This window comes from Endozoicomonas sp. 4G (assembly GCF_023822025.1).
In the GTDB taxonomy this organism is placed as follows: domain Bacteria; phylum Pseudomonadota; class Gammaproteobacteria; order Pseudomonadales; family Endozoicomonadaceae; genus Endozoicomonas_A.
This window is the reverse complement of record NZ_CP082909.1, coordinates 3360992-3476334: the sequence shown is the minus strand read 5'-3', so window position 1 is coordinate 3476334 and position 115343 is coordinate 3360992. Positions and strand designations below refer to the sequence as shown.

The window sequence follows — 115343 nt, the reverse complement described above, 5'->3', positions numbered from 1 at the left end:
ACATCTCTGAACAGGTACGACAATGTACTTGCTTCAAGGCCAGGCATTGATCGGAAATCACGGGCTTCAGTGGCCATGGGGTCTTGTTGTGCTTGCTGATGGCATCGGTTGGACAGCTTTTTAAACAGGCTTCACAAAAAGAGCATCCCGCTTTCCTGAAGTCGGCTTCAGGAAACCCCCCGGAACCCCGGATCAGTAACCCTGTTTCGCAAACAGCAATGCACTGCCCACAACGTGAGCAGAGATCGGTAAAGAGATCGGTAAATAGCGGTTCCTGCACACTCCAGGGGGGACGGGCAGGCGGCTCAATGGGTGCTGAAGCCGTTTTTCCAGTCAAGAATCCACGGCGATCAAGATCTACTTTTTGGCTCACGACGATGTGACTCTAGTGTTGTACGACTTTCCTGGCATGGAATCAGGATTGAAGTTTCAGGCTTTACGGAGGCATATTTTAATAAGGATGGACTTACAAAAAAGGCCTTTTAGAGGCTGTGTAAGGAATGGGTAAGCTTGGTGTACCCCTTAAGGAGTAGTGGTTTTGCGAAGGTTTGGTGAAGCACTGGTATTAACAATGCAGTGTGTATTTTTGTAGCCTCTGTTGTCGGCGCGAAAGAGGTTTTTAGGGGTATTCTCAGCCTGATAAGACAGTACATGGCTTTCCGGTTAAAACCAGAATTTCGGACATAATTGTGTTATTCAACCAATATACGACATTATTTATTTTATATGCACAGTCGAGCATTATCACTGTGCTGGAAACGAAAAAAAGTGTTGTGTTTTAACTTTAACATTGTCGTATATGAGTCATTATTTGAGTATAAAAAATCACTAAATCGACATACTGAGTAACCCCCTTACTTCTTGGGAATAAAGGGGTTGGAAGGTTTTATGGCCTTCCAGAATTTGTGACTAATAGACAGCTGAACAGGTAGGTCTATACTTGGTACTCGGCAGAAAAGGAAATGGTGGAAACGATGAAGAAGTACGAACTGCTTTTTTTGTTTTTCATTGGCTTTATCAATGTAAGCTATGCTGGTTCACAACTCACCAATGGTGACTGTCAGTCTCTATACACTCCATCAGATACATATTGGAGTTTTACTCCTGAAAATCCAGATACTGACTCAGGGGCTCAATGTACTCTTTTACGAGCGTACGATGTGACTTGTCCTATTGGGAAGCATAATTCTTGTTGCCTGATTATTGCCGGAGACAATAATACACCAGATACAGCTTACTACGGCGGTGTTAGTATTCTTCTTAGCGGAAGATGGCTAGTGTATAAAGATTACCTGACCAAAGCTGAACTCTTCCAGGGTGTCAGCAAAGGCGAGCTTAGAAAATCCTATGAAAAATGTATGAGTCAATAATAGACCTGAGAGGCTGTCCGGTATGCACGTACAAAGAAGACCTTTCAATCAAAACTGAACTCTTCCATGACGTTAATAATGGTGAACTCAAGAGAGCCTACGAAAAATGTATTCTTGGTCGGTGGCAGTCTCATTAAACCGGAGGGATGTTCAGCTATAGGCTCAACAGTAAGTTCAGAGCGGTTATGATACCCAACACAGTCGTCGTGGCTTTTGTACCCGCTGATAAAATGAAGGTCTTGTTAGCAGAAGTAGCAGAAGGAGAAGGAGAAGGAGAAGAAACAGAGGGCGAATCCACTGTCAGGCAGACTGATGAGTTAAAGTAGAATTGACCCTCGAGGTTGGTCAGTCCACTTAAAGCAGTCGCTGTGGAATTATTGATGGGTGTCCAGGTATTCACAATCTGGCAGAGTGTAGGCGAGCCGACAGTTGTCGTGTTTGCCTGCACGGATCTTTCGCACTCATCCGCTAATGATAATGGATCTGCGGCTCTAATGCTGTATTCATGCTGTTCTTGTCGCCAGAGTTTGACTGCCTGAAAGTGGTTGCAGGCCAGGGCCAGTTTAACGATGCCTTTGATATCTATAGCTGCTGAACTTGTTACTCGTATCTGATTGCCTGCGAGATTACAAAGAGAAGGTTCTTCACTGGTACTCGTATGACCGACAATAGTGAGAGCATATTTTTCTTTTTCAGGTTGCCCCAAAACTTCGAACAAAGTTGCGTTTATATTGTCAATGTCGATCGTGTTTCTAAAAATATCGATACTGCTTCCCGGTCCAGGATCTAACTCAGCCACCCATGCCATCTTGCCCCGGAATGTGTTCCCGTTAATGGCGATCCTGTGTGACTGGCTTTTTATGTAGGGAAGTGTGACAGCTACCCCTCCGTCGGGAATATAGTCGACGTTCCGCGACTTGATGACATGACCAGTGACTGTGATGATATCACCAGTGACTGTATTATTGACGAACATAAGGGCCGGACCCTGACGCAAATCATTGGCAGATGCATCCAGAGATAGTCTGCAATCAATGTTAACTCCGTTCAGGCAAACGAGATTGAATACGTTGTTTTCTACAATCAGTCTCCGGTTAGAACAATGTGTTGAAATAATGTTCCTGATTGGCATGCGGCCGTTAGGTGTAGTTGGCTGGAAAGTAATGTGTCGTATATGGCTGTCTTGTGTTTGCTCAAAATTAAAGTAGTTATGGGATCCAAACGTGATCATATATGTATCTGTATAACGTATATTAGGCGTGAGGATGATTTCGAAACCTTCATCCGGAGCCCCGATAATGTGTTGACCGTCCTTCAAAGTTATTTCATTGTCAATTAGATAGACAATCGGGATTTTACCTGACGCGGGGGTGACGGATGGAGAAAGCGTTGCCGCAGAAGTTGTTTCGGAAGAGAACAATATAACGGTGTCTTCTGGAATCTGTTTTATCAACTTGCTTAAATTCTCTGACGGGTTGGTACTGAGAACAATGCACTTTCGTCTGCCAACAAGGTGTCTATACTCGTTTAGCCACTGATGAACCCCTGTCGTCTGATTTTTAAGAGCCTCGCAGGGTACCGTTAGAGGGGGCGTTGTAGGAACAGGGGTTGTAGATTGAGTGGTGTTCTGAGCTTGCAGATTATGAGTCTGTGAGAGGATCAGAAGAGGGGTCAAAAGAGCAAAATAACGTTGGAGTTGGAACTTAATCATTTCCACAGTTTCCTGAGAAGCGTCTTTAGTGATCCCAGTGTAGTGCATCACCCCACTCTGTTTTGAGATTAATCAAGGGTTCACAACAACCATCTTCTCCAGAGTCTATACTCTGCCTGAGCTGACGTACATGAAATGGTGGTAAAACGATGAGGAAATATCAACTACTACTACTGCTGCTTGTTGTCGTTTATCTTGGCTTTATGAGTACCAGTTATGCCGGTCGACAACTGAACGCAGTTGATTGTCACTATCTATACACTCCTCATGGCACAGATTGGTATTTTGCACCCGACAGTGATCCAACTGCTGCTACCGGCAATCAATGTAATCTTTATGGTTTTTACAGTGGCTATTGTCCTCATGGCAAGCGTTATTACTGTTGCATGGGTGTTGGTGGACTGACTAAAGCTTCGGATACAGATTATTTCGGTGGTGTCAGTATACTTAGCAAAGCAGGCTGGGTGCTGTATAAAGTTTACCAAACAAAAGCCGATGTCTTTCGGGGCGTCGCTGGTGAGATTAGAGAAGCTTTTGAAAAATGCATGAGTCTTGAATAATTAATGGCTGTGAGAGGGTATTTTCTCCCACTTCTGCAGCAGTGGCGTCCACGGCACCGCTTTTGATAAAGTCGTGACAACTTTGTGTCATGGCTCTCTTCCCGGGTCTAAATCTTTTCTCAGAGCTGTCTGACAGCTCCGGGTGTCCAGTCTTTTTTAAGGTGCATGTTGTTGAAGCCTATTCGGTTTAAGGCGCTGGCCGCTATTATCACCATCTGTTTTTTGGGTTTGCTCAGTGTCAGTGGTTCGTTGTGGTTTGCCGCGACGACAGAGAGTGATGCCGCTGCTATCAACCTTGCCGGATCATTGAGAATGCAGGCGTGGCGTCTGGTGGATCGGGTCAATTCTGACAAGACCAGCGACAACGGATTGAGGCAGTTAATCACGACCTATGACAGCAGCTTTGCCAGTCCCACTTTGCAGCGTTTGGCTGACAGAACCGATATTATTGGTCGCCGTTATCAGGCTCTGGTCAATGAATGGCACAGTGAGATGCGACCTTTATTGAGAGATAAAGCCGGATGTCGGGCGTTTGCGGATAAAGCCCCCGGTTTTGTTGATCGTCTCAACGATCTGGTGACCTCATTGCAGTTGCATACCGAGCGAAAATTGCACTGGCTGGTGATACTGGCGATCTTTTCACTGTGTTCCATTCTGGCCATTGGGGTCATGACCATTCGCTACATTCAGTTGAACCTGATCAGACCGGTTGAGCAGCTCAGTAAGGCGGCAAAGAAGGTTCGCTGTGGTGAGTTCGATCATCTGCGTCTCGATTATCGGGATGCCAATGAAATGGGGCAGCTGACAGAGACTTTCTCGGCCATGGCTGACAGCCTTTCTCTGCTTTATAGCGATCTTGAGGCAAAGGTATCAGCTAAGACTCGATCTCTGGAGCAGGCCAATACGGCTTTGCAATTGTTGTATGAATCTTCTCGAACTCTGGGTATGAATCCCTATGATGAAGATCAGCTGATGTTGTTGCTGGAGCGGTGGAAGCAGTTGCTTGGGCTTAAAAGTGCTTATGTCTGTCTGACTGGCAATACAGCAAGTATGAGATTGCAGAGGATTTTCCCTGAAAGCGAGACCTTTAATGAGATTTGTAATGTCGGTCAGTGCGAGGGCTGTATTCAAGCACCCTCATCGGACATCCAGTTCTCACTGAGTCAGAATGACCAGGGTTACGGTTATCTGCAAATCTCTCTGCATGATGGGCAGTGTTTAACGGAAGAGAGCAGGCAGTGGTTGAGAACCTTTGGTGATATTGTCTCCACTTCACTGTATCGCAGCAGTTACCAGACTCAGGAGAGGCGACTGCTGTTAATGGAAGAGAGGGCGGTTATCGCCAGGGAGTTGCACGATTCGCTGGCCCAGGCGTTGTCTTACCAGAAAATTCAGGTCACTCGATTAAAGAAAGTGCTTGAACGAATGGGGTTAGAAGAATCCGTCCACCTGGTTGTCGAAGATATACGTGAAGGGGTGAATAACGCCTACCGACAGCTCAGGGAGTTATTGAATACGTTTCGGCTCAGTATGTCTTTCGGCAGTCTTGAGGAGGCCCTGCAACAAACGATGAAAGAGTACAGTAAGCGGGATGAGAGTGTGAAGTTTAACCTCGACTATCGTTTGCGGTTCTGTCATCTTGATGCTCACCATCAGATTCATGTTTTGCATATTGTCCGGGAAGGGCTGGTCAATGTGATCCAGCATTCCGGGGCAAAACAAGCGACGGTCGTCTGTGAACAGGTTGCGCCGGAAAAGGTTCAGGTTTTAATAGACGACGATGGATCAGGTTTTGGTAAAGAGATAAGCACACCGGGCCATTACGGCACAACCATCATGCAGGAAAGGGCAGAAAGCCTCGGAGGCCAGCTTTATTTTGAAAGCTCCGGTTTGGGCGGGGCTCGCGTGCGCCTTGAGTTTTCATTGCTGTGAGGGGGGGGATGATGAACGACACAAGTATTTTATTAATTGATGATCACCCATTACTTCGAAAAGGATTGGCTCAGTTAATTGATGAAGAAGAAGGTCTGAAAGTCATTGCCGAAGTGGGTGACGGAGCGACTGGCTTGAAAAAGGCCATTGAGCTCGAACCGGATCTGATTCTGCTGGATCTGAATATGAAAGGTATGGACGGGCTGGAAACACTCAAGGCGATGAGGGCAAACGGGGTGGTTTCCAGGGTTGTGGTGCTCACTGTTTCAGAGCATAAGGATGATGTTGCAGCCATGTTTCGGGCTGGAGCGGATGGTTATTTGCTGAAAGACATGGAGCCTGAAGAACTTTTGGGGCAGATTTCACAAGCTGCCATGGGGAAGCTGGCTATCGATGTCCGACTGGCTGAAGTGCTGGCTTCTGTGCTCAGGCCTGACAGCACCCAGACCAGCAAGATTGATTTGCTGACACCCAAGGAGCGGGAGGTGCTTCAGTTTATTGCAGAAGGGGATGCCAACAAGATAATTGCCCGAAAAATGAACATCAGTGAAGGCACGGTCAAGGTTCATGTTAAACGGATGCTTCGCAAACTGGACTTCCGTTCTCGAGTTGAGGCAGCGGTCTGGTGGGTGAATAACCGGGGGCGTTGAATGCTGGTCAATGCCTGAGAATTTACATAATCCAGATCGTTAATTACTTCGGAACAAACGTTTTTTTCGATATAATCCTGTCCGGCTTTATGGCTGTCATAGTGTTCTTCTTAAGAGTGTTCTTCTTAAGAGTGTTCTTCTTAAGAGTGTTTTTTGAACAGCTCCATCGACCGACTGATTTAAGGGAAAACGACTTGCTCGAAGTGGCAAAGCTGGAGTGTGAACGAGACGACCGTGTTCTTTTTTCAAACCTCTCCATTCAACTGTCCCCGGGGGAACTGCTACAGATAGAAGGCTGTAATGGTGCCGGTAAGACCACGCTTTTGAGAGTGGTGGCTGGCCTTTGTAGTGATTATCGGGGAGAGCTGAGCTGGCGGGGGCAGAAGCTTTCCAGCGTCTATGCCGATTTTCGATTGTCAACCTTTTACTTTGGTCATAAACCCGCGGTTAAAACCGAACTCACTCCGATTGAAAATATTCTGTGGCGCTCAAGCCTTCGCAATGAACGTTACCCGGAACCGTCGATTGTCTCTGCGCTGGAGCAAGTTAGCCTTGCTGGCTATGAGGAGGTTCCCTGCGGGCAACTTTCGGCAGGTCAGCACCGACGGGTGGCCCTGGCAGACCTATCGTTGTCAACCACGCCGCTCTGGATTCTTGATGAGCCCTTTACCGCCATTGACGTGGACGGGGTAGCCTGGCTTGAACAATTGCTGGCGCAGCACATTGAGAATAACGGCGCTGTGGTCATGACCAGCCATCAGAGTCTGTCAAAGCTGTCTGATCGGGTCAGGAAACTGCGTCTGGAGGCTTATGCCCCTTCAGAGGAAGAAAACGATCATGAAGACTCAGGAGCCTGGTTATGAGTGACTCTTCATTGCGAGGCCGGTCATTGCGAGGCCGGTCACTGCAGGGCAGCCGGGCATTTCTGGGATTGGTCAAAAGAGATCTGGTTCTGGCTTTTCGGACACCGGGGCAGACCTTGAATCCCGTGGCTTTTTATCTCATGGTTGCCAGTTTGTTTCCCCTGGGGATTGCTCCTGAGAAAGAACTCTTGTCTCAGTTAGCCGGTGGCATTGTCTGGATCGGTGCCTTGCTGGCGGTTCTGCTTTCCCTGGACTCGCTGTTCAGAAGCGATCAGGAAGACGGCTCATTGGATCAGCTACTGTTATCGCCGCACCCGTTGCCTTTATTGGTGCTGGCTAAAATGTCTGCGCACTGGCTGACGACCGGGGTGGCGTTGATTGTTATGGCCCCGCTGCTGGCCCTGATGCTGCATTTACCAACACAGGCTTTTCCGGCATTAATGCTCAGTCTGCTGCTGGGTACTCCGCTGATGAGTCTCGCTGGAGGCATTGGTGCAGCATTGACAGTACGTGTGCAGAGAGGGGGAATACTACTGACATTGCTGTCTTTACCTTTGTATATTCCGGTTTTGATTTTCGGGACCGGTGCTGTTCAGTCTGCGGTAGAGGGGATGCCCTATTCGGGGCACTTGCTGTGGATAGCGGCATTGCTGATGTTGGGATTGTGTCTGGCGCCCCTGGCGATAGCCGCATCACTGAGAATAGTTGCAGACTGAGCAACGGAACCAGTCACGGTAGAGTAAAAAATGAACTGGACTTTTTTTCATAAACTGGGGTCGCCCAAGTGGTTTTACGAGATCAGTGGTAAATGGTTGCCCTGGCTGGCCATTCTGGCAGCCCTGTTGATGGCAACCGGGCTGATCTGGGGTCTGATGTTTACGCCACCGGACTACCTGCAGGGCAACAGTTACCGGATTATATTTCTGCACGTTCCCACCGCCTTTCTGGCCTCGGCTATCTACGTGATGATGGCTTCTGCCGGTGTCGTTACCCTGGTGTGGAAAATGAAACTGGCTGACATGGCACTGAAGTGTTGTGCACCCATCGGGGCTTCATTCTGCCTGCTGGCGCTGATATCAGGCGCTATCTGGGGTAAGCCGACCTGGGGCACCTGGTGGGTGTGGGATGCCAGGCTGACCTCCATGCTGATTCTGCTGTTCCTTTATATGGGAGTCATCGCCCTTCGCGGTGCCATAAGAAATGTTAATACCGCGGCAAAAGCCTGTGCCATCCTGACGCTGGTGGGGGTGGTTAATATCCCCATCATCAAATTTTCTGTCCAGTGGTGGAATACCCTGCACCAGGGCGCCACGCTCAAGCTCACCGAAAAGCCATCCATGGCGCCCGAGATGCTCTGGCCCTTGTTGATCAGTATTGCGGCTTTTTATCTGTTTTTTACCGTTGTCCTTATTCTCCGTTTGCGAACCGAAATATTGGATCGTGAGCGACGAACCAAATGGGTCCACAAGATCGTATTAACCAGACTGGGGAACTGAGCACTATGTATTTTGAAAGTCTGGGAAGTTTGCTACAAATGGGTGGGCACGGTGCCTATGTGTGGTCAACTTACGGCATTGGTCTACTGATCATCGTCTACAACATTATTTCCCCGCTATGGGCGAGAAAGCGGATCCTGTCCCAGGTGCTGCGTCAGGTGCGCAGCAGTCAATCCAGAGTCAACATTAAAGATCAGGATGCTCAAGAGGTATCAGTGGAATGAATCCAGTTCGCAAACAACGCTTATTATTAGTCCTTTTATTGCTGGCCGGTGTCGGTGTCGCTGTGACCCTGGCCCTGTTTGCCCTGAAGGAAAACATCAATCACTACTTTTCTCCAGCCCAGATGGCTAGCGGCGAAGCGCCCGTTGGCCAGAAAATTCGTGGTGGTGGTGTTGTGGTTCCGGGCACTGTTAAACGTGACCCGAACGGTCTGAAAGTCACTTTCCGCATCAGTGATGGCGATGGTGAAGTAGCAGTGGAATATACCGGAATCCTGCCAGACCTCTTTAAAGAAGGCCAGGGCATTGTCGGAACCGGCGTATTGGATGACAAGCGTCGTTTTGTGGCCGAGGAACTGTTGGCCAAGCATGATGAAAACTATATGCCGCCGGAAGTACAGCAAGCCATCGACAAGGCTCATGGCGCGAAGTCAGTGGCTCAATCTAAGAATGAGCAGCCTCAATCATCGGAGAGCCTGTAATGAATCCTGAACTGGGGTTGTTCGCCCTGATACTCGCTACCTGTCTGGCGGTGCTGCAAAGTATTATTCCGCTGATCGGCAGCTACAATGGCCGACTGAACTGGATGGCCACCGCTAAAACGCTGGCAACAGGACAGTTTGTTTTTGTTCTGCTGTCGTTTATGTGCCTGGTTGTGGCTTTTGTCTCCGATGACTTTTCGGTTCAGTACGTAGCCAGCAACTCAAACTCCCTGCTGCCCGTTTACTATAAGATAACTGCCGTTTGGGGGGGGCATGAAGGCTCTCTGCTGCTCTGGATTCTGACCCTGACGGGCTGGGGGCAGGTAGTGGCGCTGCGCAGTAATAAACTGCCGCCGGAACTGTCGGCAAGAGTTCTCTCGGTCATGGGGATGATCAGCGTAGGTTTCCTGCTGTTTATCCTGCTAACGTCTAACCCTTTCACGCGTATTTTGCCATTCCCTCCTGCCGACGGTTCTGACCTGAACCCGCTGTTACAAGATCTCGGTATGATTATTCACCCACCCATGCTTTACATGGGCTATGTGGGTTTTGCTGTGGCCTTTGCTTTTGCCATTGCCGCACTGCTTGGAGGACAGCTGGACAGTGCCTGGGCTCGCTGGGCTCGTCCCTGGACGACGGTGGCATGGTGCTTTCTGACCGCCGGTATTTCCCTGGGTAGCTGGTGGGCTTATTACGAGCTGGGCTGGGGTGGCTGGTGGTTCTGGGATCCTGTGGAAAACGCGTCCCTGATGCCCTGGCTGACCGGTACGGCGCTTATTCACTCGTTGGCGGTGACTGAAAAACGTGGACTGTTCAAAAGCTGGACGCTGCTGCTGGCGATCACCACTTTCTCCCTGAGTCTGTTTGGTACTTTCCTGGTGCGTTCCGGTGTGCTGACTTCTGTTCACGCATTTGCCAGCGATCCCAAGCGGGGGCTCTTTATCCTGGGCTATCTGCTGGTGGTCGTGGGAGCGTCCCTGACCCTGTTTGCCTTCAGGGCTCCGCAGGTGAAAAGTAAAATCAGTTTCTCCCTGCTATCGCGGGAAACCCTGTTACTGTTGAACAATATTATCCTGGTGACCAGTTGTGCCACGGTACTGTTGGGTACCATGTTCCCATTGCTGCTGGACTCCTTGGATCTGGGGATGATTTCTGTTGGTCCTCCCTACTTTAATCTGTTGTTTGTTCCCCTTGCCATGCTGCTGGCTGCCTGTCTGGGTATCGGCATCCTGCTGAACTGGAAAAAAGGTTCTCTCAGTTGGCTGAAGCAACAGGTTCGCTGGATATTGGTCGTCTCTGTTGTGGGTGGCATCGTTTTCAGCTTTATTTACGGCGACCGCTTCCTGGTCAGTGAAGCCCTGGCTATTGGCCTTGTGCTCTGGATGGTTTTCACCATCGCTAAAGATGTTCGCAATAAAACCCGAAACACCGGCCTTCTGAAAGGGCTGAGAAAACTCAAGCCTGCTTACTACGGTATGCAACTGGCCCATCTGGGTCTGGCTGTGACCTTTATTGGTGTGGCTCTGACCTCGGGTTACAGCGCTCAGAAAGACCTGCGTATGGATCCGGGCGACTCCGCCGAGGTGGGGGAATATGTTTTCCGTTTTGATGGCGTGAGTCAGCGTCAGGGACCCAACTATGTTGCTGACTATGGCACTTTCAGCGTCTTTGAGGATCAGCAGCAGATCGCTGTCCTGAAACCTGAAAAACGTATCTATACCGTTCAGGGGATGCCGATGACTGAGGCGGCTATTGATTCGGGCTTAACCCGTGATCTTTATGTGGCCCTGGGCGAGCCGCTGGGGGGCGATAGCTGGGCGGTACGTCTCTACGTTAAGCCTTATATCCGTTTAATCTGGCTGGGTTCTATCTTTATGGCCCTGGGTGGTTTGCTGGCTGTTTCAGACCGGCGTTATCGTGTCCGTCTCAAGAAAAAAGCCGGGTTAATGGGCAACAGCAAGCCTTCCCGGCACTCAGATAATGATGAAGCCATCACGACAGGAGGTCAGGCGTGAAGCGTTGGAAACTGTTTTTACCCTTAGGATTCTTTCTGACGTTCTGCGTGTTGCTCTACATCGGTTTGTTTATGGAGGATAAAAATGAACTGCCTTCCATGTTGCTGGACAAGCCGGTGCCTGAGTTCAGCCTGAAAAAGTTGCAACAGCCCGAACAGACGGTGACCGAAGAAGCCTTGAAAGGCAAGGTTGTGCTGCTCAATGTCTGGGGTTCATGGTGTCCAGCCTGCAAGGTTGAGCACCCTTACCTGATGCAACTGGCCCGTGAAGGCGTCAATATTGTCGGCGTCAACTACAAGGATGAGCGTCAGGCTGCCCTGGAATGGCTGGATCGTCTGCAGAACCCTTACCTTTTTAATATCGTGGATAAGGACGGCAAGCTGGGTCTGGACCTGGGAGTCTACGGCGCACCGGAAACCTTCCTGATCGATAAAAAGGGTGTGATTCGCTACAAGCACATTGGGATTATTGATGCCCGGGCTTGGAATGAAGAGCTCAAGCCCCGTTACGATGCTCTGCAAAAGGAGTTGGTGCCATGACTCTCGACAATTTATTCAGTCGTTCATCGCTGCTGAAATCGGCAGGTGTTTCCATGCTGATGGGGTTAGCAGTGCTGCTGGTCAGTTTCAGCGTTCGGGCCGGGGTGATTGAAAACTATCAGTTTGACTCTCCCGGGCAGCAGGAACAGTTTTTCCGTTTAAACGAACAGCTGCGCTGCCCTCAGTGCCAGAATCAGTCCATTGCTGATTCCAATGCGCCGGTTGCACAGGATCTGCGTCGTGAAGTACACCGTATGATCGTTGAGGAAAAGGCAGATGATGAGGCGATCATCCAGTTCATGCTGGATCGATACGGCGATTTTGTACTCTATAAACCCAGAATGGACGCCCGTACCGTTGCACTCTGGTTTGGCCCTCTGATTCTGCTGTTACTGGGCATTTTTATACTGTTCAGAATCCTTAAGCAGCATCGTCCCGAGGTCCGTGAAGAGGTGCTCGATGCGCAGGACCAAGCTGAGCTGGACAAGATACTGGGTGGTAACGACAAATGACGCAGTTCTGGATAATCGCTTCACTGTTAACGCTTAGTGGTATGGCCCTGGTGGTGCTGCCACTGTGGTTCCGCAGTCGACGCACCACGGATCAGGACGTTTCTGACAAGGCTTCCAACGTCGCTTATTTCAAAGAGCAGGAAGCAGAGCTGAATAAACAGCTGGATCAGGGTTTGGTCACGCCAGACGATGCCGCGCTGATTCGCACTGAGCTGGAAAAGAAACTGCTGGAAGATGTCGCTGAAAGGGAAGAAAAACTCAGTTACAGCCACAGCAGTAACAAAGGACTTGCGTTGTTTCTGGCGCTGCTGATTCCAGCCATGGCGGTACCGGTTTACCTGCATTTGGGAGCCCGGACCGAGTTGTCTGTTACGGAAATGGTGATGGATCCGAATGTTTCACATGAGGAAATGATCACCACCCTGCAAGCCTGGACTGACAAGCGACCTGACAACGCCCAGGCCTGGTATCTGCTGGCAGGCCGCTATATGGCAAAGGGTGAAGTAAATAAGGCCATTGACGCCTATAAAACCCTTTACACGGTGACCGAAGGCAGCCCTCAGGCAGCGGCGCAACTGGCTCAGGCTTTATTTCTGGCGAATCGCAGTCAGATCAATAGCGAAATTCGCGGCCTCTATCAGGATGCTTTAAGCAAGGACGAAAACAATACCACGGCATTGGGGCTCAAGGGCATTGATGCTTTTGAGCAGAAAGATTACCAGCAGGCGGTTCAGGCCTGGAGCAAAGCGCTCTCTCTTGAAAGTAACCTGTCTGCACGACAATCGTTGTCGGTCGGTATTACCAAAGCACGCAAGCTGATGGGTGAGACGGTGGCAGAACTAAGGATCAATGTCGAACTGGCTCCGGAACTCAGTGATCTGCCAGCCAAAGCCAGAGTTATTGTCTTTGCCCGTGAGAGTGGCGCCAGAAAGCCTCCTATTGCCGCGATTCCTTTACAGGTGAGTGACCTTCCCAAAGAGGTGATCCTGGACGACAATGCCGCCATGATGATGGGGTCAGGCAGTCTGTCCGATGCAGAAAGTCTCGATGTTGTCGCCCGTATTACTCTTTCAGGCGATGTCGCCCAGGTGGATTATCAGGCTGAAGTTCGTGACGTAAACATCAAGGATAACAGTGTTATCCAGTTGCGGATTACTCCTGCCAGCTGATCGGGTATCGGCTCTTTTCTTAAATTCGCTGTTCGGTTGGCTGATCGGGCAGCGTTCTTCATCTCCCGCCTGGTACGTCACTTCAATGAGTTTGATGTGAACGATCTACGTTCATCCTGAGCGCCCTTCGACTCCGCTCAGGATGCACGATCGAAGGATGTGGACTCCGAACCAACAATATAGACCGTGCCCGGCACCCTTCGACTCCGCTCAGGGTGAACGGAAATTGGGTGTCATTGATATCATTTATTCTGATTCTGTTTCTATGATCATCGGTTCGTTGTAAGGAAAGGTTATTTTCCAAGAGGGTTTGGTTGGCGGCCCCGGAGCGGGCTGATAATCGGTCCGTCGCCCATGCTTCATGCGGTATTGATTGGCATTGATACGGTTCTGGCGGTCGATGGCTGACTCTTCTTCAATCAGTTTCGCTGCAGGGCGCTCGTCATAATAAAAGCTATCTTCCTGAACCATCGGCTCGGTGACACAGCCCGCTAACAGGCTGCACAGTATTATTGTTGTGGGTATGAGCGGTAATTTCTTCATAATCTTTGTTCTCCTTATTTTGAATTTAAACCAGACCCGGAATTATAGACGCTGTTGTGAAATAGGGATGATGCGCTTTCAGTGGCAGGCCGAATTAGAACCTTTCTAAAGATCTGTGGTCAAAGCTCTCGTTTAGAGCAATCTTTCAGGAAGAAATTGATCATGGATGGCATAAATTCAGGTACTGATAATTCAATATTCGCCGGGAGCGAAGGGTGTTTTCTGAAAAAATTAAATATCTTTTGGTCTGCATCGCTTACACATCTTTAGGTGTATATTCAGCGGGAGTAGCAGATGGCAAATGCGCTATCTGTCAGGACGTGTTTGGCGGAAGAACCGTGACTATCATTCCCTGTTGTCGGAATAATATTCACAAACATTGTATGCAGCGGTTGTTTCAAAATACGCCACTAGAGGAAAGGGAAACCTGCCCGTTATGCAGAAGCAACTTGCCTGAGTTAGCAGAATTATTGGGTCCTGAACCCATCGAAGAGGCACAGCAACATTTACCCGATGCCTATTACGAGCCCCCGGATACCTGTTCCCCACAAGTGGCCTCTGGTCATGCCTTCGTCTCCCTGCCTCCCCAGGTACTTCAACAACGCAGTATCGCAGCGGCAATGAGGATGCGAGAAGCCAACAGGGAGCTGAGTGACGAGCTGGTTTTGGCCCTAGCTAATAATGCCTGGGATTATGTTGAGTATTTACACCAGCGTATTCAGAATACCCAGCCAATAATGCTGACGGACGAAGCTCAGCAGGCACTGAATAACAAGATGATAGAGGTTCTGAATAAAGATTTGTTGGATGACGCAAATCGTTTACGAGGCATTTTTCAAAGCACCAGGGCAAGGACGACGTTTGGAGTCCGGCAGGCAATGAGTAGCAAGCTGGCAAAGGCCCTGCATAAAGGGCTTTGGAAGAAGGCAGACCGTTTACGACGCATTTTTCAGGACACCAGGGTCATACCAGACGCCGTAGCTCAGGAGTCAATGAGTCTCAAGCTTGCAGAGGCCCTGCGCAATGAGTTGTGGCGTGAGGCAGACTTTTTACGAAGAATGATTCAGGACACCAGGGCAATACCGACTACCGGAGTTCAGATGTCACTGGGCAAAAAACTGCTAGAAGAGCTGCGTCGTGGGCTTTGGGATAGCGCAGAACGTGTACAACGTATTATTCAGGACATCGGGGCAAGTCACTCGCCAGAGGTCCGACAGGCACTGAATGACATGCTGGAAACGGAGAGAGGAAATAACTCTCACAGAAGCGTAGAGCGATTACAGCGCATCATTGAAAACAGAGTGCCATAAGCAATGTGGTCATCGTATCAACCTGCACAGGGTTGATTGCCCTGTCACAGACCAGACCAGATAGATTGAAAAATGCTTTTTTTCTTGATCTATCAACCTGTTGTTCTAAATTTCTCCTTCAGGAAAAACACAAAACAGATCTAAGGATTAAGTTTTGAAAAAAACGTCATTGCTGTTATTGCTGGCGTGGCTGACTGTTACCTGTCACGCTGAATCATCAATAAGACATTTTATTGTCGAGTTCGGTGACACCCCTCTGAGCGCCAAACCTTATTCATGGATACCCGTAGTAGAGGCAATGGCTGCTTTCGGCTTGCTTATGTATGGCCGAGGACACTACGGGCAACAAAACCAACCACAAAGTCAGCCACAAAGACGGTCATCCCAATCGCAAGCCTCAGGAATAATTCGCCATCATACAGCTGCTTTCTCCAGCCTCATGTCTTCCGGCTCTGGGGGCGGTCATCAGGACCCCAAACAATCCCGACATACTTTGGGTTTAAATTGTTTCGTCGATTCCTGTCATGGTGTTTGTCGATTCCTGTCACAGGGTTTTGAAAGAAGTTCGACGGGCCACACTCATCATGACACGACAGAAACGCAAAGAGATAAGCTGGGAGCCGGTCGTTCTTTGCTTATTGAAATTCCAACAAGTGCATTTCGCAAACGAGAAAACGCAGCATCAATCGGCCATCTTGTGGCTGGTTTCGACCCCATGACGAGCACTGAACCTACAATTAAAATCGCCTGGACACGTTCAGACGCCACAGCGTTCCCCCTTGAGCGATTTCGGCCATATGGCGTTATGGTAAGCGACACTGATGGTCATCTTAGGGAGCTTGGCAACCATACTATGAGTTTTAATTGTTCCTTCGATTCCTGCAATGGCTTTTGCAGACTCGGACAATACGACGGTGGTGGATCAACTGAAGAGTCGCGGAGATCCGAAGTAAGTTCGGCGAGCCAAACTCATCACGGGATGACAGAATCACAAACCTTTCAGCCACAAGCTGGTGGACATTCGTTTTTTGACGCCCTATTAGCCGGGTTATTCCCAATTTCGCAATCTTCGCCAATAAATAATCATTCAACGGAGCCTGCGGGCACCCTGGAAGATTCCAGCGACACCCATGGCGCAGGGTGGGATGTTGATTCCGCTATGGATGTCGATCCCTACGAAGAGTAGTACGACATTGGTCGTCACAAAACTCTAAGACCAGAGCAGACAGACTGAACTTGCCAGAAGGCTGAGGGTCAAAGCTTTCGGTTACAACGACTTTTCCTCATGGGTACAATCTGTGTACACTCGTAGAAAGTCGTTACCCACTGATAACCAGGCAGCTGTGGTCCTGATAGCTATAAGTTAAGGAAAAGATGCGTCTTAAATCGATCAAACTGGCCGGTTTCAAATCCTTTGTGGATCCCACTACGGTTCATTTTCCCTCCAATATGTGCGGTGTTGTTGGCCCTAATGGTTGCGGCAAATCCAATATTATTGATGCCGTACGCTGGGTGATGGGGGAATCTTCCGCCAAGCACCTTCGTGGTGAGTCCATGACGGACGTTATCTTCAAGGGCTCCAATAGCCGCAAGCCAGCGGCAAAGGCGACGGTAGAGCTGATCTTTGATAATAACGAAGGTCGGGTCACCGGTGAGTTTGCGGCTTACAGCGAGATTTCAGTGCGCAGGATGCTCACCTCAGAAGCCAAGAACTTCTACTTCCTCAACGGCAACAAGTGTCGTCGTAAAGATGTGATGGACATCTTTCTTGGAACCGGTCTGGGTCCACGCAGTTATTCCATTATCAGTCAGGGTATTGTTTCCACGCTGATTGAGTCCAAGCCGGAAGAACTCAGAGTCTTTATCGAAGAAGCCGCCGGTATCTCCAAATACAAGGAACGCCGCCGCGAGACAGAAAACCGCATCCGCCGAACCCATGAAAACCTGGAACGACTGACCGACTTGCGGGAAGAGCTGGGGCGTCGTCTCGGGCATTTGCAGAGACAGGCCGAGGCAGCAGAAAAATACAAAGAATACAAAGCCGATGAGCGACTGAAAAAAGCCCAGCTTCAGGCTCTGCGCTGGCAGGGCATCGACGAAAAAGTCAGGAATCAGGAGCATGTGATTGCTGAGCTGGAAGTACAGTTGGAAGCCGCCGTCAGCGAGCAGCGATCCTCCGATGCCGGGATGGAAAAAGACCGGGCCCAGCAGATGGAGTTGAGCGACCACTTCCATGAAACCCAGGCCAGATACTATGGCACCGGCAACGAAATCACCCGGATTGAGCAGACGCTTCGCCATAAGGAAGAGCGGGCCAAAGAACTGAGTCACGACCTGCAACAGCTTGAGCAAAGCTGGCAGGAAGCCCGTGAGCAGATGGCTGAAGATCAGTCTCAGCTGGAAATGCTGGAAGAAGAAAAGTTGCAGATTGAACCTGAGCTGGAAATGCTTCAGGAACAGGAATACCAGTCTGGCGACTCTCTCGCCCGGGCAGAAGAAGAAGTGCATCGCCTGCAGCAGGAGTGGGATCAGTTTAATCAGCGCTCTCACGAACCGCAGAAAGCGGCTGAAGTCGAGCAGTCCCGGATCCAACATGCTGAAAACGTATTGGAACGTCTGCATGAACGTGAACGGCGTCTGCGAGAAGAAAGCAGCAGCCTCGGTGGTGGCGAAGACATCGAAGAGATGGAGCTGCTTTCCGAAAAGCTCACCGAGCTGGAGCTGACCCGGGAAACCCACGAACTGAAACTGGAAGAAGTCACTTCGGATATTGAAGAAAACCGCCTTCAGTTTGATCAGTTGCAGGAAGACCGTGACAGCCATCGCAATGAGCTGAGTATGATCAGAGGGCGTCATGCTTCTCTGGAAGCTCTGCAACAGGCGGCTATGGGTCAGGACACCGGGGTTATGGTCTGGTTGGAGCAGCATGGTCTGGCGTCGGCACCAAGATTGGCCGAAAAATTGCAGGTGGAGTCAGGCTGGGAACTGGCGGTTGAAACGGTGCTTGGAGACAGTTTGCAGGCACTCTGTGTGGATGACCTGGATCCTGTTGCAGGGTTGCTGGGTTCCCTGGAGCAGGGCGCAGCGGTTTTGCTGGAGGCTTCTGCCCATCAGGTTTCTGAAAGTGACAGAGGGGGGCTGCCCAGTCTGGCGAGCAAAGTGCAGTCAGGTAGTGAAGCCAAAGGATTATTGGCAGGCATTTATGTTGCCCCGTCGCTGGAAGCCGCCTTGTCTGCCCGAACTGCTCTGGAGGCTCACCAATCCATCGTGACAAAAGAGGGGATCTGGCTTTCCAGAAACTGGCTTCGGGTTAGTCGTGAAACAGACAGTAACTCCGGTGTGCTGGCCCGTCAGCAAGAGCTTGAGCAGCTTGGCAGCCGAATGGAAACGTTGGAGGCGCTCAGTCAGCAGGTAGAAGAACATCTGGCCGAGGCCAGGGTTCAGGCTGAGCAGCTGGAAGCCCGTCGACAGCAGACTCAACAACAGATTACTGAACTCAACCGAACTCAGGGGGAAGTGAGGGCGGATCTCGGTGCCAGAAAAGTCAGGCTCGAACAGTTTTCAGAAAGGCGTACTCGTCTTCAGCACGAGATTGCTGAGTGCCAGGAGTTGAGTCAGGCTGAGCAGGAAAGTATCGGTGAGTCCCGGCTGCGACTTCAGGATGCCCTGGATCGCATGGAAATGGACAGCGGTCTCAAAGAAGATTTGCTGGAGAAAAGAGAAAAGGGCCGGGAAAAGCTCGAACAGTTGCGGCAAAGCTCCCGTCAGGATAAGGATCGTCTGCATCAGCTGGCCTTGAGACAGCAAACCATCAACAGCCAGGTTGAATCTCTGCAGGCGGCTATAGAGCGACTCAGCCAGCAATCAACCAGACTGCGTGAGCGCCGGGAGTTGCTTCAGGCGTCATTATCGGAGTCCCATTCTCCCGAAGGCGAGTTGCAGGAACAGTTAGAGATTCTTCTGGCCAGAAGGCTGGAAGAAGAAGAAGCCATGCAAAAGGCTCGCAGCCAGCTGGAAGATGTTGAACAACGACTGCAACACATGGAAAAGAGTCGGCAGTCAGCCGAGCAAAAAGCCCAGACTGCCCGTTCAAGACTTGAGAAATTAAGGATGGACTGGCAGGGAATGCAGGTTCGACGTACGACGTTGTCTGACCAATTGCGGGAAGACCAGTTTGACTTGGATACCGTTCTGGCCAATATGCCGGAAGAGGCCACCGAGAAAGCCTGGGAGCAGGAGCTGGAAAGGCTACAGGCACGGATTGAAAGACTGGGGGCGATTAACCTGGCCGCAATTGAAGAATACGAAACCCAGTCGGAGCGAAAAACCTATCTGGATGCACAGAACGCTGATCTGGAATCGGCCCTGGAGACACTGGAAAATGCTATCCGTAAAATCGACCGGGAGACCCGCCAGCGATTCAAGGTGACGTTTGATAAAGTGAATTCCGGTTTGCAGGAACTGTTCCCCAGAGTCTTTGGCGGTGGCCGGGCTTATTTGCAGTTAACCGGTGAAGATCTGCTGGATACCGGGGTGGCCATTATGGCGCAACCACCGGGCAAGAAGAACAGCACCATTCATCTGTTGTCCGGTGGTGAAAAAGCACTGACGGCGATTGCCCTGGTATTTGCCATCTTCCAGTTGAACCCTTCACCTTTTTGTATGCTCGATGAGGTGGATGCGCCATTGGATGATGCCAACGTAGGCCGCTATGCCAAAATGGTTTCAGAAATGAGTGGCAAGGTTCAGTTTATCTATATCACCCATAACAAGATCGCCATGCAGGCAGCGAATCAGCTGGTGGGTGTCACGATGCAGGAGCCCGGTGTCTCCAGACCCGTATCGGTGGATGTGGAAGAAGCCGCAGCCATGGCAGAACTCTGAACTTTACTTGCACAAGAGGCCGGAAAACGTTATCACTATTTATAGAATTTTGGTAATGATATCCATGGGTTGCGCTTGAAGGGGTAATCAATACCCGCCAGAATAGAGCCGTAGGCCAGAGCGTTTAATATTATCTGGATTCTGGCGTTTATTGGACACTGTGGTGAGAGTGAGCATTAAAACATGCTTCATCAATATTCATAAACAATGGTCTGATTGCCCATTGTTTTGTTGTAGCATGGTAGTACATTTCACTGCTTTATAATTTTTAAATTTTTGCGTTTTCGGGTTGTTGGTTTTCAGGCGACAACAGCCCACTGGGTAAACAGGCGGCATGGACATGAGTTTACGAGATTGGTTGATAGTAATCGGAATCGTCACTATTACTGGCGTTCTGGCTGATGGATACCGTCGTGCGCGTCTGGCTAGAAAAAGGTCATCAGAGCTGTCTTTCGGTCTTGAAGATGTCAAAGGAAACGAAGATGAATTTGGCAGCGAGCTACCCAATGGTGGCGCCAGAAAGTCAGAAGGAAGCCCCGAGAAGCTGGAAACAGTGAAGAACTGGGTGCGTTCAGAAGAATCGGCCCATGTCCCGGTAAGGGAACGGATTGAGCCGGAAATATCGGATCTTGAATCAGAAATAGTAGCGCCTGCCAGACCGCTGCAGGAAACACGGGTGCCGTCTGCCGAACCTCCGGAAGTTCAGGAAACAACAGAACCCTTGCCAGTTCTAACTCAGGCGGGTGAGGCATCGGGCGTCCTTTCTGCTGAGCCCGGAGCCGGGGTAGCCGGGGTAAAAGAACCGGTATCCAGCGTTGCCGAGTTGGGGGCTGCCAAGCCTGCAAGAGTGGAGACAAGAGTGGAGACAAGAGTGGAGAAAAGTCACCGTCCTGTCCATCAGGAAAAACTGGCAGACCGTCCTGCGGCCAGTGAAATCCTGGTGATTAATCTGCTGGCTAAAGGCGGTGAAAGCTTTGACGGAGCCAGGTTGCTTCAGAGTCTGCTGGCTTCAGGTATGCGTTATGGCGATATGTCGATCTTTCACCGTTATGCCAACAAAGATGGCACCGGACAGATCCTGTTCAGCATGGCTAATGGGGTAGAGCCGGGCACTTTTGATATTGGCAAGCTGGAATCGACGGAAACACCGGCGGTCAGTATCTTCATGGGATTGCCGGGGCCCCGTGAGCCACTGAAAGCGTTTACGCTGATGGAAGAAACGGTTCGTCAGCTGGCGCTGAATCTGGGGGGAGAGTTAAAAGACGAAGGCTTCAGTGTACTGACACAGCAGACACTGGAACACTATCGTCAGCGTATTCGTGATTTCGAAAGAAAACAGTTAACCCAGAAACTGGCTGACTGATCCCTTTTCATCCCACATTCATTTTTATCCTCTCCCGGGCTTCCGGGGGAGTTTACCAGCTCAAGGCGGTTCAGAATTACTCAAGGCCGTTTAAGTAACAGAATCATGACCCAGAAAACCCTCTCTCTTAAGGACGCTGAACAGCAGGTTCAGGCGTTGCGAAAACAAATTAATGATCATAACTATCGTTATTTTGTACTCGACAACCCGATCATTACCGATGCCAGTTATGACCGGCTGATGCAACAGCTGAAGTCTGTCGAAACGGATTTTCCCGAGCTGATCACGCCAGAGTCTCCCAGCCAGCGAGTGGGTGCTGAGCCCTTGACAGCGTTTGGCCAGATTCGTCATGAGCTGCCTATGTTGTCACTGGATAACGCCTTTAATGAAGACGATCTCAATGATTTTGATCGCAGGGTTCGGGAGCGTCTGGACACGGATTCAGCCGTGGAATATGCCTGTGAACCGAAACTGGATGGCATTGCGGTCAGTCTTTTATACGAGAAGGGTTTACTGGTTCGAGGCGCCACCCGTGGTGATGGGACGACCGGTGAAGATATTACGCTCAATGTCCGCACCATTGCTTCAATTCCTCTGCAATTACTGGGCGAAGGCTGGCCCGATCGTCTGGAAGTCCGTGGTGAAATCTTCATGCCCAGGGACGGTTTTGAACAGCTGAATAAAAGAGCTAAAGCCCGGGATGAAAAAGTGTTTGTCAATCCCCGCAATGCCGCAGCGGGCAGTCTGAGACAGCTGGATCCAAAAGTGACGGCAAAAAGACCTCTGGATATGTACTGTTACGGTGCCGGTATAGTTGCAGGCGGTGAACTGCCTGACCGACATGCTGATATTCTTGAGCGTTTTAAAACCTGGGGTCTGCGGGTAAACCCGGAACTGCGGGTAGTCAAAGGGGCTGCTGCCTGTGGGGAATATTTCGCCAGAATGAGCGAGAAACGGGAAACTTTACCCTACGAAATTGATGGCATTGTTTATAAAGTCAACCGTCTGGTTCAGCAGCAACAACTGGGTTTTGTCGCCCGTGCTCCGCGCTGGGCCATTGCCCACAAATTTCCTGCCCAGGAAGAAATGACCCTTCTGAAAGATGTCGAGTTTCAGGTGGGAAGAACCGGAGCCATCACGCCGGTCGCCCGGCTGGAGCCCGTGTTTGTGGGCGGGGTTACTGTCAGCAATGCCACCCTTCATAATATGGACGAGGTGGCACGGCTGGATCTGAAAATTGGCGATACCGTTGTGATTCACCGGGCTGGCGATGTGATTCCGAAGGTGGTTCGGGCCATTCCCGAACGAAGACCGGAGGACGCCAGAGCGATTGAGCTGCCTGAACGCTGCCCGGTTTGTGATTCAGATGTTGAAAGAGATGAAGACGAAGCCGCAGCCCGCTGTACCGGCGGTCTTTATTGTTCGGCCCAGCGTAAGCAGGCCATCAAACATTTTGCTTCCAGAAAAGCCATGGATATTGATGGCCTGGGTGATAAGCTGGTGGATCAGTTTGTCGAGAAAGGTCTTGTGGAAACGGTAGCCGATCTCTACAAGCTGGAAGTAGACTCTGTTGCATCCCTTGAGCGTATGGGTAAAAAATCGGCCACCAACCTGGTCAATGCCCTGAAGGTCAGTCAGAAAACGACGCTGGCCCGGTTTATCTACGGGCTGGGCATCCGTGAAGTGGGTGAAGCAACCGCCCAGAGTCTGGTGGCTCATTATCGTGAGCTTGAAGCGATCAGGTCTGCGACTGTCGATCAGCTACAGGAAGTAGACGACGTTGGCCCTGTCGTAGCGGCCCATATCGAAACGTTTTTCAGGCAGGAACATAATCGTGAAGTGATTGATGAGCTGTTGAAAGTCGGGCTGCACTGGGAAGCAGAAGCGGAGCCGGAAGCAGATGCGGCTCAACCATTAGCCGATGAAGTATGGGTGCTGACAGGGACTCTGCATAATATGACCCGGGATGAAGGCAAGGCCATATTACAGAAACTGGGAGCCAAAGTGACCGGCTCCGTTTCAGCAAAAACCACGGCGTTGCTGGCGGGAGAAAAAGCAGGCTCAAAGCTGACCAAGGCTCAAAATCTCGGTGTTCGTGTCGTTACAGAAGATGAGTTTGTTGATTTGATGCAGGAATGGGGAGTTTCATAGGTGAAACGGAGATTGGCGCTGATCATAACCATAACAGGATTTCTTTTTCTGACTGGCTGTGCCAGTACCACACCGCCTGCCAATCCCCATAACCTGTGCAGTATTTTCAAAGAAAAGCGTAGCTGGTATCGCTACGCGAAAAAAGCCAATGAAAAATGGGGGACTCCCATTCAGATCATGATGGCCATCATGTATCAGGAGTCCTCTTACCGTCATGATGTAAGACCCCCAAGACCCTGGTTTCTATTCATTCCTCTGCCCAGAAATTCATCGGCCTATGGTTATGCCCAGGCTCAGGATGGCACCTGGGATATGTATCTGAACGAGACTGGCGGCTGGTTTAAAGGGCGGGATGACTTTGAGGATGCCATCGACTTTATTGGTTGGTACACCAACAAGACCCGTCGTGTAAATGGCGTCTCTCTGTGGCGTGCTGACCTGCTCTACCTGAATTATCATGAGGGTTGGGGTGGCTATAAGCGAGGGACTCACAAGAAAAAGCCCTGGCTGTTGAATACCGCTAAAAAAGTAAACAGTCGAGCTTCAAACTACGGTGCCCAGCTTCGACGTTGTGGGCTTTGAGACTTTTCCTTTACTTATGGAGTATCTGATCTAGGATTGACTGAGACTTTAAGGAGGGTTGCCACTCTATACAGGCATCTGCTTTGACTCAAAAATATTAGACAGAGTGCAGTCATGAACAGTTTCAGGCCGACGGTTGCTCTACTTTCAGCAATACTCGCCCTCCCCGGTGGTGTTTTTGCCAGCGGTGGCTCAACGACCAGCTCTGCCTTTACCGAGGTTTCAAGTTGTTCTGAATTAACTAATGATTCCGATAGGAGCGTGTGCGAACATCATTCAATTGTTTTGAAAGCACTCATCAGAGAAAAGAACTGTCAGCTATCTTCAACAACATCTCCCCTGGCTGTTTCCTCAAATATTTCTCCAGGTGCTTCACCAACTTCTTCAATAATCCCTGACACAATCAAAATAAGAAAAATATCGGCTACAACAACAAAACTGACTCATGAGGTTTTTGAAACCATCTATCCAACGTTGTTTATCTTTAATGCAGAGCAGTACCCCGGAGAGGGTCAACCCGCTGTCTATGAATTGCCATTGACAGAGACCAGCAGTAATCCTTACCGATTAGTCAACAGTTTTCAGTTACCGGCTAATTCGGCTTTTGTGGGAAACAGAGTAGATATGCTTCCTGAGTTTGTTATTGAGGGAAGCATACGGAAGCATTACGTGATGTCTGCACCTTATAATGATGCTGTCTATTATCTGGCGAATATCGAGATCGATTCCAGAAAACCTTCCGATATGGGTCGTTTATCAGCAGAAACTGCCACAGAGTCAGAGTCAGAGTCAGAGTCAGAGTCAGAGTCAGCCGGTTCAACTCCGACGACACAGAGTTACCTACCTGCCGGCGTCCTGGATTTGAAGGGAGCAGGTACCTTTGTTGCAGACAACATCAGGGTGGTACTCGATCCGGGAGACAATCAAGAGGATAGTAAACTGATACGTATGGGCTGTACACGTTATGCTGATGGGAGAGGGACAGAGACCCACTTCGCCTATCAATTTACGCACTCTGAATTTAATCTCCTGAAAGGCCTTAAAAAAACCACAGACCTCAAAAAAGCTGCATTGAATGTTGAATGTTATCAGGAAACAGGGCAAGTGCAGTTGACCCTGAAAAACACTAAAACAGTCATAACCGTACCTGCCGAGAGAGAAGTATCCCGTTCGCCAGAAAGCAGTGGTGTGTTGTTCTCTTTTTATTTGTGGCCCAGAAAAAACGTTCTGAGTCTGATCAATTCTACCTGTAACAGCGTTGTTGATCAGCTTGGCAATGATTTATCAGTCGACTCAGCCAATCCATCGGATCCTGATCACTACCTGGGAGGCTTCCAGGGCCGTACTAACTGTTCTGATATAAAAATAGTTAAGGGGGCGGGGGCCTTTGAATTAAAAGACGGAGACGAGGTATTTAATTCATGTACAGCCTCTTCAATGTTCACTGAGGGACCTTACGCTATTTTTGATGCAGGTGCCCTGACTATAAAAAACATTGACGCAGGAAAACTCATCACTGCGCAGAAAGTGGCAGCATTTTCAATGTTTGCATTTATGGTTATGGACGTGGTTATGATATCCGGGTTATTCCGTTTTTTAAATCCTGTCAGGGAATACTGGCCAGGGCATCGCCAAGAAAAGCTTGTCATTTTATTTTGGCTTGTGGTTTTTCGTAGCCAGAAATGTGTCAGTGGACTGAGAGAAAAGGGACTTTACCACTCTGACTCACTCGATGTTCAGAGAAAAGAATATAAGGACAAACAATGTCAGAACGAATAGTATTAGACCTCCGAATACTGTCGTAAGATCCTAGACAAGCCGGTAATTTTGATGAGAAAGCAGCATTACCGGCTTTCTTATGACAACACTCTTTAACCATAGCTCGCTTCACTGGTTACCCTGTTAAAGCAGGCTTGCCTTTATTTATGAGATATCCGGTCTAAAATTTATGACGGCATCAGGCAGGATTGTCATGGTAATGGTGCGTCTGTTTTGACTCTCAAATATTAGACAGAGTGCGGTTATGAAGAGTGCGGTTATGAATAGCTTCAGGTCCGGGTGGGCAGTTGCTCTATTGTCGTTGTTTTTTGCCATAAATGGGGCAATGGGCAATTCTGAATTTAAAGAGGTTTCAAGTTGTTCCGAATTAACCCGTCGTGTAGACAGGGACGTGTGTGCTCGCCATCTGCCTGCTTTTATGTCACTCATCAGGGAAAAAAACAATCAGCTATCACTCTCAACACCGTCCTCAACACCGTCCTCAACACCGTCCTCAACACCGTTCTCTACACCGTCCTCAACGACTGCACCCAGTGCCACTCCCATTCCTGAAACAGTCAGGATAAGAAAAATATCAAGTATGACAGTAAAACTGGGTGATAAGATGTTTGAAACCGACCATCCTACTTTGTTTATTTTTGATGCCGAGCGATCATCTGGGCTGGGACAACCCGCGGTCTATGAATTGCCATTGGAAGAAGCCATCACTGGTATGCTCAGAAGAGTCAACAGTTTTCAATTGCCGAAGAACTCTGCTTTTGTGGGAAACAGAGAGGATATTCTGCCTGAATTTATTGTTAAGGGAGGCTTGGAAATTCATTACGTGATGTCGGCAACCGATAATGACTCTGTCTATTATTTGGCGAATATCGAAATCGATTCCAGAAGTCCTTCAGGCGCGGACAGTCCAGCCACAAAGGCTCATACACCCGGAGGTGTTCTGGATCTGAGGGGGGCGGGTATTTTTCTTGCGGACAACATCAGGGTTGTACTTAAACAGATGGCTGATGGTATGCAGGTTAAACCGGTAAGACTGGGTTGCACACGTTATGCTGATGGCAGAGGGACAGAAAAGAGTTTCGTTTATCGGTTTAAATATTCTGAATTCAATCTTCTTCAGGGTGCCCAAGTATCAACAGATATTCAAAGTGGGGCACTGAATATTGACTGTAATGAAAATACAGGGCAAGTGTTGTTGACTATGAAAAACACTAAAACAGTTATATCTTTGCCCACTAAATCGGACGCTCCAACACTCGCATCGCCACAAAGCAGTGGTGTTTTGTTTTCTATGAACTTATGGTGCAGAGAAAATGTTTTGAGTTTTATCGATTCTACCTGTAACAGTATCGTTGATCAGCTTGGCAATGATCTATCTATTGACTCAGCGAATCCATTGGATGCCGATCACTATATGGGGGGCATCCCTGACGATAACTACTGTACTAGTGTCAAAAAGATTAATGGTGCATTTGGGTTAAAAGACAAAAAGCAAGCATGGGGTCTCATAGCCGTTGATTCCGATAAAGACGGCTTGAAGGAGAGTTATAAAACAGGCTTTGCTTCAGTGAGCGCATGGTCCACAGCAGGTTTTGAGGTAGCGTGTAATTGCACTATAACCTCTACTTGTTCTCCCTACATTTCGTACAAACCTGTTCCGGTCGCAGATGTTCTGGTTCTGGAGAATGCTACTGAAGCTTCAGGATTAAGCAAAAAGCAAAAAGTGGGTATTGGCGTTGGCGTTGGTGCGTTAGCTCTGGACCAGATTATTACTCAGGGCTGGTTCCACCTTTCAAAACGTATCCAGCAGGCCCGGATAAGGTATGCGAGTCAGGCACTGGCCGCCACATTGGGTTTGGGTCTCCCGTTAGTCCAGCTGGTACCGGGATGCATCGGTGGCTTGCGAGGAAAGAGGGCATCCCATACTTTATTCCCCGCAAAAGCAGTGCCAGACCTGACAGCACAATAAAACCACCGGTGGTTTATCGACATTGTGAGGTTTTTAAATGAATAGTTCCAAGTCCGTTCTGGTGGTTGCCCTATTGTCAGCAATGTACGGCTCCCATGGTCATGTTTTTGCCTCTGATCACTCAACGGGCAGCTCTATAGTGACGGAAGTTTCAAGTTGCTCTGAACTGACCAATTGTTACGATAGGGAAGTGTGCGATCATCATTTGCCTGTTTTTAAGGCTATCATCAGGGAAAAGAACAGCAAGATACCTTCAACAACCTCTTTCCCCACTACTTCCTCAAATATTTCTCTAAGTAATTCTTCGACCCCTTCATCAGCCCCTTCATCAGCTCCTTCATCAGCTCCTTCATCAGCTCCTTCATCAGCTCCTTCATCAGCTCCTTCATCAGCTCCTTCATCAATCCCTTCATCAACCCCTTCTCCAACACCATCACCCATCCCTGATACAGTCAAAATAAGAAAAATATCGAGTACAACGGCAAAGCTGACTCATGAGGTTTTTGAAACTACCCATCCAACGTTGTTTATCTTTGATGCTGAAAAATCGCCGGGACAGGGGCAACCGGCTGTCTATCAATTGCCATTGACAGAAAGCTTTGGTGCTTACAGGGTCGTCAACAGTTTTCAGTTGCCAGCTAACTCCGCTTTTGTGGGGAACAGGGCAGATATTTTGCCTGAATTTGTTATTGAGGGAGGTATGAATAAGCATCACGTGATGTCGGCAACTTACAATGATTCTGTCTACTATCTGGCCAATATTGAAATCGATTCCAGAAGACCTTTCGATGCGGGCAGTTCATCTGCAAAAACGGCCACAGAATCCCCCGGACCAAGCCCAACGATACCGACTTATATGCCAGCAGGCATTCTGGATCTGAGGGGAGCGGGCATCTTTGTTGCGGATAACATCAAGGTGGTACTGAATCCGGAGGATAATCAGGAGGACGTTAAACCGGTACAACTGGGATGTACAGATTATGCTGACGGGAGGGGAGCAGAGATAAACTTCGTTTATCGTTTTACGCACTCTGAGTTTGATCTCAAGCTGGGTCTACAAAAACCCACAGACCGTAAAAAAGCGGCATTGAATGTTGACTGTTATCAGCAAACAGGGCAAGTGCAGTTGACTCTGAAAAATACTAAAACAGTCCTGAAAGTGCCCGAAGTGAGGGAAATACCCCGTTCGACAGAAAGCAGCGGTGTGTTGTTCTCTCTTAATTTATTTCCCAGAGAAAACGTTCTGCATCTGGTCGACTCTACCTGTAACAGTATCGTTGATCAGCTTGGCAATGATTTAGCAGTCGACTTCAAAAATCCATTGGATCTTGATCACTATATGGGAGGTGCTGTGGGTAGTACTTTCTGTTCTGATATAAAAACGGTTCAGGGGGCATTTGGATTAAAAGACTGGGACGAAGCCTGGGGCCTGGTAATCGTTAAACACACCTATCTGCATAGCTGTTCGTCTATGGTGGCTAAGCGTTATCAACTGTGGTTTGCACCAGTGAGTGAATGGTCTGCGACTGGGGTTGATGATGTCGCATGTCGTTGCCTGCCAACCTGCACGCCATCCATGTCACCTACTTCATGCAAAGTTCCTTCATATACTACAGCTCAGGCACCTTCTGCAGATGCTCTGGTTATTAACAGTACTCAAGGGTTAACGAAAGAGCATAAAATAGGCATGGGTATTGGTATTGGCGTGCTTATGGATCAGCTCATTACTCAGAGCTGGTTCCATCTTTCAAAACGGATCAGGCAGGCCCGGATCAGGTATGTGAATCAGGCGTTGGCTGCTACATTGGGTTTCGGTCTTCCGGCAGTCCAGCTGATACCAGGGTGCATCAGTGGCTTGAGAGGAAGGGGGGCTGGCCACTCTTTATTGACAAACCAAATACCAGACAGCGCAGTAGACCCGGCTCAGCCGTAGTTTTTCTGTTAATAGCCCGTCGCCTGAAGGCGGCGGATAAATCTTACACAAAGAGTTCGGCTTTATTTATCAAATATCTGGTCTAGGATAAACACTCAGCTTTAAAAGAATTGTTACGGTAAGGATGCCTCTGTTTTTTAACGTTTAAAAATTAGACAGAGTTCGATTATGAATGTTTCCAGATCCGGGTTTGCGGTTGCCCTGATGTCAGCAGTTTATGCCTTTGCCAGTGGTGTTTTTGCCACAGTTGAGTCAACGGGTAGCTCCGCATATACAGAGGTTGCAAATTGTTATGAATTAGCCAGCCCTGTTGACAGGAGTGTGTGCAATTATCATTTATCGGTTTTTAAGGATCTGATCAGAGAAAAAAACAGTCAGTCATTTTCAGAAAGACTTTCTCTAACAGCCTCCCCCGGTATTCCCAAAAATACGTTCTCTATTAGTTTTTCAGGTACTCCGCCAATTCATGAAACCGTCAGAATAAGAAAAATATCCGCTACAACAAGTCGGCTGGATCAAGAGGTTTTCAGGACCACTCATCCGACTTTATTTATCTTTGATGCAGAACAATCGTCTGGCAATGGACGGGCCGCTGTTTATGAATTGCCAGAGCCTGGAAGAAGAGTCAATGGTTTTCAGTTACCGAATAACTCGGCTTTTGTAGGGAACCGAGTTGATATTCTGCCTGAGTTTGTTATTAACTCGGAGAGAAAGCTTCATTACGTGATGTTGGCACGCGATAATGATTCTGTCTATTATCTGGCAAATATCGAAATCGATTCCAGGAATCCTTTATCTACGGGCAATTCATTAGCGACATTGCCTTCAGGCGAGTCTGATCCAACACCAACCACAGGGTCCTATGAACCAGGAGGCATTCTGGATCTCACGGGCGCGGGTATCTTTGTTGCAGATAACATCAAGGTGGTGCTTGATCCGGTAGATAATGGTGGAATGATCAAACCGGTAGTGCTGGGATGTAAAGGATTGGCTGATGGGAAAGCAACAGAGAAGCATTTCATCTATCGATTTACCCGATCTGAATTCGATCTCCTGCAAGGTATCCAGAGACCAACACAAGACCAGAATGCGGCGGTGAATGTTGACTGTGCTGAAAAAACAGGGCAAGTGCAGTTGACGATGAAAAACACGAAAACCGTCATATCCTTACCTCCCAAAACGGACACAGCAACACCGGCATCAGCGCAAAGCAGTGGTATGTTGTTCAGCATGACCTTAAGGCACAGGGAAAACATTGTGCGCCTGGTGGATTCTACCAGCAACAGCATTGTTGATCAGTTTGGCAATGATCTATCGATCGACTCAGTCAATCCATTGGGTCCTGTTCCCTACATGGGAACTCTCTGGCATGGCAAATACTGTTCTGATGTTAAACTCATCCAGGGAGCCTTTGGATTAAAAGGCAGGGACGAGGCATGGGGCTTGATCGACGTTGGTCATGCCACTGCTTATTGTCGTCCGGCTGGCATTTTTAAGAAGTATCAACTGGGATTTGCCCCAGTGAGCACATGGTCTACGATCAACACTGACCTTTAAAAGGATTGTTACGGTAAGGATGCCTCTGTTTTTTAACGTTTAAAAATTAGACAGAGTTCGATATGAACATTTCCAGATCCGGGTTTGTGGTTGCCCTGTTGTCAGCAGTTTATGCCTTTCCCAGTCCTGTTTTTGCCACGGGTGAGCCGACGGGTAGCCCTGCCTATACAGAAGTTTCAAATTGTTCTGAATTGACCCGTAGTATCGACAAAAAGGTGTGCCGCCAGCACTTACCTGTTTTCGAGAAGCTCATCAGGGAAAAAAACACCCAGACATCTCCAACAACAGCTTCTACAGGTTCTACTCCAACTCCTGAAACGGTCAGGATCATAAAAATAGCCGCTAGAACAACAAGGCCGGGTCTTGGGCTTTTTGAAACCTCCCAGCCAACCTTGTTTATTTTTGATGCCGAGCAAGTGCCTGGAAAGGGGCAGCAGGCTATTTATGAACTGCCATTGCCAGAAGCTGCCAGTGGCAGCGATGGACTCAACAGTTTTCGGTTACCGGAGAACTCGGCTTTTGTCGGGAATAGAACGGATGTTCTGCCTGAATTTGTGATTGTGGGGGGGATAGAGAAGCATTACGTGATGTCGGCGCCCGATAATGACTCTGTTTATTATCTGGCGAATATCGAAGTCAACTCCAGAAATCCTTTATCTACCGGCGGCTCATCAGCAACAACCTCCAGAGGAGAGTCCGGTCCAACCCCCACCACAAAGCCCCATATTCCAGCAGGTATTCTGGATCTGAAGGGCGCGGGTATCTTTATTGCCGATAACGTCAAGATTGTGCTTGATCCGGCGGATAATCGCGGGGTGATCAAGCCGGTCAAGCTGGGGTGTACCCGTTCTTCTGATATGGGGTCAGGGGAGCATTTTATTTATCGATTTACACACTCTGAATTTGACCTCCTGCAAGGCATTCAGGGGGAAACACATCGTCAAAATGCGGCAGTGAATGTTGAATGCTCTGAAAAAACAGGCCAAGTGCACTTGACCATGAAAAACACTAAAACCGTTATAACCGTGCCCACGGATGCCCCAACACCTGCTTTTCCAGAAAGCAGCGGTGTGTTGTTCTCTTTTAGTTTGTCGCCCAGAGAAAACGTTCTGCGCTTTGTCGATTCTACCTGTAACAGCGTCGTTGATCAGCATGGCAATGATCTATCGGTTGACTCAGCTAATCCATGGGATCCCGATCACTATATAGGTGGCATCTGGCACATTAATCACTGCTCTGATATTCATACCATTGACGGAGCCTTTGGATTAAAAAACAATGATCTGGCGTGGGGTTTGATCACCTTTGATCACGCCGATCAAGACAGCTGTTCGTCCACCTCCAGAAAGAGTTACCGGGCAGGGTATGCTGCAGCGAATGTATGGTCTGCCGCAGGTGTTGATGTTGCCTGTAATTGCACTATGCCAACGTCTGCTTCATCGACTTCATCTGCTTCATCCTCTTCGCCCTATACGACTCAGGCACCGATACTGGTTGATGATGCAGGTAATTCGACCAGCCTGATTATGAATAATACCGGCGCAGCATTAAAAAGATCGGAAGTACCAGAAAACTCATCCTCATTGACGCCACTATATCTCGGTCTCGGTCTGTCTCTTGGAGATTTAACGATTACTCAAGCCTGGTTCCATCTTTCAAAACGTATCCAGCAGGCCCGGGTAAGGCATACCAGTCAGGTGTTAGCGCTGGTATTTGGCCTGGGTCTTCCGGCATTGCAGTTGATACCACAGTGTGTCAGTGGATTGAGATCAAAAAAGTCAAATCACATTCAATTTACAAATTTATTGGACAGAGCACCCTATCCATAGTGAAAGGATTAGGGTTAAAAGCGGCTCACTGACTATTGGAAAGACCTCACCTTTATTTATGAAATATACGGTCTAGGATAAATGACGACCTTACAACGGATTACTACGGTATGGATGCATCTGATTGAACGTTTAAAATTAGACGGTGTGCGTTTATGAGTACTTCCAGATCCGGGTTATCGGTTGCTCTTTTTTCAGTAATCTTTGCTTTCCCTTGTCATGCTTTGACCACGGCAGGGGCTGCGGGCAGTTCTACTGTGACGGAGGTTTTGAGTTGTTCCGATTTAGTCAGTCGAGTCGACAGGGATGTGTGCAGTCAGCATTTACCCGCTTTTAAGGCTCTTATCAGAGAAAAGAATAAAGAAACATTTTCCCCAACGACTTCCTCAGGTTTCACCCAAAGCCCTCCTTCAGTGACTGCTCCCATTTCTGAAACCGTCAGGATAAGAAAAATATCTGCTACAACAAAAAAGCTGGATCATGGGGTTTTTGGAACAATCTATCCAACCCTGTTTATCTTCGATGCAGAGCAATTGTCTGGAAAGGGGCAGCCAGCGGTTTATGAGCTGCCAATGTCAAAACCCCTTTCGGATAACGCCAGAAAAACCAACAGTTTTCAATTACCGGATAACTCAGCTTTCGTGGGGAATAGCATCGATATTCTGCCTGAGTTTGTGATTGAGGGGGACATAAAGAATCATTACGTGATGTCGGCAACCAATAATAACTCTGTCTATTATCTTGCAAATATCGAAATCGATTCCAGAGACCCCCTGAATCGCAGTCGTTCAGCAACGACAGTGGCGACAGAATATCCCGGTACCACCCCGACCAAACCGCGTTACAGACCCGGGGGTACTCTGTATCTGAGGGGGGCGGGTATTTTTTTTGCAGACAACATCAAAGTGGTCCTTGATCCAGTGGATAGTGGCACGAGGGTTGAATCGGTAGAGCTGGGTTGTACTGATTCTGATGATGAGTTTGGAGCAGAGGAACAGTTTGTCTATCGGTTTATAAACTCTGAGTTTCGCCTTTTACATGGTGTCAAAGGACCGCTAAGCCATAACAATGCTGCACTGGACGTTAGGTGTTCTCAAAAAACAGGGCAAGTGCGGTTGACCATGAAAAATACTAAAACCGTCATATCTGTACTCAATAGAACGCCAACACTTGCTTCGTCACAAGGTAGCGGTGTGTTGTTCTCTATCAGCTTATCGCCCAGGGAAAATGTCCTGAGTTTTGTCGATTCTACCTGTAACAGCGTCGTTGACCAGGCTGGTAATGATCTATCCGTTAACTCAGCGAATCCATGGCATTCTGATAAATTTATGGGCAGTGTCTACTATGACAGCAGTTACTGTCCTGATATCAAAATAATCAATGGCGCCTTTGGACTCAAAGACGGTGAGCTGGCATGGGGTTGGATACCCTTTAAATTTCCCGACCAGCACCCGTGCTCATCCGATAACGAGAAGAGGTATCGAGCAGGATTTGCTTCAGTGAGCGCATGGCTTTCAGCAGGGGTTGATGTTGCATGTCATTGTGCTTCATCAACATCCACTTCATCCACTGTCTCTCCTCAGCCAGCTTACACTTCAGCCATGCTTTTTCATGATGAAGGTAATACCAGCAGACTGATTATGAATCATACCGGCACATTAGTATCAAAAAGATTAGGACCATTAGAAAATTTAACCACATGGGAGAAAATAGGCGTGGGTTTTGGCATTGCGGGAGAACTGGCGGTTACCCAAGTCTGGTTCCATCTTTCACAACATATTAAGCGAGCCTGGATAAGATATACCAGTCAGGCGTTAGCTGCGACATTGGGTTTGGGTCTTCCGATGCTGCAACTTGTACCCAAATGTATCAATGGATTGAGGGCAGGGGGGCACGCTCCATTGATAAATACCGATCTATCGGGGGATCCGAATCTATTCGATCCAAGAAAAATGTAGTTTGACTGTTGTCTGGCCCTATCACCCACACATTAGACAGAGTTGCATGTATGAACAGTTTCAAACCTGGGTTAGCAGTTGCCTTATTGTCAGCTATTTATGCCTTCCCCTGTTATGCTTTCACCACGGCTCGCTCAGCGGGCAGCTCTACAGTGGCAGAAGTTTCAAGTTGTTCTGAATTAACCAGTGGTGTCGATAGAGACGTATGCAGTCACCATGTACCAGTTCTTAAGAAACTCATCAGGGAAAAAAACAGTCAGGTATTATCAACAACAGGTTCTCCGGAAACGACTCCAGGCGCTACTCCTATTCCCGAAACGGTCAAAATAAGAAAAATATTGGCAACAACCGAAAGGCTCGATCGTAAGGTGTTTGAAACGGTCAATCCGACCCTGTTTATCTTTGATGCAGAGCAATCGCCGGGAAAGGGGCAACCTGCCGTCTATGAGTTGCCATTGCCAGAGTCTGCCAGTGGCAGTCGCAGAAGTACAGGGAGCTTTCATTTGCCCGTTAATTCGGCTTTCGTGGGGAACGGAGCCAACATTTTGCCTGAATTTGTTATTGAGGGCGGTATTCAGAATCATTACGTGATGTCGGCAACCGATAATGACTCTGTCTATTATCTGGCGAATATCGAAATCGATTCCAGAAGCCTTCTGGATAAAAGCGGTTCCTCAACAACCGCTCCAACAGCACACTCCGGCTCAACCCCGACCACGCTGTATCATAGACCCGCAGGTGTTCTGGATCTTAGAGGTGCAGGTATTTTTGTTGCGGACAACATCAGGGTGGTACTGGATCCGGCGGATAATAAAAGGAGGGTTGATCCGGTGGCCGTGGGCTGCAGAAAGTATGCTGATGGGAGAGGAACAGAGGAGCTCTTTATCTATCGTTTTACGCACTCTGAGTTTGATCTTCTGAAAAACACACATAGAGCAACGGATCTTCAAAGTGCAGCAATGAATGTTGAATGCCCTATGGAATCAGGGCGTGTACGGTTGACTATGAAAAACACTAAAACGGTCATATCGGTACCCACTGAAACGGATGGCCCAACTCCCGGATTGCCAAAAAGCAGTGGTGTGTTGTTCTTTATTAGTTTATGGCCCGAAGAAAATATTCTGAGCTTTGTCGATTCTACCTGTAACAGCATCGTTGATCAGTTTGGCAATGATCTATCTATTGACTCAGCTAATCCATCGGATCCTGATCATTATATGGGGAGCGTCCTTGACCCTGATTACTGTTCTAATGTCAAAATGATTCAGGGTGCCTTTGGGTTAAAAGACAGAGACCAGGCATGGGGTTGGATACCGGTTACACACCCCGAAAGAAAAGGTTGTTGGGCTCTGTATGAGAAGAGTTATCAAGCGGGATTTGCTTCAGTGGACGTGTGGTCTAAGGCAGGTGTTGAAGTTTCTTGTAATTGCACTACGACAACATGTGCTCCATCCACAACGTTACTCTCCACCACCCAGATACCTTATGCAATGCCGGCTGCTGATGCTCTGGTTAAGAATAATAATACTGACACAAAAGCAGGATTAACCGTAGGGGAGAAAGCAGGTATAGGTGTGGGTGCCCTGGTTTTGGATCAGGGTATTGCCCATACCTGGTTTTATCTTTCAAATCGTATCAGGCAGGCCTGGATAAGGCGTACCAGTCAGGTGTTGGCAGCGACCTTCGGTTTCGGTTTTCCAGCACTCCAGTTGGCATCGAAATGCGCCAGTGGGTTAAAAAGCCAATATAGAGTAGAGGCAATGAGTTCTCTGGTTGACCAGGATCAACTGTAGTTTGTTGTTTTATATCCTGGCTTCCTGTTTGTCGCAAAACTCGTGTCGCAAAGCTCGTGTCGCAAAACTCTGGTTCCCGTGCTCCAACGTGGGAACCAGAGGTTAATTTTAAAAGTCGTTGACCATAGCCTCATAATGTTGAGCTTCTTTGGCAGGGATAATATTCACACTCTCGGTTTGGGCATCAAACACAATCAAGACTTCGCCGGATTTCAATAACCCAAGCATCTGCTGGATACGGCTTTCCTGATCCTGGTCAAAGCCGTTGTCAGTGCCTTCCCGGCTGACGAAATCGGCGATCAGGTTGTGCAGTGTCTCTTTGTTTAGTTCCTGGTGGGGGATAATCATTCTTCAATTCCTTGTGACGACCCTAAGGTCAGGGTTGTGAATAAGGTTCCAGGTCGGTGACCAGGAAGTGATCGCCCCTGGATTCCCAGACCACATTGACATCCCAGAGTGCTGAGCCATGTCTGCGGCCAACGGTATCTTTGAGATAGGCAGGGCGTGGGTCCTGACCCAGTACCTGTTTAATCAGTGTCACCAGTGAGCGCCCGGTCTGTCGTTCATAGGTCAGGCACTTGATCATAGCCTCTTCGCTAAATTCCACTTCCGCCATGATGGCCGGTAAGGGGGCAAAGCCGCCTTTTGCTTCTGGCAGGGCGTCGGCGTAGGGCAAGTAGGGTTTGATATCAATAACGGGTGTGCCATCCAGCAGATCGGCTTCGGCCAGTCTCAGTTTCAGCTTTCCGTTCCCGGACTGGATGCCCTTTAGCTTCACCACCGACAGGCCAATGGGATTGGGACGGTGGGTCGAACGGGTGGCAAAAACCCCCATGCGCTGCTTGCCGCCGAGGCGGGGAGGGCGAATGGTCGGGCGCCAGCCTTCATCCATCGTTTCGTGAAAAATAAAGTGAACCCAGAGGTGAGAGAAACCTTCCAGACCTCGCACCAGGTTTTCCTGATGGTAAGGAGGTAGCAGTTCCAGCTCTGATTCTGCTGCCGTAACGATGCCTGGCTGGCGGGGAATTCCAAATTTCTGTCGGTAGCAGGAGTGAATCACTCCAATTTGTTCAAACTGGAAACTGCTTTTGTTCACATTGAACCCGTAATGGCTGTTTTGATCGGGCAATATAATTGAAAACAGAAGGTCTTAACAGGGTTTCGCAGGGGCAGGAGCCTGATGCAAGGGCAACTACCAAGCTCCTGCTTTTTTTAAGAAGGCTTTTTTCAAGAAGGCTTTTTTCTCCAGAAAGTTGCCTGAGAAACCGTATGCTGATGCTTTCTGGCACTTTCCCGGATGACAAAAGCAATATCCATGGGTGGTTGAATCTCTTCAAAATGTTGGCTTAGCACTCTTTTCAGTCCGTTATACGTTGTCAGGGCTTCACCATTCTCACGTATTCCACCCAGCCATTTGTCTTTTGATGTGTACTCTTCCAGCCAGGTATAGGGGGAGGTCAGCACCAGTAGCCCTTCCGGACGAATCCGCTCATGGACAGAAGAAAGAAATTGCTGAGGGTTATGCAGTCGATCAATCAGGTTGCCAGCAAAGATCAGGTCATAGTTGTTGTACCTGGCTTTAAGATTACAGGCATCTCCCTGGGTAAACTGCACACGACTGACATCAATGTTATCGGCAAAATCGGTCAGCCTGGCTTCACGATATTCACCTAATTCACCTTCTGAAGGCACAAAGTACCGAATTTTTCCATTCTGCTGAAGCTTGGAGGCCGCAGAGATAAAGCGGGCGGAGAAGTCGATAGCGTCAACGTGATTGAACCAGCGGGCCAGCTCGAAGCTGCTTCGTCCTACCGAGCAGCCCAGGTCCAGCGCCCGTGTGGTGCCGCTATGGTCGTTCAGCAGCTTGTGGCAAACCTCGACACAGGTCTGGGGGAAGTTGGCAACGCCAAAGTAGTTTTCGCCGTAATGGAATTCCAGATACTGAGCCACCAGTGCATCTGTTTCATAGGGGTTCTGGCTGGTATTTCGTTCAGCAGTGGATTCGACGTAGCGAAAACCGGCATGTTGGAAGAATTGCCGTCTGAAGGCATACCGGGAATCCCGGATGGCATAGTTTCCTGTTGAGATCCAGCAGCCACCCTTGATCAGGTTGTGCTGACCGTCAAATGTGGGGGTTGAAAAGTCATCGTAGTAGGGATGCACCCTGAAACCTTCAAAGGCGTCAATGGGCGTCGTTGTCCATTGCCAGACATTGCCAATGACATCATAGAAGTCGCCAGTCCTGAATTGGTTAACCGGGCAGGAAGATGCCCAGTATTCAAGGTTGATGTTGCCCGGAGCCTGGTCCCAGTAGGGTTGGTCGGTATCAATGCTGTCTCTTAAACAATACCATTCAGCTTCAGACGGCAATTGTATTTGCCGACCTGTTATGTCGGACTTCCATCGGCAAAAAGCCTGGGCTTCGTGGCAGTTGACGTCCACAGGCCAGTCCCAGGGCATGTCCGTCTCTTCCAGCATGGCCCGGTATCGGTAATTTTCCCCACTGGGTATCCAGAATTCAGGGTGCACGGCTTTGGCAAAGTTAACCCAGGCCCAGCCCTCGTCAGTCCAGTATTGTTCGGCACGGTAGCCGCCAGCCTGGACAAATTCCAGAAACTCCTGGTTGCTGACCAGGTACTGGCTGGCCTTGAAGGCAGGGATACTCTCTTCATAGTGACCGTATTCGTTGTCCCAGCCATAAAGGGCATGATTAAAGGGTTTACCGAGAATCTGGTGGCCACCGGGGTGTTCAATTAACTGATTTTGGGGAGCAGCTCCTGAGTGTTTACAGGGTTGCCAGTTCGGGTGAGGAGTGACGCAGGTCAGAGGTAACTGCCGAATCAGAACCGATGAGGTCTCCAGATGGATACGCTCATGCTCAATGCCCATCATGATCAGCCAGGCCGGGCTTTCCCAGGTAATAGGCATGTCCAGAGGCATGGTTTCAATAAAATCAATCACCCGTGCCCTGACTTTCCGGCGGTATTCCTTCATGGCGGGAACCGTGGGCCAGTCGTAGTTATTCTCATCGAGATCATCCCAGGACATTTCATCAACACCAATGGCCACCATCGCCTCAATATCGGCATCGATCCGTTCATTAATCAGGTTGGCCGCAGTCAGTTTGTTAATAAAAAATGCAGCCGTATGACCAAGGTAAAAAATCAGGGGGTGTCTCAGGGAAATGGCCTTTTGGTAGTAAGCCTCATCATTGGCCAGTGTTTCAAAAAGAGAGTCGTAAGTATCGAAGGTTTCGCAGAAATATTGAATAAGTTCCTGTCGCTTTGCTTCTGGAGAACCTGAGTCGAGAATCAGTGTTCTTGTGGGAGTCTCCATGGGTGATGTGTTTTCAATAGGGATGTTGTTGAGCACGAGCTAACCCTCAAAGCATTTTTTCAGTAGTGTCAGGCTTGATCAGAGTCTGTTAAAAAGATCATGTATGGTTTAGAACTTAAAGACGAAAGTATCAAGTTTGACCGGTTAAGTGCCTGACCCATGGGCCAGGTACTTAATGTTCGAAGGTTTACGTATCAATCGTTGAATCGGGTCAGGGTTTCAGGCTGGTTACGGCTGCCTTGATCCTGCGAATCCCTTCTTTCAGGGTGGAGCGGCTACAGCCAAAGTTCAGTCTCAGGTAGTCACGATCTCCGAACTGGGCGCCGGGAGAGAGGCCGACACCGGCATCTTCAAAGAAGCGATGGGGGTCATCCAAACCTAATTCGCTGACATTAATCCAGGCCAGGTAGGTCGATTGCAGGGGCAGCATACTTAACCCCTCAATGTTGTTGATTTCAGACACCAGCAGGTCGTGGTTACCCCGCAGGTAGTCCACCAGGCTCTGGCGCCAGGGTTCGCCGTGTTGGTAAGCGGCACTGGCCGCCGTGTAACCCATCAGCATGTTATCCGGATCAGGCACGATACCCTTGCGAACTTTCTGGAACTCTGTGCGCAGTGTGTCGTCTGGTATTATGGCAAAGGCACAGCCGAAGCCAGCCACATTAAATGTCTTGGAAGGCGACATCAGGGTGATGGAGGTATCTCTGGTGAATTCACTCAGGCTGGCATAGGGGATGTGTTCGGCATTGCGATCCAGAATCAGGTCACAATGCACTTCGTCGGAGCATACGACAATGTTGTATTTTTTGCAGAGTGCTTCGATGGTCTTTAATTCTTTTCGGCTAAGTACACGACCATTGGGGTTTTGTGGATTACACAGCATCAGCAGTCGGGTGTCTTTGGTGATTCTGTGTTCAAACGCTTCCAGATCAAGCTGCCACTGATTGTCCCTGATGACCCAGTCCAGTTCGATCATCTGGCGTCCGCCCAATTCCGGAGCCATTAGAAAGGGGTAATAAACCGGCACAGGTACGGCAACGGTTTCTCCGGGGCCAGCAACGCTTCTCACGGCAATATTGAGTGCCGACACCAGTCCCGGCAACCAGACGATCCAGTCTTTCTCTATCTGCCAGTCGTAAAGGTTGGACATTCGCTTGACAAGGCGATCTTCCAGTCCTTCATTGACCAGGGTGTAGCCAAATACGCCGTGTTCAACCCGTTGTCGCAGGGCTTCAAGGATTTCGGGGGCGGATTTGAAATCCATATCGGCCACCCAGAAAGGCAATATGTCCCTATCTTTGTAGCGATCCCACTTCAGGCTTGAGGTATGACTTCGGTCGATAAAGGTATCGAAATCTATGGACACGGACACTTCCCCTGTTGGATTTAACGAGCCGTACTGATACTACCTGCACTCACTCTTTTTTGAAATCCGATTTGTCGGGTAATACCGGGAAGTGCAGCCGGTTTTGTCTGATGTGCTGTCTCGCTGGTCAGTTCAGGAGGGCAAATCCTGTCAGCAGGCTGGCAAATCCCTGTTTTGTAGACAATGCTCAGAGAATCTGAAGTTTCCCTGAGGAGTAGTACCGAGTTGATTTCCAGAGGCGTTGTCTATTCACTGGTGTCCGGAGCCTTGCTGGCAAGCCTGATCATTCTTCCTCAATGGATGTCGGAGCATTCTGCCATGGAGCTGGTTGCAGGGCGCTTTGCAGTATTTGGGGGCTGGGTGTTAATGATCGCCCTTTTCCGTCGCGAGATGATTCAAAGAGCTCTACAGGGTGGCATCCAGCCATGGCTCTGGACGGCCCTGCTGACCAATGTCCTTTATTACCTTTTCCTTGTTATCAGTATCCGCAGTCTCGGCGGGGTGTTTGCCTGCATTCTGATGGCGGCTTTACCCATGATTTTTCAGAGATGGTTGTTGGCAGGGAAAGGCAGTAGCAAACTCACCTTACCTTTGCTGTTGTTGGTTGGAGCATTGCTGCTGTTGATTTCCCAGAAGTTTGACCAGGGGTATCCGGACTCCCATGAGCACAGTGTGCTCAGTGGTCTGTTATGGTTGTTGTTGGCGAGTATCTGCTGGCTTATGGGAACCCGCAAGCAGCTGTTAATGGTCGCTGAAAGACCCGATATTGTGCCTTCGGATCGTTATCTTTTAACCGGGCTGGGCTCTGTGCTGGCATTACCCATCGTGTATCCACTGACCTGGCTGGATCATCCTGAGTTTGTGCTTTTCCCGCAAGGTGTCACCCATATTGACTGGGCTTATTTTGGCGGAGGGATGCTGGTAGCGGGAATATTAGCTACCGGTGTGGCCCGGATATGCAGACGCAAAGCGGTGCTGCATAACAGTGATTCGGGGTTTTATCCCTGCACAACGCTTGAGGTTTTATTTGGAGTGCTGTTTGTTTTTATGCTGGAAGGGCGCATACCCGATAACCAGGAGTGGGCAGTCATTGCCATTCTGGTTTGGGGTATGGCCCTGTTTTACCGGAGTCGTCCTGTTTCCCGGACTTTCAGTATTCGCTCAGGGTAGGTTCAGGCAAATGTGCTTATTACAATTCCATTAAACCTTCACTGGGCATTATCTGACCGAAGCCTGTGAATTTTACTCGGTAGATAAAGCGATAGAGGCTTGCCAGAGAGACGAATGTAAAAAATCCCAGACCGGAGGTTAAAGTAATTACCGTGGGGTTGGGTCGGTATCCAAAGGGGGTAATAAACGACATTGGAAGTTTTTCGTGGCTGAGTATTTCATAATCATTGCCAACGGTTGTATGTTTGCCTACATCCCAGACCGTGCTCGACTCACCGGCAACTTCTTCAAATTCATGCCAGGCACCTGAGAACAGTCCGGTTCCCAGGGTGGCAGTCACAAACCATGCGAATGCTTTGACGTAGGGGTTCTTGACCCTGGGTTTGAAGGGGATGAGTTGTGAAGCGATGATGGCCGCAGGGATGAGGGACAAAGCAATGGCTGCGTATTTTTTATCAAGGATCAACGGTAACGTAATGAGAGCGCCTTCTCCGGTTTCGCGAAAGGTGTTTGAGATAACATTCATCAGTAATCCCGACAAGACGAGTTCATTTTTACCTGTAACGCCTCCCGCGATCCCAAGAGCCCAGCCACCGACGCACAGACTGGCTTTTAATTTTGTTAAACCTTTAATCAAATCAGTCCATTTCCTCGGGATTTCCTTACCTGATTCTGCAAGTGCGACCCCGGTACCGTAAATGCCAGCCATAGTGATGGCACTGGTGGTAAAAGCAGCTCCTAAAATCTCCCTTTTAGCTTTTGGGTTGACTCTTATAGAGCCTTCAAGCAGTACAAACATTTCCACCGCTTCCCAAACCCAGATAGAAACGCTGGTTACCCACTGGTCGTAACCGGGTTTGTTTGCTTTGACGTCTATTACCGGGGCGTTTTCACATCCAAGCTTATCTTTAATGGCGTTAAAGTCAGAGGTGTTGCTATAGATCACCGTTGAGTTATTTGGGTGGCTGATTTCTGAGCAGATAAAAGCTTTCAGTACCCCTTTGTCCTCCCCGCAGCTGATATCATCGGATGATGTCAGGGGCAATCTGACGCCCATGGAAACCGTATCTTGTGGAGTGGAACCGGGTTGAGGGGCGAGTGTGCTGACATTAACCACTGAAGAACCGTTGGAGCTGACAAGGTTGACTGACTCTGTGGTATTGATGACTGGATTCGCCAGAGCGTAATGACTGAGAGTGCAGGCAACTATCGTCGATATTAAATGAACCAGATAGGATGTTAGCCGTTGCATTGGATCTTCTCCATGGGCTGAAAAGCTGATCGATGTACATGGTCAGGCCGGTTTGAACAGATTAGTCCTGGCTCAACGTGTTTGCATTTACAGAGTGATCTGGAAGCCCGGTAGGGGTCATGGGAATCACAATTCCGTCATCGATAGATCGGTTGCTTGCTGAGTCATTGTGCATTGAGCTCTGTGGAGAAAGCGATAGAGGCTTGCCAGAGTGATGAATGTAAAATAGCTTAAGCCGGAAGTCAGGGTGATAACCGTAGGATTGGGTCGATACCCAAAGGGAGCAATGATCGACATTGGCAGTTTTTGATGGCTGAGTATTTCATAATCATCACCCACGGTGATATTGCTGCCTATATCCCAGACAATGCTGGATTCACCAGCAACTTCTTCAAAGTTATGCCAGGCTCCCGAGAACAGCCCGGCTCCAAGACTGGCTATTGCCAACCATGTGACCCTTTGCACAAAAGCATTGTCGGTTCTCGGGTTGCGGACAATTAGCTGTGCAGTAATAACGCCCAGGGGGATGAGTGACAATAAAGCGGCGTGGTATTTTTTTCTAACGAACAGCGGTAAGGTAACGAGAACGCCTGCTCCGGTTTCGCGAAAGGTGTTTGAGATAACATTTATCAGTAATCCCGATAAGACGACCTCTTTTTTACCTGCAATGCCTCCAGCCATTACAAGAGCCCAGTCGCCTACCCACAGACTGGCCTTTAGTTTTGTTAACCCTTCCATCAGTTCAAGCCATTTTCCGGGGATTTTCTTACCGAATGCCGCGAGTACTGTCCCTGTGATGTACAGACTACCGGTAGTGATCAGGCTTGTGGCTGAGGCTGCTGCCAAAATCAGCTGTTTGGCCTGGGGATGCATTTTTATAGCAGTATCAAGCAGTATGAACATTTCCAGACCTTGCCAGGCCCAGATAGACACACTGGACACCCAGCGGTCGTAATCGGGCTTACTTTTTGCGATGTTTTTTAAATTGGGGGTGTTGCATCCGAAATCATTTTTAAGAGCGTTAATCTCAGAGCTGTTGCCATAAACAAAGGTTGAGTTGGCGGGCAAGTTGAGTATTGAGCAGATAAAGGCACCCAGTGCGCTTCTCTCCTGCCTGTAGCTTATGTCGTTTGATGATGTCAGGGGCAGCCAGACGACCGTATCGTCAGGGCTGACTAACTCCGTCGTGTTGATGACTGGACTAGCCAGAACTGAATGACCCAGAATACAGGCAAACATCACCGATACTAAACGTAACCAATAAGGTTTTAATGGTTGCACTGGGTGTGTCTCCGTGAGCAAACTTGCTGAACAATAATCAATGGAATCCGGTCAGGCCGGTTTGAGTGGAGCTGTTCGGGGTTGGGTCGGTACAGTCAATGTTAGATGAAATGCAGTGTGTTTGTATTTGTTCAGGCTGAATGAGGAGTGGAGATGATAGAAACGGCCAGATTGATCATCAGGGAGCTGGATAGCTCCGATACAGAGGGGCTTGCTTCCATACTTTCAGACCCCGAGGTGATGAAGTTTTCTACCGTCGGTGTCAGAGATAAAGAAGCTATACGACTCTACATCAAAAATTGCCGACAGAACTATTTGACCCATGGCTACGGTCAGTGGGGTGTGTTCAGTAAAGAAACGGATGAAGTGGTCGGAGTGGCAGGGCTTAATAACAGCCTTGTGCAAGAGCAGGAACTGGTTCATGTTAGTTACCGGTTTAAAGTTTCAGAGCAGGGTAAAGGTCTGGCTAAAGAGACGATAAGGGCTATCCTTGAGTTTTCATCCAACAGGCTTGGCTTGTTGGAACTGCATGCGATGATCGACCGGGAAAATGTCCGTTCCAGACATCTGGCTAAAAAAGTGGGTTTCCGTTACAGGTCGCAATCCAGCTTCAGAAATCAGAGTGTTGATATTTTTCATATTGCTCTTGATTGAAATTTCAGGGGGGTAAACATGAGCAACCTGGCAGAAGACTTTTTTTTGATGTCAGAATCAGAGTATCTGGCGTTTGAAGAAAGCTCAAAAGAACGACACGAATATTACGACGGCTATGTCGTTGCTATGACTGGCGGCTCAGCAAACCACGACGTAATCAGTCTGAATGCAGCCTTTGTCCTCAGGGAGAAAGCGCCTGACGGGTGCCAGGTATTCGGCAGTAACCTCAGGCTGAAGCTTGACCACCTGAATCGTTCCAGCTACTGCTATCCAGACGCCTGGATGCGCTGTTGCGAACCCAGGCTTAACAAAGAAACCGTTGGTGACAAGCCGTGCCTGATCGTAGAAGTGTTGAGTCCCGGAACTCGCAAAACAGACCAGACCTACAAGGCTGTTGAGTATTCCAAAGCGCTTAAGCACTGCCGGGGAGAGTATCTGCTGGTGGATTCTCAAGTGCCTTCTGTGATTCTGCTTGGCTGGGTAGGCGAAGAGTTTAAAAAGAAGTCGATAGCGGGATTGGAAGATCATATTCGCATAGACCGTTTGGATGCGACCATTCCGGTCGAGGATTTTTACAGGGGAGTTTTTAGCCTGACTTGACACAGGCTCTGAAAAAACCACAATAACCATACGGTTGACTTTTCTTTGTTAACTGCAAGCAAATGTCCCAAGATTTTCTCCCTCCAATCAGCGAGAAAATCCAAGCATCCCCTGGTATGGGTTGCCACTGGTACAAAAGTTCTCAGCCCCTGGTATGGGCTGGTAAGAACGACGAGCAAGCAGCCTTCGGTATAGGTTGCCACTGACGATGAACAGAATGCCAACAGCGGCAATAGCCCTGGCGGCAAAAACTAAGGAATCTCCCCTCATGCCTGTAATTACGCTCCCCGACGGCAGCAAGCGCGAGTTTGCTGACGCCGTTTCCGTAATAGAAGTGGCTCAGGATATTGGTCCGGGCCTGGCCAAAGCGACTCTGGCGGGTCGTATCAATGGTGAGCTGGTGGACGCCAGTACCAAAATTACCGATGACGCTGAGCTGGCTATTATCACTTCCCGTGACGAAGAAGGTGTTGAGGTGATCCGTCACTCCACCGCTCACCTGTTGGCGATGGCTACCCAGGATCTGTACCCCGGTGCCCAGGTCACCATTGGCCCTGTGATTGATAATGGCTTCTATTACGACTTTTCCTACGAGCGGGCATTCAACCTTGAAGACCTGGAAAAGATTGAAAAGCGTATGGCTGAACTGGCCAAACAGGATCTGGGTATTGAGCGGGTGGTCATGACCCGTGACGAAGCCATCAGCGCTTTCAAGGCCATGGGTGAGGAATACAAGGTTGAGATCATTAATGACCTGCCAGACAGTGAAGTGATCTCTGTGTACCGTCAGGGTGAGTGGATGGATCTTTGCCGCGGCCCACACGTGCCTTCAACCGGCAAGCTGAAAGCGTTCAAACTGATGCGTGTCGCCGGTGCCTACTGGCGTGGTGATTCCAGCAACGAAATGTTGACCCGCATCTACGGTACCGCCTGGGAAGACAAAAAAGCCCTGAAAGCCTACCTGCAACGTCTGGAAGAAGCTGAGAAGCGTGACCACCGTAAACTGGGCAAGAAACTGGACCTGTTCCATATGCAGGAAGAAGCGCCGGGTATGGTGTTTTGGCACCCCAATGGCTGGGCCATCTATCAGGAACTGGAACAGTACATGCGTAACAAACAGATTATGCATGGCTACAAAGAGATCAAAACTCCCCAGCTGGTGGATCGCTCCCTCTGGGAAAAATCCGGTCATTGGGACAAGTTCAAAGACGACATGTTCACCACCAACTCGGAAGAGCGTGACATTGCCGTTAAGCCCATGAACTGCCCATGCCACGTTCAGGTGTTCAACCAAGGGCTGAAGAGCTACCGTGACCTGCCCCTGCGACTGGCGGAATTTGGTTCCTGTCACCGTAACGAGCCATCCGGTGCGCTGCACGGAATTATGCGTGTTCGTGGCTTTGTTCAGGATGATGCTCACATTTTCGTGACAGAAGATCAGATTCAGTCGGAAGTGGCTGCCTTTATAGACTTCCTTCATGAAGTCTATGAGGACTTCGGTTTCAGTCGTGACAACATGCTCTACAAGCTGTCTACCCGCCCTGAAAAACGCGTCGGTTCCGACGAAATCTGGGATAAAGCCGAAAAAGCCCTGGCCGACGCCCTGGATGCCCAGCAGCTGCCCTGGGAAGAGTTGCCGGGTGAAGGGGCTTTTTACGGACCTAAAATAGAGTTTTCCCTGAAAGACTGTATTGGCCGGGTATGGCAGTGTGGCACGATGCAGGTGGATTTCTCCATGCCGGGTCGTCTTGGCGCTGAATACGTCGATGAAAACGGTGAGCGCAAGACACCGGTTATGCTGCACCGGGCGACTCTTGGCTCGTTTGAACGCTTCATTGGCATACTCATTGAACACTACGAAGGGGCGATGCCATCATGGCTGGCTCCCAAGCAGGTGGCCATCCTCAATATTACTGACAGACAGGCCTCTTATGTGGCAGAACTGGAAAAAATGTTGATGGAAAAGGGCGTTAGGGTAAAAGCGGACTTGAGAAACGAGAAGATCGGCTTTAAAATCCGCGAGCATACCTTGAATAAGGTGCCTTATCTGCTGGTTGTTGGCGATAAGGAAATGGAAAACAGAACCGTTGCTGTGCGTACCCGAACAGGTGAAGACCTGGGTACCATGCCTGTAGAGGCATTCGTGGAGCACCTTGCAGCGGATATCAGCAAGCGTGGCCGTACTGCGTAATTGATCTGTTGAGGGCTTGTCGATCTTAATATTCAGCTTCTACAAGCCCTTTCGCACAGGCTGCCTTTACAGGAGATACACCCATCAGACGTAACAGCTTCCGCGATCGTCGCCCGCAGAAAGCGCCGATCAATGAGAATATCCGTGCCAAAGAAGTCCGACTGATTGGAGCCGACGGCTCTCAGGTAGGGGTGGTCGATACCCGTGACGCTTTGTCCATGGCCCAGGAAGCAGGGCTGGATCTGGTTGAGATTAACGCAACCAGCGAACCCCCAGTCTGTAAAATCCTTGACTACGGCAAGCATCAGTACGAGCAAAAGAAACAAAAAGCCGCAGCCAAGAAGAAACAGGTTCAGACCCAGGTGAAAGAAGTTAAGTTTCGCCCGGGCACAGAGGAAGGGGATTACCAGGTAAAACTGCGCAACCTGGTACGTTTCCTGACAGAGGGCAACAAGGCGAAGGTTTCCCTTCGCTACCGTGGTCGTGAGATGGCTCACCAGCAGCTGGGCATGGAACTGATGAACCGGGTTGAAAAAGATCTGGAAGAAATCGGTACCGTTGAACAGCGTCCAAAAATGGAAGGCCGTCAGCTGATCATGGTTATTGCCCCGAAAAAGAAAAAGTGATGTGTGTATGAAAAACCGGTCACTGTCTCAGTGGCCGGTTTTTCGTGTTCTGGATGAACGACCGTCGCTTTTATTTTTTAATATCCCGACACCTCCTGGCCCTGAAACGGGCGCCTCTCTCTTTGATGAGAATCTTTGATGAGAAGGGGTAGGTGATCGCGAATGCGGAGTGCTTTTTCATGCCAAAAATGAAAACCAACAGTGGTGCCGCCAAGCGTTTCAAGAAAACGGCCAGCGGTTACAAGCGTAAGGGTGCCTTCAAGAGTCACATCCTGACCAAGATGACCACCAAGCGTAAGCGTCAGCTGCGTGGTACCTCCATGGTAACACCTGCCGACCAGGGTCTCGTTAAGCGTATGCTGCGCGACTAATCGCTTTTTAGATCATTTTTTTCGGAGAGTTAGCTCATGGCACGTGTAAAACGTGGTGTAATCGCGCGCAAGCGTCACAAGAAAGTTCTTAAGGCCGCCAAAGGTTACTACGGAGCACGTTCACGTGTATTCCGCGTAGCCAAGCAGGCTGTCACCAAAGCAGGTCAGTACGCTTACCGCGACCGTCGTCAGCGTAAGCGTCAGTTCCGTGCTCTGTGGATTGCCCGTATCAACGCCGGTGCGCGTACCAACGGTCTGTCCTACAGCCGCTTTATCGCGGGTCTGAAGAAATCTGCGATCGAAATCGATCGTAAGGTTCTGGCTGATCTGGCGGTACACGACAAGACCGTTTTCGGTCAACTGGTTGAAAAGGCTAAAGCTGCTCTGGCTTGAGTCTGATTCATATCGGTTTTAACGGGGTTATGGGTGTCCATAGCCCCGTTTCATTTTGGAGGAGCTCAAGGCGAAAATTCCAGAATTAAGTGCGTATCATCCTCATCATCATCTTCCTCAAATCTCTCTTCGCATCTGAGTATTTCAAGATCACTGTTGACCAATCCATTCCGATCGGCTTCGAACGAATCGTCCTCTGAATCAGTTTCGTTCACCTTTATAAACTTCTTGCTTGAGATTCTGGGTCGCTTCGATGGTGGAGAACTGAGCACAGTGTGTGCCTTTCTTACGTGATCCCACAATTTTCTACCTTCTTTAGTGAAGACCTTATTACAAGATTCGCAGGTTACCAGGGCGCTATTTGTCCCGGTTGCATGAGTTGTAGAGATGGTCACAGTTGAACGGGCTGGTTGTGCAGTAGAGCAGCTAACTGCGAAGGCTTGTAGCTGAGGTGGTTGAGCAGAATTGTCTTCTGGCTCACTGTCATCGGAGCTATGAAAACGATCGGATGAGGTGCTGAGTTTGCAAACGCCATGACAGGAACCCGCGTGACAATTTAAACCGTAAGTATGAAGGTTTTGTTCAGGGCTTTCGCCATTACCGTCAGAGCCAGAGCCAGAAGACAGAGGGCTGATAGAGCCTGAAATCCGGGCGGTTGCTGCTGAGGCTTGCTGAGGGGATGATTCTTTTTGTGGTTGGCTTGGTTGCTGGCTGTTTCCGGGGAGTGTCATAGTGTTGATCACAAATGGGTCATCCCCCTTTGTCGAGATCGCCTCCAGTTGACCTGTCGGGTTAAACGTTGGCGAGTCGGGATTCCAATAGTTTTTCAAAAGCAAGCCGACAACGGCAAGCGCCTCAAAAGGTATGTATGAATAAGATTTGGCACCCGGAAGTGTGTCGCTGGTCAGAACCAGTTTGTAAGCCATCAGCAGAGGAGTGGCGTAAATCAATTCCCACGAGATAAATTCAATAAGGGAGGTGGTTTCACTGTGGCCACCAAGCCTGTGCCCAAGCCCAACCTCAACAATAAAATGTTTTTCCAACAGTTCTGCGTGACAGATAACAGGCAACGACATGAGCAATGACAGCACTGCCACAGAGAGTGTCTTTTTCAAAGCTATATCCTTTCTAACGTCTCTTTTGCGTTTGTTGGTGTTTATTCTGAATACGAGAAGATAGATCAGGATATTGAAAGATCAAGAAAATAAGCGTCGTTTAACTCGCTTTCACGCTTTTAGGCTCTGTGAATCCCAGTCCCGTTAGGTCATGGTCAGCGTCTTGATCGAAATGCTGGCGCAAACCCGTTCCTTCAGGGGCGGGTCTAGCCAGCGCAAGGCGTTAGCCTTGCTGTGACAGTCGCTTAGAAGTTTTAACAGACTTTTCTGAAGGCGGTGTTCTCTGGCTTTCTCCAGAAGTGTTTCCCCTATAACATCGGCTTTATGCGCTCCCAGTATTCACGCCTTAATGTATAAGACGACTTTCCCTTTGGCTTGCCTACCATTTCCCTGCTGAACTCGTTTCTACGGTATTTAGTAACAAATACTAGATGTACGTTATTCCTAAATACACAGGATCTACTGATCTCCATTCGTACATACAAACCTCATATTTGACAGATATTTCTAGCCAGACTAGCATGAAGCCATTCAATTCAACAGGTTATGTAATGCTGCAAGGTATCCGACTCAAAGCCAATCCAACAGATCAGCAAAAGTTGGTTCTGTCTCAGTGGATGGGCTGCGCTCGGTTTATCTGGAATGCGAAATGTGATGAGCATCGTTATTACAGCACTTACGCAAAAAAATACTGCCCCATAGGTACGCATGCCCCTGTTGACACAAAGGCAGTCCAATTCAAAAGCGAAGAGTTATCACCCTGGTTATCCGATTGTCCCAGTCAGATAATCAGAAACTCGGCTACCAACTGGTATAAGACCTACCGGAAGTACATGAATGGCTTGTGCGGTAAACCAAAGAAAAAAGCCAAGACAGACAAGGGCAGTGTTTACCTCACCAATGAAGTTTTCCGGTTCGATATCTGTGAAGATGGTGTAACCCGTCTTTTCATTGGTACAAAGACCAACAATATTGGTTATTTGTCGTTTAAAACTCACCGTCCATTCAAGGAACCAAAATCCATTTACATTAGAAAAGAGGCTGGTCAGTACTCTGTTTCTTTCTGTTATGACGATGGATCAGAAGAACCAGCAACAGAAAAAGAGCATTTGGAATACCTTAAAGGTGCTTCCAAAGAGTGGCTGGAAGAGCATGTTATTGGCGTCGATCGAGGTGTTGTCATACCTGTTCATACTGGCGTTAAGCCTTACGACTTTGAAGAAGACCAGAAAAAGAACATGGATAAGCGCCAGCGATACCTAAAGAGGTTTCAGCGCCGTTTGTCTCGCCAAACCAAAGGCTCTAACCGTCGTCAGAAAACAAAGAACAGGATTAGCAGGCAGCACAAGAAAGTAGCCAACATTCGGCAAGATTTCTGCCATAAAACCAGCCGTAAAATGGTTGACAGCAAGGCCAGAGTCATTGTTTTCGAGGATCTGAAAACCTCAAAAATGACCCGCAGGCCAAAAGCAAAAAAAGATCAAAACGGAAAGTTCATCTCCAACAAGGCGAAACAAAAAGCCGGACTGAACAAGGCCATTCTCAACGTAGGATGGCACTTCTTGGAAACCTACACCCGATATAAAGCAGCAAAAGCAGGCAAAGCTGTATTCAAAGTGCCTGCACCCTTTACGAGTCAAGAGTGTGCTGATTGCGGTCACACTCACCCCGACAACCGCAAGACACAAGAACGGTTTCTTTGCGGTCAATGTGGACACTTTGACAACGCTGACAGAAACGCCAGCATCGTAATCAAGAAACGAGCAATTAAGTTTTTCATGGACTCTGGAACGGAGTTGGTTGGCAAAGGAATTCCTGTGCTAACCAAAGGACGTGGAGCGAACCGTAAGCCGGGAAAGGGCAAGCCCTCTTCCGCAGCTCGCAGTGAAACGTCAAAAAAGAAAAGAACGGTAACTACTCCGGTAGCTTGCTTAGTATTGGAAGCTCGCTCCTTTAGGGGCGAGTAGTTCACTTTCCCATCAGGAGAGAGAGTAGAAAACCCCTTTTGCGCCTGAAGATCGTTCTTGCATAATTATGCTCTTCTAAAATGACCGGTTTTCCGATGACTTTACCTTGCAAAAACGTCTCATGTTCTTTGAGGTCTAAACTCCAGTCGTCCGGTGCCGGTTGGTAGTGAATGATGGCGTCTTTGGCTGCTTCCTGTTTTTCTTTGCTCAAAGCGTTAATAACATCACTGCTCAGGTGTTCGCTGGAAAAACAGCTGGCCCGTAAAACGGTTTTTTGTGTGACTGCTGCATAAGCCGCCTGTGTTCCACCCTTTCCGAAGCCTGATAATTTGAGAGACCAGCCTTTGAATTGATTGTCTATCGTCATCAGGCTCTGAACTTGCCTGGTGAGTTCACTGGCTTGTTTGAAGCTTTCAGAGACATTTTTGCGTCTTGCATTTCTCAGGTTGCGTATCCAGCGCATAAATCCTTTTTTAAGGCATGGAGGATCAGAGGGGGCGTTCAGCTTTTTCAGGCCATCTCTGTCACCAAAAACGATACGCACTTCTGGAGGATTGGTTTTCGGATTACGAAGGACATAGGCGGTGAGGCCGGTTTTCTTGTCGAAGATGCAGCCTTTGGCGCCTTTGGTCGATAATCCGGCGGCTTTGCCGGCAGCCAGTGCAAGGCGACGGTCGGCATCCCAGCCCTTGAGCTGATCCTGGATGGTGTCGTCTATTACCCCGCCTGCTTCTATGGACTGTTTATAAGGGTAAGCAGCAATCTTTGCTTCATGGCGCACGGCATCTTGTACTAGCCAGCTGGATCTGTCCCCAGGATTATTGCCCGGAGCAAGCGTACCTACCGAAGACTGCCGCGGACGTGTTAATGAAACAAAATTCCCGACATGAGGGAGCGTTCTAGTGTTTGTTGGCCGCAGCCCCAGTGCTTGAAAACCCCGGTGGTCTGCATCCATGCTTCTTTCTGCCCGTCGGGCAGCTGACCCTGCTGCTGCACTGACTCCTCTCATTCTGCAATCCCTCTGGCGGCTGATGGTTGGTAAACTAATCCTTGCTCTTCTTCCAGTAGTTCCTGAGAGAGTGTGTTGGCGTGTTCTATATAGCCAAGCACCAGATTTTTGAATGTTTCATGGGTCAGGCTACCGATAGGGTGGCTGGTCATCAGGTGTAAACCCATGCCATCGGGATCGGTATAAAACCAGGCACCTTTGAGTTTGTCCGGGGCTCCATTGAGGGATAGCAACTGCATTGCCCTGGCGGCCTGTAGCTCGGGATCGGTTGGCATGGGTGCCAGCATGCGATACAGCAATAACAGATCACTGTTTTCCGGTAACTCTATGATCACTGCGATCTCATTGTTCTCGTCCACCAGGGCGCAGATGTTGTCTTCTGCTGTCAGGTCGTGACCAATATGTTCTCCAAAGTCCTTTAAAAATGCTGTGAACTGTTCGTCGGGGTCAGTCATGGTGGGGCCATCCGTAGCTAAGAGTTGATGTTTATCTCGGCTTGAGCGTGAAAAATTAAATAGATGGGTAGTAACAGAGCCTGCAAATCAAGCAGGCTTTTTGGCAAGGATTCGTACCTGGTCCTGGTCGCCATGACTCCATACCGGGTAGTGGGGAGCTTCACCCTGCTCACAGACTTCGATTATAAATCCGGCACTTTCCATTAATGCCTTCAGTTGTTCGGACGTAAAAAAACAAAAGTCTCTTCCGGGGATATTAATTTTGTGGGCTGCCAACACCGGATCGGTTATTTCCGGGCAATTAAAGGCTTTTGCCGCCTCCGTCAGAAGGCTTATATAGTCCCGCTGACAGGTAACGGTTAACGGTGATTTTCTTGCGCCTTCCTTTATTTCTCTGCTTAGGTCGGTGGCTTTCAGCACCTCAACGTCACAGGAGCAGCAGGTCAGTAGAAGAGTGCCTCCCGGTTCAAGAATCCTATACAGTTCATTGATGGCGGGTGTGACGTCTTCGTTGGTAAGAAAATGAAACACTTCCGCGCACAGAATCCCGCAGAAGGCATTCTCTTCAAACGGCATGTTCTCTGGCAGTTTTGCGGCTCGGCATGTGAGCGCTTGCTGCTGAACCGCTGGCAGGTCATTCAGCCACTCAGACAAGTCCGGTTTATCCATGTCAGTGGCTATTACCTGTGCTCCACGCATCAGCGCAGCGTGAGTGTTGACGCCGTGGCCGCAACCGATATCCAGGAGAGGCTTGTCTCCTTTCCAGCTATTTAGCCAACTATCCAGATAGATAACCGGATTGTGAAAAGTAAAACCCACACCCAGTTGATTCTTTTCGTATAAAGGCTCTGACATGGCAACACTCCCGATGGATTGAGCTTTACAGGATAGACGCTTTTTTTGTCGGTCGCGTTTAAAAGTCTGTTTGCTCAATGACCTGTGCGGGAGTGTGTCCGTGGACAAAGCGTCAGTGGCTATAACTGCGATCCCAGTCCTTCCAGACCGCTTCCAGACCTTTCGACTTGATCGCAGCCGCTACCGCTTCAGGGCGACGGTGGTCGTCGATGGAGAATTGCTCCAGGGATGCAACGGCACCATCGGCATAACCGCCAGGTTGAGTGCTTGAGAAAGCGCTCATGGTGGTAATGCCCAGGGGCAAGACATTGTCTCTGAAGGATTCTGATTCCCGGGTGGAGAGTGACAGTTCGGCTTCCGGTTTAAACAGGCGGTAAGCACAGATAAGCTGCACCAGCTGTTTGTCTGAAATGATGGAAACGGGCTGGAATTCACCCTCGCAGGGGCGCAGTCTTGGAAAAGAGATGGAGTAACGGGTTTTCCAGTAGGTCTTTTCCAGATAGTCGAGGTGTGCGGCGACCATGGCGGAATCTGTACGCCAGTCTTCCAGGCCAATCAGGGCGCCCACGCCAATCTTGTCGATGCCGGCTTTGCCGAGCCTGTCTGCGGTTTCCAGACGATAGTCAAAATCCATCTTGCTGCCGCGCAGGTGGTACGTCTCATAGGCCGACCGATGGTAGGTTTCCTGGTAAACCAGAACGGCGTCCAGCCCGAGGGCCATCAGCTCTTCGTATTCACTTTGTTCCAGAGGTTGTACTTCCAGCGTGATATGGGAAAAGTGCAGTCTGACTTTGTTGAGAACGGTTTTGAAATATTCGGTGCCGACAGTGCCCTGGGCTTCACCTGTGACCAGCAGGATATGATCAAACCCCATGGCTTTGATGGCTTTCAGCTCCTGGTCCAGCTCTTCCATGCTCAGGGTTTTGCGGCGAATTTTGTTGTTCAGGCTGAAGCCACAGTAGGTACAGATGTTGGTGCACTTGTTGGACAGGTACAAGGGGATGTACATCTGTACCGTATTACCAAAGCGCTGGCGGGTGAGGGCCATGCTTTTTTGTGCCATCTGTTCCAGATAAGGTTCAGCCGCCGGGGAAATCAGTGACAAAAACTGATCGTGGGTCAGTCGGCGAGTGGACAGAGCATGTTCGACATCCGCAGCGGTTTTGCTAAGGATGCTCATCCTGATTTCATCCCAGTTTAACTGGTTAAAGGTATCTATAAATGACATCAGAAATCTTCCAGAAAGGCAGTCAGTGGGCTGCTTGCCTGAGCCTGGTGTGAACGTATTCCGAGACCAGCCTCGTAAGCTCGTCTGCCTGCTACAACGGCTTCCTTGAAAGCAATGCCCATGGCTACCGGATCATTTGAAACCGCAATGGCGGTATTTACCAGTACGGCGTCGGCACCGATTTCCATGGCTCTGGCCGCATCGGAAGGGCTGCCAATACCGGCATCCACCACCACGGGCACCTGGCTCTGTTCGATGATGATGTTCAGAAACTCTTCCGTTTTCAGGCCCAGGTTGCTGCCAATGGGTGCCCCAAGTGGCATAACCGCTGCGGCACCGGCTTCTTCCAGTCTTTTGCATAAGACCGGGTCAGCGTGGACGTAAGGTAGAACAACAAATCCCAGCTCAACAAGTTCTTCGCAGGCCTTCAGGGTTTCGATGGGATCAGGCAGTAAATATTTGGGATCCGGGTGGATTTCCAGCTTCAGCCAGTGGGTTTGCAGGGCTTCTCTGGCCAGCTGGGCTGCATAGACCGCTTCTCTGGCGTCGCGGGCTCCGGAGGTATTGGGCAGCAGGTTAACACCGGCTTCAGTCAAGGGCGAGAGAATGTCATCCTGATCGTCATTCAGATCCACTCGTTTGAGTGCCATGGTGACCAGTTCACTCTCAGAAGCTTTAATGGCTTCGGCCATGGTCTGGCTGTTATTGAATTTCCCGGTACCGGTAAACAGACGAGAATGGAAGGGTTTATCAGCAATGGTCAGCATACCAGCCCTGTCGTTCGATAAATTGTCAGTCATTTCAAGTGCGATTTCTTCACGCTATCAGCCACCTGCGGTAGCCTTGATCAGGGTGATACGGTCACCTTCTTCTACGTTTTTTCGTGGCCATTGGGAGCGGCTGACAATCTGTTGATTGACCGCCAGTGCCATGCCTTTTTCAGCCTGATTGATCTGTTCCAGCAACTGCTCCAGTGTCAGAGGGGAGTCAAGGTTCAGGGGCTGGTCATTAACAAAAAATTGCATAGATCGTTTTGGGAGGTTTTGAAATCAGGAGGGCAGTTTAAAGCAAATACTTCTCCGGATAAATGGGGGGAGTCACCAGGAGCCTGAAGGATAACCAGACTGCCCGGCTTTGTTGCAGGGCTAAATGATGCCTGAGCCGATGTCACTCTCTTTTAATATCGGATACTGCCAGGCATCAGGTAATTGATAATGCCACCATTCACTTGGCATGGGGGTGAATCCAGCCACATTCATGGCGCCTGCCAGTATTAAACGGTTTTTCTGGGCAAGCTCGGAAACCTGGTCATTGCCATGGTGTGCCAGAGGACGAAAATCATCGAACTCGGTGCCCATTTCCAATGTATGCCCAAACGGGTCAACCAACGTCAGGTCAATGGCTATCCCCCGGCAATGAGGATTGAGTCCGGTTTGCGGGTGGGATACATATTCAGGGTCTGGTTTGTGGTTAAAGAGTGCCTGCTGAGCTTCCAGGGGGCGAAAGGCATCCCATATCTTTAGTTTGAGTCCCATGGGCTGAAGAACTTCAATGGCGTTTTGCAATCGTCTGGCTGCTTCTTCGTGCATCAGACACAGAGGCTTTTTGTAAACGGGCTTACCTGTGAAGTTGCTCCCGGTGGCATAGACCATCTCGAGTATCAGGTCGTGGCTTTGGGGTGTGACTTCAATCAGTGAGTGTGTGTTCTTCATAAATCAATCTGACCTCAGGCATTCTTGATGGTAATTATCGACGATCGGCTCTTAAGATTCAGGTTTTACAGGTTTCAAAAGGTTGACAGCCAGGGCTGTTACCAGTGCGCCAGCGATGGTGGCCAGAATGTACCAGAGGCGGCCATCGACCACCGGCAGTACAATCCAGCCTCCCCAGGGGGCATGATTGATGACTCCGGCCATAAAGCCAATGATGTTGCCGGTAATTCCTCCCAGGACAATGGCGGGTATGACCCGTAACGGGTCAGCAGCAGCAAAGGGGATTGCCCCTTCTGTTATGCCTATCATTCCCATAGCCAGGGCAGCCATGCCAGCCTCTCGCTCTTCAGCAGAATATTTCCCGGGTGAGAGCAGAGTGGCTAGCCACATGCCCAGGGGAGGGGTGCAAATGGCGACTCCGACGCCGCCCATCAGATAGGGATGATCCTTTACTTGAGTTTGAGCAAATAAGGTAGCGACTTTATTGATGGGGCCGCCCATGTCAAAGGCGGTCATCCCGCCAAGAATAGCGCCTAATGAAACCTTGGATAAACCCTGGAGACTGTACAGCCACTCGTTCAGGTGCTGCATCATATTAGCGATGGGCTGGCCAATCACCCAGATCACCAGACTTGCGGTCAGGAATGTACCTGCCAGAGGGTAGATAAAGATGATAGCAACAGGACGCATGTTCGGTGAGAGAGGGATTCTCTTGAGGGCATTGACAATATAACCGGCAATGAAACCCACAACCATGGCTCCCAGAAAGCCACACCCGAACTGAGCCGCCAGCCAGGCCCCGATCATGCCAGGCGCCAGGCCGGGACGACTGGCAATGGACCAGGCTATGTAGCCGCCCAGAACAGGGATAAAGAGGGTGAAGCCAGCGATCCCCATATCCCATACATCTTTGAGGAAGCCGGACTCAGGGGGTTCTCCCTTACCATGCAACATGACCGCCAGTGAGAGGAGGACGCCGCCAGCCACAACGAAGGGAATCATGTGGCTGGTGCCTGTCAGCAGGTGGGATCTGATCTTAACGAATTCTGCTTTTACGCTTTCCATCGTTTTGGGCTCTTTGACTTCGTTAGCCGCTTTAAATATGAAAGCTGAAGTTTAGCAGCTCAGAGGGGTTGTCAAGCATAGATACACTGCTTCTACTGGTTTCGTCCCGACTGTCTTGATCGTAAACGAGTATTGAGCATTTCGACCGCCAGTGAAAACGCCATGGCAAAGTAGATGTAGCCTTTCGGGATATGAAAGTCCAGGCCTTCTCCCATCAGCGAGACGCCCACCAGAAGCAGAAAGGAGAGGGCCAGCATTTTGAAGGTGGGGTGGCGGCTGACAAATTCTCCGATAGGGGCTGCCGCAAACATCATAACGCCTACCGAAATGACAATGGCGGCGATCATAACCCACAGGTGTTCTGCCAGTCCTACTGCGGTAATGACCGAATCCAGAGAAAAGACAATGTCAATGAGGGCAATCTGGACCAGGGTGATAACGTACCCTCTGGGTTTAAGATGGGACCCTTCATCCATATCGGGTTCAATAGAGTCGTGGATCTCGTGAGTGGATTTGGCCAGCAGGAAGAGCCCGCCTCCTATAAGAATCAGATCCCGGCTAGATATTGCGTGATCGAACAGGTGGAATAAAGGGGCAGTGAGGCTCATGATCCAGGTAATGGAGAGTAATAAGGCAATCCTCGTGCACATAGCCAGTAACAGCCCCAGTCTGCGGGCACTGTTGCGTTGGTGTGCCGGCAATTTATCGACAACGATGCTAATAAAAATGATGTTGTCGATGCCTAGAATAATCTCCAGGATGGTCAGTGTTGCCAGGGCAATCCAGGGCGCCGGGGTCAGGAAAAGTTCAGTCATTGTTTCTATCGTATGAGTTCTATCGTATGGGTTCTGTCGTGTTAGCTGCTCTTGCGGGGATGCATTTCCCTGAGCTATTCGTAGGTAATATCGGTTAAAAATAGACGAGACTGAAAATAATAGGCTACGTTTTGACTCTTGCGAGTATGGCAGAAGAAGGCAAGGAGGCCTGAAAGCCGATAGTTCCAGGAGGGTGGCGCAGGGTGACGTTTAACAATAACTGAGAACCAAGACATTGGAACTATTACTGAGATCTCTATTCTTTCTGCTGTCTTTTATAGCTTCAGCGGAGGCGCAAATTCCTGACTTGTTGGCTGCCTACCCTCTGCCAGAGAAAACCTCCACTTTTACAGAATCCTTGGTGACACTGGGGCTACTGGCCATCAGGCAGCACGCCTGGCAGCCGCTGCTCTTTAGTCCGGAAAAGGATGCTGAACCTCAGCCTGGCAATAACAAGTTTCTTCACGTTTCATCAGACCATCCTTTTATTATCAGTGGCCCAGAGCCTGTGCCCGACCCGCATACCCTTTGTCAGCCTATCGACATTCATGGGGAAAGAGCCTGGCAATGCTTTGGCCTGGGATCCATTACAAGCGCGGCGCTCGACACCGGGCAGCCTTTATATCTGGAAACCCATTCTCACCAGAGCATTGTCCTGCACTATACCCATGGACCCGGGCTGACATTTCCGGAATACGATCTGCCCGACTACCTGAATGCTTTTGCAAGGCAGCCAGCTGAAATGGAACGGATTCGTAAAACCGCCGCCAAAAGAAAGGCCATAGGCAGGCTCAGGATCGTCGAAGAAATAATAGAGAAGAGCATTGGCTTACGGAGGTTGCACATTGCAAAAACCGAGGGAATCACAGTCAGGGAGCAAAAAGACATTGAGAAGGAAAAGCACCACCGTAAAGATGCTCACGTCCGGTTTTACCGCTCTCCCATAGGACAACCGGCTATTGATTTAGCTATTGATACTGCCCTGTGTCTGGCAAAAAACCGTGCCGCCTGCCAGGAGGTTTTGTCCGCAATCGTTACCTGCGCAAATCCTGAACCAGGCACAACCAGTGAGCACACCAGCGCTCCATCGCAAGAAGGTACACAAGGCGCTTCAAAAGGAAGCAAAGGCAACGGTGCCGGGCAACCAGTCAGTTGCGTGTTCGTCAGGGATGGCGAAGTCTACCTAAGTGTTGGGCCACCAGAAAAGGTTCGGCACACGGGAACACACCATAGCGTCCATGTCGGTCAGAAGCCCCATAAGTGCAAACAATGTGGCAAGTGTTTTACAGAAGCAGGGAGCTTGAGAATACATGAGCGCATCCACAGCGGTGAGAAGCCCTTTAAGTGCAGACAGTGCGGCAAGTGTTTTGCGCAAGCGGGGAACTTAAGGGGACACGAGCGCACCCACACCGGTGAGAAGCCCTTTAAGTGCAGACAGTGCGGCAAGTGTTTTGCACAGGGGGGAGGCTTGAGAAGACATGAGCGAACCCATACCGGTGAAAAGCCCCATAAGTGCAAAGAATGTGGCAAGTGTTTTTCACTAGCTTGGGGCTTGAGAGTACACCTGCGCACCCACAACGGTGAGAAGCCCTATGAGTGCAAACAGTGCGGCAGGTGTTATGCACAAGCGGGGCATCTGGGAACACATAAGAAGGTACACAATGGTTCAGCATCTGGTCGCGGTAACAAAGCTAACCGTGCAGCCTGCCGGGAGGTTCTGCCCGCAATCGTCCCCTGCGCAAATCCTGAACCAGCCACAACCAGTGAACACACCAGCGGCCCACCGCAAGAAGGTACACAAGGCGCTCCGAAAGGACGCAAAGGCAGCCGTGCCGAGGAATCAATCGGTTACGTGTTCGTCAGGGATGGCAAGGTCTACCAAAGTGCTGAAACACCAGAAGGCATTCGACGCTCGAGAACACAGCGGGGCACCCAAATCGGTCAGAAGCCTTTCGACTGCAAACAGTGCGGCAAGTGTTTTACGCAAGGGGGAGCCTTGGGAAGACATATGAAGGTACACAATGATTCAGCGCCTGACGGCAGCAACAAAGCTAATAATAATGGCGATGATGAACCATCCTGTGGCCCACCCGCTTTCAGCCAATAAACCGTATCATGTGGCTCCCGACTTGGTTTAAAGCCCAGTTCCAGGACGGTGGCGCAGGGTGACGTTTAACAATAACTGAGAACCAAGACATTGGAACTATTACTGACATCTCTATTCTTTCTGCTGTCTTTTATAGCTTCAGCGGAGGCGCAAATTCCTGACTTGTTGGCTGCCTACCCTCTGCCAGAGAAAACCGCCACTCTTACAGAATCTCTGGTAACACTGGGTCTACTGGCCATCAGACAGCACGCCTGGCAGCCGCTACTCTTTAATCCAGAAAAGGATGCTGGACCCCAGCCTGGCAATAACAAGTTTCTTCACGTTTCATCAGACCATCCTTTTATTGTCAGTGGCCCAGAACCTGTGCCCGACCTGCATACCCTTTGTCAGCCCATGGACATTCATGGGGAAAGGGCCTGGCAATGCTTTGGCCTGGGATCCATTACAAGTGCGGCGCTCGACACCGGGCAGCCTTTATATCTGGAAACCCATCCTCATCAGAGCATTGTCCTGCACTATACCCATGGGCCCGGGCTGACATTTCCGGAATACGATCTGCCCGACTACCTGAATGCTTTTGCAAGTCAGCCAGCTGAAATGGAACGGATTCGTAAAACCGCCGCCAAAAGAAAGGCCATGGGCAGGCTCAAGATCGTCGAAGAGATAATAGAGAAGAACATTGGCTTACGCAGGTTGCACATTGCAAAAACCGAGGGAATCACAGTCAGGGAGCAGAAAGACATTGAGAAGGAAAAGCACTACCGTAAAGATGCTCACGTCCGGTTTTACCGTTCTCCCATAGAACAACCGGCTATTGATTTAGCTATTGATACTGCCCTGTGCCTGGCAAAAAACCGTGCCGCCTGCCAGGAGGTTTTGTCCGCAATCGTTACCTGCGCAAATCCTGAACCAGGCACAACCAGTGAGCACACCAGCACCCCATCGCAAGAAGGTACACAAAGCGCTTCAAAAGGAAACAAAGGCAACGGTGCCGGGCAGCCAGTCAGTTACGTGTTCGTCAGGGATGGCAAGGTCTACCAAAGTGCTGAAACACCAGAAGATATTCGGCACTCAAGAACACAACGGGGCGTCCAAATCGGTCAGAAGCCTTTCGACTGCAAACAGTGTGGCAAGCGTTTTCTGAGAGCGGGGCATTTAATAGCACACGAACGCGTCCACACCGGTGAGAAGCCCTATAAATGCAAACAGTGCGGCCACTGTTTTAAACAAGCGGGGAACTTAAAGGTACACGAGCGGATCCATACCGGTGAGAAGCCCTTTAAGTGCAAACAGTGCGACCAGTGTTTTACACAAGCGGGGGGCTTAAGGTCACACGAGCGGGCTCATTTCGGTGAGAAGCCCTTTAAGTGCAAACAGTGCGGCAAGTGTTTTACAGAAGTGGGAACCTTGAGAAGGCATGAGCGGGTCCACACTGGTGAGAAGCCCCATAAGTGCAAACAGTGTGGCAAGTGTTTTTCACTACCGGAAGGCTTGAGAGTACACCTGCGCAGCCACACCGGTGAGAGGCCCTATAAGTGCAAACAGTGCGGCAATTGTTATAAGCAAGTGGGGCACTTGGGAAGACATATGAAGGTACACAAAAGAAGGAAAGGAGGTCTGAAAGCCGATAATGGCATCGGCTTTCAGCAGGCAGTGATTAACGATCAGACAGCGGAATGAAGTCTCTGGACGCTTCACCGGTGTACAGTTGGCGAGGGCGACCGATGCGGTATTCACCGCTGATCATTTCATGCCAGTGAGCGATCCAGCCCGGAGTACGACCCGTTGCGAAGATAACAGTGAACATTTCTGTTGGAATGCCCAGGGCTTTCAGAATGATGCCGGAGTAGAAGTCTACGTTCGGATACAGTTTTTTCTCAACGAAGTATTCGTCTTCCAGGGCGATCTTTTCCAGCCGCTTGGCGATCCTGAACAGAGGGTCGTCTTCCAGGCCTAGTTCGTTCAATACTTCGTCACAGGTCTGCTTCATAACCTTGGCACGTGGGTCAAAGTTCTTGTAGACGCGGTGACCAAAGCCCATCAGACGAAAAGGATCGTTCTTGTCTTTGGCGCGTTTAATGAACTCATCGATGTTTTTCTCGTCACCGATTTCATTGAGCATAACCAGCACCGCTTCGTTGGCACCACCGTGAGCCGGTCCCCAGAGGGCCGCGATACCGGCAGCAATGCAGGCGAATGGGTTGGCACCACTGGAACCTGCCAAACGGACAGTGGAGGTTGAGGCATTCTGTTCATGGTCAGCATGCAGCAGGAAGATGCGATCCATGGCGCGGGCCAGCACTGGGTTAACCTCGTACTCTTCGCAGGGTGTCGCAAACATCATGTGCAGGAAATTACCGCCATAGCCCAGGTCGTTGCGCGGGTAAACGAATGGCTGACCGATAGAGTATTTGTAGGTCATGGCGGCCAGGGTTGGCATTTTTGAAATCAGGCGATAGGCGCAGATTTTACGGTGACGTTCGTTGGTGATGTCCAGTGAATCGTGATAAAAGGCAGAGAGGGCACCGACTACGCCACACATGACAGCCATGGGGTGAGCGTCGCGACGGAAACCGGAAAACAGATCCACCATTTGTTCATGAATCATGGTATGACGCATGATGGTGTCTTCAAAATGCTTTTTCTCTTTTCTGGTGGGAAGTTCGCCGTAAACCAGTAGATAGCAGGTTTCCAGGTAATCGGAGTGCTCAGCAAGCTGCTCGATAGGGTAACCGCGGTGCAGAAGTATGCCCTTGTCGCCATCGATAAAAGTGATTCTGGACTCGCAGGAAGCGGTAGATACAAAACCAGGGTCGTATGTGAACAGGCCGTTGGCAGTCAGGCTGCGAACATCAACAACATCTGGGCCGAGAGAGCCTGAATGTACGGGCAGCTCCAGTTTTTTTCCGTCAATCGAGAGGGTTGCTTTCTTTTCAGCCATCGTAGGCTCCTGTCTTGCCGTTTATTCTGTCGTTATCGTCGTCTAGGGCCGGTAATTATGGCGCTCACAGAATAAGTTTTTTTATGGTCGGGCCCTTGTTACGGTTCGACCACTATAGGGCCAGAAATCCGTTTGTCAAACCTGTGTAGTAATGAAAAAGTCTGCGCGGTAAATTGAGAGGTCTATAGTAAATTTGCTTAGTGAGTTAATCAATTGTAATCAAAAACCGAACTGTATATACTTCACTGCCGAAGTCGTGGAGGGCTTCGTGAGGGGTGAGAAAAGAACGTTAACAACAATTAACGCGGCTTCTTACACCTGGATTCAGGGTAGCCTGCTCAGGCGAACCTGATATTAGAGGGCATGATCCCGGGTAGGTCATAAACCTCTGGATAATGTTGCTGATTCAGCTGTGCGCGCTTCGGGCGTTGGGACGAAAAACGTGAATAGCAAAAGACCTGTCAATCTGGATATAACCACTATAAAACTACCACTGCCAGCTTATACTTCGATCCTGCACAGGATTTCGGGTGTGTTGCTGTTTGTCGGGGTAGGTTTCCTACTGTACGCACTGGATCTGTCGCTGTCTTCTGAGCAGTCCTTTGCGGAGCTGAAAACACTCATGTCGGGTGGCCTGGTCAAACTGATTGTCTGGGTGCTGCTTGCCGGTCTGATTTACCACTTTGTTGCAGGTGTCAAGCATCTGCTGATGGATGTAGGTATTGGTGAAGGTAAAGAGTCAGGCAAGGCCGGTGCGATCATTACCATCGTAGTATCAGCAATATTGATTGTGCTCGCGGGGGTGTGGGTATGGTAACCAATATCACTAACTTGTCCCGAAGTGGACTCTATGACTGGATGCTGCAGCGGCTGTCTGCCATCATCCTGGCCGCTTTCACACTGTTTATAGGCGGCTATGTTTTGATGAATCCCGGTCTGGATTATCAACAATGGAGTGGCCTGTTCGAGCACACCTGGGTGAAGGTGTTTACCTTGCTCGCCATTCTATCCATAGCTGCCCATGCCTGGGTAGGTATGTGGACTATAGCAACGGACTACCTGAATGCCCGTGCATTTGGCAGTAAGTCTGTCCTGATTCGTTTCCCCTTCCAGCTGATCTGTTTTGTAGCAGTATTCAGTTACATCGTCTGGGGCGTTCAAATTCTCTGGGGTAATTGATCTATGTCGGCTCTTCGCACACTGACTTACGACGCCATCGTAATCGGCGGTGGTGGCGCTGGCATGCGCGCTGCACTGCAACTCACCCAGTCAGGTCTCAAGACGGCCTGTGTGACCAAGGTATTTCCAACCCGTTCCCACACGGTATCGGCCCAGGGCGGCATCACCTGCGCCATTGCCAGCGCCGATCCAAAGGATGACTGGCGCTGGCACATGTTTGATACCGTCAAAGGTTCGGACTATATCGGTGACCAGGACGCTATCGAATACATGTGTTCAGTAGGTCCTCAGGCCGTATTTGAACTGGAGCACATGGGGCTGCCGTTCTCCCGTACAGAGGAAGGACGCATCTACCAGCGTCCATTTGGTGGTCAGTCCAAAGAATTCGGCAAGGGCGGTCAGGCTGCCCGTACTTGTGCTGCCGCTGATCGAACCGGTCACGCTCTGCTGCACACCCTCTATCAGGCCAACCTGAAAGGGGGTACGGCGTTCCTTAATGAATGGTATGCAGTGGACCTGGTGAAAAACCAGAAGGGTCAGGTGGCCGGTGTTGTTGCGATTTGTATGGAAACGGGTGAAACCGTTTATATCAAAGCCAAAGCCACTGTTATGGCTACCGGCGGTGCCGGGCGTATCTACGCTTCCACCACTAACGCCCTGATCAATACCGGTGACGGTATTGGTATGGCTCTGCGTGCCGGCTTCCCGATGCAGGACATGGAAATGTGGCAGTTCCATCCAACCGGTATTCACGGTGCGGGGGTTCTGGTGACTGAGGGCTGTCGTGGTGAAGGTGGTTACCTGATCAATAGCGAAGGTGAGCGTTTCATGGAACGTTATGCGCCCAATGCCAAAGACTTGGCTGGCCGTGACGTAGTGGCTCGTTCCATGATTCTGGAGATTCTGGAAGGGCGCGGCTGTGGACCGGATAAGGACCATGTGCTGCTGAAGCTGGACCACCTGGGTGAAGAAACCCTGAATTTGCGTCTGCCGGGTATCTGTGAACTGTCCAAGACATTCGCCCATGCTGATCCGGTTAAAGTTCCTGTTCCTGTTGTTCCAACCTGTCACTACATGATGGGGGGTATTCCCACCAACGTCGGTGGCCAGGCTCTGTTCCCGGATGCTGAAGGTAACGATCAGGTTGTAGAAGGTCTTTACGCCTGCGGTGAGGCGGCTTGTGTATCTGTGCACGGTGCTAACCGTCTGGGTGGTAACTCGCTGCTGGATCTGGTTGTGTTTGGCCGTGCAGCGGGTATCCAGATCGAGAAAAACCTGAGAGAGGGTTTCGACGGCGTTGATGCTTCTGACAGCGATATTGAAGCGGCCATGTCCCGTCTGGATCGCCTGAACAAGTCCAGTAGCGGTGAAAAGGTTGCGGACGTCCGTAAAGATTTGCAAAGTACCATGCAGCTGTACTTCGGTGTATTCCGTGAAGGCGAGAGTATGCAGGAAGGTCTGAAGAAACTGAATGAGTTGGGTGAGCGTCTGAAAAATACTCACCTTGAAGACAAGAGTCAGGCATTTAACACCGCCCGTATTGAAGCGCTTGAACTCGAGAATCTCTATGAAGTCGCTTATGCCACTGCGGTTTCTGCCGAACAGCGTAAAGAATCCCGTGGTGCTCACGCCCGTAACGACTTTACTGAGCGTGATGATGAAAACTGGTTGGCTCACTCCCTGTATTTTCCGCAGGAACAGCGGGTCGGCAAGCGTCATGTCAACTTTGCACCCAAAACCATGGAGGCTTTCCCACCGAAAGCCAGAACCTACTGAGGAGGAGGCAGGAATATGTTGGGTAGTTCGTTAAATGTAAGCGTCTATCGCTACAACCCGGAGACCGACTCCAAACCTTACATGAAAGACATTGAGGTGGAAATTCCTGAAGGCAAAGACCTGATGGTGCTCGATGTATTGAACCTGATTAAAGATAAAGATGAGACATTGGTGTATCGTCGTTCCTGTCGCGAAGGGGTTTGCGGTTCGGATGGTATGAGCATCAATGGCACCAATGGTCTGGCTTGTGTTACTTCTCTGTCAGAAGCTATGGGCAGCAAGAAGAAACTGATTTTGCGGCCATTGCCGGGGTTGCCTGTTATCCGTGACCTGGTTGTCGATATGAGTCTTTTCTATAAACAGTATGAAAAGATCAAGCCATACCTGATTAATGAAGAACCGGCACCGGCCATTGAGCGTCTGCAGAGCCCTGAAGATCGAGAGAAACTGGACGGTCTTTACGAATGCATTCTCTGTGCATGTTGCTCCACGGCCTGTCCATCGTTCTGGTGGAATCCTGACAAGTTTGTCGGTCCATCTGGTCTGCTACAGGCCTATCGCTTTCTGGCTGACAGTCGTGATACAGCGACCGAGGAGCGTCTGGCGGATCTGGACGATCCATTCAGTGTGTTCCGTTGCCGTGGCATTATGAACTGTGTGGCGGTATGTCCAAAGGGCCTGAATCCAACCAAAGCCATTGGTCATATCAAGCAGATGCTGTTTGATAGTGCCACGTGATCGGGCACTTTAAATTAAAATTTCTGACTACAGTTACATTGACGTATGAATTAAATTGGACTGTAGTTGATTCTTGAGTCTGGCTGGTTTCTGATTTTGTAAACCAATGATGGTCAGGGCGGCGACTCTCATGGTTAGACAGCTCTTCATTCACGGGGTAGTGACGATGCAAGAAGGTGTGATGCAGCAAATGTGGGATACCTCACATATTTCCGGGGGGAATGCTGCATACGTCGAAGAACTGTACGAGCAATTCCTCCGCGACCCGAATTCGGTCTCTGAGGAATGGCGTGATTATTTTGAAAAGCTTCCTCAGGTTAATGGTGGCGGACCGGACGTACCCCACTCGACGATTCAGGAAAACTTTGTGCTAATGGCGCGTCAGCGCCAGACCACCCGCCCAATCGAGGCGGGTACCATTTCCAGCGATCATGAGCGTAAGCAGATTCAGGTTCTGCGTCTGGTCAGTGCCTTCCGAATCAGGGGGCATCAACAAGCCAGAATTGACCCATTGGGCTGCATGCAGCGCGAACAGTTTCCCGACCTGAGTCTTGAGTATCATGGGCTGAGCGACGCCGACCTGGACACTGAGTTCCAGACCGGCACTATTTTTATCGGTAAAGAGCGAGCGACACTGCGTGAGATCTTCGATGCTCTCATGGCAACCTACTGTGGCTCCATCGGTGTTGAATACATGCACATTGTCAACACTGAAGAACGTCGCTGGTTTCAGAGCCGAATGGAAAGCGTTCGCAGTCGTCCGGAAGTGGGCCCAGAAGCCCGACAGCATTTGCTGGAGCGTCTGACAGCGGCTGAAGGTTTGGAAAAATACCTGGGAACCAAATATCCCGGTACCAAACGTTTTGGCCTGGAAGGAGGGGAGTCTCTGATTCCTATGCTGGACGAAATTATCCAGCGTTCAGGCTCCTACGGTGCCAAGGAAATTGTTATCGGCATGGCCCACCGTGGTCGTTTGAACGTGCTGGTTAACATTCTCGGAAAGAACCCTTCTGAGCTGTTCGATGAGTTCGAAGGCAAAAAGATGGCCGACACCGGCTCCGGTGATGTGAAGTATCATCAGGGCTTCTCCTCTAACGTTATGACACCGGGTGGTGAAGTCCATCTGGCGTTGGCGTTCAACCCTTCGCATCTGGAAATTGTTTCCCCGGTGGTAGAAGGCTCAGTGCGTGCCCGTCAGGATCGTCGTATCGACTCAGGCCGTGATCAGGTTATCCCGCTTGCCATTCACGGTGATGCTGCTTTTGCCGGTCAGGGGGTTGTTATGGAAACCCTGCAGATGTCCCAGACCCGTGCTTATAAGACCGGTGGTACTCTGCACATCATTATCAACAATCAGGTGGGTTTCACCACCAGTAAACAGGAAGATGCCCGTTCTACTGAGTACTGTACGGATGTCGCCAAGATTGTCGGTGCGCCCATTCTTCACGTCAACGGTGATGACCCGGAAGCGGTTCAGTTTGCGACCAAACTGGCGCTGGATTACCGAATGGAATTCAAGCGTGATGTGGTCATTGATATGGTTTGCTACCGTCGCCGTGGTCACAATGAAGCGGACGAGCCCTCTGGTACTCAGCCACTGATGTATCAGATTATCAAGACTCACAAGACAACCCGTGATCTGTACGCTGAGAGGCTGATGGAAGCTGGCATCCTGGATGCAGAACAGGACAAGACTCTGGTTGACAGCTACCGTAGTGCTTTGGACAACGGTGGTCATGTTGTTAAAGCACTGGTGAAAGAACCCAATAAAGAACTGTTTGTCGACTGGACTCCTTATCTGGGTCACGAATGGACTGCCCGTCATGATACCCGTGTCGCTCTGGCTACTCTGCAGGGGCTGGGTCAGAAGCTGTGCAAGGTGCCTGAGGGTTTTGTCGTTCAGCGTCAGGTCAGCAAGATTATTGATGACCGCCTGAAAATGGCCGCAGGTGCGCAACCCATTAACTGGGGGGCGGCTGAAACGCTGGCATACGGCACCCTGATTATGGAAGGCCATCCGGTACGCATTACGGGTCAGGATGTAGGGCGAGGCACTTTCTCCCACCGTCATGCCGTACTGCACAACCAGAAAGATGGCTCTACCTATGTACCGCTGGCTAATATTTCCGAAAAGCAGCCTGACTTCCAGATCTGGGATTCCCTGCTGTCTGAAGAAGCGGTACTGGCCTTTGAGTATGGTTATGCGACCACGATGCCAGGGGCACTGGTTATCTGGGAAGCCCAGTTTGGTGACTTTGCCAACGGTTGTCAGGTCGTTATTGACCAGTTTATTACCAGTGGCGAGCACAAGTGGGGGCGTTTGTGTGGCCTCACCATGCTGTTGCCGCACGGCTATGAAGGTCAGGGGCCGGAGCACTCTTCGGCCCGTCTTGAGCGTTACCTGCAACTGTGTGCCGAGCATAATATCCAGGTGTGTGTACCCACCACTCCGGCACAGGTGTTCCACATGCTGCGTCGTCAGGTTTTGCGCCCGCTGCGTAAGCCGCTGATCGCCTTTACACCGAAGAGCCTGCTGAGACACAAGTTGGCAGTTTCCACCCTGGAAGAGCTGGCTGAAGGGAGCTTCCAGACTATCATCCCAGAGATTGATGAGCATAAGGCTGCGGATATTACCCGTCTGATCATGTGCAGTGGCAAGGTTTACTACGATCTTCTTGAGTACAAGCGTGCAAATGAACTGCAGCATACCGTCGTCATTCGTATCGAGCAGTTGTATCCGTTCCCTCAGGATGATCTGGACGAGCTGATTGTTGGCTATCCAAACCTGAAGGATGTGGTCTGGTGTCAGGAAGAGCCCATGAACCAGGGAGCCTGGTACTGCAGCCAGCACCATATGCGCCGGGCCCTGGATACTCACGCTAACGACCTGCGTTTGGTTTATTCAGGTCGTGAAGCTTCAGCAGCCCCCGCCTGTGGTTATATGTCCAAGCATGTTGAAGAACAACAAAAGCTGGTAAAAGACGCTTTTAACGTATAATTGACGACGCCCCGGTAGTTCCGGGGCGACCGGTCGCAACCCCGAAAGGATCCACAATGGCCACTGAAATAAAAGCACCAACATTTCCGGAATCTGTCGCTGACGGTGTGGTCGCCACATGGCACAAGAAGCCTGGAGAAGCTTGCTCTCGTGATGAGCTGTTGGTTGATATCGAGACTGATAAGGTAGTACTGGAAGTCGTCGCTCCAGCAGACGGTGTACTGAAAGAGATTCTCAAGAACGAAGACGACACGGTTCTGAGCGAAGAAGTCATTGCTATTTTTGAAGCCGGTGCGGCGGCAACGGCTTCTGCTCCGGCGGATGAGTCAACGCCTGCAAGTGCTGAGTCACCGGCAGGTACGGAAGAGCCAATCCTCAGCCCTGCTGCCCGTAAGATCGCCAATGAAAAAGGCATTGATCCAACCACTATTTCCGGTACTGGCAAAGGCGGTCGCGTTACCAAGGAAGATGTTGTTCGTCATGCTGAGCAGAAGCCAGCCCCGGCCGTTGCTGCGGCACCTGTGGTTCAGGCTTCCTCTGCTCCCAGGGTAGAAGCGACCACCCCGGTATTTGCCGGAGAACGCACGGAAAAACGTGTACCAATGACACGTCTGCGTGCTAGAGTTGCCCAGCGTCTGGTAGAAGCACAGCAGACAGCCGCCATGCTGACCACCTTCAACGAGGTCAACATGAAGCCGGTTATGGAACTGAGAGCCCGTTACAAAGATCAGTTCGAGAAGCGTCACGGTGTCCGACTTGGATTTATGTCCTTCTTTGTCAAAGCCTGTGCCGAAGCCCTGCGTCGCTATCCTGCTGTGAATGCCTCTATTGATGGTAATGATATCGTTTACCATGGCTATCAGGATATCGGCGTAGCCGTTTCCAGTGATCGTGGTCTGGTGGTACCGGTTCTGCGTAATGCTGAAAACATGAGCCTGGCTGATATTGAGGCGAAAATCCGTGAATACGGTAAAAAAGCCCAGGGTGGCAAGCTGGATATTGAGGACATGACGGGTGGAACCTTTACTATTTCCAACGGTGGTGTGTTTGGTTCGCTCTTGTCTACACCGATTCTGAATCCACCTCAGTCCGCTATTCTGGGTATGCATAAAATTCAGGAGCGCCCCATGGCCGTCAATGGTCAGGTGGAGATTCTCCCCATGATGAATCTGGCTCTGTCCTATGACCACAGGTTGCTGGATGGCAAGGAAGCGGTCACCTTCCTTGTTACCATCAAGGAACTGCTGGAGGATCCGGCCAGAATCCTGTTGGAATTGTAAGTTTCATGGGTTTTGCGGCGGCCCATAAGGCCGCCATTCTCATTTTCTTGGAACAGAAGATATGGCAAATCAGTTTGACGTTGTAGTTATCGGCGCGGGGCCCGCAGGTTATGTGTGTGCCATTCGCGCAGCACAGCTGGGCCTTAAGACTGCTTGTATCGAAAAGTGGACTGATGACAAAGGCAAAACAGCCTTGGGTGGAACTTGTCTGAACGTAGGCTGCATTCCTTCCAAGGCACTGCTGGACAGCTCTCACAAGTTTGTAGAAGCTCAGAAGGGCTTCAAGCTGCACGGTATCAATCACTCCGGTGTTGAGATGGACGTGCCGCAAATGCTCGCCCGCAAGAACAAGATCGTTAAGACCCTGACTACCGGGGTGGGTGGTTTGTTCAAGGCTAATGGTGTCACCCTGCTGGAAGGTGCTGGTAAAGTACTGGCGAACAAACAGGTCGAGCTGACCAAAGCCGATGGCACTGTTGAAGTGTACGAAGCGGGTAATGTGGTTATTGCTACGGGTTCCCGTCCGATAGAAATTCCGCCAGCACCGACCGATGACGATCTGATTGTTGACTCCACCGGCGCCCTGGAATTCCAGGAAATTCCCAAGCGTCTGGGTGTTATTGGTGCCGGTGTTATCGGTCTGGAGCTGGGTAGCGTATGGGGCCGCTTGGGCTCTGATGTTATCGTGCTGGAAGCTATGGATCGTTTCCTGGCGGCTGCCGACGAGCAAATATCCAAAGAATCCATGAAGATTTTCAAGAAGCAGGGTCTGGATATTCGTCTGGGTGCTCGTGTTACTGGCTCGCAGATCAAGGGTAAAGAAGTCCATGTTACCTATGCGGATTCTGATGGCGGTGAACAGGTTGTTGTATTCGACAAGCTTATTGTTGCAGTGGGCCGTCGTCCTTACACTGAGGGCCTGCTGGCTGCCGATTGTGGCGTGAATATGGATGAGCGTGGTTTTATCTTTGTCGATGATCACTGCGCTACCGACGTGCCTGGTGTCTATGCGGTAGGTGACGTGGTTCGAGGACCAATGCTGGCACACAAGGGCAGTGAAGAAGGCATTATGGTTGCCGAAATCATTGCCGGTCAAAAAGGCCACATGAACTATGATCTGGTTCCTTCCGTGATCTATACCCACCCTGAAATTGCGTGGGTAGGCAAGACCGAGCAGGAACTGAAAGCCGAAGGTGTTGACTACAAAACAGGTAGCTTCCCATTCTTGGCCAGTGGTCGTGCTCTGGCGGCTAATGACACTGAAGGCATGGTTAAAGTGATCGCCGACAAGACAACCGACCGTGTTTTGGGTGTACACGCAGTAGGCCCAAGCGCTGCCGAACTGGTTCAGCAAGGTGTTATCGCCATGGAATTTGCTGCCAGTACTGAAGACCTGGCGCTGACCATCTTCTCTCACCCAACATTGAGTGAAGCTCTGCACGAAGCGGTTCTGGCGGTAGATGGTCATGCGATTCATATTCCAAATCGCAAGCGCCGTTAATTACGGCTCTCGAGAGTGGTTTCCTGATGCGTGGAAGGCGCAATTGATTCAGTAAACTTCTCTCAAGTAAGCAACTGATACAAAGAAGTGTCAGAGGGGATGGAAGCCTGTCGGATTCAATGGGCAGGCGCCGGACCTCAACGTTTAATTTCGATGCCCGAGGGGTTGGGGTCGAAATAAATAAACCTTTATCCATGGATGTGGATAGCAGTTTGATTAAAACAACTTTGATTAAAACAACTTTGATTAAAACAACAATGGTAGTCTCAGAATGAATCTCCATGAATATCAGGGTAAGCAGCTGTTTGCTGAGTATGGCCTGCCGGTATCCAAGGGTATTGCCTGCGATACCCCGGAAGCAGCAGCGGCCGCCGCAGACCAGATTGGCGGCAATCAGTGGGTTGTCAAAGCACAGGTCCATGCCGGTGGCCGTGGCAAGGCTGGCGGTGTAAAGCTGGTCAGCTCCAAAGATGAAATCCGTGAATTTGCCGAGAAGTGGCTGGGCAAGAATCTGGTAACTTACCAGACGGACGAAAATGGTCAGCCAGTGAGCAAGATTCTGGTAGAAAACTGCACCGACATCGCTCAGGAACTTTATCTGGGTGCTGTCGTAGACCGTTCTACCCGTCGCATCGTTTTTATGGCTTCCACCGAAGGCGGCGTTGAAATCGAAAAGGTGGCTGAAGAGACACCAGAAAAGATTCTGAAGGCAACGGTTGATCCTCTGGTGGGTGCTCAGCCTTACCAGGGTCGTGAACTGGCGTTTAAACTGGGTTTGAACGCTACCCAGGTTAAGCAGTTCACCAAGATCTTCCTGGGACTGGCCAAACTATTCCAGGACCTGGATCTGGCTCTGCTGGAAATCAATCCACTGGTGATTACTGAAGCCGGTGATCTGCATTGTCTGGATGCCAAGCTGAACATCGACAGCAATGCCCTGTACCGTCAGCCTCGTCTGAAGACCATGCACGATCCTTCTCAGGAAGACGCTCGTGAAGCTCATGCTGCCCAGTGGGAACTGAACTATGTAGCACTGGATGGCAACATCGGCTGCATGGTAAACGGTGCCGGTCTGGCCATGGGTACCATGGACATTGTTAAGCTGTCCGGCGGTGCTCCTGCTAACTTCCTGGATGTGGGTGGCGGTGCTACCAAAGAACGTGTCAGTGAAGCGTTTAAAATTATTCTGTCTGACGACAGTGTTAAAGCGGTACTGGTTAACATCTTCGGTGGTATCGTTCGCTGTGACCTGATTGCTGACGGTATCATCGGTGCTGTGAAAGAGGTCGGTGTTGAGGTACCTGTTGTTGTCCGTCTGGAAGGCAACAATGCTGAGTTGGGTGCTCAGAAACTGGCGGAAAGTGGGCTGGACATCATTGCTGCAAGCAGTCTCTCCGATGCTGCAGACCAGGTAGTAAAAGCAGCTGAGGGAAAATAAGAATGAGCGTCCTGATTAACAAAGAGACCAAAGTGATCTGCCAGGGCTTTACTGGTTCTCAGGGGACTTTTCACTCTGAACAGGCGATTGCTTACGGTACTCGTATGGTGGGTGGTGTCACTCCGGGTAAAGGTGGCCAGGAGCATCTGGGCCTGCCGGTATTCAATACGGTTGCTGAAGCCGTGGCGAAAACCGGCGCTGAAGCATCCGTCATCTACGTACCTGCCGCTTTCTGTAAGGATTCCATCCTGGAAGCCGCCAATGCCGGTATTAAACTGATCGTCTGCATCACTGAAGGTATTCCTACTCTGGACATGCTGGACTGTAAGGTCCGCTGTGACGAACTGGGTGTCACCCTGATTGGCCCTAACTGCCCGGGTGTTATTACTCCGGGTGAGTGCAAGATCGGTATTATGCCAGGTCACATTCATAAACCCGGTAAAGTCGGTATCGTTTCCCGTTCCGGTACTCTGACTTATGAAGCGGTTAAACAAACCACTGACTTCGGCTTCGGTCAGTCTACCTGTGTTGGTATTGGTGGTGACCCCATTCCCGGTTCCAACTTTATCGATATCCTGAAGCTGTTTGAAGAAGATCCACAGACCGAAGCGATCGTGATGATTGGTGAGATTGGTGGTACGGCTGAAGAAGAAGCGGCTGCTTACATCAAGGAAAATGTTACCAAGCCGGTTGTTTCCTACATTGCTGGTGTGACTGCACCTCCGGGCAAGCGTATGGGTCATGCCGGTGCGATTATCTCTGGTGGTAAAGGTACTGCTGACGAGAAATTTGCTGCTCTGGAAGAGGCCGGTGTTAAAACCGTTCGCTCCCTGGCAGAAATCGGTCAGGCTCTGAAAGAGAAAACAGGCTGGTAAAAGGATCTGGTCTGATCCAGTTTTAACCGATTAAACGGCTCATTTCTTAGGAGGTGGGCCGTTTTCTTTTATTAGCCGGGCGCCAGAGCTGCTATTCTCTCTATCTCGGCTTCTGGCTACCTGTTGTCTGTTACCTGACTTGCGGAATGTCGCTATAGGCGACAGCCGTTGAATGGCACATAGTCCCACGTTTATCTCCATCCTCAGGGAATCCTCCAGTGGATATACCGAATCTGAATCCAGACAAATACCGTTTTGTGAAGGCGCTCAGGCCCTTCTCCTTCTCTGTAGCACTGATCACCTGTGGATTAGGGATTGCTGTGGCTTTTTCAATGGGGCAGGGTGATATTGTCAGGGCTGTAGCTGTCATGACGGCTGGCATTTTATTGCAGGCAGCCAGTAACCTGGCCAATGATCATGCTGACTTACATTTCTGGAATGGCAAAACAGGCCTATTGGCAGAGCAGGTGATTCAGCAGATTCGCAGAAACTTTGCCATTGCAGGCCTGTTTGCCCTGTTGGCCATTGCCATCGGACTCTGGCTTGTCTGGATAACGGGTTGGCCTTTATTTCTGCTGGGGCTGTTTGGCGTGATTGCAGGGTATTTTTATACAGGAGAGCCTGTCGTCTATAAGCATCGAGGTCTGGGGGTTCCCGCAGTTTTTCTGTTGACTGGGGTGCTGATGGTGAGTGGGTCTTACTATGCGGTTTCTGGTGTCTGGAGTAATGAACTGCTTTGGGTATCTGTACCGGTGAGTCTGTTAACGTCTGCCCTGCTGGTGTCTAACGAAATTCGTGATTATCTGGATGATCAGTCTTCCAGCATTCGCACCCTGACCGTCAGGTTGGGGTTTGATGCGAGCAGGGTGTTGTATGTTTCAATATTGCTGTCAGTGTACCCGGTCAGTTATTACCTCTACCTGAATAATTGGCTCATGAACCCAGCCTACCTGATGTTTTCGTTATTGGCCATCTGGCAACCGATTAATTTGTTAAGATGTTCTCCCGGTGATTATCAGTTAATGAGATTGCCGCCGATGACAGGGCGTTTTTTTCTAGTGTTCGGAATTTGTTTCATATTGAGTGTGTTTTGACATTGCCGGGAATAAAAATTGAAGAAATAGTTTTCTGTTTAAGTAGCGAGAGTCATCAATTGAATGTGATCTTAGATGAAGAAAATGTAGACGACTTTTGTTCACTTTGTTGTAAGTTTTATGAAAACAAACAGTCAAAAGTCTGCAAATTATTTTAAAGCGGTATGCTTTTTATGAAAAAAAAGCCAGATTTTATTCTGGCTTTTTAACAGGAACTTGTTACGTACGTTTAAAATCAGTTGTCGCTTTGCCAGGCTTTCTTGTCTTTCTTGCGCAGATCAAAGGCTTCTGGTTCAAACAGGGTAGAAGGGTCTTCCGGCAGCATATCAGGTGATTTTTTATTGTGCTGAATCACTTTTAGCTTGGTATAACGATCTCTGGTCGCCTTAGCCAGTGTTTCAGAGTTTCTCATGATGGTAGGTCGGATAAACAACATAAGATTTCGCTTCTGGTTTTTGTCCTGTTCATAGCGGAACAGGTTTCCAATGATAGGGATATCACCCAGCAGTGGGATTTTCTTCTTGCTCTGACTCTTGACGTTTTCAATCAGGCCACCGATGACAATGGTCTGACCATCATCCACCAGAACGGTCGTTTTAAGCGTCCTGTTATTGAAAATCAGGTCGTCGTTGTTTAGCAGGGTTTGTGACGCATTTCTGTCCAAAGAAGAAACTTCCTGCTCCAACTCAAGCCTGATGCCGTTACCTTCGCTAAGGTGAGGGGTGATCTTGAGCTTGATACCGACATCTTTACGGTCAGTTGTGGTGAACGGGTTGTTACTGCCACCACCGGCTGAGGTTTGATAAGAGCCGGTTTTGATAGGAATATTCTGACCCACAAGGAATTCAGCTTCCTGGTTATCCAGCGTCAGCATACTGGGCGTTGAGAGAATGTCGTTGTTAGACTTCGAACTCAAGGCGGAGACCAGTACGCCAAAGTTATCGGCCCTGAGAGCCAGGGAGCCCAGGGTGATGGCTGAGTTATCAAGAATGTGACCGGTTATGCTGCTTTTGTTGTTGAAAACGGTTGTGCTCGATTTACCGTCAGGTCCGGTACTTGTGGCCTCGCCACGAATGGTCTCCTTGCCATCAATACCCCACTGAACACCCAGGGCATCATCAATACCACCTGACACTTCTACGATAACCGCTTCCAGCAGAACCTGGGATCTTGGTACGTCAAGCTGGCGAACGATGTGTTCCATCTCTGCCAGAGTGTCCGGGTCTGCAATCATGATAAGGGCATTCTGAGTTTCGTCGGCTTTAACGAATACGTTCGCCGCTGATCTGGCACCTTTGCTTTTTCCGGAAGGCTGGCCTTTGGTCTGAATCTTGGGAGCTGAAGGCTGTTGTGGAACAGACTGTTGTCCTGAAGCGGAAGATTTGGATTTCTTATCCTGACTGTCCTGAATCGTCGAAGACGCTTCTGCAAGGATGTCGGCAATATTTCTGGCATCACCGTAGCTGAGGAAGATGACTTTGGTGTTGGACTTGCGAATGCCCTCCTTATCCAGAGTTTCTATCAGCTTTCTGACCCTTTGGCGCTTGCTGGCGTTGCCCTTGATGACTAGTCGGTTGCTACGCTCATCAGCAATGACTTGCAGACCACTGGGTAGTTGCCCCTTGCCTGCTATCAAAGTGTCTTGAATGATTTTGGCAACATCTCCCACCCAGGCGTGCTTTAACTGAATCACCTCGTAGTCATTATTCCCTGTCTGATCCAGCTCTTTTACCAGTTTTGTGATACGGTCAACATTGTCTGCAAGGTCACTGACGATGACCGCGTTACTGGTTGCGGAAGCAGCTGCATGGCCGTACTGGGCAATCAGTGGACGAATAATGGGGATCAGCTCAATGGCTGACACACTGTGAAGTTCTATGACGCGTGTGGTCATGATCGCATCACGAGGTTTTTGACTCTCATTGGGTGAGCTGGTTTTTGCTGTGGTACTGGGCACTATGTTAATGATATTGCCCTTGGGTATCACTGCATAGCCGTTGGCTGACAGGACTTCCAGGAAGACATCGTAAACTTCGTCACTGCTCAGAGGCTTTGAAGACAGCACCGTAACGGTATTTCCGCCTTTGATTCTGGGGTCTATGACAAAGGTCTCACCGGTGATCTTGGCGATCTGCCCAATGAATTCACGAATGTCAGCATTCTGGTGATTGAGAGTCCACTTCCTTTCCCTGGCTGCGTCAGCCTTCACGGCTTCTGAGGAGGAAGTGGTTTCCGGGTTGGCTGGAACAGGGGCCGCCGATACGCTGCTCTGAAGGCTTATGGTAAACAGAGCGGCAAGCAGGGGTCTGAAGGCCATGGATACAAATGGGCAGTCTTTAGTTTTCATTACTTAACCATATGAAGAGGTTTTAATTCTTGTATCAAATCCCTTGATTAGCCTGCTGAAGCTTATCTCTTAACTCCTGCATGCGCTGTTCAAGTGATTTTCCATCCGGCTCCTGAGTGAAGCCGGGGCGTTCTGTACTCTTATCCATAGCGTGTCCGGAGCTTTTGTATTCCTGCAAAGCCCTGTCATCTTTCCCTGCATCCGGGAAATAAAGGGTTTCAAGCTGGCCGTTGCTGCTTAAAACCACATGATCCGGATGCACTTCCTTCAGTATTGCGCCACCGGGCAGGGGATCTCCAATACCATAAAGCTTGTCCTGATTGCTGCCTTGGATAATAGCACTTGAATACTTGTTCTTCTGGTCACGTTCACCAAGAATGCCTCTGAGTACCAGATTTAACCTTGTTTTAGGGATATCGGCGGGCTGTCTGGCGACTTCAGGTTGATGATTAGCACCAAAGAGTAATTCAAAATCCCTGGGAGTCAGAACTTTTTCTTCAGGTTTATTCTGAGACATTCGTTCAGAATTATTATGAACGTCTTCTGTTTCGAGTGACTCATAAAAGAAAAATGACTGAGTGGCTATTGAAACAATCATGGTGATCGTCAGAAGAGCGGTCAGTGCTAAGTGGTTTTTTCGATGGCCCCATTTTAAGTAGGTGGCCATGAACTCTGAGTTCATACGGTTCTCGATTTAAGGTTTACTTGATTAAGGAAAGCGTGTTGGGTCATGGGCTATTCTTAATCTAAATAAAGCATAAGAGTGCTACTTTTAAAAGCCGATGCTTTCACCAAAAAATAGTTTTCAATTAATCCTTTGCGATCAGGAATTTCTGTCGGATCAAAAAGTTGGGGTTGTGTTTGAGTCATTTTTAAATAATTCAGTTGTAAAATTCGGATATTGGATCACACTACCTGTGACGTGCTTGAAGAATAATTCAATTTTCAGGGTTCAGAGCAAAAAATATCGGATTGTTTGTGGTAACTGTTTCTGGTTGCCCCCAATCAGCCCTAATAGAAGTTCTGGAATTACTAATTATCCAAGGAGTTAGCCTTGACCGACACAGCCAGCCTTCCAGAAGATCCGGAATTCCAGAATCAGGGATTGATGTTGCAGCGTCTGCCATTTACCTTTGCTAAAAGGCATGGTGTGGTTCTGACCTGGGAGCAGGAACAGCCCGTACTCTATTTCCGGTCAGTGCCTTCGGCGGATATTTTCTCTGAGGTCACCCGAATTACCTGCCAGTCTCCACTTTATCGCAAGGTAGGAACAGACAAACTCTCTGAAGTGTTGTCCGAGTGTTATCACAATGACAGCTCCGAAGCTCTGCAAAATGCTGCGGGTATCAGTGATGATCTGGACCTGGGCAGCCTTGCTGATGCGGTACCGGTGACAGAAGACCTGCTGGAGCAGAGTGATGATGCCCCGGTCATTCGTCTGATCAACGCGCTGTTGACGGAAGCCATCAAGGAAGGTGCATCGGATGTCCATATCGAAACCTTTGAAAGCAACCTGGTTGTCAGGGTTCGGGTCGATGGGGTCCTGAGAGAGATTCTCAGCCTCCAGCGAACTCTGGCAGCACTTCTGGTTTCGAGAATCAAGGTTATGGCTCGTCTGGATATTGCCGAAAAACGCATCCCTCAGGATGGTCGTATCTCCCTGAAAGTGGCTGGTAAAGAGGTGGATGTCAGGGTCTCCACGCTGCCTTCCAGCAATGGTGAGCGAGTGGTCTTACGTCTTCTTGATAAGGCGGCGGGACGTCTTGAGCTGAAGCATCTGGGTATGGACAGTCAGGACCTTCAATGCGTTTCCAGCCTGCTGGCCAAGCCTTACGGCATTATTCTGGTCACGGGTCCCACAGGCTCCGGTAAAACGACTTCCCTCTACGGCTGCCTGACCTCATTGAATGATAAGTGTCGAAATATTCTCACCGTAGAAGACCCTATCGAATATAACCTCGAAGGTATTGGTCAGACCCAGGTGAATACCAAAGTTGATATGACCTTTGCGAGAGGGTTGAGAGCGATTTTGCGTCAGGATCCCGATGTGGTCATGGTGGGGGAAATACGTGATACCGAAACCGCTGAAATTGCTGTGCAAGCCAGTTTGACAGGTCACCTGGTGCTATCAACACTTCACACCAACACGGCGATTGGTGCATTGACCCGTTTGCAGGATATGGGGATTGAGCCTTTTTTGCTCTCTTCCAGCTTGCTGGGGGTAATGGCTCAGCGTCTGGTCAGAGTTCTCTGCGATCAGTGTAAACAGCCCTATCAGCCAGATGAAGCTGAATGCCGGGAGTTGGGGGTTGAGGTGGGCAATGCGCCCGAGCTTTACCATGCAAACGGCTGCAAAGAGTGTAACCACAGTGGCTACCGGGGGCGGACCGGCATCTATGAAGTAGTCATGGTGGACGAGCAGGTTAGAAGAATGATTCATGCCGGAGAAGGCGAGCAAGCGATCACGGACTATGTCAGAAAAAGCTCTCCGGGGATCAGAGAAGATGGCGCCAAAAAGGTATTGGCTGGCCTGACAACACTGGAAGAAGTGCTCAGAGTGACCCAGAAAGATTAATCCGTATCGGAGGCGGATAACCACACGTCATGGCTGCATACGAATACATCGCCCTCGACCAGCAGGGCAAGCAACATAAAGGCACACTGGAGGCCGACAGTAACCGGCACGTCCGGCAAATGCTTCGTGATAAGGAGTGGACGCCTTTATCGGTCAATCAGGTTTCAGAGCAGAAACAGAATACCTCTGGTAGTTTGTCCATGCTCTTTCAACGAGGTGTTTCTGCTGTCGAGCTGGCCACACTGACCCGCCAGTTAGCCACACTCATTCAAGCTGCCATGCCTGTTGAGGAAGCGCTTTATGGCGTCGCTTCTCAGCAGGAAAAGCGCAGGCTTAAAAATATGCTGTTGGCGATTCGCTCCAGAGTACTTGAAGGCTTCACACTGGCCCAGAGCCTTGAAGACTTTCCCCATATTTTCCCCCAGATGTTCCGGGCCACGGTAGCGGCTGGTGAACATGCAGGTTATCTCGATAAAGTGCTGAACCGGCTGGCGGACTACACCGAGGCACGGATGAAATCTACCCAGAAAATTCAGCAGGCGTTGCTGTACCCGATCATTCTGTTGCTGGCAGCGCTGGGGATCGTCAGTTTCCTGTTGGGTTATGTGGTTCCGGATGTCGTAAAGGTGTTCGTCGATACCGGTCAGGAGCTGCCCGGCATTACGGTTGCACTGATCGCTGCCAGTGAAGGGTTCCAGGCGTATTGGCCTTTTATTTTCAGCATTATTCTCTTCGGGGTTGTGGCTTTCAGGCAGGCGCTAAAGAAACCAGCCGTTCGAATGTCATGGGATCGTTTCTTTCTACGTTTACCTGTTTTGGGTCGCTTTAGTAGAACATTAAGTGCCGCAAGATTTGCCAGCACCCTGAGCATCCTGACACGAAGCGGTGTTTCGCTGGTGGAAGCTCTGGTCATTGCCTCACAGGTTATTGATAACCGAGCTATTTGTCATGCGGTGAAAGATGTTGCCCGCAGGGTCAGTGAAGGTTCCAGCCTGAACCGGGCTCTGGCAGAAACCGGTTATTTCCCACCTTTAATGCTTCATATGATCGGTAGCGGGGAATCGACGGGTGAGCTGGATGAAATGTTGGACAGAACAGCCCAGAACCAGCAGATGGAGTTGGATGGCAGAATTTCTCTTCTGTTGGGACTTTTTGAGCCCCTGATGCTGGTGGTTATGGGCGGTGTCGTCATGGTGATTGTGTTAGCCATACTGCTGCCCATCCTGAATATGAATCAGTTGCTGAACTGAGCGAAGGGAGCATGGCTTTTTATGGCCATGTTCGTAAAGGTAGAAACAGGACGTACAGGACAGAATCTGTCGTTATCTGGCGGATTTAATTGGAAATGACAGTGATCCCATTTCCTCGGTACGGAATCCATTAATGAGGTTGTGAGAATGATGACAAAACAGGTACAAAGAGGTTTTACCCTTATAGAAATCATGGTGGTTGTCGTGATTCTGGGGATACTGGCAGCCATGGTGGCGCCAAAACTTCTCAGCCGCCCTGATCAGGCCAAGGTTACAGTGGCCCGGTCCGATATTGAAACCCTTTCCCAGGCATTGGAATTGTACAGGTTGGACAATGGTTTTTACCCTTCAACAGATCAGGGGCTGGATGCCCTGGTCAAGAAGCCAACCATTGCTCCTGAACCCCGAAACTGGAACCCGGAAGGCTATTTGAAAAAGGCTCCGGTTGACCCCTGGGGGAATAACTACATTTATCTTCAGCCCGGTAATCATGGCAAATACGATCTCTATTCCCAAGGGGCTGATGGCCGTGAAGGTGGTGAAGGTCTTAATGCAGATATTACTAACTGGGAAGAGTCTTGAACTCAGTCTCAACTTTCAAAGTGATAGGGCTTAATGAACAGTACGGTTTCGGAAGGAAGCAGACCAGACAGTAAGAAAAGCCAGGGTTTCACTCTGGTCGAGTTGCTGGTTGTCATCCTGATCATAGGTATATTGCTGGGTGTTACTCTACTGAGCCCAATGACCGGCAATGTTCAAAAAACAGTACAGGAGCAGGTGACGAGATTACAGACTCTGTTTTCTCAGGTCAGGGACAAAGCACTTCTGGATAATGCTGAATACGGTTTTTCCATTGATGAGACTGGGCGCTACCAGTGGTGGGTACTGCCACTGGAAAGTAACGAATGGTTTGTTATTACAGAGGCACCTTTTCAACCCTATACGATGCCGGAAAGACTGGATTTTTATCTGCAGACAGCCGAGGACGATCTGCCCTATCTCGAATCCGAAGATGCCGGTCCCGATGTGGTGTTTTATTCAGACTACCAGGTGACCCCTTTTTCGCTATACGTGGTTCCCATTGAAAATAAAAAGCAGGGTGTGATGCTGATAACTGATGGTTTATCCGATGTCGAAGTCGTTCGCTAGTGTTTTGGGCTTCACCCTTATTGAGGTGATGGTAGCAGTGGTCATTTTTGCCCTGGCTGCTTCTATGTTGATGTTGGCAGACGGTAACAGTATCCGCCAAACCCGCTATATGCAGGAAAAGGTTTTGGCCGCACAGCTGGCCGACCAGTATCTGAGCCGTATTCAGGCAGAAAAAAGCTGGCCCGATAAAGGTGTCAGGGGCAAAGTTGAAAACTATGCCGGGTACGACTGGTATGTTCGTCAAACAGTCAGGGATACCAGTCAGCGAGATTTCAGGAAAATAGTTGTGGATGTCTTTGTGGGCCATCAGAAACCTGAAGATGATGATATCCCGATGTCCTCTCTGGAGTCCCACCTGAGGAAGCCCAGAAAATGAACAGGAGTAAAGGGTTCACACTGCTTGAGTTGATGATCGCCATATTGCTCTTTGCCATGATCAGTACGGCGGCCTATAAGTTGTTCGATTCCGTCAGTCGGGCTCAACAGGTGACTGATGGCATTCTGGACAATCTGGATGAAATTCAAAGAGCGCAGCTGATTCTGGAGAAAGATCTATTCCAGTTGGCAGCGAGACCAGTGCGGGATGAATTTGGTGACCGTCAGCCAGCCGTCCAATCTCCCAGTCCTAATGGCTTTGCTCTGGAATTTACCCGTGCTGGCTGGCGTAATCCGCTGAAGGAACTGAGGAGTAACCTGCAACGTGTTGCATATAATCTGGAAGACGACGAGTTGGTTCGTTATTACTGGTTAATGCTGGACAGGGCTCCGGATCCGGTTGTGATACGGCAGGTTGTTCTCAGCAATGTGTATGGCTTGAAAGTCCGTTTTATGGACGCAAAGAAGCGCTGGAGCAGTAGCTGGCCACCGGCAAAACAAAAACAGGAAACCAGACCACCAGCTGGAATGAGGAAAGCATTTGAAGCCCCGGTAATGCCCCAGGCAATAGAGCTGACCGTAAAACATGTGGATTTTGGAACACTGGTAACGATTTTGCCCGCTGTGGATTACAAGCCTTCGGATGGTCAGAAGAGACTGGATCAGGAGCTGATTAAAGGTCAGCAGAAAGCAGAACGAAACACTTTCAGATTAGGGGCGGATGAGTATGACGACGATGAAGATGATTATATAGAGGATAAACGATGAGGTCAGTTAACCGGCAGCGTGGCGTTGCCTTGATCTATGTACTTCTTATCTTCGCCATGATTACGCTGATGGCTTCCCAGATGGTCACCAGTCTTTGGCTCCATACTGAGAAAAACACCCATTACCTGGAGCGTATCCAGGCCAGGCATCTGGCCATGGGGGCTGAACAATATGTTGCTTTACTGCTTGAGCAGGATGCGGAAGATGACAGGAAAAAGAAAAAGATCATGGATCACGAAAGTGAGCGCTGGAATATACAGGAAGTAGGCTATGCCGTTGACCAGGGAGACATTGAGCTGGTCATTGTTGATGAAGCCAGCCGGTTTAACCTGAACTGGCTTGCCGCACAAGGGCTGGATGGCCAGAGGTTTGATGGTATGTTCGAGAAAATACTGCAAAATCTGGAGTTGAACGTACAGATTACCTCAGCTATCAAGGATTGGATTGACCATGATCAGGAACCGTTAGAAACCGGTGGGGAAGATAATCATTATCTGGTCATGGAACCGCCGAGAAGAACGGCTAATGCCCCCTTTGTATCATTATCAGAGTTAAGGTTGGTTCAGGGTGTTGGTAGTCTCGAATTTGAGTTGCTTGCTCCTTTGGTAACGGCTTTGCCTGACTCCAGCAGGATTAATGTCAACACAGCACTGCCCGAAGTGTTTCGTGCCCTGTCTGATAAACTCACAGAAGGCGATGTAGAGGCTATTATTGATGCTCGGAGTGCAGAAGGGTTTGCCAGACTCGAAGACTTGGCCAGGCTACCGGCCCTGAAGGATAAAACGGTTGCCTTTAAAGAAGTGCCTCTGGATGTTGCCAGCCAATATTTCACTGCTTATATCAAGGCAACGTATCGAGATACGACATTCTATTTAAAAACCCTTATGTATCGTAATGCAGAGGGACAAGTTCAAATCGCCGGTCGTGAGATTGGCCCCAACGGTTATTGGGTAAGCGCCAAGAAGGAATCCTGAGGTCTAATAATGAAAAACATCCTGTTAATTCGGATACCCCCACCGGTTGCCCGGGTTGAACCAGACACCCTGGTTCACTGGGCGGCTTTTGCTGGTAATGGGCAGCTCTCCGGGGATATCCATATTTCGGAACTGGGGCAAGTCAAAAATGACTGGGTTCAGTTTGTTATTCAGAAACCGGATAACAAAGAGCTGGACGAAGCCACTCTGGAAGATGACATGCCCGATCAGGTGGTCGTGCTTCTGCCTGGGACTCTGGTCATACATAAACAGTTGCCCATCAACAGTGGTCAGCGTAAGCATCTTTCAACTGCGCTGCCCTTTATGATTGAAGAAGCGCTGGCCGATGACATTGAGTCCATGCATCTGGCCAGTTACCTTCATCGTAAGAGTGATCAAGTCTCCGTTTCGGCTATTCCTCATGAACAGATGCAATCTCTATTAGCCTGTCTTGACGAGCAGGGGATTTCCGCCCAGCAGGTCATGGCTGAGCTTCAGTTTTTGCAAAGTGTGCCGCGAGAATTGAGTCTCCTTCTTGAAAACGATTGCTCTGTGCTTTCTGCTCCTGATCAAACCAGTGTTTGTCTCGACTATGAAGCACTTAAGTTTGTTTTGGACCATTGGGAAGAAAAAGCCAGTGAAGGCATTCTTCAGACAGATGAGGAGCCGGTGGCGGAAGATGCTGAGACTCTGATCAACGCCAGAATAAGATTTGCTGAAGGGCTGGTGCCACTGGCTACAGACAAGAAAGAAAAGGTAAAACAGTGGTTGGATGAAAACGGCTGGCTGGTGGAAGAAGAACCATTGACCGGTACTGTTTTTGAATATCTGGCTGAGTTGTATTTTTCTTCCATAAGATCTGCTGGATTAGTGGATCTTCGTCATGGCGCCTATCAGTGCCCAAAAAGAGCCAACCGCAGTATGCGTCGCTGGAAGCCTCTGGCTCTGGTGGCATGTATCTGGTTACTGCTGGAACTGGGCTTAAAAGTGGGTGAAGGGCTGTTGTATCAGAAGAAAGCCAGGGACTACTGGCAGGATACTGCCGCTCTTTATCTGGAAGTCTTTCCACAGGATCAACAGGTGCTTGAGGCTCAGGCCCTCTCCACTGGCAGTATTAACCTGAAAGGGCGTATGGAAAGCCGATTGAAAAATACAGGGCAAAAGGACAGTGGTGAACCCTTTTTGCCCTTGCTGCAACAGGTTTCTGCTGTCTCATCTTCTTTCCCGGATTTCAAGCTGAAGCCGGTCAGCATGGATTTCAATGAAGCTTCAGGAAAGCTGATACTGGAATTGAGAGCAGAGAGTCTCGAAGGGATTGATAAGCTTCTGGCATCGGTAAAATCATCCGGGCTGAGCGCACGTCTGGACAGTGCCAACCAGGAAAAAACGGGCGTCAGTGCTCGTATGACTATAGGCAGGTGAAGCTTATGAAACTGAACCATTTACTCGAGAGAAGTCCCCTCTGGCTGCAGCTTCAGGCTAAGTATGAGTTGATGCCGGAGAAAGACCGCAGAGCACTGCATCTCATGACGGTGTTCCTTCTGCTATCTGCAGCGTATCTATTTGTTTGGGAGCCCATCACTGATTGGAGTGAAAAGCAGCAGGAGGAGTTTACTCACCAACAATCCATTTATGAATGGATGGCAGATAATATTGATCAGGCAAAACAGGCGCAGAAGAAACAAAGATCAGCGGCTGCAAGAAAAGATCTTTCTACCATCGTATCGGGCAGTGCCAGGCAATCGGGACTGACATTAAGTCGTGTTCAACCCGACCGTAAAGGTTTAGGGATCTGGATCGAGGATGCACCCTATCAGAAACTGTTGGCCTGGATGGTTGCCTTGGATACCCGCTATGAAGTGACTATTCAGCAGGTCAAAATCGACCGTGGCAAAGAAGAAGGTCGAGTGAAAGTTTACATGCACATTGGCAACTGATTTTTCCGAATGAGAGGGTTCAACAGGGAGCCCTCATATTTCCCAATAAGCGACAGTTGTACAATTAAATGATGATGCTTTCTTTCGGCGTTTTTGCACTCAAAATCAGATCTTTTTCCCTTGACACTTTCATGTGATCTACATATTATTCGCCTCACTTCAGCGCGACGCACTGCGCAGAGAAGTTGGGTGATTAGCTCAGCTGGGAGAGCATCTGCCTTACAAGCAGAGGGTCGGCGGTTCGATCCCGTCATCACCCACCAGTTTCTCGTAAGAGATTGCGTGACCGCATACGTAGCTTGAAAGCAGTATGTGAAAAATGCAGCGGACCGGTAGTTCAGTTGGTTAGAATGCCGGCCTGTCACGCCGGAGGTCGCGGGTTCGAGTCCCGTCCGGTCCGCCATATACCAAAAACCCTGTAGACTGTCGTCTACAGGGTTTTTCTGTTTTTGCCTTACGTATAAAGTGTTTTTCTACAGACTCGTTATGTGTTTGAGCAATATAAAAAATGCCCATAGTGAAAGAAAAAGATTTTGAGCTACCATCAACCAAAAAAAACATGCGGAAAATGTTTTTCATAGTAAAGTTTCAGAGCTATATTTTCGATTTCGGAAAAATGGGTTTTATTATGTTTGGTCAGTATCGAAATATCAATGCAAAGATCTGCATCCAAAGCAATGAAAAAGTAAATTATGTTATTAAAGTATTGTCTCTTATACTATTGCTTTCACTTTCTACTTTTTCTAAACCTGATGACTATAGTTTCAATTTCGCTAGCGAAGGCTATTATTACGAGCATCATGGTTTCTATGACAGCCCGATTATATCGACTGCCATGCTAGGTTTTTCTTTTGTTATTGCTGTAGTTGGCCTTTCTATTGCGGGAATAGCAATTGTTGGGTCATCGCTAGTGATTGTTCCAGTTATTGCTATGAGTGCTTTGATATCAATAGGTGCAGTTGGATTGGCGATGGCAGTTCCTTTTCTCATTATTGCGGTGCCAATAGGCGTTGTTTTGTATTGTTTCTGAAATATCGCGCATACCAAATGTTTCCAGAGGGCGCCGCCTGCGACGCGCGGCTGAAGCAGGCGTGTGCCAGGCATGCCACTTAACTTGGATGCGCTGGTGGATACGTCGATTTCATGCAGGCCCGTTTATCTGAGTTGGCGAATTTTCCACTGCACTACCCGGCAGTGGAGCATATACGTAAGGGGTACGGTATGAGTGTATACGGTGCTCACTCTATTTATTACCAAATCCAGAATGATTATGTCCTGATTGTCCGGATTATGGGGAGACAGGATATTTCTGAAACTTTTCAGGCGTAACAACCAACCACTTCATCAGTCAGTCAGCTCCACTCCTACCATTTTTTGGTTCTTTTGAAAAGGAAACTACAGCAAATTTATCTAGATCACAGTAATCAATCTCATGACAATTAAGATCAACTCCACAATCTGTTTTATACTCGAGCCAATTCTTTGCAGCTGTGTCTAATTCAGGGAGTTTGTTACGAACCATCCTTGCAAATTCCCAGCATATGTGTCCGTAGGTTTTATCTGAAATATTTTTTGTTGCTTTGTCGTATACCCCAATAGAGTGTCTTATCGTATTAAAGATCATTGTTTGTCGTTTTGGGAATGATGCTTTAGCGTAATTTTCAGGTTGAAGCTCTTTAGTAAGATCCAACCAGTCCTTGTAGGACAATATATGTGGAATTAATACTTTGTTATCATCAGTGCGAATTAGTTTTATTTTAGATTTACTATAAAAAACTGCATTGCTAATAAAGGAGCCATCATCTGGAAAAAAAGGAATTACATCATAATTAATTGTACCTTTGAGATGATTGACATATTTTTTTCTGATACCAAGTTTAAGCTGTATTTTTTTTGTGTTTTTGATATTTGGTAATAAGCATGGGTGTTTTTTTGAAATCAAATAGCCAGATTCTTTTTCATTTAATCCTGGGAGAGCAAACCCAAAACATCTTCTGGCTACTTTTTTGGTTATATCGTCTCGGAAGAGGATTTTTTTGAATTGTTTGTAAATAAAATCATAATCATAAAAATGTACAAAATAACATTTATCTAAAAAGCAATCATTCATTAGTGCGTACTTGTCCAATAGTTGATAGTAAAGCCCATACTCTTGGCCAGTCAAAATTAAATTGAAGGGCTAATGGCTACGCTTGGCCCACACTGAAGCGGAAGTTCCATGCCCGTTATCATCCAGAACAGGCTGGTTATTCTTGATCTCAACAATGCCTAACTGGTCTTCATTACTCTTTAAGATTTTTCCAAATTGAGCATTGAAGGAGTAAGAAGCTGGAGTTTCTTTGTTAGAAAAGAAGCCGCCACCATAAGACCTGATCACTTCAGTAGTGTTAAAGTAAGTACTGTCAAAAGAGTCAATAATTGACTTCACTCGATCCAGGTTGATGTTTATTTGGTCTTTCATTGGTTGCAGCCTCCTGCTTGAGTTTGTATCTGAAAATATTAGCAGTGTGGCTAATCTGTGTAGGGTGGCTGATCATAAGAAAAGCACCGCATATCCAAAATCGTGGAGAAGGCCATGGCCACCACCAACATCTGGCAGCAGTTCAAATCACTGATCCCTGAAGGAAGCAAGGTGATAGCTACTATCCACCTATTGCTTTTGTGGGCTTTGGCTACAGCCTGATGTGACTCAGCTTAACTGGATATGCTGGTAGATATCCTCAACAGAAAACTGTGATTTTATAGAGTCGAATTCAATCAAACCGGGGGATGTCAGCTTTTTCTTGGTTATAAACTCTCCATTTACCCAGCCTTTCAGTATCACATAATGACGTTCAGAATCGACCATTAAGATACTCGCCATTACAGTGTCTCAACGCTTGCGCATACTCAGTCACCTTGTAGGTCTCATCCACGGTTCGGGTTCCATGGCTCATCACTTCAATGATCAGGCAGGCATCCTCTCCTGTCGTCTCTGTGGTCAATGGATCATTACCACAGCGGACCCACACATCAGGGTAGCGGTAACTGACCTCCTTCTGTCTCTTGACCCTTAGCCGCATATCTGATGAATACAGTTCACATCTTTCAGGCAGGTTGCCATGTAAAAGGGTCGTCAGATTCAAAGTGATCTTATTATGGTTGGCTGAACCGCTTGCCATAGCAACCACATAACCACTGTAGTACTCATGACGAATCGTTGCAGTACTCTCGTAATGCAAATACTCCTCTTCTGTTACAGTATCTATGATTTGTATTGCTTGGTGTCTCATGCGGGCTCCTATTGACGGTTTTCTATATAAAGGTCAGCTTCGGTCAGGGTCGGTTCCTGCCCTTGAAAATGGAATACTCTAGTCAGTCTTGGGTGCAGTGTGAGTCTCGATTCTTTAAAGCAACGAAAATTGTTGTATACGATATGGTTCAGTTGCATTGCCTTAATCTGCCTTATCCATGCTGATTGATTGCCAGAAGTTAATTCACTTTAGCGGGTTTTCCCCGGTATTGCATTGTTTACACATAGCCCAGATTCTCCAGGTAGGATTGCAGTTGGATGGCGGCCTACGGTGTTTTCCCAGTGTTTGGCTTGCAGATTGCAGTTGTGTTTGCACTTTTCTCACTGAATGCCTGGAACAAGCTCAATAGCTATTTCAGTGGCATGACATTTGTTCTGCCGGATGATCTTTCTTCTCAGTACCACTTCAATAACCAGCAATAACAGCAAAGACGATCAAGGATAGATCATGAAAAAGCTTTTTGTTTTTAAGTTGTTGTATTTGTTCTGCCTTAATGCATGGAGTTATAACTGTCAGGTGGATCGCTTAGAAAAGGAATCGAGAACAACCATCAGCTCCTGAATTGGCTCTCAGGGCTCGAGGTTTCACCGGATTGGTTTCATGAGGCGGTGTTAGATATTGCTTCAACCCCCGTTAGCGAATGGGGGGGGGAAATTGCACAGTCTCATTCCGTCGCTAATGCTTCGATCTGGCAGAGCCAGCCATTAAACAGTAGGCATTGCTTCCGCATTTTATCCAAACCGATTTCCAATGCAGCCAGTGTTCCCATTAATGGTTTTTCATAACCGGGTACAAGGCGTTCGATACGTTTACCAGGGGCGGTTTGTGGGCTGTTGTTGATAGCTTCGGGCGTTGCAAAGTCTTTGGCAATTTCAGCGAAAGAGTTTGCTAAATCAGGCTTATCCATCCCTTGTGCCATTTTTTTCGGATCACTAAACAGCAAAGCCTCAAACTCATACATCTGTACATAAGGAATAAACCGGCGCATGGCATCAGCTCCCAGTTTTTCGGTGAGCTTTTTCATGAGTTCCGTTTGCAACCTTTGGGCTTTATCTTCTATGGATGATTGCACGTTAAGGCTGTTTTTACCGGGAAAAGACTCCGGTAAACCGTAAAAATCGAAGAATGTGGTGCAGTAGCAAGTCCTGTCACCAGAGAGCCGTTTTTGTACATCCGGATAAAGGCGGTCAAACTTGAAATTACCGCCTTTATGCCCAGGCCTACCGATCAGAGCTGGTCTGAGATAGATACCTTTGCGTGCGAAAGGCTCAACCAGAAGATCGTTAACAAACGCCTCTTCGGTTTGCCCTTCACAAATGATATGAACATTGATTGGAGATTGAGAGTTCATTTTGATGGTCTCCCACCAAGAATGTTTTTCTCCCACAGTTCACCTACGGAGTAGTCTTCCAGCCAGCTCTCAAAATTATCCGCATCCAGTCGTTTAAAGGTGGAGGCAGCATTTTCCCGTTCCACCACGATCAGGTCATCCAGCTCAAACTCGTTAAGTAAGGGTACGGATTGGGTAGAAACAATCACCTGCATCCGTTTCGAGGCGGAGCGCAATAAGGCACCCAGCAGAGTAATGGCGTAAGGGTGCAGTCCCAACTCCGGCTCATCAATAATAATGGTGGAGGGTGGATTGGGTTGCAGTAATGCTGTCACCAAACAAATAAAACGAATGGAACCATCGGAAAGTTGACTAGGCCATAGCGGGTAGTCACTGCCAGTTTGCTTCCAAAGTAGGCGAATTTGTTCTTCGCCAGAAGATAACCGGGTTGGTTTCAGTACAAAATCATCAAAAAATGGCACGGCCAAGCGAACGGTTTTGCAAATCTGGTTGTAAACCTCTGGATTTTCCGTTTTGAGTTTAAATAGATAAGCCGCCAGGTTGGCTGCATCTGGACGGAGATACTCAGTGTCATGCACGGCACCCAAGCGTTTAACTGCTGCGGTTTCGCTGGTGTCGTGGAAATGAAAAACTTTCCAGCCAGTAATCATATCGAAGCAACGCTTGGAAACGTCAAAGGACGATTCCTTCTTACGAATAGCATCGGGTAACCGCGACTCGCGATGACCTGCACCGAAGGGAAATCGAGCGCGACCTTGAGAATCTCTAAAGCAGGATTTCTCGTCCATAAACACCAACGCATCGTCTGAGGATGCGCCAAGCTCGGCAACATAAGCGTATTGACCAAATGCGACCGCGGTATCGAGTTGCGAAGTCTCCTTCACTCCATAACTCAACACTCGATCCGCCCCACCTTGCTGACTTACCCAAACCTGCAACCGTTCTTCCACCAGCTCGTGCAGCATCCGAAAGTAACTGACAAAGTTACTCTTGCCCACACCATTGGCACCGATAAGTACATTCAGCTGGGTCAGCCGGAGATGATCCAGCTGGCGGATAGATTTGAAACCCCGGATGGTCAGCGTATCTATCTTACTCATCCGTACTCTCCCTCGCTTTTTGCTTATCCGCCAAGCTTACATGATGATCGTCAATCCGGGCACCCTCTTTTTGATATGGCCTGAACTCGGATCACAGTGGCAATTCATCGGTAATAAAAAACAGGAGAATAATTTGGGTAAAAAAGGAGGGCACCCTGGTTCAGTGCAGAGTTTCGTCATTGATACTGTGAAACCTGGCCAGCACTCTGTGCATCATTTTCATTTTCTTCATAATGCCCTGTATCTTAACTTTCTGGTTTTCCGGTTCTATGGTGAGCAGATTCTGAACTTCGTCGTTTAATTCGATGAGGTAGGGCAGGAAACGGTTAGCTGAGGCTGTGAAGCCCGAGTTCTGCTGAAAAATGGCAGCAAACTTACCTTTCTGCTCTTTTTGTAGAATGTTCAGCTGTTCATCGGCATTCAGTGCCAGAGTGTAGATGTCTTTCAGGTTGAGGATGAGTTTATCCTGAATTTCCTGAATAATGGCGGTTGAGTTCATTGGTCGCTCGATGGGTGAAATAACGGTACAGTATAGGTTAACTCAGCCGTAATTTGCATCTTCAGACGGTGCTCTTGTCAGGCTGATTCTGCAATCGCTCGTAGAACCTTTCCAGCTCATCCATATCGCAGGCTTCGGCTATTTGCAGAAGATACTGAGAATATGCCTGCATGTGTGCTTCTTTGAATTCATCTGATATGGACATTATTTCTTGTATATCACCAAACTCAATAACCCGGGAGATCTTTTTCAGTAATGCCTTCCTGTGCGTTTCATCCAGTTTTGGCAGTTTCGACATACGTGCTTTGTTGGCGGTTACTCGTGATGTTCTGATATTCAGGCTCAAAAGGCTGGCCACTACCTGCAATAGGTAGTTCACTTTGAAGGGCTTGGCCAAAACGCTATCAAATCCTTTCTTTTTGAGTTTGACTTGGATGTTAGAGCCTGTGCTGGCAGTCACAGCGATCACTTTCAGGTCTTTCAGTTCAGGATCCAGACGGATATGCCTCAGAGCTTCTATTCCATCCATTCTGGGCATTCTAATGTCCATCATCACCAGTTCTGGTTTGTGGGTTTCAAGGCAGGAAAGCGCTTCTATGCCATTACACGCTTGCAGTGTTTTGAAGCCACTCTCTTCCATGATGACTTTAAGCAGTTCGCGGTTTATTTCCAGATCATCAGCAATTAATACGGTGTAGGTGTGATCGTCAGGAAGCACCAGTTCCACCTGATCAGAAGAAAAGACATTATCGGTGTCCATTGCCGGAACTTCTTTTAATGGGATTGAGAACCGGAAGCTGCTGCCCTGGCCGAGACGGCTGGTGACCGTCAGGTCGTCTCCCATGGCTTTAACCAGATGGCGGCTAATGGCCAGACCCAATCCGGTTCCCCCTGACTTTAAGCCTTCATCCAACTGTCTGAAGGGGTCAAAGATAATGTCAAAATGGTTTGGATCAATGCCAACCCCGGTATCTTTCACTGAAAAGCAGAGCTGCTCGTCTGATGCATCAATCGCGATTTCTACAGAGCCTTCCTCTGTATATTTGATGGCATTACCCAGAAGATTGATCAAAATTTGCCTTAGTTTGACTTCATCAACTTCTATCCATTCCGGAACCCGCTCGTCAATGTCCAATATTAGCTGCAGATTTTTATACTCGGCCCTTGGGATAAACAACTCCTGAGTTTCCAGCAGCAATTGTTTGAGGTTAACCGATGCCGGGTGCAGCTCCACACCCTGAGTCTCAATTTTAGTGAGATCAAGAATATCGTTAATCAAGGTCAGCAGGTGTTGTCCGCAGCGTTCAAGAATGTCCAGCTTCAGGTGCTGTCCGGGGTTGAGTCCTCCTGATCGTTGTAAAACCTGCGCGTAGCCAATGACGCCATTCAATGGTGTTCGTAACTCATGACTCATGCACGACAGGAACAGGCTTTTTGAGCGACTGGCCGTAATTGCTTCGTCTCTCGCAGCCAGCAGAGCTTGCTGGATCTGTTTACTTTCGGTGATATCCCTAATGACAACGGATATAAGAATACCGTCGTGAGTAATCAGTGGGTTACTGGTTAACTCGGCAGGAAAGATGCGTCCATGTCGGTCAAGGGCCTGGGTTTCCTGACGAAACAGTTGTGTTTGTTTCCAGGCCTTGTTCAGCAGGGGGATGATCAAAGGATGCTCCTCTCGGGATTGAGGAGGAACAATCAGGGAAAGGGGCATATTGATCAGGTCATCCCGCTCAAAACCCAACAGTTCGATCGCCCTGGAATTGACCATGACGATAATGCCATCCGGATTCAGGATGATCATGGCGTCCGGCGCAGAATCCAGCAGAGCCTTGAATTTAAGCGTGTCGCTGACCCGTTCAGTCACATCATTGGCCAGCCCTTCAATCACCCTTTGCTGTCCGGAAGTCATGGTATTCCAGAACAGTTCAATCCTTCGCGACTCTCCCTGTTTATTCAGGATGTCCAGTTCGAACGGTTCTACTGGCTCTCCTCGCAGTACTTTTTGAAAATTGACCTGGTAGTTACAGTTACCCGGATCCCGACTCAAAAAGCGCTCTAATGGACCGGAAAACTCCTCACTACGAAAGCCCAGAACGGATTCCACCGAACGACTGATATGGACAATTTCACCGTCAGTGTTGAGTTGGAAATAAAAGTAACATCCTTTTAGTCCCTGAACGATATGCCCCATATTGTTGGCTCTGGCCTGATGCAGAGCATGGTCTCTGGCCTCAAGCCACTGAGTCAGTTTGACAAATGAACGGGCCAGGGAGCCCGCTTCATCCCTGGAATGGGTATCGGGCAGCTCCACCAGCTTATGATGCTCGATAAAGGTATCCATGCAGGATTTCAAGGTGATCAGCGGGTCAGTGATTTTTTTAGAGGCATACCAGATGCCACCCAGGATCAGGAGCAGGGAGGTCAGCATAATGGCAATGTCCAGCAGCGCTATATTAAGCACTCCCTGGAGTGCATGTTGTCGACTGACTGAGGTATAGAGCCACCACTGGGCAGAAGATACCGGGGCTCCGAAGATCCAGTATTCTTTTTGGTACTGGGGGTTGGGTAGCCAGACCCGGAAGGTCTCGGCCTGTCCGGAATCAATCCACTGTGCGATCTTATTGCCAAACCCTTCAACACCGTAAATTTCACCGGTCTGACGCAGGTTTTGATGATCAAAGCGGTTTGCCTGAACGCTGTCGCTGTACAGGTAATCACCGCTGCGGTCGACCATATTGAATTTCCAGAGGTTGATTCCAATATTGGATCCTTCAAACAGCTCGGGGTTGATGACATCGTGGACCATACGATTGATATCAACATCCAGTTTAAGCAGGTAGCCATTGTCTGGCTGGGAACTGGGGACAATAAAGCTGACCAGTCTCTTTCCGGTTTGGGGATCCTGATAGCGCTTGCTCCAGTACTTATCGGGCCTGAGAAGCTGCTGCCAGCTTTTGCCCAGTTTTGTCGGGGGGAGTGCGGGCAGCCGGGAGGGGGCTGCCTCGTTTTTATGCTGGTTGATACAGGTTGAACTTGCAGTATTTTTAGTGTCTATCCAACAGACTCTGGTCAGGAACGGGCTGGAAGCGAGAATGATGTGCAGCACCGGGTAAGTCGGGTAAGTTTCCGTTTGTAATAAATGAATCTGGGCTGTTGCCTGGGACATGATCTCCTGGGTATAGGCGTCCATGGTACGGGCAAAATGTACACTGTTATTGCGCATCTGGATCTCTATTTCGTGGGACGATTCTTTGAAAGAGGTGTAGATATGTATGGCACTCAGCAAGTTATAGAAGAGTGTAACGGGCACCACGGTAAAGAGGATGATTTTTTTTCGAATCGAGGGTTTGAGCACGCCCGACCTCAAGCAGAATTCCAACAATTTCTACAGGATAGTCAAGGAAGATAGAGGGTGGGAAAATGTTTTAATGCCACTAACTGCCAGAGGCACTATCCAGAACCAGAGTCATTATAATCACCAGCCAGTGAATCCAGTGAATCGTTTCAAGATTCGTTTCAGCTTCGGTGCGTCCCTGGCTTGGCAGCAGGTGTTCAAAGTCCACGGGCAGGTTATCCGGAAAGGTATTGGCAAGAGTCAACGGGGGCTGGGTGACAGGGGGCATCAGGTTGGTCGCGCAGGTGAAGGGTATCGATTGTGCTGCTGGCACAACAGGCTGCCAGTGATTGCCAGTGTTTATCGTACTCTGTGGGTACAATGGTGCTTGCAGGTCACCATGGAACAGCGTCAGTGTGTCTGGATCATGAAGCCATTGCATGATCTCCAATTGATCATGGCTCGGTACTGGTACAGTTCCCAAAGCCGGGATGCCAGCCGATGCCTGAATCAACATGGCTCCCAGCGGGTTTTGAGGGCTGTGAACAGCAGGGGTAACAATCATGACATTTAATGGCGTATTAGCCGCCTGAAGCAAAGGCATCAGAAGGTGTTCCAGTACGTTAGTGTCTCCCCACATGTGTTGTCCCAGTTGAATAGGCATGAGGCCGTGAAGCATCTGGAAGCCGGTCTGGCTGGGCGTGTTCATAAGGTTATCAAGAGCCTGTGCTCCCAGTCCAAGAAACAGCATATGAGACGTTAACACCGTGTCGTTCTGGTGCCATTGTCGGTCCAGATGTTGGATCAGGTCACGTATCAGGAACTCGTGTTGGGTTTGCCCTGCCAATGTCGCTAACTGGTTAATCAAATCAGCCAATAACAGACTCAGGGCAGTATTGTTGCCGGCATGAGCGATCAGCTGATTCAAGAGGGGCCAGAGTTCATTCATGCTCATGCTGTTAGGGTTATTCAGAATGTGGCGGTAGTTTATGGTCAGCTGTTCGGGGAGTTGGCTCAAGAGTTTTCTGAGCAGATTGTTGGCTCTGACAGTATCATTGGCGAGCAGTTGTCTTAGCTGGAACAGAAGATGGCTGCTTGTTGCATTGTGGTTTAAAGCCAGAAAAATAATGTTCCGAAACAGACCGCCAACAATGTGACCACGAAGGCCATGATCGGCATAAGGCATCGTTAATATCAGGTTTTTGAGCAGGGCAACAATGTGATTAATCAGTTTTCTGGCACTTTCTGGTCTCATATTCAGTAAGTGAACCAGGCTGCTATACAGGCAGAAGTGGTCTGCCTCTACCTGTTCAATTTGACACCATTGTGACTTCAAGGCATTGATCGCCTGTTGTTCTGCCCGACGCAGCTGTGTCTGTATTGTTGCCTGATGAACTCTGAGCTGTGCTAATTTTACCGGTGACAATTCACCGATTCCCTGGTGCAACAGCCCCAGCTTTTCATCAGCACTCAGGCGAAGGTTTTCCAGTTTGACCGGTTTTGTATAGGACGGTTGTGAAATCCAGGGGGGGGATGGTTGACGGCCAGGGTAAGTCGCTCTTTTGTTTTGTTTGACTCTTTTGCTCTTTTGGGTTTTGACGGGTTCGGGGAGTTTCAGGGTGAACCATTGATCGTCATTGTAAACTCTCAAGACTCTGAGGAGGTAATCGTAATTCCTGTTCTCAAGAATCCACTGATTCAAAAGTGGCAGGGGAACGGCCACTTGTTTTACCTGATTCAACTCTCCAGCCCCATCACGACTCCGGGTTGATTGGATCACAATGATTCTGGGAGCTGAGGGCGGAGGGGTGGAGTGGTGAGCGGCACCGGATATCATTTCATCAACAGAAGAGGAAAGGTCAATAATCACCAGGGGTTTTGGCTTATGACTCGGGTTTCTGTGCTCCATAACCTCCTTGATTGCCTGAATCAAAGTGTCTCTGTAGGTGTAACTTGGAAACTGCACTTTATCATGACTGGGTATCAATCGGAGTTCTCTGGCCAGATACTGGCGTTCATAAACACGGGGTTTAAAGCGCAGTCTGACGGTTTCTGGCAGAGGGTAAACAGGAGGAGGGTATACAAGGTTCAGCTTCTTTAAAGCTCCGGCCCAGTTCTGGGATTTCAGTTGGCTATAGGCTTCAGGAAAGGTGGTGGCTTCCGCCTGAACGATGTCCATAGGGTAGATGCCCCATTTGTTCATCAGGTCGGTCAGGCCTTTACGGGTAAGGGTGCCGGAAGAGTAGCCGGTTGATAGCAATTGACTGTCTGCGGTCGGCTGGGTCAGCTCAATGTGTGTTGACGGTTGGCTGATAGCATTACTGCTTCTTTTTTTTAGTTTTGTTGGTAAAGGGGAAAAGTCTGGTTCATCCATGGCCCAGTCTTTTGGCTTCTGCTCTGTGGCAGAAATTTCCTCGCCAGGAAACAAAGAAATACGGGGGTCGGATAAAACTTCCCGACTGAGTATTTCAAGCAGGGGATCGCTGGCTAACAGCCGGACTTTGTCTTCGAAAGATTGGTGTTCAAAGGCCTTGTTCAGAGTGTTTCTGATGGCGTCTGAATATCTCTGGTTGACCTGTTGGATCCATTGATCCCTTTTGAGGTTATCAAGCTGTTTCTGTTCGACTTTTGAGAGTGCTGGCTGGTGTTCGTCGACCAAATGCAGCCAGAAAAGCTGTTGTAGCTTACTGAATCCATTTTTAAAGGCTTTCAGGCTATCTTCAATGATTTCATTGGCCTTATTGGGGTGGTCATTAAACAATGTGGCAACCGGCAATGTGGCAACCGGCAATGTGGCAACCGGCGAGTCTGGCCCGGACTCAGTATGCAGGTTTTGGAGTTGACTCGAGTAAAATTGGTTGACTCTTCGAATGAGGTGGTCTCTCTCAATTCTTTTTAAGTCTTTCTCATGCTTATTTCTCTGTTCGGTTGCCTGTTCGGGTATCTTGCTGCTAACGACATGCCAGTTGAGGAGTTGACTTAATTTAGCTTCATCGAGCAATGTGCGATCGGCCGCTACTGAATTGACCAGAGTTCTCAGGGATTCGCTGGTCAACCTGCCAGACTCACTGTTTGCAGTCTCGTTGGTCTGAAGCTCAAAAAAGCGACTTTCCAGTGCATTTGAAAAAGTTTCCCGGTATTTTTTGTCGACGGTACGTAGCCACCAGTCCTGCTGATGGTCAACGGGTAGATAGAGTTGATGATTAAACCGTTCAGGCCGCATCTCTCTGGCCAGTTTTAAAAGGTAGTGGTGAAGCTTTAGTTTGAGGTTATTTTTGGAGCTACTGTTTCGGTACTGAATGATACTCTCAGCGGTAATTTCATCGGGATCAAAGAATAGGTGTTCCAGTGGCAGCTTGCTGGCATCTTCGCCTGGAGTAGAGGTTTGATGCAGGTAGTTCATATAAAGTTGGTTGAGTTCCGGATTGGATTGCCACTCATCCAACAGCATCAGGCGCGTTCGGTCCACCAGCTCCGGTATGATCTCATAAGCCATATCACCAGCGTGATAGGCAATGTTTGCCAGAGATTTAACAATCAGTTTCTTGGCATCAGGCCAGTGTTTAATCTTCTCCTGGTACGCCTGGTAGGGGTTGTAGCCCAGAATTTGGGTGAGCATTGCGGCTGCAGGGCCGCCATCGAACAGTATTTTATCGAATAATACCAGAGTGCAGGGGTGAAAATCTGTCAGGTCAGCATGAGTGAACAGGTCATGAAGGTAGAGTTTGTTTCTTTTCCACTCTCTGTGATAAGTGAAGCGGACGGCAAAGTTATCCGGTTTGGCATCACAGAAGATTCTATGGGCACTCTGTTCATTACCCATTTTTTCCAGATTGTTATAGATGGCAGTGATGATCGCGTGCAGAATACGGCTGACCGCTTCTGCGTATCCCATCTCGTACACTTCGCCTGTGCTGTCCTGGGATTTGACTGACATGGCAATGGCTTCAGGGCCAAAGTCGAGCAGGCCTTCGATGAAACTTTCGGCCAGTTCATCTTGTTTGAGTTGACGCTGAATCATATAAATGGAGTAACCCTCCCTGGCTTTGATCAGCAAGAGTCGGGTGGGCTCCAGATTGACGCCCAACTCCCTGTAAAGCTTCAGTGCGGCTTCGTGTGTGAGCAGAAAATTATCGGCGTCCCTTTTGTTCAGATAACCGGGGAAGCGTCGCAGTGCCAGTCCGGGCATAACGTTATCCAGGGTGAAAACAACGGAAAACTGACCTCTTCCGATCACCTGTGCATGAGCCTGTCCGATAGATTGGTAGTGCGAAGACACGTCTACGTTCATGCCATTGTAAACGTTAAGGAATTCACCCTGGACATTTTGTTCAAAGACCTCAAGGAATTGTTGATAGTCATCATCTGCAATTAATACCGGAGGGGAAGTACCTGATAGCTCTTTTTCGACGGGATGCTGGTCATAAAAGTGGCTGGCTGTTCTCAGGTCGTGGATGCTTTTTTCATCTTCCAGAGTCTTAAACTCTACACAGACCTCGCAGGTTGAGTTCTGACTGTTGATATAGTGGCAGAAAAATCTCTGGTTTTGATCGTGGTATGCGTTGAACATGGTTGTAACGGGAGGGGTAGCAAGCGGGGGGTTATAATGAGACACCAGAGTAAACGTTCTCCGCTTGGGGTTGGGGTCTCCAATTTGATGATCCTGCACTCTCATTCTTACGCTGAGCAATATCTCTTCATCTGCTCTGAAGGTAAAGGGGTTACCACCTGCTGACAGTTTTTTGAAAGTAGCAAGGCCTGTCCTCTCAAATAGCGGGCCACTCTCCAGAGACTGGCTCTGGTGCTCAATGCGCCAGGAAGTAAAGAATTGACTCCCCCCCCAAAATGGGCTGCGTATGAAGGGCGGGGCTTCATTAGTGTCTGGTGACATAGGTGATCTCACCAGGGGGCTGTTTATAGGGGTTGAGCTCAGTTCAGGGTCGATCAGCATATATTCTGTGTGATCTGCAGGAGAACGCAGGATATGGACTCGCCAGTATTGATTTTGGGTAACAGGGTAGTCTCTGGTTTTCTGGGCAATGTCTCCCAGTATTTTGAAGTAACGCTCATACTTTTCGACCTGTTCGATACGTTCCAGAAGGCTCTCTGAAGCAGATGAAGCGACTGACAGGCTGAGAAGAGCGACCAATATGAATATGGGATTTTTGTTCCAGTTATTACGGAACAGAAAAAGGCCGGTTAAGAGCACATAAACGGTGATCTTTTCCAGAAGAGCCACGGAGTTCGACAATAATTTAGCCAATGTATTACAGATAGTTCAGTGGTTATTTATTGATGCCTTGCCTTTAGAAAGTTTCCCTTCGGCTCTGCCATCTGATGTCGTAAGTGGTTAAACGTTCAAAAATTTATATTTATGAAGTTGACAGATTAGACCAGTCTTTTCCGAACGGGATTGTAAATGTTTATTTTTTTTATTTGTTTTAAGAGAGGAGGGTACAAGGCGGTGCCCTATACCCTGGTAGATAGGCAATCAGGTTAACAAGCCTTCACGGGCAAGCTGCCAGCGCTTTTGCTGTTCCTGCATGGATTTTTTCATTTCTTTATATTGCTTGTGAAGCTCTGAGTTCTCCCAGTTTTGTTTCAGTACCTTGGTCTTGTGCTCGACCCACTTCTGGCGAAGTTTGTTCCAATCGTGCCAGCTGCTGCTGACCAGTTCGTACTGTTCCTCCAGTTTTTGCAGGGCAATCTGGCAAGTCAATGTCTGGCTGGCGTATTTGTATTGCATATCGATTCGGGCTTTTTCAATCCGGTAATCGCTGACCCGTTTCAGTTTGCCTGTCAGACCGATTTTTGAGCAGCCGTAGATCAACCATTTGGTTGGATCAAAGTGCCACCAGCGAATACCGTTGCGATAATCATACTGAAAAATATGGTGGAAGTTGTGATAGCCCTCACCCCAGGTCACCAGAGCCAGGAAGCCGTTATCCCGGGCGGTGTTTTTATCGGTGTAAGGACGTTTACCCCAGATATGAGCCAGAGAGTTGATAAAGAAAGTAAAGTGATGGCTCAGTACCAGTCTCAGCACGCCGCCCAGCAGCAACATGGCCATCACATCGCCCATCAGGAAACCGGCCAGAGCGGGCACACCCAGGTTCATCAACAGCACCAGTGGCACATAGTATTTATGTTGCCAGACGACAATGGGGTCTCTTTGCAGGTCCTTGATATTCGAAAAATCATTGGCTTTTGGATCGTAATCACGAAGCATCCAGCCAATGTGGGAGAACCAGAATCCGCGACTGGCAGAGTAGGGGTCTTTGTCGTAGTCGTCGACAAACGCGTGGTGGCGGCGATGGCCTGATGCCCAGCTCATGATGCTGTTCTGGATCGCCATGGCGCCCCAGAGTGCAAACCAGAGACGAAGTGACCAGTGAGCTTCATAGGCTTTATGGGACCACAGGCGATGGTAGCCAGCAGTAATGGCTGTACCATTAAACGTGAGAATCAATCCGGCAACGATCCATTCATGGAGTTCAAAACCATGGGTAAAACCATACCAGGGGACAAGGGTAACCACCGCCAAAAACGTTAACGAAAAAAGCAATGTGGTTACCCAAAGACGACGGGGTTTTTCCATTGTGCACTCATATACTATCTTTCCAGGAGGCCTGATTCTCGCACAATGTTTCCACGCTGTTAAGACGTAATAGTTGCTGTGATGTTGTGTGACCTGTCATTACTCGAAAGATAAAAACCGCTATTTTTCAGGCCGTTTTCCAGACCAATGCTGGTTTTAATCCCCCAAATACCTGAACTCTGTCTTATTTTTCCGGTTGATCGGTGAGTCGGTGAATTAACCAGGCGGCCAGCCGGGCAGTGCGCAGATCATGATCAAACTCAGGGTTGTATTCGGCAATGTCCATCACCCTGACTTTCGCACACTCCTTGATGGTCTGAAGCAGGGTGGCCGTCAGATCCAGGGGGATTCCCCTGACCGCCGGAGCACTGACCCCCGGAGCCTGATAGGAAGGAAAAACATCCAGGTCAACCGTTAAATAAACGTGATCCACCATCGAGGTAAAACACGTCAGCTCTTCGATCAGAAAGTCGAGATTGTCTTTATTAACCTGATCATCGGTGACATAAGCCACATTAAGCTCGTCGGCCCTTTCGAACAGTGCCTGGGTGTTACTGCTGCGGCTGACCCCGAGACACATATAGTGAAAATCAAGATTCTGATGTTCGCAGAACTGGGCTATCTGCCAGAAGGGGGTTCCGGAACTGGCACCTTTCTCTGGCTTTCTCAGATCAAAGTGGGCATCAAAATTGATCACGCCAATATTCAGTCCCTTGGGGGTCTTGTGATCGTGGGTATGAAAGTCTGCCAGTCCTTTAAAGCTGGCCCAGGCTATTTCGTGTCCACCACCGAGGCCGACCGGCAGCATACCTTCCTTAAGGGCTTTCAACAGTGTTTGGCTGTATTGGTTTTGGGCGCTTTCCAGGTCACCATCCTGGCAGTGGACGTTGCCCAGGTCATAAAGTTCATCGTCCCGGTTCCAGGGCAGGTTGGCGAGGCATTTTCGAATCAGGTCAGGGCCTTTGGCAGCACCCACCCGGCCATGATTACGCCTGACACCTTCATCGCAGGCCAGTCCTAACAGAGCCAGGCCGCTGGAGCCTGTGTGTTCTGAGTAGGGTTTGATTTTCTGGTGCCAGCGTTGTGTCTGCTGTGGGTCGCCATCGAGGTCTACCCGACCGTTCCAGGTATTGGGTTCTACAGGTGTTAACTCAGACATGGGAAATGGGCACTCTTAATCGTGTGAATTAATCGTGTGAATTAATCGTGTGAATTAATCGTGTGAAAGGGCGTCATCTGACTTCACCGTTATAAAGCGTGAGCGAAGGATGCTCTCCGGTGAGGCAGGCTGCCAGTGCCGCCGGGCTGTTAACGGGCCACAGTGTCAGATCAGCGGCGTAGCCTGTTTTAATCATGCCGGTATGGTGATGCAACCCCAGGGCCCTGGCTGAGTGTCGGGTGACACCGGCCAGGGCTTCTGAGGGGGTTAAACCAAACAGGGTACAAGCCATATTCATCATCAGTCGCAGCGACGTAAAAGGTGAGGTTCCGGGGTTCAGGTCGGTGGCCAGCGCCATGGGGATACCCGACGCCCGTAGTTTTTCAACCGGAGGGAGCTGAGATTCTTTCAGAAAATAAAAAGCCCCTGGCAATAATGTAGCAACTGTGGCGCTGTTCTCCAGTGCTTTCACACCTTCTTCACTGAGGTACTCAAGGTGATCCACTGAAAGAGCGTCGTAAGCCGTTGCCAGCTGGGTACCCTGACTATCAGACAGTTGTTCTCCATGCAGTTTGATACCAAGCCCCAGGGATTGGGCACGCTGGAACACTTTTTCAGTCTGCGACAGATTAAAGCCAATGGTTTCGCAAAATACGTCGACGGCGGTTGCCAGGCCTTCTTCAGCAATGACCGGCAACATGTCTTCACAGACCACTTCGATATAACGATCCGGCTGACCGGCAAACTCCGGTGGCAGCGCGTGTGCTCCTAAAAACGTTTTTTCGATTCTCACCGGGTATTGCTGTTCCAGTTCCCTGGCTGCTCTCAGTATTTTCAGCTCTGTCTCAAGATTCAGACCGTAGCCGGACTTGATCTCCAGTGTGGTGACACCTTCGCTGAGCAGTGCTTCCAGTCGTGGGCGGGATTGTTCGATTAACTCATCCAGACTGCACCGGCGAGTGGCATTGACCGTCGACATAATTCCACCACCCTCTCTGGCAATGTCGCTGTAACTTTTGCCTTCAAGGCGTTGTTCAAACTCGGTAGCGCGATTGCCGCCATAGATCAGGTGGGTATGGCAGTCGATCAGCCCTGGCATTAACCATTGGCCCTGGCCGTGGATGAGGGTTTTCGGTTGCAGACTGATCGGCAGCTCCGTCAATGCCCCAAGCCATTGGATGACGCCCTGGTCAATGGCAACGGCACCGTCTGGAATTTCGCCGTAGCTGCCCGTTCCCCCGGAAGGATCCATGGTGGCGATATGAACATGGGTGATCAGTAGATCGCAGGGACCTGTTATTTTTGTCATGGCACGTTTCCGGGAGGCTTCAGTTTATTATGGTTGCCACTTTAATTTAATTCGCCCCACCCCACAAATCAGGATTCAAAGCCGACATAACCCCCTTGTTAATAGCGAACCCGTGTTCTCTATCCTGCGCCACTAAAAGCGGGCCGTCCAGATCAACATATTGGGCATCAGAGGCCAGCAGGAAGGCCGGTGCCATGGCTAAGGAACTGCCCACCATGCAACCCACCATGATGTCCAGGCCGAGATCCTTTGCCTCTTTGCTCAGGGCAATGGCCTCTGTTAAACCCCCTGTTTTATCCAGCTTGATGTTGATCGCCTGATAGCGGCCTGATAAATACTCTAAATCTTTACGGGTATGGCAGGATTCATCGGCACACAGTGCGATTGGCAGTTCCAGTCCCAGTAGTTCTGAATCCTCACCGGCTTTCAAAGGCTGCTCAATCAGCGTTACATTCGATTTTGCCAAAACGTCGGCATTCTCAACCAGCTGTTCAATGGACCAGGCTTCGTTGGCATCGACAATAATGTCGCTGCCAGGTGAGGCTTGATGAATTGCCTGAATTTTTGCCGCAATGTCTTGATTATCCAGTTTGACTTTAATTAACGGCGCATTATCCAAGGCTTTTGCTGCGGCTGCCATGGCTTCAGGGGTGTCGATACTAAGCGTTTGTGCTGTGATGCAGTCAGCAGGTTCTTCAAGGTTTGCCAATGCTGCCACTGAACGCTGAGCTAATTTGGCTTTCAGGTCCCAAAAGGCACAGTCAAGGGCATTCCTGGCAGAGCCCGCGCTCATTGAGGCCAGCAAGGTTTGTAAATCGATACCTGCATTGAGCTGGTTGTGGACATTGTGCAACTGTCTGATAACCGATTCAATGGTCTCATTGTATCGATTGTACGGCACTGATTCTGCGCGACCGACTTTCCCGGCACAACTGAGCGTCACTTCAATCACTTCGGCTTTGGTTTTAGCGCCCCGTGAAATACGAAATACCTGTGCGAGGGGAAAGTCTGACTGCTTATAATGTAACGAGATTTTCGACAACATTTAAAGAAACTCTTTATACAAATAGTGAACGATTTCGTCACAGCCATCCCGTACCGGATCGACACAGGGTAAAGACAATGCTTTGCTGACTTGGTCACAGTAGGCGCGACCTTCTTCAACACTGACAGACGACGTATTAACGGTAATGCCGACAACTTTGACATCAGGGTTGGTCAGTTTGGCTGCGGCGACATTTAATTCTATAGTTTCTTCCAGGCTCGGAAACGCCGTGTGTGGCAAGCCTCTCATATGAGAGCGATTTAATGCGTGGCATATCACCAGTGCATCAGGCTGACTGCCGTGTAACAGCCCCATGCTGACTCCCGCGAAAGCCGGGTGTGATAAAGAACCCTGGCCTTCTACGATATCCCAGTGAGCCTCCCTGTTATCAGGAGACAGTGTTTCTGTTGCACCCGAGATAAAGTCAGAAACAACACAGTCAATAGCAACGCCCTGTCCAGCGATTAAGATGCCACACTGGCCAGTAGCCCTGAAGTCAACATCCATGCCATGTTGTTTCATGGCGCGCTCTAAACTGAGCGATGTATACATTTTACCGACAGAGCAGTCGGTACCAACAGTCAGTAGTCGTTTGCCACTTCGGGGAAGGCCGGTGCCGGTTTTGAATACGGATTCCGGGTGACGAATATCCAACAGTTGAACCTTGTGCTGTTTCGCCGCTTCAGCCAGTTGCGGGACGCTGGTCAACTTATCGTGTAAGCCACTGACAACATCCATGCCTTTCGATATGGCTTCTAAAATGATGGGGTGCCATCTGGTTTCCAATACGCCGCCACTGTTGGCAAAGCCCAATACAAACGTTTTGGCTCCTTTGTCTACGGCTTCCTCAATAGACATCCGGGGCAGCCCGGTGGTCACTGTACACCCGTCAGCGTTCATTTCACCGACACACAGCTCTGGTCTCCAGTCGGCTGCACCTTTAGCCATTTTTATCGAAAGTTCGTCGGTGGCATCACCCACAAAGAGTAAATACGGAGCCGTGATTTGCATTGAGAACACTCTGCTTTGAAAGTAAGTAACTGTTTCAGCATAGGGCGTTCGGGCAGCTATGAACATTAACCTGTTTTGTCAGGGTTATAGTCTCAGGTTATTGCTTGATTAAAACATGACATAAAGTCAGTAGCAGCGACAGAAAGCGGCTTACTCTCGAGGTGCACCAGGCTAACGTCAAACGCCATGCCGGGAGAAAGTGAGGCATAACTTACGTTTTCTGATAAGTTGGCACTGGCTGTGTACTTGTCAACGATACAGACTCCTGACCCCCAGGCAACCATTCGTGCGGCAATAAAGTAGGTTTGCACTTTTATGGTGGAGTGTATCTGAACAGCGTTTTCATGCATTCTGGTCCACAGTAAATCACCGAGAGGCCCACTATCACCGATATCAATAAAAGGTAAGTGTTTTAAGTCAGCCAATGTCAGTGAGTCAGGCGCTTCTGGAAAAAGCGGCTTGGGGTACATCACCACCATTTCAGAACTGGCACAATGATGCTCTATCACGCCTGCCATTGTGTTTGGTGAAAACAAGACGACGAAATCACACTGTCGCTCCAGAAGCGATTGCATAACATCGTTGTTGTCTATGGTTTGAATGTCGACATTAACGTTCGGATGTTCTTTTTGGAACGAAGTGATGGCCTTTGGCACCACTTCAAAACCAAGGGCAGGAGTCACGCCAATGCTAATCGTTCCAAAGCCTGCCGTCCTGATGTTTTCCGCGGTATTTTTAACAGAACGCATCTGTTGATACATTTTATCCACTTCACTGAACAGGATTTCTGCTTCTCTGGTAGGGATTAATCGTCCTTTTACCCTTTCAAAAAGCGCAAAGCCCAGCTGTTGTTCAGCGTGAGAAAGCACTTTACTGACAGATGGCTGAGACACGTGCAATATCTTGGCTGCATTGGTGATAGAGCCCGTCGTGTAGATGGCATGAAATACTTCGATATGACGCAGTCGCATAACGTATTTTCCCAGTCATCGAAAAAATGCATATTATACAAAAAAGTAAGCGACAGCTGTCCATAAGCAGGCCGCTAACGAAGCAGCAAATATTGCAGGAATGATCTGAGACTTGACATGATCCATCAGGTCGCACCCTGTGGTCATTGAGCTGAGTATGGTTGTGTCGGATATGGGGGAGCATTGATCGCCGAACACACTACCATTCAGCACTGTGGCAAAACAGATCATCATAAACAGCTCTGGATTGGCTACTGACTGTGATTGGGCAATGGCCCAGGCAAGGGGCATGGCGAGAGGGAAGGTGATGGCATAGGTTCCCCAGCTGGTACCCGTTGAAAAAGCAATCAACATGGTAATCAGCTGTAAAATCACCGGCAATAACCAAAAAGTCAGTCGCTCACCGAGTAGCGACACGACATACAGCCCTCCGCCAATCTCCTTGCTGATACTGCCAATGGTCATTGCCAGCATCAGGATGACCGATGCTAACACGACACCTTTTAAGCCATCACCAAAACCTTCGACGACATCGGCTAATGACATGCCTTTGGCCATGGCAATAGCAGCAGACAACAACAAAGCGGTGCCAAAGGCCCAGTTCACTTTTGGAGTACCTGAATAAACGAACGTTAAGACCGCGATAGCAATCAGGCTGACCAAAGGAATAATGAATTCCAGAACATGCGGGCTGTAATGATCGGGGACCTTGGTCGTTTGTAATTCTGAGGCGCCCAGCGGCCTTGCGCCTTTAGCGTCCAACTCACCTGTTGTCAGTACTCTTTTATGTGCCTGTTTTATGAGCTTCCCGGACAGGCAGGTAATATTCAGCGACAGTAAAAGGGTTCCAGTGACCGCAAAAATACTATAAAAGCTGAAGGGCACGCTGCTAAAGAAAAAATTTAAACGATCCGCTTCCGTTGCCAGAAATGATACGCCAGGTACAAAAATTAAGCCCTGAATGTACAAAGGCCATGCGTTGAATGCCAGTACCGAAGCAACAGGAGAAGCGGTTGAGTCGACAATGTAACTCATTTCTTCATGGCTGACTTTGGCTTTGTCAGCAATCGGACGTACTGTGGTGCCTACCAGCACCGTACTGATGGTTCCCCCCTGGAAAAAGAAAATACCCAGTAACCATGCGACCAATTTTGCTGAACGTTGGCCTTTTACAAAGTGTTGAGTCATAAACTTGGCAAACGCCTGCGCAGCACCGGTTTTAGACCAGACCCCCAGAAGGCCACCAAGCAGCCATAAATACAGCAATAATATGGTGGCAGAGCCTTCTTTTGCCAAGTTGGGAATCAGCACTTTGTCCGTTAAGTCGTATCGGCCAAGCATAAAGGCCCCAATAACGATGCCGCCCAGCAAGGCAGTTAATGGCTCTCTGGTGAACAGGCATAAGGCTATCGTGATTAAGCCGGGAAGCAGTGACCAGATGCCGTAATGCGATACGGGCTTGAGTAGTTCGAGATGACCTGCATATTGGTGGTGAACACTAACAGCGGCCAATATCCCCGACACAAAGATGATCAGTGCAAAGAAGTTATGATTCTTCATTGATATACCTTTCTGTAGCTAAAGGATTGCAACGAAAAGAACGCAGATGGGTTCAGTGAATAACTGCAACAGCCTGCTCAGTGTAGACCTTAAGTACCTGGTTGATTGATTTGCCCAGTGAAAAAACGATCAGCAGAACCTGTCTGAGTCCGTGCAGTTGCCGTGCAGGACAGTCTTAAGCCCGACGCCTGCAGCATGCCGGAAGTTTGCTGCAGGCAGCCGGTCTGGAGGAAGGTTAAGGGCCGGTCACGCCCAATTACCATATTTACAGCCGAACCGAAAGTAGAAATCGTCCAGGTATTTTATTCGTTCTTTCAGGTATTTTCTCTTCTTCTCTTCGTTGCTGAGCTCTTTTCTTTTCTGCGCCTTTGCTGCCTCGTCATGTTGGGCTTCATCAGCCTGTTTTCTGGTATGAGTGTCAATAGCTGGCGTAAGCATTTTCAACAGAGCCCTCGATTGTTTCCGCAGGTCAGAAAATCCATGGACAAGGTTTGAAAATATGACTTGGCGATCAACTTCATGCATAAACGTTTTTTCTAAATGTTGCGATAGGTATTTTTCTATGGCAAGAAGCAATTCTTGAAATAATTCAGGGTTTTCATTTCCGGGGTTTTCTTTTGCATCAGTGATTACCTTTTTGAATACATCAAATAATTTCTGTTCTTTCCCTTCAGAGTCAGTAATGGTCTGATCCCAATTTGATTGACTGAAATAGCTCGACATGTTGTCTATAAGTTCGTCAGCGTCTTGTATCTTGAATGGGTCAAGAATAAGGCCTATGGCATTCATTAAAGTGGTGAACTGATTATTAGAGGCAATGATTACAGGTCTTTCTTCAGCCTGTTCTTCTATCACTTCTAACGTTCGTTCAGTTGAACTTATAGTAAGCTCATAAAACGGTATTTCGTACATATCAAGACCACGGTTGAGCAGAGAGGATGCGTATTCTAGCGTTGGATCTGCGGGTTCCTCGAATTTTAGAGTTCCTGAGGGGTTCAACGTTCGCCGTAAAAGCCTGAGTGTACTTTCTGAGATGTTTTCGTATTTTTGCAAATGCTTAAGGAGCTCTTCAGCTTCTGTGGGGTTCCCAGTCGTTGCAAATACTCAAGGAGATTTCTAGATTCTGAGGGGGCCCACAGTTTTCGCAAAATCCTGAGGCGCATTTTTTGCAACAACTTCAGTCCAGAGAAGACGGATGCAGATTCTTTAACATTTCCCATTATTAAGTGACTTTCTATGGGTGCTTTTGTACCTAACAGCTCTCCTTTCCTGGCCTCGAGCCTCTCGATACCCGACAAGCCAGTGGCATACAGCAGGAATGAGTTAAAAAAATCATAAGCCACCTGGGTGGATGCTCCACTTGAATGGATGGCCGTATAATAACTCACCAGTAACTTTGCCAGGCTCTCCCGATCTTCTGGTTTGGTCAAATCGACAGGCGATTCAGTACCCTGGATAGAAGACAGAACTTCCATCATCTTTTCCTGGTCTGGGTCAGGCACAATGTCGAGTGTTTGTTTCACTTGCTCAATCATGTCTGCAATGGTCAGGTTCCCACTGTGGGAAGCTTCCGGGAGCCAGGCCAACAGAGTATCCAGGGTGGCTTGATCAAGGCCGGTATCCAGCCCCTGGATAATGGCAGTAATTTGTGCATGGGTCATTGGCGGGAGCGGAATGGTCATTAAAGGCTGCAGCTGTTGTGCCCCGGCTCCCTCCGGTTCTTCTGAATGCTCACCCTTTTTTTCGCCCTGCTCATTGTCATGGTTGATGGCGAAAATAAGATGGGTTGCATTTGGGTCGAGAGCAAAAGGAGGGGTTAACCCCATGTAAGCATTATGGTTAATCAAGTCGTCCAGGAAGTTAGTCGTTTTTGTCGTTTTATCTCCGGCAAGCACCTCCACAACTGGCGTTGGTAAAGGATTTTTTGCCAGCAGTTTAGAACAGGGGCAAGCCATAGCGGTGAGGTTAAGGGCTGTGACAATCCAGTGTTTAACCTTGCCACGATGGAAAAATGTTGTTCGCTTTGCGGTCTTAGGCAATCGGGAAATGGAGTGATTCATCAATACCTACCTTCTCCGGTTTATGAGTGCCCAGACAAGATAGTCTATGGTTTGTAGCAGTGCTCAACTATCAGCGCACGGGGCGGACGCCTGAAAGTGGATTAGATCTGTATCCC

Annotated in this window: 96 protein-coding genes and 2 tRNA genes (1 of these 98 cut by a window edge); 58 read left to right on the top strand and 40 right to left on the bottom strand. The window is 49.1% G+C overall.

The genetic code is table 11. The annotated features are described in order from the left end of the window. Positions 1-373, bottom strand: the 5' portion of a protein-coding gene (napF, locus tag K7B67_RS13560; RefSeq protein ID WP_252176396.1) for a ferredoxin-type protein NapF. Its footprint begins 173 nt before the window's first position; 373 of the gene's 546 nt are visible here — the first part of the coding sequence; its start codon is at positions 371-373; its stop codon lies beyond the left edge, outside the window. A gap of 601 nt (positions 374-974) precedes the next feature. Between napF and K7B67_RS13555 the strand changes: the two genes are divergently transcribed. Then, complete coding sequence (locus tag K7B67_RS13555) at positions 975-1370, top strand: hypothetical protein (protein WP_252176395.1); 396 nt, start codon at positions 975-977, stop codon at positions 1368-1370. A gap of 154 nt (positions 1371-1524) precedes the next feature. Here the strand turns inward: K7B67_RS13555 and K7B67_RS13550 are convergent, their stop codons facing one another. Further along, complete coding sequence (locus tag K7B67_RS13550; protein ID WP_252176394.1) at positions 1525-3081, bottom strand: hypothetical protein; 1557 nt, start codon at positions 3079-3081, stop codon at positions 1525-1527. A 149-nt stretch (positions 3082-3230) separates the two neighbouring features. Between K7B67_RS13550 and K7B67_RS13545 the strand changes: the two genes are divergently transcribed. From K7B67_RS13545 to ccmI, 12 genes are all read left to right on the top strand, one after another. Next, positions 3231-3641, top strand: a complete 411-nt coding sequence (locus tag K7B67_RS13545) for a hypothetical protein (protein ID WP_252176393.1) — start codon at positions 3231-3233, stop codon at positions 3639-3641. A 171-nt stretch (positions 3642-3812) separates the two neighbouring features. Then, positions 3813-5573, top strand: coding sequence for a histidine kinase (locus K7B67_RS13540; protein WP_252176392.1), 1761 nt, complete (start codon positions 3813-3815; stop codon positions 5571-5573). A gap of 11 nt (positions 5574-5584) precedes the next feature. Further along, positions 5585-6223 (top strand): two-component system response regulator NarL, encoded by a 639-nt coding sequence (gene narL / locus K7B67_RS13535; RefSeq protein WP_252180581.1) that lies wholly within the window; start codon positions 5585-5587, stop codon positions 6221-6223. Between the two features lie 194 nt (positions 6224-6417). Continuing rightward, positions 6418-7086, top strand: a complete 669-nt coding sequence (gene ccmA / locus K7B67_RS13530; RefSeq protein ID WP_252176391.1) for a cytochrome c biogenesis heme-transporting ATPase CcmA — start codon at positions 6418-6420, stop codon at positions 7084-7086. Then, on the top strand, positions 7083-7802 hold the full coding sequence (gene ccmB / locus K7B67_RS13525; protein WP_252176390.1) for a heme exporter protein CcmB: 720 nt from the start codon (positions 7083-7085) through the stop codon (positions 7800-7802). The genes ccmA and ccmB overlap by 4 nt, the downstream gene beginning before the upstream one ends. Positions 7803-7832: 30 nt before the next feature. Further along, positions 7833-8582: a heme ABC transporter permease gene (locus K7B67_RS13520; RefSeq protein WP_252176389.1), complete on the top strand. Its 750-nt coding sequence runs from the start codon at positions 7833-7835 to the stop codon at positions 8580-8582. A gap of 5 nt (positions 8583-8587) precedes the next feature. Beyond that, on the top strand, positions 8588-8806 hold the full coding sequence (gene ccmD, locus K7B67_RS13515) for a heme exporter protein CcmD (protein ID WP_252176388.1): 219 nt from the start codon (positions 8588-8590) through the stop codon (positions 8804-8806). Next, entirely contained in the window at positions 8803-9285 is a 483-nt protein-coding gene (ccmE, locus tag K7B67_RS13510) for a cytochrome c maturation protein CcmE (protein ID WP_252176387.1), read from the top strand. Before ccmD ends, ccmE begins: the two co-directional genes overlap by 4 nt. After that, complete coding sequence (locus tag K7B67_RS13505; RefSeq protein ID WP_252176386.1) at positions 9285-11300, top strand: heme lyase CcmF/NrfE family subunit; 2016 nt, start codon at positions 9285-9287, stop codon at positions 11298-11300. Before ccmE ends, K7B67_RS13505 begins: the two co-directional genes overlap by 1 nt. Beyond that, positions 11297-11839 (top strand): DsbE family thiol:disulfide interchange protein, encoded by a 543-nt coding sequence (locus K7B67_RS13500; protein WP_252176385.1) that lies wholly within the window; start codon positions 11297-11299, stop codon positions 11837-11839. Before K7B67_RS13505 ends, K7B67_RS13500 begins: the two co-directional genes overlap by 4 nt. After that, on the top strand, positions 11836-12351 hold the full coding sequence (locus tag K7B67_RS13495; RefSeq protein ID WP_252176384.1) for a cytochrome c-type biogenesis protein: 516 nt from the start codon (positions 11836-11838) through the stop codon (positions 12349-12351). Before K7B67_RS13500 ends, K7B67_RS13495 begins: the two co-directional genes overlap by 4 nt. After that, on the top strand, positions 12348-13520 hold the full coding sequence (gene ccmI, locus K7B67_RS13490; protein WP_252176383.1) for a c-type cytochrome biogenesis protein CcmI: 1173 nt from the start codon (positions 12348-12350) through the stop codon (positions 13518-13520). Before K7B67_RS13495 ends, ccmI begins: the two co-directional genes overlap by 4 nt. A gap of 246 nt (positions 13521-13766) precedes the next feature. Here ccmI and K7B67_RS13485 read toward each other — a convergent pair whose 3' ends face one another. Further along, entirely contained in the window at positions 13767-14063 is a 297-nt protein-coding gene (locus K7B67_RS13485) for a hypothetical protein (RefSeq protein WP_252176382.1), read from the bottom strand. Positions 14064-14512: 449 nt separating this feature from the next. Here K7B67_RS13485 and K7B67_RS13480 point away from each other — a divergent pair, with 449 nt between their 5' ends. From K7B67_RS13480 to K7B67_RS13445, 8 genes are all read left to right on the top strand, one after another. After that, entirely contained in the window at positions 14513-15373 is an 861-nt protein-coding gene (locus K7B67_RS13480; protein ID WP_252176380.1) for a hypothetical protein, read from the top strand. A 154-nt stretch (positions 15374-15527) separates the two neighbouring features. Continuing rightward, positions 15528-16559: a hypothetical protein gene (locus K7B67_RS13475; protein ID WP_252176379.1), complete on the top strand. Its 1032-nt coding sequence runs from the start codon at positions 15528-15530 to the stop codon at positions 16557-16559. A gap of 188 nt (positions 16560-16747) precedes the next feature. Then, the gene (smc, locus tag K7B67_RS13470) at positions 16748-20257 is read left to right on the top strand and encodes a chromosome segregation protein SMC (protein WP_252176378.1); all 3510 of its coding nucleotides are present in this window, start codon (positions 16748-16750) and stop codon (positions 20255-20257) included. 340 nt (positions 20258-20597) lie between these two features. Beyond that, positions 20598-21620 carry a cell division protein ZipA gene (gene zipA, locus K7B67_RS13465; protein ID WP_252176376.1) on the top strand — a complete coding sequence of 341 codons (1023 nt, stop codon included), beginning with the start codon at positions 20598-20600 and terminating at the stop codon, positions 21618-21620. 105 nt (positions 21621-21725) lie between these two features. Beyond that, a complete protein-coding gene (ligA, locus tag K7B67_RS13460; protein ID WP_252176375.1) occupies positions 21726-23771 on the top strand; it encodes an NAD-dependent DNA ligase LigA in 2046 nt (681 codons plus the stop codon). Beyond that, positions 23772-24353 (top strand): hypothetical protein, encoded by a 582-nt coding sequence (locus K7B67_RS13455; protein ID WP_252176374.1) that lies wholly within the window; start codon positions 23772-23774, stop codon positions 24351-24353. A gap of 672 nt (positions 24354-25025) precedes the next feature. Continuing rightward, complete coding sequence (locus tag K7B67_RS13450; protein WP_252176372.1) at positions 25026-26132, top strand: hypothetical protein; 1107 nt, start codon at positions 25026-25028, stop codon at positions 26130-26132. Positions 26133-26736: 604 nt separating this feature from the next. Next, the gene (locus tag K7B67_RS13445; protein ID WP_252176371.1) at positions 26737-28101 is read left to right on the top strand and encodes a hypothetical protein; all 1365 of its coding nucleotides are present in this window, start codon (positions 26737-26739) and stop codon (positions 28099-28101) included. Between the two features lie 201 nt (positions 28102-28302). On the opposite strand, the gene K7B67_RS13440 is transcribed toward K7B67_RS13445, so the two are convergent. Further along, positions 28303-28542, bottom strand: a complete 240-nt coding sequence (locus K7B67_RS13440) for a hypothetical protein (RefSeq protein ID WP_252176370.1) — start codon at positions 28540-28542, stop codon at positions 28303-28305. 259 nt (positions 28543-28801) lie between these two features. Here K7B67_RS13440 and K7B67_RS13435 point away from each other — a divergent pair, with 259 nt between their 5' ends. From K7B67_RS13435 to K7B67_RS13415, 5 genes are all read left to right on the top strand, one after another. Further along, positions 28802-30034, top strand: a complete 1233-nt coding sequence (locus K7B67_RS13435) for a hypothetical protein (protein WP_252176369.1) — start codon at positions 28802-28804, stop codon at positions 30032-30034. 204 nt (positions 30035-30238) lie between these two features. Continuing rightward, complete coding sequence (locus K7B67_RS13430) at positions 30239-31591, top strand: hypothetical protein (protein WP_252176367.1); 1353 nt, start codon at positions 30239-30241, stop codon at positions 31589-31591. A gap of 62 nt (positions 31592-31653) precedes the next feature. After that, positions 31654-33420 (top strand): hypothetical protein, encoded by a 1767-nt coding sequence (locus tag K7B67_RS13425; RefSeq protein WP_252176366.1) that lies wholly within the window; start codon positions 31654-31656, stop codon positions 33418-33420. Between the two features lie 572 nt (positions 33421-33992). Then, positions 33993-35378, top strand: a complete 1386-nt coding sequence (locus tag K7B67_RS13420) for a hypothetical protein (protein WP_252176365.1) — start codon at positions 33993-33995, stop codon at positions 35376-35378. 86 nt (positions 35379-35464) lie between these two features. Beyond that, entirely contained in the window at positions 35465-37171 is a 1707-nt protein-coding gene (locus tag K7B67_RS13415) for a hypothetical protein (RefSeq protein WP_252176364.1), read from the top strand. A gap of 108 nt (positions 37172-37279) precedes the next feature. Here the strand turns inward: K7B67_RS13415 and K7B67_RS13410 are convergent, their stop codons facing one another. From K7B67_RS13410 to K7B67_RS13395, 4 genes are all read right to left on the bottom strand, one after another. Next, positions 37280-37519 carry a YheU family protein gene (locus K7B67_RS13410; RefSeq protein WP_252176363.1) on the bottom strand — a complete coding sequence of 80 codons (240 nt, stop codon included), beginning with the start codon at positions 37517-37519 and terminating at the stop codon, positions 37280-37282. Between the two features lie 28 nt (positions 37520-37547). Then, positions 37548-38267, bottom strand: coding sequence for a tRNA (N6-threonylcarbamoyladenosine(37)-N6)-methyltransferase TrmO (gene tsaA, locus K7B67_RS13405; RefSeq protein ID WP_252176362.1), 720 nt, complete (start codon positions 38265-38267; stop codon positions 37548-37550). 131 nt (positions 38268-38398) lie between these two features. Further along, complete coding sequence (gene ovoA / locus K7B67_RS13400; protein WP_252176361.1) at positions 38399-40543, bottom strand: 5-histidylcysteine sulfoxide synthase; 2145 nt, start codon at positions 40541-40543, stop codon at positions 38399-38401. A gap of 175 nt (positions 40544-40718) precedes the next feature. Next, the gene (locus tag K7B67_RS13395) at positions 40719-41873 is read right to left on the bottom strand and encodes a PatB family C-S lyase (protein WP_252176360.1); all 1155 of its coding nucleotides are present in this window, start codon (positions 41871-41873) and stop codon (positions 40719-40721) included. Between the two features lie 225 nt (positions 41874-42098). On the opposite strand from K7B67_RS13395, the gene K7B67_RS13390 reads away from it, so the two are divergent. Then, a complete protein-coding gene (locus K7B67_RS13390) occupies positions 42099-43043 on the top strand; it encodes a hypothetical protein (RefSeq protein ID WP_252176359.1) in 945 nt (314 codons plus the stop codon). Positions 43044-43062: 19 nt separating this feature from the next. On the opposite strand, the gene K7B67_RS13385 is transcribed toward K7B67_RS13390, so the two are convergent. Both K7B67_RS13385 and K7B67_RS13380 read right to left on the bottom strand, forming a co-directional pair. Next, positions 43063-44100 (bottom strand): hypothetical protein, encoded by a 1038-nt coding sequence (locus K7B67_RS13385; protein ID WP_252176358.1) that lies wholly within the window; start codon positions 44098-44100, stop codon positions 43063-43065. Positions 44101-44421: 321 nt separating this feature from the next. After that, positions 44422-45576, bottom strand: coding sequence for a hypothetical protein (locus K7B67_RS13380; RefSeq protein ID WP_252176357.1), 1155 nt, complete (start codon positions 45574-45576; stop codon positions 44422-44424). Positions 45577-45729: 153 nt separating this feature from the next. Here K7B67_RS13380 and K7B67_RS13375 point away from each other — a divergent pair, with 153 nt between their 5' ends. From K7B67_RS13375 to rplT, 6 genes are all read left to right on the top strand, one after another. Further along, positions 45730-46230, top strand: coding sequence for a GNAT family N-acetyltransferase (locus K7B67_RS13375; protein WP_252176356.1), 501 nt, complete (start codon positions 45730-45732; stop codon positions 46228-46230). Positions 46231-46248: 18 nt separating this feature from the next. Continuing rightward, positions 46249-46830: a Uma2 family endonuclease gene (locus K7B67_RS13370; protein ID WP_252176355.1), complete on the top strand. Its 582-nt coding sequence runs from the start codon at positions 46249-46251 to the stop codon at positions 46828-46830. Between the two features lie 268 nt (positions 46831-47098). Next, on the top strand, positions 47099-49021 hold the full coding sequence (gene thrS / locus K7B67_RS13365; RefSeq protein WP_252176354.1) for a threonine--tRNA ligase: 1923 nt from the start codon (positions 47099-47101) through the stop codon (positions 49019-49021). Between the two features lie 83 nt (positions 49022-49104). Then, positions 49105-49647, top strand: a complete 543-nt coding sequence (gene infC / locus K7B67_RS13360; RefSeq protein ID WP_252180580.1) for a translation initiation factor IF-3 — start codon at positions 49105-49107, stop codon at positions 49645-49647. 179 nt (positions 49648-49826) lie between these two features. Further along, entirely contained in the window at positions 49827-50018 is a 192-nt protein-coding gene (gene rpmI, locus K7B67_RS13355) for a 50S ribosomal protein L35 (protein WP_034837404.1), read from the top strand. Positions 50019-50054: 36 nt separating this feature from the next. After that, a complete protein-coding gene (gene rplT, locus K7B67_RS13350) occupies positions 50055-50411 on the top strand; it encodes a 50S ribosomal protein L20 (protein WP_252176353.1) in 357 nt (118 codons plus the stop codon). Positions 50412-50476: 65 nt separating this feature from the next. Here the strand turns inward: rplT and K7B67_RS13345 are convergent, their stop codons facing one another. Then, positions 50477-51526: a hypothetical protein gene (locus tag K7B67_RS13345; protein ID WP_252176352.1), complete on the bottom strand. Its 1050-nt coding sequence runs from the start codon at positions 51524-51526 to the stop codon at positions 50477-50479. A 551-nt stretch (positions 51527-52077) separates the two neighbouring features. Here K7B67_RS13345 and K7B67_RS13340 point away from each other — a divergent pair. After that, positions 52078-53493, top strand: coding sequence for a transposase (locus K7B67_RS13340; RefSeq protein ID WP_252176350.1), 1416 nt, complete (start codon positions 52078-52080; stop codon positions 53491-53493). Between the two features lies 1 nt (position 53494). On the opposite strand, the gene K7B67_RS13335 is transcribed toward K7B67_RS13340, so the two are convergent. From K7B67_RS13335 to K7B67_RS13295, 9 genes are all read right to left on the bottom strand, one after another. Next, a complete protein-coding gene (locus K7B67_RS13335) occupies positions 53495-54274 on the bottom strand; it encodes a hypothetical protein (protein ID WP_252176349.1) in 780 nt (259 codons plus the stop codon). Positions 54275-54498: 224 nt separating this feature from the next. Further along, on the bottom strand, positions 54499-54957 hold the full coding sequence (locus K7B67_RS13330) for a CesT family type III secretion system chaperone (RefSeq protein ID WP_252176348.1): 459 nt from the start codon (positions 54955-54957) through the stop codon (positions 54499-54501). Positions 54958-55044: 87 nt separating this feature from the next. Next, a complete protein-coding gene (locus tag K7B67_RS13325; RefSeq protein WP_252176347.1) occupies positions 55045-55812 on the bottom strand; it encodes a class I SAM-dependent methyltransferase in 768 nt (255 codons plus the stop codon). Positions 55813-55924: 112 nt separating this feature from the next. After that, positions 55925-57040, bottom strand: coding sequence for a 2-iminoacetate synthase ThiH (gene thiH, locus K7B67_RS13320; RefSeq protein ID WP_252176346.1), 1116 nt, complete (start codon positions 57038-57040; stop codon positions 55925-55927). Continuing rightward, a complete protein-coding gene (locus tag K7B67_RS13315; protein WP_276576701.1) occupies positions 57040-57840 on the bottom strand; it encodes a thiazole synthase in 801 nt (266 codons plus the stop codon). Before K7B67_RS13315 ends, thiH begins: the two co-directional genes overlap by 1 nt. A gap of 24 nt (positions 57841-57864) precedes the next feature. After that, on the bottom strand, positions 57865-58065 hold the full coding sequence (thiS, locus tag K7B67_RS13310; RefSeq protein ID WP_252176345.1) for a sulfur carrier protein ThiS: 201 nt from the start codon (positions 58063-58065) through the stop codon (positions 57865-57867). Between the two features lie 120 nt (positions 58066-58185). Next, positions 58186-58752: a D-alanyl-D-alanine dipeptidase gene (gene ddpX / locus K7B67_RS13305; RefSeq protein ID WP_252176344.1), complete on the bottom strand. Its 567-nt coding sequence runs from the start codon at positions 58750-58752 to the stop codon at positions 58186-58188. 51 nt (positions 58753-58803) lie between these two features. Beyond that, on the bottom strand, positions 58804-59817 hold the full coding sequence (locus K7B67_RS13300) for a PTS fructose transporter subunit EIIC (RefSeq protein WP_252176343.1): 1014 nt from the start codon (positions 59815-59817) through the stop codon (positions 58804-58806). Positions 59818-59909: 92 nt separating this feature from the next. Further along, on the bottom strand, positions 59910-60632 hold the full coding sequence (locus K7B67_RS13295) for a TerC family protein (protein ID WP_252176342.1): 723 nt from the start codon (positions 60630-60632) through the stop codon (positions 59910-59912). Positions 60633-60867: 235 nt separating this feature from the next. Between K7B67_RS13295 and K7B67_RS13290 the strand changes: the two genes are divergently transcribed. Both K7B67_RS13290 and K7B67_RS13285 read left to right on the top strand, forming a co-directional pair. Continuing rightward, positions 60868-62739 (top strand): C2H2-type zinc finger protein, encoded by a 1872-nt coding sequence (locus tag K7B67_RS13290; protein WP_252176341.1) that lies wholly within the window; start codon positions 60868-60870, stop codon positions 62737-62739. 90 nt (positions 62740-62829) lie between these two features. Continuing rightward, positions 62830-64419 (top strand): C2H2-type zinc finger protein, encoded by a 1590-nt coding sequence (locus tag K7B67_RS13285; protein ID WP_252176340.1) that lies wholly within the window; start codon positions 62830-62832, stop codon positions 64417-64419. On the opposite strand, the gene gltA is transcribed toward K7B67_RS13285, so the two are convergent. After that, entirely contained in the window at positions 64397-65680 is a 1284-nt protein-coding gene (gene gltA, locus K7B67_RS13280; protein WP_252176339.1) for a citrate synthase, read from the bottom strand. The genes K7B67_RS13285 and gltA overlap by 23 nt on opposite strands. A gap of 442 nt (positions 65681-66122) precedes the next feature. Here gltA and sdhC point away from each other — a divergent pair, with 442 nt between their 5' ends. From sdhC to K7B67_RS13230, 10 genes are all read left to right on the top strand, one after another. Continuing rightward, entirely contained in the window at positions 66123-66497 is a 375-nt protein-coding gene (sdhC, locus tag K7B67_RS13275) for a succinate dehydrogenase, cytochrome b556 subunit (protein ID WP_252176338.1), read from the top strand. Next, complete coding sequence (gene sdhD, locus K7B67_RS13270; RefSeq protein ID WP_252176337.1) at positions 66491-66859, top strand: succinate dehydrogenase, hydrophobic membrane anchor protein; 369 nt, start codon at positions 66491-66493, stop codon at positions 66857-66859. The genes sdhC and sdhD overlap by 7 nt, the downstream gene beginning before the upstream one ends. Before the next feature lie 3 nt (positions 66860-66862). Then, a complete protein-coding gene (gene sdhA, locus K7B67_RS13265; protein WP_252176336.1) occupies positions 66863-68635 on the top strand; it encodes a succinate dehydrogenase flavoprotein subunit in 1773 nt (590 codons plus the stop codon). Positions 68636-68650: 15 nt separating this feature from the next. Next, entirely contained in the window at positions 68651-69373 is a 723-nt protein-coding gene (locus K7B67_RS13260) for a succinate dehydrogenase iron-sulfur subunit (RefSeq protein WP_252176335.1), read from the top strand. Between the two features lie 166 nt (positions 69374-69539). Continuing rightward, positions 69540-72371, top strand: a complete 2832-nt coding sequence (locus tag K7B67_RS13255) for a 2-oxoglutarate dehydrogenase E1 component (protein WP_252176334.1) — start codon at positions 69540-69542, stop codon at positions 72369-72371. A 56-nt stretch (positions 72372-72427) separates the two neighbouring features. After that, positions 72428-73651, top strand: coding sequence for a 2-oxoglutarate dehydrogenase complex dihydrolipoyllysine-residue succinyltransferase (odhB, locus tag K7B67_RS13250; RefSeq protein WP_252176333.1), 1224 nt, complete (start codon positions 72428-72430; stop codon positions 73649-73651). A 61-nt stretch (positions 73652-73712) separates the two neighbouring features. Then, complete coding sequence (gene lpdA / locus K7B67_RS13245) at positions 73713-75152, top strand: dihydrolipoyl dehydrogenase (RefSeq protein WP_252176332.1); 1440 nt, start codon at positions 73713-73715, stop codon at positions 75150-75152. Between the two features lie 271 nt (positions 75153-75423). Further along, positions 75424-76590 (top strand): ADP-forming succinate--CoA ligase subunit beta, encoded by a 1167-nt coding sequence (gene sucC / locus K7B67_RS13240; RefSeq protein WP_252176331.1) that lies wholly within the window; start codon positions 75424-75426, stop codon positions 76588-76590. A 2-nt stretch (positions 76591-76592) separates the two neighbouring features. Beyond that, entirely contained in the window at positions 76593-77465 is an 873-nt protein-coding gene (gene sucD / locus K7B67_RS13235; RefSeq protein WP_252176330.1) for a succinate--CoA ligase subunit alpha, read from the top strand. A 218-nt stretch (positions 77466-77683) separates the two neighbouring features. Further along, complete coding sequence (locus K7B67_RS13230) at positions 77684-78559, top strand: prenyltransferase (RefSeq protein ID WP_252176329.1); 876 nt, start codon at positions 77684-77686, stop codon at positions 78557-78559. 235 nt (positions 78560-78794) lie between these two features. Here the strand turns inward: K7B67_RS13230 and gspD are convergent, their stop codons facing one another. Both gspD and K7B67_RS13220 read right to left on the bottom strand, forming a co-directional pair. Then, entirely contained in the window at positions 78795-80906 is a 2112-nt protein-coding gene (gene gspD / locus K7B67_RS13225) for a type II secretion system secretin GspD (protein ID WP_252176328.1), read from the bottom strand. Positions 80907-80940: 34 nt separating this feature from the next. Beyond that, positions 80941-81588, bottom strand: a complete 648-nt coding sequence (locus tag K7B67_RS13220; protein ID WP_252176327.1) for a type II secretion system protein N — start codon at positions 81586-81588, stop codon at positions 80941-80943. Between the two features lie 426 nt (positions 81589-82014). Here K7B67_RS13220 and gspE point away from each other — a divergent pair, with 426 nt between their 5' ends. From gspE to K7B67_RS13160, 12 genes are all read left to right on the top strand, one after another. Continuing rightward, positions 82015-83481 (top strand): type II secretion system ATPase GspE, encoded by a 1467-nt coding sequence (gspE, locus tag K7B67_RS13215; RefSeq protein ID WP_252180578.1) that lies wholly within the window; start codon positions 82015-82017, stop codon positions 83479-83481. Between the two features lie 29 nt (positions 83482-83510). Next, entirely contained in the window at positions 83511-84731 is a 1221-nt protein-coding gene (gene gspF / locus K7B67_RS13210; RefSeq protein ID WP_252176326.1) for a type II secretion system inner membrane protein GspF, read from the top strand. A gap of 147 nt (positions 84732-84878) precedes the next feature. Further along, positions 84879-85313, top strand: a complete 435-nt coding sequence (gspG, locus tag K7B67_RS13205) for a type II secretion system major pseudopilin GspG (RefSeq protein WP_276576700.1) — start codon at positions 84879-84881, stop codon at positions 85311-85313. Positions 85314-85346: 33 nt separating this feature from the next. Next, positions 85347-85880 (top strand): type II secretion system protein, encoded by a 534-nt coding sequence (locus tag K7B67_RS13200; RefSeq protein ID WP_252176325.1) that lies wholly within the window; start codon positions 85347-85349, stop codon positions 85878-85880. Next, a complete protein-coding gene (gspI, locus tag K7B67_RS13195) occupies positions 85861-86256 on the top strand; it encodes a type II secretion system minor pseudopilin GspI (RefSeq protein WP_252176324.1) in 396 nt (131 codons plus the stop codon). The genes K7B67_RS13200 and gspI overlap by 20 nt, the downstream gene beginning before the upstream one ends. After that, positions 86253-87023 (top strand): type II secretion system minor pseudopilin GspJ, encoded by a 771-nt coding sequence (gene gspJ, locus K7B67_RS13190; protein ID WP_252176323.1) that lies wholly within the window; start codon positions 86253-86255, stop codon positions 87021-87023. Before gspI ends, gspJ begins: the two co-directional genes overlap by 4 nt. After that, entirely contained in the window at positions 87020-87997 is a 978-nt protein-coding gene (gene gspK / locus K7B67_RS13185) for a type II secretion system minor pseudopilin GspK (RefSeq protein WP_252176322.1), read from the top strand. The genes gspJ and gspK overlap by 4 nt, the downstream gene beginning before the upstream one ends. A 9-nt stretch (positions 87998-88006) precedes the next feature. Then, positions 88007-89419 carry a type II secretion system protein GspL gene (gspL, locus tag K7B67_RS13180; protein WP_252176321.1) on the top strand — a complete coding sequence of 471 codons (1413 nt, stop codon included), beginning with the start codon at positions 88007-88009 and terminating at the stop codon, positions 89417-89419. A gap of 5 nt (positions 89420-89424) precedes the next feature. Further along, positions 89425-89934 carry a type II secretion system protein M gene (locus K7B67_RS13175; protein WP_252176320.1) on the top strand — a complete coding sequence of 170 codons (510 nt, stop codon included), beginning with the start codon at positions 89425-89427 and terminating at the stop codon, positions 89932-89934. A 187-nt stretch (positions 89935-90121) separates the two neighbouring features. Continuing rightward, positions 90122-90197: transfer RNA gene (locus K7B67_RS13170), tRNA-Val, on the top strand. Positions 90198-90260: 63 nt separating this feature from the next. Then, positions 90261-90337: transfer RNA gene (locus tag K7B67_RS13165), tRNA-Asp, on the top strand. Positions 90338-90442: 105 nt separating this feature from the next. Further along, positions 90443-90964 (top strand): hypothetical protein, encoded by a 522-nt coding sequence (locus tag K7B67_RS13160; RefSeq protein ID WP_252176319.1) that lies wholly within the window; start codon positions 90443-90445, stop codon positions 90962-90964. Positions 90965-91282: 318 nt separating this feature from the next. On the opposite strand, the gene K7B67_RS13155 is transcribed toward K7B67_RS13160, so the two are convergent. From K7B67_RS13155 to K7B67_RS13075, 17 genes are all read right to left on the bottom strand, one after another. Beyond that, the gene (locus K7B67_RS13155; RefSeq protein WP_252176318.1) at positions 91283-92098 is read right to left on the bottom strand and encodes a hypothetical protein; all 816 of its coding nucleotides are present in this window, start codon (positions 92096-92098) and stop codon (positions 91283-91285) included. Positions 92099-92113: 15 nt separating this feature from the next. Next, on the bottom strand, positions 92114-92395 hold the full coding sequence (locus K7B67_RS13150) for a hypothetical protein (protein ID WP_252176317.1): 282 nt from the start codon (positions 92393-92395) through the stop codon (positions 92114-92116). A 373-nt stretch (positions 92396-92768) separates the two neighbouring features. After that, entirely contained in the window at positions 92769-93206 is a 438-nt protein-coding gene (locus K7B67_RS13145; RefSeq protein WP_252176316.1) for a Uma2 family endonuclease, read from the bottom strand. Between the two features lie 685 nt (positions 93207-93891). After that, on the bottom strand, positions 93892-94578 hold the full coding sequence (locus K7B67_RS13140; protein ID WP_252176315.1) for a DUF4276 family protein: 687 nt from the start codon (positions 94576-94578) through the stop codon (positions 93892-93894). Continuing rightward, the gene (locus tag K7B67_RS13135) at positions 94575-95678 is read right to left on the bottom strand and encodes an AAA family ATPase (RefSeq protein WP_252176314.1); all 1104 of its coding nucleotides are present in this window, start codon (positions 95676-95678) and stop codon (positions 94575-94577) included. Before K7B67_RS13135 ends, K7B67_RS13140 begins: the two co-directional genes overlap by 4 nt. Positions 95679-95838: 160 nt before the next feature. Next, positions 95839-96177, bottom strand: coding sequence for a hypothetical protein (locus K7B67_RS13130; protein ID WP_252176313.1), 339 nt, complete (start codon positions 96175-96177; stop codon positions 95839-95841). Between the two features lie 61 nt (positions 96178-96238). Next, positions 96239-99535 (bottom strand): PAS domain S-box protein, encoded by a 3297-nt coding sequence (locus K7B67_RS13125; RefSeq protein ID WP_252176312.1) that lies wholly within the window; start codon positions 99533-99535, stop codon positions 96239-96241. Between the two features lie 79 nt (positions 99536-99614). Continuing rightward, the gene (locus K7B67_RS13120; protein WP_252176311.1) at positions 99615-104765 is read right to left on the bottom strand and encodes a hypothetical protein; all 5151 of its coding nucleotides are present in this window, start codon (positions 104763-104765) and stop codon (positions 99615-99617) included. A gap of 240 nt (positions 104766-105005) precedes the next feature. Then, positions 105006-106112, bottom strand: a complete 1107-nt coding sequence (locus tag K7B67_RS13115; RefSeq protein WP_252176310.1) for a fatty acid desaturase — start codon at positions 106110-106112, stop codon at positions 105006-105008. Positions 106113-106296: 184 nt separating this feature from the next. Beyond that, positions 106297-107271, bottom strand: a complete 975-nt coding sequence (hutG, locus tag K7B67_RS13110; RefSeq protein WP_252176309.1) for a formimidoylglutamase — start codon at positions 107269-107271, stop codon at positions 106297-106299. 73 nt (positions 107272-107344) lie between these two features. Beyond that, on the bottom strand, positions 107345-108580 hold the full coding sequence (hutI, locus tag K7B67_RS13105) for an imidazolonepropionase (protein WP_252176308.1): 1236 nt from the start codon (positions 108578-108580) through the stop codon (positions 107345-107347). A 46-nt stretch (positions 108581-108626) separates the two neighbouring features. Further along, a complete protein-coding gene (dgcA, locus tag K7B67_RS13100; RefSeq protein WP_252176307.1) occupies positions 108627-109625 on the bottom strand; it encodes an N-acetyl-D-Glu racemase DgcA in 999 nt (332 codons plus the stop codon). After that, on the bottom strand, positions 109626-110636 hold the full coding sequence (gene dgcN / locus K7B67_RS13095) for an N-acetyltransferase DgcN (protein WP_252176306.1): 1011 nt from the start codon (positions 110634-110636) through the stop codon (positions 109626-109628). Positions 110637-110728: 92 nt separating this feature from the next. After that, positions 110729-111607, bottom strand: a complete 879-nt coding sequence (locus K7B67_RS13090) for a LysR family transcriptional regulator (protein ID WP_252176305.1) — start codon at positions 111605-111607, stop codon at positions 110729-110731. A 33-nt stretch (positions 111608-111640) separates the two neighbouring features. Further along, on the bottom strand, positions 111641-113167 hold the full coding sequence (locus K7B67_RS13085; protein WP_252176304.1) for a Na+/H+ antiporter NhaC family protein: 1527 nt from the start codon (positions 113165-113167) through the stop codon (positions 111641-111643). Positions 113168-113413: 246 nt separating this feature from the next. Then, positions 113414-114220, bottom strand: a complete 807-nt coding sequence (locus K7B67_RS13080) for a hypothetical protein (protein WP_252176303.1) — start codon at positions 114218-114220, stop codon at positions 113414-113416. Then, complete coding sequence (locus K7B67_RS13075) at positions 114163-115227, bottom strand: hypothetical protein (RefSeq protein ID WP_252176302.1); 1065 nt, start codon at positions 115225-115227, stop codon at positions 114163-114165. The genes K7B67_RS13080 and K7B67_RS13075 overlap by 58 nt, the downstream gene beginning before the upstream one ends. Between the last annotated feature and the right edge of the window lie 116 nt (positions 115228-115343).

Excerpts from the sequence above, each read along its gene's own strand:
- K7B67_RS13555 (WP_252176395.1), top strand. The coding sequence starts at position 975 with ATGAAGAAGTACGAACTGCTTTTTTTGTTTTTCATTGGCTTTATCAAT.
- K7B67_RS13550 (WP_252176394.1), bottom strand. The coding sequence starts at position 3,081 with ATGATTAAGTTCCAACTCCAACGTTATTTTGCTCTTTTGACCCCTCTT.
- K7B67_RS13545 (WP_252176393.1), top strand. The coding sequence starts at position 3,231 with ATGAGGAAATATCAACTACTACTACTGCTGCTTGTTGTCGTTTATCTT.
- narL (WP_252180581.1), top strand. The coding sequence starts at position 5,585 with ATGAACGACACAAGTATTTTATTAATTGATGATCACCCATTACTTCGA.
- ccmB (WP_252176390.1), top strand. The coding sequence starts at position 7,083 with ATGAGTGACTCTTCATTGCGAGGCCGGTCATTGCGAGGCCGGTCACTG.
- K7B67_RS13520 (WP_252176389.1), top strand. The coding sequence starts at position 7,833 with ATGAACTGGACTTTTTTTCATAAACTGGGGTCGCCCAAGTGGTTTTAC.
- ccmD (WP_252176388.1), top strand. The coding sequence starts at position 8,588 with ATGTATTTTGAAAGTCTGGGAAGTTTGCTACAAATGGGTGGGCACGGT.
- ccmE (WP_252176387.1), top strand. The coding sequence starts at position 8,803 with ATGAATCCAGTTCGCAAACAACGCTTATTATTAGTCCTTTTATTGCTG.
- K7B67_RS13505 (WP_252176386.1), top strand. The coding sequence starts at position 9,285 with ATGAATCCTGAACTGGGGTTGTTCGCCCTGATACTCGCTACCTGTCTG.
- K7B67_RS13495 (WP_252176384.1), top strand. The coding sequence starts at position 11,836 with ATGACTCTCGACAATTTATTCAGTCGTTCATCGCTGCTGAAATCGGCA.
- ccmI (WP_252176383.1), top strand. The coding sequence starts at position 12,348 with ATGACGCAGTTCTGGATAATCGCTTCACTGTTAACGCTTAGTGGTATG.
- K7B67_RS13485 (WP_252176382.1), bottom strand. The coding sequence starts at position 14,063 with ATGAAGAAATTACCGCTCATACCCACAACAATAATACTGTGCAGCCTG.
- smc (WP_252176378.1), top strand. The coding sequence starts at position 16,748 with ATGCGTCTTAAATCGATCAAACTGGCCGGTTTCAAATCCTTTGTGGAT.
- zipA (WP_252176376.1), top strand. The coding sequence starts at position 20,598 with ATGAGTTTACGAGATTGGTTGATAGTAATCGGAATCGTCACTATTACT.
- ligA (WP_252176375.1), top strand. The coding sequence starts at position 21,726 with ATGACCCAGAAAACCCTCTCTCTTAAGGACGCTGAACAGCAGGTTCAG.
- K7B67_RS13450 (WP_252176372.1), top strand. The coding sequence starts at position 25,026 with ATGTCTGCACCTTATAATGATGCTGTCTATTATCTGGCGAATATCGAG.
- K7B67_RS13445 (WP_252176371.1), top strand. The coding sequence starts at position 26,737 with ATGTTTGAAACCGACCATCCTACTTTGTTTATTTTTGATGCCGAGCGA.
- K7B67_RS13440 (WP_252176370.1), bottom strand. The coding sequence starts at position 28,542 with ATGGGTGATGGTGTTGGAGAAGGGGTTGATGAAGGGATTGATGAAGGA.
- K7B67_RS13435 (WP_252176369.1), top strand. The coding sequence starts at position 28,802 with ATGAATAAGCATCACGTGATGTCGGCAACTTACAATGATTCTGTCTAC.
- K7B67_RS13430 (WP_252176367.1), top strand. The coding sequence starts at position 30,239 with ATGTCAGCAGTTTATGCCTTTGCCAGTGGTGTTTTTGCCACAGTTGAG.
- K7B67_RS13425 (WP_252176366.1), top strand. The coding sequence starts at position 31,654 with ATGAACATTTCCAGATCCGGGTTTGTGGTTGCCCTGTTGTCAGCAGTT.
- K7B67_RS13420 (WP_252176365.1), top strand. The coding sequence starts at position 33,993 with ATGTCAAAACCCCTTTCGGATAACGCCAGAAAAACCAACAGTTTTCAA.
- K7B67_RS13410 (WP_252176363.1), bottom strand. The coding sequence starts at position 37,519 with ATGATTATCCCCCACCAGGAACTAAACAAAGAGACACTGCACAACCTG.
- K7B67_RS13385 (WP_252176358.1), bottom strand. The coding sequence starts at position 44,100 with ATGGGCGTCAGATTGCCCCTGACATCATCCGATGATATCAGCTGCGGG.
- K7B67_RS13375 (WP_252176356.1), top strand. The coding sequence starts at position 45,730 with ATGATAGAAACGGCCAGATTGATCATCAGGGAGCTGGATAGCTCCGAT.
- K7B67_RS13370 (WP_252176355.1), top strand. The coding sequence starts at position 46,249 with ATGAGCAACCTGGCAGAAGACTTTTTTTTGATGTCAGAATCAGAGTAT.
- thrS (WP_252176354.1), top strand. The coding sequence starts at position 47,099 with ATGCCTGTAATTACGCTCCCCGACGGCAGCAAGCGCGAGTTTGCTGAC.
- rpmI (WP_034837404.1), top strand. The coding sequence starts at position 49,827 with ATGCCAAAAATGAAAACCAACAGTGGTGCCGCCAAGCGTTTCAAGAAA.
- rplT (WP_252176353.1), top strand. The coding sequence starts at position 50,055 with ATGGCACGTGTAAAACGTGGTGTAATCGCGCGCAAGCGTCACAAGAAA.
- K7B67_RS13340 (WP_252176350.1), top strand. The coding sequence starts at position 52,078 with ATGCTGCAAGGTATCCGACTCAAAGCCAATCCAACAGATCAGCAAAAG.
- K7B67_RS13330 (WP_252176348.1), bottom strand. The coding sequence starts at position 54,957 with ATGACTGACCCCGACGAACAGTTCACAGCATTTTTAAAGGACTTTGGA.
- K7B67_RS13325 (WP_252176347.1), bottom strand. The coding sequence starts at position 55,812 with ATGTCAGAGCCTTTATACGAAAAGAATCAACTGGGTGTGGGTTTTACT.
- thiH (WP_252176346.1), bottom strand. The coding sequence starts at position 57,040 with ATGTCATTTATAGATACCTTTAACCAGTTAAACTGGGATGAAATCAGG.
- K7B67_RS13315 (WP_276576701.1), bottom strand. The coding sequence starts at position 57,840 with ATGACTGACAATTTATCGAACGACAGGGCTGGTATGCTGACCATTGCT.
- thiS (WP_252176345.1), bottom strand. The coding sequence starts at position 58,065 with ATGCAATTTTTTGTTAATGACCAGCCCCTGAACCTTGACTCCCCTCTG.
- ddpX (WP_252176344.1), bottom strand. The coding sequence starts at position 58,752 with ATGAAGAACACACACTCACTGATTGAAGTCACACCCCAAAGCCACGAC.
- K7B67_RS13300 (WP_252176343.1), bottom strand. The coding sequence starts at position 59,817 with ATGGAAAGCGTAAAAGCAGAATTCGTTAAGATCAGATCCCACCTGCTG.
- K7B67_RS13295 (WP_252176342.1), bottom strand. The coding sequence starts at position 60,632 with ATGACTGAACTTTTCCTGACCCCGGCGCCCTGGATTGCCCTGGCAACA.
- gltA (WP_252176339.1), bottom strand. The coding sequence starts at position 65,680 with ATGGCTGAAAAGAAAGCAACCCTCTCGATTGACGGAAAAAAACTGGAG.
- sdhD (WP_252176337.1), top strand. The coding sequence starts at position 66,491 with ATGGTAACCAATATCACTAACTTGTCCCGAAGTGGACTCTATGACTGG.
- sdhA (WP_252176336.1), top strand. The coding sequence starts at position 66,863 with ATGTCGGCTCTTCGCACACTGACTTACGACGCCATCGTAATCGGCGGT.
- K7B67_RS13260 (WP_252176335.1), top strand. The coding sequence starts at position 68,651 with ATGTTGGGTAGTTCGTTAAATGTAAGCGTCTATCGCTACAACCCGGAG.
- K7B67_RS13255 (WP_252176334.1), top strand. The coding sequence starts at position 69,540 with ATGCAAGAAGGTGTGATGCAGCAAATGTGGGATACCTCACATATTTCC.
- odhB (WP_252176333.1), top strand. The coding sequence starts at position 72,428 with ATGGCCACTGAAATAAAAGCACCAACATTTCCGGAATCTGTCGCTGAC.
- lpdA (WP_252176332.1), top strand. The coding sequence starts at position 73,713 with ATGGCAAATCAGTTTGACGTTGTAGTTATCGGCGCGGGGCCCGCAGGT.
- sucC (WP_252176331.1), top strand. The coding sequence starts at position 75,424 with ATGAATCTCCATGAATATCAGGGTAAGCAGCTGTTTGCTGAGTATGGC.
- sucD (WP_252176330.1), top strand. The coding sequence starts at position 76,593 with ATGAGCGTCCTGATTAACAAAGAGACCAAAGTGATCTGCCAGGGCTTT.
- gspD (WP_252176328.1), bottom strand. The coding sequence starts at position 80,906 with ATGAAAACTAAAGACTGCCCATTTGTATCCATGGCCTTCAGACCCCTG.
- K7B67_RS13220 (WP_252176327.1), bottom strand. The coding sequence starts at position 81,588 with ATGAACTCAGAGTTCATGGCCACCTACTTAAAATGGGGCCATCGAAAA.
- gspE (WP_252180578.1), top strand. The coding sequence starts at position 82,015 with ATGTTGCAGCGTCTGCCATTTACCTTTGCTAAAAGGCATGGTGTGGTT.
- gspF (WP_252176326.1), top strand. The coding sequence starts at position 83,511 with ATGGCTGCATACGAATACATCGCCCTCGACCAGCAGGGCAAGCAACAT.
- gspG (WP_276576700.1), top strand. The coding sequence starts at position 84,879 with ATGATGACAAAACAGGTACAAAGAGGTTTTACCCTTATAGAAATCATG.
- K7B67_RS13200 (WP_252176325.1), top strand. The coding sequence starts at position 85,347 with ATGAACAGTACGGTTTCGGAAGGAAGCAGACCAGACAGTAAGAAAAGC.
- gspI (WP_252176324.1), top strand. The coding sequence starts at position 85,861 with ATGTCGAAGTCGTTCGCTAGTGTTTTGGGCTTCACCCTTATTGAGGTG.
- gspJ (WP_252176323.1), top strand. The coding sequence starts at position 86,253 with ATGAACAGGAGTAAAGGGTTCACACTGCTTGAGTTGATGATCGCCATA.
- gspK (WP_252176322.1), top strand. The coding sequence starts at position 87,020 with ATGAGGTCAGTTAACCGGCAGCGTGGCGTTGCCTTGATCTATGTACTT.
- gspL (WP_252176321.1), top strand. The coding sequence starts at position 88,007 with ATGAAAAACATCCTGTTAATTCGGATACCCCCACCGGTTGCCCGGGTT.
- K7B67_RS13175 (WP_252176320.1), top strand. The coding sequence starts at position 89,425 with ATGAAACTGAACCATTTACTCGAGAGAAGTCCCCTCTGGCTGCAGCTT.
- K7B67_RS13160 (WP_252176319.1), top strand. The coding sequence starts at position 90,443 with ATGCCCATAGTGAAAGAAAAAGATTTTGAGCTACCATCAACCAAAAAA.
- K7B67_RS13150 (WP_252176317.1), bottom strand. The coding sequence starts at position 92,395 with ATGAAAGACCAAATAAACATCAACCTGGATCGAGTGAAGTCAATTATT.
- K7B67_RS13145 (WP_252176316.1), bottom strand. The coding sequence starts at position 93,206 with ATGAGACACCAAGCAATACAAATCATAGATACTGTAACAGAAGAGGAG.
- K7B67_RS13140 (WP_252176315.1), bottom strand. The coding sequence starts at position 94,578 with ATGAACTCTCAATCTCCAATCAATGTTCATATCATTTGTGAAGGGCAA.
- K7B67_RS13135 (WP_252176314.1), bottom strand. The coding sequence starts at position 95,678 with ATGAGTAAGATAGATACGCTGACCATCCGGGGTTTCAAATCTATCCGC.
- K7B67_RS13130 (WP_252176313.1), bottom strand. The coding sequence starts at position 96,177 with ATGAACTCAACCGCCATTATTCAGGAAATTCAGGATAAACTCATCCTC.
- K7B67_RS13115 (WP_252176310.1), bottom strand. The coding sequence starts at position 106,112 with ATGGAAAAACCCCGTCGTCTTTGGGTAACCACATTGCTTTTTTCGTTA.
- hutG (WP_252176309.1), bottom strand. The coding sequence starts at position 107,271 with ATGTCTGAGTTAACACCTGTAGAACCCAATACCTGGAACGGTCGGGTA.
- hutI (WP_252176308.1), bottom strand. The coding sequence starts at position 108,580 with ATGACAAAAATAACAGGTCCCTGCGATCTACTGATCACCCATGTTCAT.
- dgcA (WP_252176307.1), bottom strand. The coding sequence starts at position 109,625 with ATGTTGTCGAAAATCTCGTTACATTATAAGCAGTCAGACTTTCCCCTC.
- dgcN (WP_252176306.1), bottom strand. The coding sequence starts at position 110,636 with ATGCAAATCACGGCTCCGTATTTACTCTTTGTGGGTGATGCCACCGAC.
- K7B67_RS13090 (WP_252176305.1), bottom strand. The coding sequence starts at position 111,607 with ATGCGACTGCGTCATATCGAAGTATTTCATGCCATCTACACGACGGGC.
- K7B67_RS13085 (WP_252176304.1), bottom strand. The coding sequence starts at position 113,167 with ATGAAGAATCATAACTTCTTTGCACTGATCATCTTTGTGTCGGGGATA.
- K7B67_RS13075 (WP_252176302.1), bottom strand. The coding sequence starts at position 115,227 with ATGAATCACTCCATTTCCCGATTGCCTAAGACCGCAAAGCGAACAACA.